This window comes from Streptomyces doebereineriae, assembly GCF_031845645.1.
GTDB lineage: Bacteria > Actinomycetota > Actinomycetes > Streptomycetales > Streptomycetaceae > Streptomyces > Streptomyces canus.
Genome location: NZ_JAVREZ010000027.1, coordinates 1 through 115,343, shown reverse-complemented (window position 1 = coordinate 115,343; position 115,343 = coordinate 1). Strand labels below are relative to the sequence as shown.

Sequence of the window (115,343 nt, the reverse complement as noted above, 5' to 3'; positions counted from 1 at the left end):
GGTGCCTGGAGCTCGCCGATGTACACGGGCAGGGTCGGTACGGCGCCCGCGAAGCACGAGCAGACGTCCGTGCCCCCGCTGACGGAGGCGATCCACAGGTCCTCACGGACCTCGTCGTGCAGCCAGCGGAAGCCGTCGGGTGGTAGCGGTGAGCCGGTGGTGGCCACGCACTGCATCTTGGAGAGGTCGAAGTCGCGGCCTGGGTGCACGTCGGCCTTGCGGCAGGCCATGACGTACGCGGCCGAGGTGCCGAAGAGGGTGGCGCCCGTGCGTTCGGCGATCCGCCACTGGGCGCCCGTGTCGGGGTAGCCGGGGCTGCCGTCGTACAGGACGACGGTCGTGCCCGTGAGGAGGCCGGAGACGAGGAAGTTCCACATCATCCAGCCCGTGGAGGTGTACCAGAAGAAACGGTCCTCGGGGCCGAGGTCGCAGTGCAGGCCGAGCTGCTTGAGGTGCTCGACGAGGATGCCGCCCTGGGACTGGACGATCGCCTTCGGCAGGCCTGTCGTGCCCGAGGAGTAGAGCACCCACAGGGGGTGCGCGAAGGGCACCGGTTCGAAGACCGGCTCCGTGTCCGCGCTCGTGAGGGCATCCCACTCCAGGGCGCCTTCAGGAGCCCCGGTGCCGAGGAGCGGGATGTGGACGACGGCGCGCAGGGAAGGCAGTTCGCGGCGGAGTTCGGCGACCGTCTCGCGGCGGTCGTGCTCCTTGCCTCCGTAGCGGTAGCCGTCGACGGTGAACAGGACGACCGGTTCGACCTGTTGGAAGCGGTCCAGGACACTGCGGGCGCCGAAGTCGGGGGCGCAGGACGTCCAGACGGCGCCCACCGCGGCCGTGGCGAGCAGGGCGACGACGGCCTGCGGGATGTTCGGGAGGTAGCCGCTGACGCGATCTCCGGGCCGGAGGCCGAGGGCGCGCAGCTCCGCGGCCAGGGAGCCGACCTGGCGGCGCAGCTCGGACCAGGTCACCGGGCGCGGCTCATGGGTCTCGTCGACGTACAGGAGGGCGGGTTCGTCCGCGCGGGTCCCGGCCGCGCGCAGGGCGTGCTCGGCGTAGTTGAGGGTGGCTCCGGGGAACCACTCGGCGCCGGGCATCGAGCGGTCGCCCAGCACGCGCGCGTAGGGCGTCGAGAACCGTACGTCGAACCATTGGGTGACTGCTTCCCAGAACGGCTCCAGCTCATCCACCGACCAGCGGTGGAGGGCCTCGTAGCCTCCGTCGGCCGGGGCGCCGTGGTGTTCGGCCGCCCATGCCTGGAACCTGGTGACCTGGGACCGGGCGATGCGCTGCGGATCTGGCTGCCAGAGCGGCTGGGGATTCACGGTCGACATGGGGGCTCCCGGACTGTGCGCGTCGTGTGCGTCTCCCGCGCACGGGCCAGGGGTGTGCGCGTGACGCGGCTGACAGGGACGATGCCATGTGATCAACTTCTACGCCAGGGTGCGCCCCACATAGTCCGTGTCGTGAAGATGTGGCCCCGGCACGGGTGAACGCCAGTTGAACGGCACGCACGGGTGAGGCACTGAGTGGCAGGGTGAGCAGCATGAACGGTCGTGACCTGGTGCGTTCGGTGAAGGCGGTTGGTTCGGCGGGGGCGCCCCAGGCGTTGCGTACCGTGCGCGCCGCGTGGCGCAGGAGGCGTACCGACGCCGTCGGGCTGCCGGCGCGGGGGGCCGAGCGGGCGCGGGTGCCGGGGCCGATGCGGGACGTCGAGCCGGGCCCCGGTGGGGGTGTCATACGGTTCAGCCGCTCCGAGCTGCGGATCGTCGTCGCGATGAACGGGGTGGTCTTCTGGGGGTGGGACGGGGCCGAGCCGTTGCCGTCGTACGCGCTCGCGGGCCGCTGCCCGGAGCCGGATCCGCGGGCGGTCCTGGAGCCGGACAAGGACGGCGGCTGGCGGGTCGTGGCCGAGCGGGCGACGGTCGTGGTGTCGCGGCACGGAGCGGTGGAGGTGCGTACGCCCGGCGGGGTGATCCTGCGCCGGGATCTGCCGCCCCGCTGGTGGGAGCCGGTGGGCGGCGGCGAGGCGCGCTGGATGCAGCGGTCGGAGGTGGCCGCCGACGCACGGTTCTTCGGGCTGGGGGGACGGGCGTCGGGGCCTCGGTTGCGGAACGGAACGTATCGGCTGTGGAACACCGACCCGGGCCGGGCGTTCGGGCCGGGAGACGATCCGCTGTACATCACGATGCCGGTGCAGCTGGTGGTGGCCGACGCCGCCACCCATCTCGTGTTCCACGACACCTCGTGGGACGGCACGGTGACCCTGCGGGAGGGCGAGGAGGGCGCCGGTTCCGGGCACGACCAGGTGGGGATGTCCGAGCTGCGGATAGCCGGCGGTCCGCTGCGCTGCTGGGTGATGGTGGGCACGCCCGCGCGCGTGCTGCTCGCCTGGGCCTCGCTGACCGGTGCGCCCGCGCTGCCGCCGTCCTGGGCGCTCGGCCATCATCACGCCCGCTGGGGTTTCGGCAGTGAGCAGGAGGTGCGGCGGATCGTCGCCGGATACCAGGAGCGGGGGCTGCCGCTCGATGCCGTCCATCTGGACATCGACCACCACGACGAGCACCAGGTGTTCACGGTCGACCAGGAACGGTTTCCCAAGCTGCCCCAACTGGCCGATGAACTGTTGCGGGACGGGATCCGGCTGGTGTCGATCGTCAACCCGGCGGTCAAGGCCGCGCCGGGCAACGCCGTCCATGACAGCGGGACGGCCGAGGACGCCTTCGTGCGGGACGCGTCGGGGCGGCTCGTGGAAGGGGTCGTGTGGCCCGGCGAGGCGGTCTATCCGGACTTCACGCACGCACGCGTGCGTGCCTGGTGGGGCCGCCTCTACCAGGAGAGGCTCACCGCGGGGTTCAAGGGCTTCTGGCACGACATGAACGAGCCCACGTCCTTCAACGCGTTCGGTGAGTCCACTCTGCCGCGGTCGGCCAGGCACTTTCTGGAGGGCCGCGGCGGTGACCACCGCGAGGCGCACAACGTCTACGCGCTGTGCATGGCCCAGGCCGGATACGAGGGTCTGCGTGACCTGGTGCCGGACGAGCGGCCCTTTCTGTTCTCGCGTTCCGGATGGGCCGGCATACAGCGATACGGCGGCACCTGGTCCGGTGACGTGGCCACCGGCTGGCCGGGCCTGCGGGCTTCGCTGTCGCTCGTGATGGGACTCGGGCTGTGCGGGGTGCCGTACTCGGGGCCCGACGTGGGCGGCTACGACGGGCACCCCTCGCCCGAGCTGTATCTGCGCTGGCTCCAACTCGGCGCCTACCTGCCGTTGTTCCGTACACACGCGAGTCTGCGGGCAGGGCGCAGGGAGCCGTGGGAGTTCGGAGCCGAGGTGCTGGAGCACGCGCGCGTGGCGCTCGTGGAACGCCGACGGCTGCTGCCGTACTTCATGACGCTCGCACAGTTGGCCCGGCGTACCGGTGCGCCTTATGTCCGGCCCGTGTGGTGGTCAGCGCCCGAGGACCGTGCCCTGCGGGACTGCGAGGACGCCTTTCTGCTGGGTGACTGCCTGCTCGTGGCACCGGTGCTCGATCCGGGCAGCGACCGGCGTGCGGTTCAGCTGCCGCGGGGACGCTGGTACGACACGGCTACGGAACGGGTCTACGAGGGGCCGGGTCAGGTGCTCGTCGACGCCCCTCTGTCACGCATCCCGGTACTCGCGCGGGCGGGCGCCGTCATTCCGGTGCGTGGGGACGACGGCGGTCTCGAACTGGAGGTGTGGGCGCCCGCCCGGGGGCGGAGCGGGGGCGGACTGGTCGTTGCGGACGCGGGCGACGGTTGGGACGAACCGGAGATCGAACGCTACGTCGCCCGCTGGGAGGGCCGGAAGGTGGTCGTTCAGCGGGAGGGCGAGGACGGCGTGAGCGAGCCGTCCCACCCGGTGCGGCTGCGCGGGCTGGGAGCGCGCTGAGGATCAGACGTAGCGGCCCTCGAACCAGGCCCGTACGGCCAGCGTGTGCAGCGGGAAGGCGAGCTCTTCCGGCCTGCGCAGGAGGTGCCAGCCCTCCGTCTCGTCGGTGGCGGCGGGCTGCGGGAGGCCGTCGGCGGGACGCTCCGGCAACACCCCGAACAGCAGCAGGTGCCCGTCGGGCGAGCTCAGCGCGTCGACGAGCCGCACGTCGCGGCTCGCCGCGTCGATGCCGGTCTCTTCCTTGAGTTCGCGGACCAGGGCGTGCCGCCAGTCCTCACGGTCGTCGAGGTAACCGCCGGGCAGGGCTATGCCTCCGCGCGCGGGGGCGATGGTTCGGGTGATGACGACCAGGGCGGTGCCCTGTGTGTCGTACACGGGCTGGAGTGCGACGGCGACCGGCAGGGGGTTGCGGTAGGCCACCGTGTTGCAGGCGGGACAGGTGCGGGGCCAGCCCGCGACGCCCTCTCCGTAGGGCGCTCCGCAGCTCGAACAGTGGGAGTCGGGCGCGGAGTTGGGGATGGAGTGCTGAGTTTCGGACACGCGGCGGACTGTATCTGATCACCGGGTGCTCCGGTTCCGTTGGGCCCTCTGCCTCTTTGCGGCCGCCCGTGCGACACTTCTGACGTTCCGTCAGATTCGGCCCGGGGAGGGGTCTTGCCGCGCACACGCACACCTGTGGTCACCGGGTGGTTCGCCGGTGAGGGAGACGACTTCACGCTTCTCGGGACCCGCTGCTCCGCCTGCGCGTCGGTCTTCTTCCCGCGCGAGGACAGTCACTGTCGCAACCCCGGATGCGACAGTGGCGATCTGGCGGAGATTCCCCTTTCGCGGCGCGGTCGCGTCTGGTCGTACACGGACAGCCGGTACCGGCCTCCGTCACCGTATGTGACTGCACCGGAACTTCCGTGGGAGCCGTACACGTTGATCGCTGTGGAGCTGGCCGCCGAGCGGATCGTGGTGCTGGGGCAGGCGGTTCCCGGGGTCACCGTCGCCGACCTGGCGCTGGGCGCGGAGGTGGAGGTCGTCCCCGGTGTGCTCCATGAGGACGACGAGACGGTGTGGACGACATGGCACTGGCGGCCGACGGGGGTGACGGCATGACGGCAGAGGTGGCGGTGCTCGGCGCGGGCATGCACCCGTGGGGCAAATGGGGGCGCGGGTTCGTCGAGTACGGCGTGGCGGCCGCCCGCGCGGCACTGGCCGACGCGGGCCTCGAGTGGCGGGACGTCGGCTCGATCGTCGGCGCGGACACCGTGCGGGGCGGTTATCCGGGCTATGTGGCAGGGGCGACCTTCGCCAAGGCACTCGGCTGGCAGGGGGCCCGTGTCACCAGCGTGTACGCGGCGTGCGCGTCCGGGGCGCAGGCGGTTGCCGCCGCGCGGGCACAGATCCTCGCGGGACTGGCCGACGTGGTGCTCGTGGTGGGCGCCGATGCCGCACCGAAGGGGTTCTTCCGCCCCGCGGGCGGCGACCGGCCCGACGATCCGGACTGGCTGCGCTTCCGGGTCCTCGGCGCGACCAACCCGACGTACTTCGGGCTGTACGCGCGGCGGCGCATGGCCGTGCACGGGGACACGGTGGAGGACTTCGCTCAGGTCAAGGTGAAGAACGCGGCCATGGGGGCGCTGAATCCGTATGCGCGGTACCGCAAGCGGGTGAGCGCGGAAGAGGTCGCGGCCTCCGCCGTCGTGGCGGACCCGCTGCGGCTGCTCGACATATGCGCCACCTCGGACGGCGGTGCGGCGCTCGTGCTTTCCAGCATGGAGTTCGCGCGCCGGAGGGGTGTGGCCGAGCCCGTGCGGATCCGGGCGGTGTCGACGGTGACACCGACGTATCCGAACACGGTGCTGGACCTGCCGGACATCGCGACGGACTCCGCCGCCGCGGTCGAGCCCGCCGCCGGGACGTTCCGTGCGTCGATCGCACGCGTGGCCTACGAGGAGGCCGGCGTCGGGCCGGAGGATCTCTCCCTCGCCGAGGTCTACGACCTGTCCACGGCCCTGGAGTTGCAGTGGTACGAGGACCTCGGACTGTGCGGAGAGGGCGAGGGCGCGAAGCTCCTGCGCGAGGGGGCGACGGCACCGGGAGGGCGCGTACCCGTCAACATGAGCGGCGGACTCGCCTCCTTCGGCGAGGCGGTCCCGGCCCAGGCGATCGCCCAGGTGTGCGAACTGACCTGGCAGTTGCGGGGGGACGCGGGTGCCCGGCAGGTCGAGCACCCGCGCGTGGGGATCACCGCCAACCAGGGGCTGTTCGGACACGGGTCGGCAGTGATCGCCATCAGGTGATCGGAGGGAAAGGGGTTTCTCATACGCTCGGTGAGCGACCCGGAATCCTGCGTGAACGTCTCATGAACTGCGCTTGGGCATGCGCGAATGACGCCATCATGCTCCCGTGCACTCCTGGACGGACACTCTCCGCTTCGCCTTCCAACCGGTGGTCAATCTGGCCACTGGCGGAGTCGCAGGGCTGGAGATACTCGCCCGTCCGGAGACCGGCGACATCCTGGCGGAGGCCCGCCGCGACCCCGAACTCGACGGTCAGCTCGTCGTGTTGGCGCTACGGGCGGCAGTGCGCAGGGAAACCTTGCTGCCGCTGCACGTCAACGTGTTCGCGGGCACGCTCGCCGACCTCGGCGGCCTCACCCCGCTGCACCACGCCGTACGTGAGGCGGGACGGCTGCCGTGGGAGGTCACGATCGACGTGGGTCCGCCGTACACGCATGTGCCGCATCAGGCGCTGCTGGAGGCACTCGCCGAACTGCGGGGACAGGGCTTCCGGATCAGCGCGGACGGCGTGGGGGACGGGGACGTGCCACTGAGACTGCTTGTCGACATGTCGCCCGATCTCGTGAAGCTCGACACCTCGCTGTTGGTCCGGCCTTCGGCGGTACGGGCGATGCGGACCCTGTGCGACGAACTCGGCGCGCTCCTCTGTGTCGAGGGCGTGGAGACGGAACTGCAGTACGGGGCCGCGCTGTCGGCCGGCGCGCAGCTGGCCCAGGGCACGCTGTTCGCGCCGCCGTCCCGGCTTCCCGCGGCGGAGGTGTACGTTCCGCCCCCCTCCCCCGCTGACGGGCCGCCACCGCGGCCGGGTCCTTCGGTACGGGAGTTCGTGCGCCCCGCCGCGTTGTTGCCGGCCACCGCCTCCGCGGGTCAGGTGCGGGCGCTGCTGACCGGAGCGCCCGACGTGTCGGGGGTGCTGCTCGTGGACAGAACCGGCGTGCCGATCCGCTCGGTGCACCGGTCACGATTCCTGCTGTCGATGTCGGGCCGCTACGGACACGCCCTGTACGCCGAACGCCCTGCGGCCAAGCTCGGCGATCCACCACGGACGGTGGGAATCGACGCCACCGCGTGGGAGGTCCTGGACGTGGTCGCCGTGGGCGACCGGGACCGTACGTCGGACGACGTGGCCGTGGTCGACCGGCACGGCCGCTGCGTGGGTGTCGTACGGCTCGCGGATCTCGTACGCGCGCTGAGCGAGACCCGGGTGGAGGAGGCGGCCGGCCTCAATCCGCTGACGCGGCTGCCGGGCTCGGACGCGATCACGGGTGAGGTGGACCAGCGTATCGCGGCCGGGCGGACGTTCGCGCTGAGCTGGCTGGACGTCGACCACTTCAAGCAGGTCAACGACGGGGCCGGGTTCGCGGCGGGCGACGAGCTCATCCGCGCGGTGGGACGATTGCTGCAGCACGCGGCGACCGGCACCGCGCGCGTGGGGCACATCGGCGGGGACGACTTCCTGGTGCTGGCGGACCCGCAGGAGCTGGCTCCGCTGGCCGCCGCCGTGCTGGACGCGCCCTGGGCCACGGGCGGGCGGCCCGTGACACTGTCCCTGGCCACCGTGGAGTGCGTGCCCGGCAGTGTGGCTGACCACAGGGAGGCGGCCGCGTGTCTGGCGCCACTGAAGAAGGCCGCGAAGGCGCTCAGCGGGGCGAGTTGGGTCGTGGGGCGGGCAGGGCTGCCTGGGCACGAGATCCGGCGCGCAGCGGGCGCGGAGGCCCCTTCGGGGTATGCGGTGGCGGAGCCGGGGAGCGGCTGAACGCACGGCCGGTGAGCGCCGTTCGGCTCAGGCCGATCCTGCCCGTTGGTCGAGGCGGTTCGGCCGCCCGTCCCAACCGTTGCCGTCGGCGACCTTGACGCCCCCCGGGGCCCGGTGAACACTTCCGGTGTCAGTCGACATCGCCGTACATTCTCGGCGTATCCAGGCACCACGCCGCGCGGGCCCCCCACGTGCTCAGGCCCATTCCCCCACGGGCGATTCGGCTGCGACGGCACGCTCGTCGCGGACGCCGGGCGGGGCGCGGGATTCTCCCTGCCCTCGGCAGTTCGCCAAAGGGAACCGCAACCCTGCACGGAGGACCGGGGCGGGAACGTCCCGGGCCAGGGCCTAGGAGCCGCCATGAGCAACGGAGACGTATTCCTCGGCGAGGTCATCGGTACGGCGATTCTGATCCTCTTCGGCGCCGGCGTGGTCGCTGCCGTCGTACTCAACTATTCCAAGGCGAAGGACTCCGGCTGGGTCGTCATCGCGTTCGGCTGGGGCTTCGGCGTACTCGCCGGGGCGTACACCGCCGCACCGCTGTCCGGCGGGCACCTCAACCCGGCCGTGACCCTCGGGATCGCCATCGACACCGGGGACTGGGACCAGGTTCCCCTCTACATCGCCGGTCAGATGGTCGGCGCGATGCTCGGGGCGGTCCTGTGCTGGCTGGTCTACTTCGCGCAGTTCCAGGCCAACGCCGAGGAGGAGATCGCCCAGCCGACGCTCGGGATCTTCTCCACCGCGCCCGCGATCCGCCACCCCGTGGCGAACCTGGTCACGGAGATCATCGCGACGATCGGCCTGGTCCTGCCGATCCTGGCCTTCGGCCTCACCAAGGGACTCGGCGAGTCCGGTACCGCGGTCCTCGTCGTCGCCTTCCTGGTCGTCGGCATCGGTCTGTCGCTCGGCGGACCCACCGGATACGCCATCAACCCGGCCCGTGACCTGGGCCCGCGCATCGTCCACGCCCTGCTGCCGATTCCCAACAAGGGCACCTCGGACTGGAGTTACGCGTGGATCCCGGTGGTGGGACCGCTCATCGGCGGGGCGCTGGCCGGGGTGATCTTCAACGCAGCCTTCTGAACACAGCCCTTGTGAAACGCAGCCCCCGTGAAACGCAGCCCGTGAAACGCAGCCTTGTGCAGGAACCGACGAAGGGGACGTCATGACGGACAAGTTCGTCGCCGCTATCGACCAGGGCACCACCTCCAGCCGCTGCATCATCTTCAACCAGGACGGCGCGATCGTCGCCGTCGACCAGCGCGAACACCGCCAGATCTTCCCCAAGCCCGGCTGGGTGGAGCACGACGCCACCGAGATCTGGTCCAAGGTGCAGGCCGTCGTCGCCGGGGCGATCGCCAAAGCCGGGCTGCGGGCCGACCAGCTCAGCGCGCTCGGCATCACCAACCAGCGCGAGACGACGGTCCTGTGGGACCGCGCGACGGGCAAGCCCGTACACAACGCGATCGTGTGGCAGGACACCCGCACCGCGGCGCTGACCAGGCAACTCGGCGGCTCCGACGGGCAGGACCGTTTCCGCGAGCAGACCGGGCTGCCGCTGGCCACCTATTTCTCGGGACCGAAGGCGGCCTGGCTGCTGGACAACGTGCCGGGGCTGCGCGCACGCGCCGAGAACGGTGAGATCGCCTTCGGCACCATCGACTCCTGGCTGATCTGGAACCTCACCGGCGGCACGGACGGCGGGCAGCACGTCACCGACGTGACGAACGCCGGACGGACCATGCTGATGAACCTGGAGACCCTCCAGTGGGATCAGTCCATCCTGTCCGCGATGAACGTGCCCGACGCCGTCCTGCCCGAGATCAAGTCGTCCGCCGAGGTCTACGGCACCGCGGTCGGCCAACTGGCGGGCGTACCCGTGGCGTCCGCGCTGGGCGACCAGCAGGCCGCGGTGTTCGGGCAGGCCTGCTACGACGTGGGCACGGCGAAGAACACGTACGGCACGGGCTCCTTCCTGCTGCTCAACACGGGCAATCGGCCGGTCCCTTCGAAGAACGGCCTGCTGACGACGATGGGCTACAAGATCGGCAGTGAGGCGCCGGTGTACTGCCTGGAGGGGTCGATTGCCATCACGGGCGCGCTGGTCCAGTGGTTCCGCGATCAGCTCGGCATCATCCGTACCGCCGACGAGATCGAACCCCTGGCGGCGAGTGTCGAGGACAACGGCGGCGCGTACATCGTGCCCGCCTTCTCCGGCCTGTTCGCGCCCTACTGGCGCTCCGACGCACGCGGTGTCGTCACGGGTCTCACGCGGTACGTCACCAAGGCGCACCTCGCGCGCGCGGTGCTCGAAGCGACGAGCTGGCAGACGCGCGAGGTCGTGGACGCCATGTACCAGGACTCCGGGGTGCAGATCACCACCCTGAAGGTGGACGGCGGCATGACCAAGAACAACCTGCTCATGCAGCACCAGGCCGATGTGCTCGACGTGCCGGTGGTCCGGCCGAAGGTCTCCGAGACCACCTGCCTGGGTGCCGCGTACGCGGCCGGGCTCGCCACAGGCGTGTGGAACGACCTCGACGAACTGAAGTCCCACTGGCAGAAGGACGTCGAGTGGACGCCGAACATGGAGGCGTCCGTCCGGGACCGTCAGTACCACAACTGGCGCAAGGCCGTGGAGAAGAGCTTCGGCTGGGAAGAGGACGGCGAGAACTAGGCCCGCGCGCGTGGTGCCGAAAAGCCGCGGCCCGTACCCCTGTCGGCGGGGGTACGGGTCGCACCCGTGTCTCAGGTGGTGATGCTCTGACGGCGCCGCGCCGAGTACGCCATGGCGTGCTGGACGACGCCCACCAGGACGTCCTTGACCGACTGCTTGTGCCGCGCGTCGCACAGCACGATCGGTACGTCCTCGTCGAGGTCGAGGGCCTGGCGTACATCCTCCTCGGGGTAACGGATCGCTCCGTCGAAGCAGTTGACGCCGACGAGGAAGGGTATGGAGCGCCGCTCGAAGTAGTCGATGGCCGCGAAGCAGTCCTCCAGGCGGCGGGTGTCGGCAAGCACGACGGCTCCGAGGGCACCTTCGGAGAGCTCGTCCCACATGAACCAGAACCGTTCCTGCCCGGGTGTGCCGAACAGGTACAGCACCAGGTCTTCGCGCAGGGTGATGCGTCCGAAGTCCATGGCGACGGTGGTGGTGCGCTTGCCCTCGACACCGCTCGTGTCGTCGACGGGGCGTCCTGCCTCGGTCAGCAGTTCCTCGGTGCGCAGCGGCCTGATCTCGCTGACCGCGCCCACGAACGTGGTCTTGCCCACGCCGAAGCCGCCGGCCACCAGGATCTTGAGCGTGACGGGCTCGACCGGGGGCTTGCCGCGCTCAGAACGCCCGAAGATCATTGGTCTCTTCTCCTGCTTGCTGGGGGTGTTGGGTCGACGGCGGGCCATAGCCTCCGCCGCCGGGGGTCTCGATGACGAGTACGTCGCCGGGGCCGACGTCCGCCGAGTCACGACCGGCGAGTTCGGTGACCGTACCGTCCGCGTGCTCCACGCGGTTGGCGCCCAACGCACCGGGCTCGCCGCCCGCCATGCCGTACGGGGGCACCCTACGGTGCTGGGACAGGGTGGAGACCGTCATGGGCTCGTGGAACCGGATGCGGCGTACGGCACCGTCTCCGCCGTGCCACCTTCCGGCGCCGCCGCTGCCGGGGCGCAGCGCGAACTCGTCGAGCTGTACGGGCAGTCGCCATTCCAGGACCTCGGGGTCCGTGAGCCGCGAGTTGGTCATGTGGGTCTGGACCGCGGGCGCGCCGGGGAAGCCTTCGCCCGCGCCGGACCCGGAGGCCACGGTCTCGTAGTACTGGTGGCGTTCGTTGCCGAAGGTGATGTTGTTCATGGTGCCGGAGCCCTCGGCCTGGACACCGAGCGCCGCATACAGGGCGCCCGTGATGGCCTGCGAGGTCTCCACGTTGCCCGCCACAACGGCGGCCGGCGGCTCGGGCGCCAGCATGGAGCCGGGCGGTACGACGATGTCCAGCGGGCGCAGACAGCCGTCGTTGAGCGGGATGTCGTCGTCGACGAGCGTCCGGAACACATACAGGACAGCCGCGTTGACCACCGCGAAGGGCGCGTTGAAGTTGGTGGTCAGCTGGGCGGACGTACCGGTGAAGTCGACGGTGGCGGAGCGGTTTTCGCGGTCCACGCGCACCTGTACGTGGATGACGGCGCCCGAGTCGGTCTCGTAGGCGTACTCGCCGTCGTCCAGGACGTCGATCACCCGGCGCACGGCCTCTTCGGCGTTGTCCTGGACGTGCTTCATGTACGCCTGGACGACGTCGAGACCGAAGTTCTCGATCATGCGGCCGACTTCGTCGACGCCCTTGCGGTTGGCGGCGATCTGGGCGCGGAGGTCGGCGAGATTTGTCTCCGGATTGCGGGAGGGGTACGGCGCCTCGGTGAGCAGTCGGAGGGTCTCCTCCTCACGGAAGCGGCCGTTCTCCGCGAGCAGCCAGTTGTCGAAGAGGACGCCCTCCTCCTCGATGGTGCTGCTGTCGGCGGGCATGGAGCCGGGGGCGATGCCGCCGATCTCGGCGTGATGGCCGCGGGAAGCGACGTAGAAGAGGATCCTCTGGTCACTCTCCGTGGCATTCGCATCGAACACCGGGGTGATCACGGTGACGTCGGGCAGGTGAGTACCGCCGTGGTACGGGTCGTTGACCGCGTAGGTGTCCCCGGGGTTCATGGACGGACCGCGCCTGCGGATGACCTCCTGGACGCTGGTGCCCATGGAGCCCAGGTGGACGGGGATGTGTGGGGCGTTGGCCACCAGGTTTCCGTCCGGGTCGAAGAGCGCGCAGGAGAAGTCCAGGCGTTCCTTGATGTTGACGGACTGGGCCGTGGACTCCAGCCGGGCGCCCATCTGTTCGGCGATGGACATGAAGAGATTGTTGAAGACCTCAAGCAGAACCGGGTCGGCTTCTGTGTCGAGATCGGAACTCTCCGTAATCGTCACGCGTTCCATGACCAGATGCCCGTCGTCGGTCGTCGCGGCCCGCCAGCCGTCGTCGACGACGGTCGTCGCACTGGTCTCGGTGATGATCGCGGGGCCGGTGACGGTCTCGCCGGGAGGCAGGTCCTCGCGGCGGTGGAGGGGGACGTCGCGCCAGGCGCCGGCCGTATGGAGGCGGACGGTGCCGGGGGCGGTGGGACTGCCCTGGTAGAGGGCCAGGGCGGAGAGATCGGGGGGGTCGGTGATGCCGGTGGCTTCGACGGAGAGGGCTTCGACGACGAGCGGGCGGTCGAGGGTGAAGGAGTACGTGGCGCGATGACGTTCCTCGAAGGCGTGCCTCATCGCGGTCGGCTCGGTCAGTTCGACGGTGAGAGGGGTGTCGGTGCCGTCGTATCGGAGCTGGGCACGGCGGGTGACCTGGATTCGGTTCTCGGGGACGTCCTCGGCGCGGAGTTCGGCGCGGGCGGCGCTTTCCAGGTCGGCGGCGGTCTTGAGGACGCCGGACATGGCGGCGGGCTCCAGGGGGGCCTCGACGGACTGTTCACGCATGGCCGTGGTGTCGGCGAGTCCGATGCCGAGCGCGGAGAGGACACCGGCCATGGGCGGCACCAGGACCGTGCGCATGCCGAGCGAGTCGGCGACCATGCACGCGTGCTGGCCACCCGCCCCGCCGAAGGTGGTGAGGGCGTAGCGGGTGACGTCGTGGCCCTTCTGGACGGAGATCCGCTTGACGGCGTTGGCGATGTTGGCGACGGCGATCTGGAGGTACCCCTCGGCGACCTGTTCGGGAGTGCGGTCGTCACCGGTCCGCTCGCGGATCTCGCGGGCGAGGGCGGTGAAGCGGTCGCGGACGAGTTCGGCGTCGAGGGGCTGGTCGCCGTCCGGGCCGAACACCCTGGGGAAGTGGGCGGGTTGGATGCGGCCGAGCATCACGTTGGCGTCGGTGACGGCAAGCGGGCCGCCGCCCCGGTAGCAGGCGGGGCCCGGGTCCGCGCCCGCCGAGTCCGGCCCTACGCGGTAGCGGGAGCCGTCGAAGTGCAGGACCGAACCGCCGCCGGCCGCGACGGTGTGGATGTCCAGCATGGGGGCGCGCAGCCGGACACCGGCGATCTGGGTGGTGAAGACGCGTTCGTACTCGCCCGCGAAGTGCGAGACGTCGGTGGAGGTGCCGCCCATGTCGAAGCCGATGACCCGGTCGAAACCGGCCAGTTGGGACATGCGGGCCATCCCGACGATGCCGCCGGCGGGGCCGGAGAGGATGGCGTCCTTGCCGCGGAACTGCCGGGCTTCGGCGAGACCGCCGTTCGACTGCATGAACATCAGCCGCACGCCTTCGAGTTCGTCCGCGACGTGCCGGACGTATCGGCGCAGCACCGGCGACAGGTAGGCGTCGACGACGGCGGTGTCCCCGCGCGGGACGAGCTTCATCAGCGGGCTGACCTCGCTGGAGAGCGAGATCTGCGGAAAGCCGGTACGGGCGGCGAGCTGTCCGATCGCCTGCTCGTGGGCGGGGTGGAGGTGGCTGTGCATGCAGACCACGGCGACGGCCCGGATTCCGTCGTCGTACGCCTCTTGCAGGGGACCGGCGAGGGCGTCCAGGTCGAGCGCGCGCAGCACCGTGCCGTCGGCGGCGACGCGCTCGTCGGCCTCCACGACCCGCTCGTGGAGGAGCTCGGGGAGTTCGATGCGGCGGGCGAAGATGCGGGGGCGGTTCTGGTAGGCGATGCGCAGGGCGTCGCGGAAGCCGCGGGTGATGACGAGGAGGGTGCGCTCCCCCTTGCGTTCCAGCAGGGCGTTGGTGGCGACGGTGGTGCCCATGCGGACGGCGTCGACGGGTTCCCCGGAGCCGTCCAGGAGCGCCCGGACCCCGGCGACCGCGGCGTCGGCGTAGCGGGCCGGATTCTCCGACAGCAGCTTGTGGGTGAGCAGGCGGCCGTCCGGGCGTCGCGCGACGATGTCGGTGAAGGTGCCGCCTCGGTCGACCCAGAACTGCCAGCCTGTCGTCACGTCGGTCTCCCCGATCGCACTGCTCGCAACCGTGTCCGCGGACGGGTGGGCGACCGTCCGCGGATGGTCGTCGACGATCAGTCAGATCATATCGGCAGGGGTGTGCCGGCGCCCGCCGTGGACCGGTGGGGACTCCCGGCGTGGATCCATGGCATGTGCTCGGTGTTCACCGAGGTCAGGCGCGCGCGGTGGGCGCGCCGGCCGGCGCGCCCACCGCGCCCGGACGCCGTCCGGGCGCGTCTCCCGGCACTGACGGAGCGGCCCATGGGCGGGTGGGCCAGTCGGTCACAGGGCTCTGAGGCCGTTGATCACGTCGCGCAGGATGCTCTCGTCCGGGAGCTCGGCGGGCGGCACCGGCCGGTTCACGTGGACCCACTCCGAGGCCACGAGGTCGCCTATGAGGACCCGTACGACCCCGATGGGCAGGTCGAGTTCGGAGGACAGCTCGGCAACCGACTGGGGGGTGTCCCGGCACAGGTCGACGATGTCCACATGCTCGGGGGACAGCGAGTGGTCCCCTTCGGGATCGACCGTATGGGATTCGGCCACGACGACCGCGATGAGGTCGAGACGGTGCTGCCCGGCACTCGTGGTGCGGCCGCGTGTCATGGCGTACGGACGGACCACCGGTCCGGCCTCGTCGTCGAACCAGTGGCTTCTTCCCTGACCGTCTGTGCTCATGCCATCTCACTACCCGCCCTGAGGCAGATCGGTGCGCGGGGCGGCCCCGAGATGTACACCGACCCGCTTGACCAGGAGCGTCATCTCGTACGCGACGAGGCCCACGTCCGAGTCGGCGTCCGAGAGGACGGCGAGGCAGCTGCCGTCGCCGGCGGCCGTCACGAACAGGAAGGCGTCGTCCAGTTCCACGACCGTCTGCCGGACGTTGCCCGCCTCGAAGTGGCGGCCCACGCCCTTGGCGAGGCTGTGGAACCCGGACGCCACGGCGGCGAGGTGCTCGCTGTCCTCGCGGGTCAGGTCCTTGGACACGCCGGTCGGGAGGCCGTCGCTGGAGAGCACCAGGGCCTTGCGGATGCTCGCGACGCGGTCCACCAGGTCGTCGAGGAGCCAGTTCAGCTCGCCGGACTTGTCGGTCGCCTTCGGTGCGGTCATCGACCGTCCCCCTTAGTCGTTCGTTGTGGTGCTGTGCCGCCTGGCGTGTCGTCGCCCACGGCGTTCTCCTCACGGCCACGCTGCCAGCCGCGCTGGAGCGAGGCCATTCGGCTCCGGACCTCGTCGGCGTCCCGTTCGGCGGGCTCCGCCTGGTTCTGGGGGCGCCGCTCCGGGGCCTGCTTGAGCTGGGGGGCCAGATTGGCCTGGCGGACCCGGCGGGGTAGCGGGGCGGTGCCGGAGGCGGCGTCCTGGGACCCGCGTACGGCGCCGAGGGGCGGCCTGCCCGAGCCGGATGCTCCGGAGGCGCCGCGGGCGGACTCGCCCCAGCCGGGACGTACGACGCCGTCCGGTGCGGAGCCGGCCGGGCCGCCCCTGCCGAGGGCGCCCGGAGCGGACGCGACAGGGCCGAGAGCGGGCGCGTCCGGCCTGCCGGTGGTGCCGGTGGTGTCGGTGGCGGAGTCGCCCGAGTCCGGGCCCGTGCCGCTGGACGCGATTTCGGCACGCCGGGTGCGTCGGGGCAGGACCGGAGCGCCGGACGGCCCGCCGGTTTCACGGCTCGGGGATGCCGGGGAGCTCGGTGCTTCCGTCAGCTCGTCGAGACGGTCGGCCACGCCGGTGCCCCGGCGCAGGGCCGCGGCGCGGCGGCGGCTCGGCAGCGTGGGAGGTTCGGAGCGCGCGGGACCCTGCCCCGCCGAGGGGGTCGTCTGCGGCCGGGACGCGCCCGGGCCGATGGCCGGTGGCTCGTCCGTCGCCTCGCGTCCCGTCCGCTCGTCGGTGACCGGACGTCCGTGGGAGGTGACCAGCTTGGGAGTCCGGCGTCGGGACAGTGACACCGGGGCGTCCGGGCCGCCGTCGCCGATGTCCGCCCCGTCGGTTCCCGGGGCTTCGTCGCCGACCTGGGTCAGGGAGCGGCGCGGGCGGAACAGTCCGCCACGCTCGCTGTCCTCGGAGTCGAGCACACCCGGGAAGTCGTTCAGGGTGTCCAGGTCGACAGGAGCCTCCAGTTCGACCGGGCCGTCCAGGATCGCGGGCGGCCTGCCCGCCAGTTGGGCCGGTCCCCGGGTGAGCGAGACGCGCTGGGCCTCCTCCAGTTCGGCCTCCTTCGACGGCCGGGGGCGGTCGAGACGGAAGCCGATGCCGTTGGTGTCCGGGACGTCGTCGGTCAGCAGCGCGTCGGGAATGAAGACGACGGCCGTCGTGCCGCCGTACGGCGAAGGCTGCAGCGAGACCCTGACGTTCTGCCGCTGGGCGAGACGGCTGACCACGAAAAGACCCAGCCGGTCGGTGTCGGAGAGCTCGAACTCCGGTGTCTCGGCGAGCCGGAGGTTGGCGTCCAGCAGCGCATCGGCGGCCATGCCGAGTCCTCGGTCGTGGATCTCCAGGGTGAAGCCGTTGGCGACGCGCTCGCCCAGGACCTGGACGGCGGTGTGCGGTGGGGAGAACACCGTGGCGTTCTCCAGGAGTTCGGCCACCAGATGCGTGAGGTCCGCGACGGCCGGGCCGGTCACGGCCACCCTGGGCAGCCTGCGGACCTCGATGCGCTCGTAGTCCTCGACCTCGGCGACGGCGGCGCGGACGACGTCCATGAGCTGGACGGGTTTGCGCCACTGCCGGGAGGGAGCCGCGCCGGAGAGGATCACCAGGCCTTCGGCGTGCCGGCGCATTCGGGTCGTCAGGTGGTCGAGGCGGAAGAGGTCGGCGAGCTCGTCGGTGTCCTCGGTGCGGCGCTCCATGGTGTCGAGCAGTGTGAGCTGCTTGTGCAGCAGGACCTGGCTGCGGCGGGCGAGGTTGACGAAGACCTCGGAGACCCCGGCGCGCAACTCTGCCTGCTTGACGGCGGCTTCGACGGCTGCGCGCTGGAGGGTGTTGAGGGCCTGGCCGACCTCACCCATCTCGTTCTTGTCGTACTCCAGGCGCGGGACCTCGGTCTCGACGTCCACCTGTTCGCCCACGGAAAGGCGGCGCATCACGCTGGGCAGCCGTACGCCGGAGGCCTCGTGGGCCTCCAGGCGCAGTTGCCTCAGGTCACGGATCAGGCCGCGGCCGACGCGCACGGACAGCACGAGCGAGAAGAGCAGGGCGACCAGGCCGAGGACGCCGACAACGGCCGCCTTGATGATCACGCCCATCGCGTCCGGCCGGACTCGGTCCTGGAGGCGGTCGCCCGCCTGGTCGTCGAGCTTGGCGAGTTCGTCGAGCACACTGCCCGCAGCGGTGTCCCAGCTCTTGGCGCTGACGTTGCCGACGGTGCCGGGTTCAGCACCGGCGACGGACTGCTCTGCGGAGCGCAGCGGGGCGGTGCCGGCGTTCTTCCAGAAGCGCTCGTACCGCTCGCGTTCCGACGTCGGCAGGACTCCCAGGTTGATGTCGTACAGCAGGGTCCGCTGGGCGACGAGGTCGGAGACGTCGCGGATCTCTTCGCGAGTGAGCTTGCCCACCACCAGGGCGGAGCCGAGCAGGGCGTCCTCGCGGGAGAGCAGTTCGCGGGCCCGGGTGATGTTGACCAGAGCCCGTGCCTGCTTGTCCAACTCGACGCTGTCGACGCCGTCGAGGGTGGCGAGCAGGTCGTAGGCGGGGTCGACGAGGCGGTTGTACTGGTAGAAGGCCTGGAGGCGGGTGACCGTGCCCTCCTCGACGGTGCGGCGCAGTGAGTCGATGCCGTCGAACTCGTCCAGGACAGCGGTGAGGCGTTCGTCGTCGTCCTGGTCCAGTCCGTCGCGGACATCGGGATCGCGCGCGTTCTGGCGGAACTTGGCGATGGCCTCGTCGGAGGCGTTCCTCGTGCTGCGCAGCGCGGACAGGGCGTCCGACGCGCGCGGATCAGCCAGATAGACAAGCGTCTGGCGGCGTTCCTGCTGGAGCACGCGCACGGTGTCCTCGATGGGATAACCGAGCTTCTCCGTGACCGTCGACACCTGGAACAGCTGGGCGACCTCGCGTCCCGTCAGCACCGTGGCGAAGCCCCACACCGCGATCAGGGACACCAGCGGCACGAGAAGCAGCGCCACGATCTTCCGGCGGATCGACTTCCCGCGAAAGCGCATGGCCTCCCCCAGCTCGACCCCCGCCGGCCGGGGGTACACATGTACGTCAATAAACGGCGCGAGCCTACTACCGACGCACCCGTAACTCGAAGTTGCGTCCGGAACCCGAACTTCCGCTCCGGTGTCGCGACATGGGTAGTTGTCCTCCCATTGCGGGAGATTGCCTCCTGCGAGGAGGCGGTCCGCGTCCGACCGGAACCGATCAGCCATGGCGGGTGGTTGGCTGGATTTTTTCGTTTCTTTGACGTCCTGCGGGAATCTTGAAGAGGTCTTGTTCGTCCTTCTCTTCGGGAAATGGCGGTGGTTTCGGCCACAGGAGCCGCATCTGCAACTGGGCGGCGTAAACCAGCGCAAGCCGGGCAGTCACCTTGAAGCCCGGTTTACGGACACCGGGACGAGGGGTCTGCCGGCGGTGGGGAGTGACACGGTGATGGGCACGGCGGAGCGGCAGGAGGCGCCGGGAAGCGGCGTGGAGTCGGCGGGTTCGACGGTGCCTCGGCACCGGGCGGCGCGGGTTCACGACATACCGGCGGCGTCGGATATGCCGAGCGGGCGCGGCGCGGCCCGGGAGGAGCCGTACCAGCCATTGTGGGTCGAGGAACCCGCGCGCAGGCGCCGGCTGCCGGATCCGGTGCGCAACTCCGCGGTGCGGGCGGTGCTCATCATCGCCGTGACCCTGCTTCAGGCGATGGTGGCCTTCCTGTGCACCCTGGCCGGTTCCTGGCTGGCGTTCCCGATGGTGCTCAGCAGTGTGGCCAGCACCGTGGTGGCCACCTGGGGCGCCCTGGACGTCTGGGTGACCCGCCAGGTGTGGAACCAGCGCCACGGCGTCGTGTCGACCCCGAGCAGCACAGCGCGCGCACTGCGGCGTGAGCGGCGCAAGGCCCGGCGGCAGGCGCGGGTTGCCGAGCGGACTCAGGAGCGGATACAGCGACAAGGCGGCGGCACAGGGCAGTTGTCGCACCCCTGAGCGTGTCGCACCCCTGAGCGGCTGAGCTTCCTTACGGAGTCGTCGGCGCCGGACGCTTGAACATCCGGGTCGCCGTGATCTCGCTGCGCACCGCCTCGCCCGCCTGAGGCCGCTGAGGCAGGCCCGGCCGGAGGTGTTCCTCCACGCTGATGTACTTCAGGCCGGCCCTGAGGTCCGCGTCGTTGCGCAGGCGGATGACCAGCGGGAACTCCGCGAGTGCAGTCGTATCGAACAGGCCTGTGGTGTACAGGAGTTGGACACCCAGCGCGTCCGACACCGCCCGCTGGAGCTCCAGCAGATACGTCGCGTTGGCGCGGCCGATCGGGTTGTCCAGGAACAGCGTCCCGGCGTGCCGGTGCTTGTCCCGGCCCCGGTCGTTGGAGCGCAGGGCCGCCATCGTGCAGTACAGCGCGATGGCCGCGGTGAGGAGCTGGCCGCCGGAGAACACGTCGCCCATCTGCCCGACGGGCACGCGCTCGGCGCGCAGCACGGCGTCCGGCTTGAGGATCTCCACGGCCACGCCCTTGGGCTGCAGCGCTGCCGCGACTCCCCGCAGCAGCAGGGACATTCCGTCCCGCCGCAGGTCGGAGTTCTTCTTCACCGCGGCCCGGGTCGCCTCGTCGATGACCTCGCCGAGCCGCTCGGTCAGCGTCGCCTGGTCGGGCTCCTCGAAGCGGATCCGCAGGAACTCCTGCCCGGACCACTCGCCGAGCCCCTCGGGCAGCCGGGACAGCCGCTGGGCCGACCTGAGCGTGGCCAGGGCGGACTCCACGAGCCCCCGCAGCCGGTCCACGATCGAGTCCCGGTTCCGCTCCAGCTGGACCAACTCGTCGGTCAGTACCCGGAGTCGGGGCGCGAAGGCGTCCGCCCACTTCTGTGCGTGCTCGGGCAGCGCGGACGCGGGCAGCTCACGGATCTGCTGCCGCGCGGGGGTACGCACCTGCTCGTAGCGCGTGGAGTTGGCGTGCCGGACGAGTACGTCGCTGGCCTCGCGCACGGCGGCCTCGGCGGCGGAGAGGTCGGCGGCGCAGCCACGCAGCGACCGGCGGGCCTCAGCGGCGGCCTGACGGGCCTCCTCGGGGCTGCCCGGGTACGGCTCCTGTTCCTCCTGCTCGTCCTCCATGGAGTGCTCGCGCAGCAGATCGCGGAGCATCGCGGCGATCTCGTCGAAGCCGCCCGCCGCGTCCTCGGCGGCCCGGTGGGAGCCGAGCAGTTCCGCGTGTGCCTCCCGGGCCTGCGCCAACGCCTCGGTGCGGGAGGCGAGTTCGGCGGTGGCCGTGCGCAACAGCGCCTGTGCGTGCTCGGCGTCGCGCGGCTCCAGCTCCGGCGACAGCTCGGTGTGCGCCTCACCGTCCTCGGGGGCGTGCCGCTCAGCCTCGCCGCGCAACCGCCCGAGCTGCTCACTCGCGGTCGACACACGGGTCTCCAGGAGCTGCACCAGCTCCTCCGCACGGGCAGCGGCGGCCTGCCGGGAGGGCCCGTCGGACCCGTCGGGCGACTGGAGCAACTGCGCCGCGCGCGTGCGGACCTTGTTGCTCAGCCGGTCCAGTTCGGCCAGGGCCGCGCTCTCGTCGCTCTCCGCCCGAGCCTGTTCGGCCCGCAGGTCGGCACCGACACCCACCTTCTCGTACAGCTGGGACGCGGCCCGATAGGCCTCGCGGAGCGCGGGCAGGGACGCCTTTGAGCCATCCGAAGCACTGTCCGGTACGTCGTCGGGGGCGCCCGCGATCTCGGCGCGCTCGGCGCGCAGCGCACGGGCGGTGCGACGGGCGTCGTCGGCGGCCCGCTGGGCACCGCGCCGGTCCTCGTCGGCGGCGCGGGCGCGCTCCAGACAGGTCTGGGCGCGGGCCTCCGACTCGATGGCCTCGTCGGCCAGTTCGCGCAGCTTGACCTGCCAGCCGGCCCGTTCGCGCAGTCGGTAGGCCAGTCCGGCGAGGGCGTCGGCGGCGCGCCGGGCCTTCTGTGCGGCCTCCTGTCGCTCGTCGCGCGTCTGCGCGGCCTCGGCGGCGGCTTCGTCGGCCTCGGCCCGCACGGTGCGCGCCTCGGCCAGTTCGGCCTCCGACTCCTCGGCGAACGCGCGTGTGTCCCGGGCGGCCTGCGCCAGCTCGACGAGTCGGCCGGCCGGACAGCCGGTACGCCAGGAGGCGAGCCGGGCGGACAGTTCACGGTCCTTGGCGAGGCGGGCCGCGAGCGACCGGATCTCCTCGTCCCGCTCACCGGCCCGCGCGCGCAGCGCCTGGCGCTCCTCGTCGGCGGCATGCTCGTCGTGCATGGCCGGGTTCGGCGGTACGAGGAAGACGTCCCCGCTGTCCGACTCGGGGGCCGGAGTGGGTGCGAGGAGGGCAGCCGCCGTACCCACGGCGACGGCGGACCGGGGAAGCAGTGCCGCGTCGTTCAGGACCTCGCGGGCGCGTGCGTGCGTGTCGGGGTCGGTGATGATCACGCCGTCGACCAGTTCGGGCCTGGCGGCCAGCACGCGCGCGTGGTCGACGGGATCGACGGCCTGGGCGAGATAGCGCCAGCCGGGCAGGGCGGGGATGCCGTTCTCACCGAGGAACTCGACCGTGGCCAGCACGTCCGGTCCCGGCGGCAGCAGCCCGCCGTCACCGAGCGCGCCGAGGATCCGTGAATCGTCGGCGGCGGCCGTACGCAGCTCGAAGAGCTGGCGTTCGGCGGAGGAGACGGAGTCGTCGAGCAGTTCCCGCAGTTCATCGGCGAAACGGTCGAGGTCCTCGGGGTTCAGACCGTCGTCGGCCAAAGCACCCGTGGAGCCTGCGTACGGGTCGGCGCCACGTCCGGCACCGGCACCCTCGCGCCCGGCCGCGCCGTTGGCCTTCGTGTCCTCGGCCGCCGTCCGCGGGCCGGGCACTCCCCCGAAGGCCCCGGACAGGCTCAGGATCTCCGCCAGCCGCTCCTCGCCGGCCAGCCCCTCGGCCAGCCGCCGCTCGGCCTCGTAGGACCGCGCGGCCGCGGTGGCCGCGTCCTCCGCGCGGGCGGCCGTGAGCTCCGCGCGGGATTCGGCCGAGGCTGCCTCGCGCGCGTGCTCGGCGGCTCGGTGTGAGGCCTCGCGGGCGGTGTCCCAGGCGGCGACCGCGCTCTTCTCGGCGTCGCTCGCGGCGAGGGCCGCGCGCGCGGGGTCGGCGTCGGGCGCGCTGTCGTCGAGCCAGCCCGCGCGGACCGCCTCGGCGGTCTCCTGCTCGACCTCGCTCAGCCGCTGGCGCAGATGCCCGATCTCGCTGCGGGCGCGCTGCGCCTCGGTCGCGGCCGAGGTGGAGTCCCGGTAAGCGGACTCGCCGACCTCCTGGAGAGCGGCGGACCTCTCCTCCTCCTCGTTGGCGAGGGCCTCGGCGCTCTGGGCGGCCGCGTGCAGGGCCCGTACGAGGTCGACGGCGGCCTTGGCCCGGGCGGCGAGCGCGGGGGCCGCGTCCCGCTCGGCCTCCTGGATGGCGGCGGCCACGCGCGCGATCCGGTCGGCTGCGGCACGGTGGCGCAGGACGGCCTCGGCGGCCTGCCAGGCGGAGTGCAGCGTGCGCGCTTCGGCGAGTTCGCGCTTCTGGGCGGCGGCCGACTTCTCGGCGGCGGCGAGCGCCAGGGAGGCGTGCCGGTAGGCGAGTTCGGCGGCGATCAGCGCACTGCGCTCCCGGCCGGACTCGGCGTGTGTGACGGCGTACGCGGCGGCGGTGACCCGCTGGGCGAGGTCGGTGGCCCGCACCCGCTCCTGGACGCCTCGCGCGGACAGCCGTCGGGCCAGTGTCCGGGTACGGCGTTCGGCGCCCGCGTGGATGTCGCGCGCGCGGGAGCGCGCCTCGGCGGCCTCGACGATCCGGCCCAGCAGGTCCACGGACCCTGCGGTGAAGTCCCGTTCGGCGATCAGTTCGGCGCGTCGCCCGAGCTTGTTGCCGAATCCGCCGACCAGGTCGGCGAGCCCGTCGGTGTCACGGGTGTCGGTCACGGCACGCAGCAGCAGGTCGGTGAAGTCGGAGTCCTTCTTCACCGCGAAGAGGCCGGCGGCCTCGCCCTCGTCGGCGTTCATCTCCCGCTGGTAGCGGAAGAGTTCGGGGTCCAGGCCGAGGTCGCCCAGGTGCTCGATCCACCGGTCGTGGATCTCCTCCCAGTGCACCTCCAGATGCGGATACGCCTTGCCCGCCTCGGTGATGGCGTCCCGGAAGCCCTTCATGGTCCGGCGACGGCCCTGTGCGGCCGACTGGCCCTCGGCGGGCGGCCGTACGGCGGTGGACTCGGCGACGGGCAGGTTGTCGAGGCTGAGCCCCGGTCCGGGCCGGAACGAGTACCAGGCCTCGGCGAACTTCCGCGGGTCGTTGGAGACCTGGCGCCCCCGCCACTCGCTCACCTTGCCGACGACGACACATTCGCCGGTGAGGGTGTGCTGCCACTCCAGGGCCACATGCCCGCAGTCGTCCGCCAGCAGGAACTTCCGCAGGACACCGGAGCTGGCACCGCCGAGCGTGTTCCGGTGGCCCGGCAGCATCACCGAGAAGATCAGCTTGAGCAGCACCGACTTGCCGCCGCCGTTCTCCAGAAAGAGCACGCCGGCCGGGGCGGGCCGGCGGGGCGGTCCGACGGGCTCCTCCTCGAAGAACTCCGCCTGGGTGGGCGCGGGGTCGGGCACTTCCGCGCCGACGCCGCGCAGGTCAAGCACGGTGTCGGCGTAGCGCGCACCGGCAGGACCGATGGAGTAGAGGCGGACCCGGGACAGCTCGTACATGGCGGACTCTCGTAAGTCTTCGGCAGGTCAGGGAAGTTCAGGAGTGGAACGGCAGCCCGGCATCGGCCGCCAGCTCCAGGTCGTCGCGGTCCTCGGCGGGCAGCAGGGTCGGCGTGCCGTCGGTGACCGGGACGACACCCAGCTCCAGGAGCTCGGCCATGCCGGCACTTCCGGCCATGTCCCGCACCTGGAGCTGGTAACGAGCCGTGGTCCGGTAGGTACCGCCGTTGTCGTCCCCGGTGCGCTGCAGGAACCCGGAGTCGGTGAGGAAGGCGGCGGCCTTGCCCACGATGCCGGTCGTGGACCCGGCGAGCCGGCGCGCGTCCTTGGTGGCACCGGCCGCGCTGCGTCTGGCCCAGATCCGCCAGGCCGCCTCGAGGCCCGGCGCGTCCGTGACCGGGTCGGTGTTCTCGCCGACCTCCTCGGCCCGCTCCTCCAGCCGTCGGCAGGCCTGCCGTACGAAGGCGTCGACGCCGTTGACCGAGACCCGCCCGATGTATCCGTCGTCGGCGAGGTCCTCGGGCCGGGGGAACGCCATGGCGGCCACGGCGAGATGGGCGAGGCCGTGCAGGAAGCGGTCCCCGCCGTCGGCGGACGTACGACGCGCGTAGTCCCCCATCCGGACGGCGAACACGGAGTCCTCGGCGGCGGTCACGGCCATGCCCGCGCGTGGGGACACTTCGAGGACGACCAGGCCGAGTCCGGCGGCGACGGCGTCGGCGAGCCGCGCGAACGAGGGGTCCTCCCGGTAGCGCCGCAGCAGTTCGGCGTACTCCTGGTCCCGCGCGGGCTGCAATTTGGGCTGCAGTCCGAAGGCGACGAGCCGAGCGGCGTCGGCGGCGTCGGCGGGGGTGACGGCGGCGGGCGCCGACGGGGTCGGGGCCTCCGTGTCGCTCCACTCGACATGCTCACTCACGGCTTGGGCTCCTTGTCACGCTCTTGCTCACTCATGCTGCTTCCGTCCGGTCCGCCGCCATCCCCACGGCGTCCAGCAGGGCTGTGCCGACGATGAGGTCGGCGCCACCGAAGTCCGGATCGTCCAGTTCCGTCCCGTCGTCCACCGCGAAGAGCAGCTTCTCCTCGCCCTGGCGGTAGGCGGTGCCGACGGCGGGGCTCGCCGCGTGGACCGCCAACAGGGCGACCAGGTAGGCCAGATCGAAGCCGCCGGTCCGGCGGGCCTCCGCGAGCAGTCCCGAGAGTCGTCGCGGGGCGTCGGCCGGCAGGTCCAGCAGCTCCTTCGCGGACGCGAGTTGCTCCTCGCTGAACCGGCTGTCGTCCGGCGTGGCGATGAGGTCCGGCTCCGGCATCTCCGCGCCCAGGTGCTCCCGCTCCATCGGCGGCGTCAGCAGTATGTCGACGAGATCGCCCACCCGGACCGACGCCGGTGTGCGCAGGCCGGTCCCGCGCGCGAAGTACGCGTCGGTGACCCGGGTGGCCTGCTCCAGCGGCAGCGGCAGCACCGGCGCGACGAGGTGGCCGTACAGATCGATCCCCGACGTCGTCATGGGCGTGGCGAAGGCCTGCCGGTCCTGTTCGGCGCGGAACAGCGGCCCCGCTTCGAGGAGTCGGGACTGGAGCTGGGTGTGGCGCCGGATGCAGTCCTTGACGATGTCCACGAGCTCGGCGGCCCGCCGCTTCTGCTCGGCATCCTCGGACTCGTCCCGCGCCTTGCGGATGTTGGTCAGGATCGCGTTCTCGTGGCGGTACCGGTCGGCGACGTGGTCGAGGGCCTCGGCGATCATGTCGGGCACGGAGTTGAGCCAGTCGACGGCCCGGACATTGCGGCGGGTGGCGTCCAGTGCCCTGCGCAGGGTCTCGGAGTACTGCACGGTCCGGTACCGGGCCTGCTCGGCGGCGAGCTGGGCGTCGGCGAGGCGGCCGCGGCTGATCAGCACCTCCAGCTTGACCTCGGCGGCGATCTGGGCGCTGGTGACGTCGGTGTCGAGGGCACCGACGAGGACGTTGACCGCTTCGTCGGTGGTCCGGAGGTACACCGAGCCGCCGGGCCCCGGCACCTCCTCGATCAGCTTGAAGTCGTAATCACGCCGGACATAGGTCCCGTCTGGTGCGAAAGTGCCGTAGACCGCGCGAAAACCGCGGTCGACGCTGCCGACGTTGATCAGGTTCTCCAGGACCCAGCGGGCCACGCGCTCATGCTCGGCGACGGGCCGCTGCGGGGCCTGGGCGGCGATGCGAGGGATGAGGCGGGCGACTATCTGATCGTGGTCGGCGCCGGTGTCGAAGTCCATGTTCAGGGTGACCAGGTCGATGGCGGAGAGGGCCACCTCCGCCATGCCGTACACCGAGTACTCACCCGCGAGGTTGGCCTTGCGGGTGTCGAGGTCGTGCAGCGGCGCGGTGCAGGCGAGCGCGCGCAGCCGCCGCGCCAGTCCCTCGTCGGCGGCCGGGCCCGGTGCGGGGCGCGGCCCCGCGCTGAACTGGGGCGGAACGCTGTCCGTCGTCGCAGGCGAAGTCACGGTGCACAGACTAGGTCCTCGGTCTGACAACTCCCCAAACGGCGCGGATCGCCTCCGGCGGTTGGACGGGGGACCACCGGTTGTGTTGCGTCGGCAGGCCGGTGGGGGCTTGTCGCGCAGTTCCCCGCGCCCCTACGGGGCGCTCACCCTGCGCAGGTAGACATCGACCACTCGTTCCAGCGAATCGCGCAGATACACCGCCAACAGCTTTTCGGCCTCACCCTTGTCACCCTCCTGTAGCGCCCCGAGGATCTGCTGGTTGCGGGCCAGGTACGGCTCGTGGAGGGCCTTGGGGTCGTCCGCGACGTGGAAGGCGAGCCGCAGTTCGGCGAAGACGCTGCGCATCAGTTCGTCGGTGCGGTCGCTGCCCGCGAGGGCGACGAGTTCCCGGTGGAAGTGGATGTTGGCCGTGCCCAGCGCTTTCCAGTCACCTTCGCGTACCGCCCGCTGCCCCTCCACGACAGCCTCGGCAAGCGCGTCCAGGGCATACGGAGGCTCGCCCAGCCCGCGGACGACGGCGCACTCCACGAGGGCGCGGGTCCGGTAGATGTCCTCCACGTCCTCGACGGCCAGGACCCGGACGAACACGCCTCGGTTCAACTCGTGGACGAGCAGGCGCTCGTGCGTGAGCAGGCGGAACGCCTCGCGCAGTGTGTTGCGGGACACACCCAGCGCCCCTCCGATGCTGTCCTCCGACAGCCGGGTCCCTGGCGGGAAATACCCCTCGGCGATGCGACTTCTGAGGATGTCCGAGACCCGCTCGGCCGTGCTCGTGCGGCCCAGGAGGGCACGGTCGTCGGCCAGTCCGCTCAGCTGCTCTGCCATGCCCGGAATTCAACCGCAGTCACGAGAACGAAACAACACGGGTATTGAAGGATCGTTGAACGATCCTCTACGGTGCTCTACACCGCACGGCTCAGCTCCGCATCCTCCGTCCCCCCTCCTGCGAGGTGCTCATGAGCACGACCCCGCCCCCACAGACCCTGACCGATGACCCCACAGCGACCGAACGCCCCGCGGAAGACGGGGCGTTGGGCTGGTTCCGCGCTCTCGGTCCGCGCGGCCGCCGCGCCTTCGCCGGCGCGTTCGGCGGCTATGCCCTCGACTCCTACGACTACTTCACGCTCCCGCTGAGCATGGTCGCGCTGGCCGCCTACTTCGGCCTGGACAGCGGCCAGACCGGTCTCTTCACCACCGTCACCCTGTTGGCCTCCGGCATCGGCGGAGCCCTGGCGGGGGTGCTGGCCGACCGGGCCGGCCGGGTCCGGGCGCTGATGATCACGGTGATCACGTACGCGATCTTCACCGTGGCCTGCGGCTTCGCGCCCAACTTCGAGTCACTGCTGGTCTTCCGCGCCCTCCAGGGCCTCGGGTTCGGCGGCGAATGGGCAGTGGGCGCGATCCTGGTCGCCGAGTACGCGAGCGCCAAGCACCGGGGCCGCACCCTGGGCGCGATCCAGAGCTCCTGGGCCGTGGGCTGGGCACTGGCCGCGATCGTGTACACGCTGGTCTTCTCGGTCTTCGACGCCGACACGGCCTGGCGCGTGATGTTCTGGACCGGCGCGCTGCCCGCACTGCTGGTCGTCTGGATGCGGCGCCAGGTCCAGGACGCCCCCGAGGCGATCGCGGTGCGCGAAAAAAGTGCCGGGAAGGGCTCGTTCGCAGCGATCTTCAAGCCCGACCTGCTGCGTACGACGATCTTCGCGGGGCTGCTGTCCACCGGCGTCCAGGGCGGCTACTACACGCTGGCCACCTGGGTACCGACGTACCTCAAGAGCGACCGCGGACTGTCGGTCGTCGGCACCGGCGGCTATCTGACGTTCCTGATCTCCGGCGCCTTCCTCGGCTATCTGACCGGCGGCTACCTCACCGACCGCCTGGGCCGGCGGCGCAACATCTGGCTCTTCGCCCTGCTGTCGGCCGTCTGCATCGTGGCGTACGGCAACATCCCCAGCGGAGCCGACACCTGGCTCCTGGTCCTCGGGTTCCCCCTCGGGTTCTGCATGTCGGCGATCTTCAGCGGCTTCGGGTCCTATCTGAGCGAGCTGTACCCGACGGCGGTGCGCGGTTCGGGACAGGGCTTCACGTACAACGCGGGCCGCGCGGTCGGTGCGGTCTTCCCCACCACCGTCGGCTTCCTCGCCGACAGCTGGGGCGTGGGCGGGGCGCTGGTCTTCGGCGCCATCGGCTACGGCATCGCCGCACTGGCCCTGCTCGGACTGCCGGAGACCCGTGGGAAGGAACTCGCGTGAACCGTACGGAAGACCGTCCCCTGACCCTCGTGGACGAGCACGCGCACGCGTGGAGCGCGGCCCAGGCGCGCACCCGCTTCCGCGCGGGCCTGACGGGCCCCACCGCCGGAGTCGCGGCCGGCCACACCCAGGTCAACCTCATCTCGGTGCCCGCCGACTGGGCGTACGACATGCTGCTGTTCTGCCAGCGCAACCCCAAGCCCTGCCCGGTCCTCGACGTCACGGACGCCGGTGACTGGACCACCGTCCTCGCGGAAGGCGCCGATCTGCGCACCGATCTCCCGCGCTACCGGGTGTGGGAGAACGGCGAGTTGGTGGACGAGCCGACGGACGTGCGCGCGCACTGGCGCGACGACCTCGTTTCGTTCCTGATCGGGTGCAGTTTCACCTTCGAGTGGGCACTTTCCGAGGCGGGCGTCCCGATCCGGCACATTGAGCAGGGCCGGAACGTTCCCATGTACGTGACCAGTCGACAGTGCCGTCCCGCGGGGCGGCTGCACGGCCCCATGGTGGTGTCCATGCGCCCGGTGCCGCCGCAACACCTGGCGGCCGCGCTGAGAGAGAGCAGTCTGCTCCCGGCGGTGCACGGAAGCCCCGTGCACTGCGGCGATCCCTCGGCGCTCGGCATCGACGACCTCGACCGTCCCGACTTCGGCGATCCGGTGGACGCCGAACCGGATGACATCCCGGTGTTCTGGGCCTGCGGAGTGACCCCGCAGGCCGCGGTGATGGCCTCGCGCCCGCCGTTCGCCCTCACGCACGCACCCGGCCAGATGTTCCTGACGGACGCCCGCGACGAGCAGTACCGAGTGGGCTGAGAAGGAGACGCGAAGCTTCCATGACGACGATCGATCTGAACGCCGACCTCGGCGAGGGCTTCGGCCGCTGGCAGCTGACCGACGACGAGCAACTGCTGTCCGTCGTCACCAGCGCCAACGTGGCCTGCGGGTTCCACGCCGGGGACGCGGCCACCATGCGGCGGGTGTGCGAGCTGGCGGCCGCGCGGGGGGTCCGGATCGGCGCCCAGGTCTCCTATCGGGACCTGGCGGGGTTCGGGCGGCGCGCGATGGACGTGCCGTCCGCCGAACTCACGGCCGAAGTGGCCTACCAGATCGGCGCCCTGGAGGTCTTCGCCCGGGCGGCGGGCGCGCGCGTGTCGTACGTCAAGCCGCACGGCGCGCTCTACAACCGAGTCGTCCACGACGAGGAGCAGGCCGCCGCGGTCGTCGACGGCGTGCTCCTCGCGGACGCCTCGCTGCCCGTGCTCGGCCTGCCCGGCTCACGCCTCCTGGAGGCAGCCGGCAAGGCGGGCCTGGAGGGCGTCACGGAGGCCTTCGCGGACCGCGCGTACACCGAGGGGGGCATGCTGGTCCCGCGCGGCCAGGAGGGCGCGGTGGTCACCGATCCGGAGGCGGTCGTGGCACGCTCGCTCGGCCTGGCCCGGGACCGCGTGATCACCACCCGCTCCGGCGCCCGCATCGAGGTCGAAGCACGTTCCCTGTGCCTGCACGGGGACACACCGGGCGCGGTGGAGCTGGCCCGCCGGGTCCGGGAGCGGCTGGAGACGTCGGGCGTCCGGGTGGAGGCCTTCGTATGAGGGCACTGCCGGTCGGAGACGCCGCCCTGCTCGTCGAGGTGTCCTCGGGCGACGAGGCACAGGCGCTGCACGCGGAGCTGGTGCGGCGCCGCGCGGAGGGCTCGCTGTCCGTCCGCGAGATCGTTCCCGCGGCCCGCACGGTCCTCCTCGACGGCCTCACCGACCCGGCCCGCCTGGCCGCCGAACTCACCGCCGCCGAGGTACCACCCGCTCGCCCACGCGCGCGTGAAGTCGTCGAACTCCCCGTGCGCTACGACGGCCCCGACCTGGCCGACGTGGCCGCGCACTGGGGTGTTTCCCCCGAGGAGGTGGCCCGCATCCACGCCGGCACCGAATTCACCGTCGCCTTCTGCGGATTCGCCCCCGGCTTCGGCTACCTCACCGGCCTGCCCGCCCGCTACGACGTCCCACGCCGGGCCACCCCTCGTACGGCCGTCCCGGCGGGCTCGGTGGCGCTCGCGGGCCCGTACACCGGCGTCTACCCGCGTTCGTCGCCGGGCGGCTGGCAGCTCATCGGGACCACGGACGCCGTGCTGTGGGACCACGCGCGCGTGCCGGCCGCGCTGCTGTCGCCGGGTACGCGGGTGCGCTTCGTGGGTGCGGCATGACGGACCGCGCCCTCTCCGTCGTCCGGTCCGGAGCCCTGACCACGGTCCAGGACCTGGGCCGCCCGGGCCACGCCCACCTCGGCGTGCCCCGCTCGGGTGCCCTCGACGGCCCCGCCGCGGCGCTCGCCAACCGGCTGGTCGGCAACCGCCCCGAGGCAGCCGTCCTGGAGACCACCCTCAACGGCTGTGCGGTACGCCCCCGTTCGACGGTCACCGTGGCCGTGACGGGCGCCCCCTGCCACGTATCGGTGGACGGCCGCCCGGCAGCCTGGGGCGCACCCGTACGCGTGCCGGCCGGAGCACTGCTGACCGTCGGCACAGCCGTCTCAGGACTGCGCAGCTACGTGGCCGTCTCCGGCGGAATCACCGTGGAGCCGGTCCTGGGCAGCCGCTCCACGGACCTTCTGTCGGGCCTGGGCCCGGCCCCCCTCACGGACGGCGCGGTACTGCCTCTCGGCACGCCGAACTCCCTCCACACACACGTGGACACGGCGCCGCAGCCGGCACCCCCCGCAGAACTGGTCCTGCGCGTCACGCCGGGCCCACGGGACGACTGGTTCACCCCGGAAGCGGTACGGGCCTTCACCTCCCGCACATTCCAGGTGTCCTCGGCGAGCAACCGCATCGGCCTGCGCACGGAGGGGCCCGCCCTGGAGCGGAGGCTCAAAGGCGAACTCCCCAGCGAGGGCATGGTCCTGGGCGCCGTCCAGGTCCCACCCGACGGCAGACCGGTGGTCTTCCTGGCCGACCACCCGACCACCGGCGGCTACCCGGTGATCGGAGTGGTCCGCCAGACAGACCTCCCGGCGGCAGCCCAGGCGGTACCGGGGACTCCGGTGCGCTTCATAGACGTACGTAGGCGCTAGATGCATTGCCCCTCAGGGACGCGGGGAACTGCGCGACCAGCCACGACGCGGCCGCACCCCCCGAACCGCTCAAGCCGCCTCCACCTGCTGCTCCCCCGACGCCACCGACAACGCGGCCAACGCCATGGAGACCGCGTGCGCGGCCCGCAGGTCAAGCCGCCCACTCGTCCCCCGCGCGCGGTGCCGCATCTCGTCCACGGCCAACGTCACCAACTGCGGCAGCAGATCCGTACACCGCCGCACCAGCCACCCGGTCCCCGCCGTGGCCAGCCACCACAGACTCGCCGACTTGGCGGGCGCGGGAAGCTCCGGCTCGGCCGAGGGCGCCGCTCCGGACGCGACTGCCCGCTCCACCAGCAACTCATGGAACCGCACGGCCAGTTGCCGGTGCCCTCGCTCGCTGGGGTGCAACCGGTCCGCGCTCCACATCGCACGCTCGGTGGTCCAGGCCCCCTCAGCGGCGTGCAGATGCAAGGCTCCGTAGCGCTCGGACAGGGCGTGCACCACGGCGTTCACCGCCCGCTGCCGGCGAGCCAGCGGCCGCGCCAACGCGCCGGGCAGACCGAGCATCGTGCCCGGGTCCGGCAGACACGCCGTGAGCAGCACCGCCCCCTGGGCGCGAAAGGCCGCGTAGATCGTGTCGAGCCGGGCGGCCACGGCGTGGATGTCGAAGGTGCAGCGCAGCGTGTCGTTGACGCCGACGACCACGGACACGACGTCCGGCCGCAGCGCGAGCCCCGCGGGCAGTTGCCGTTCCAGCACGTCCCGGGTCTGCGCTCCGCTCACCGCGAGGTTGGTGAAGTCCACGTCCGCCCGGGAGAGCCCGTCGGCGAGCAGCGCGGCCCAGCCGCGCCACGCGTCCCCCACCGGGTCCCCCACGCCCTCGGTGAGCGAGTCACCGAGGGCGACGAAGCGCAGGCCTCTCATGACGCGCCCCCGCTCATGCCACGCCTCCGGGCACGGAGCGCCGTAGGAAGACCTCCGCGTCGTGCGCGGCGAGGAACGCCCGCACCGCCGTGTCCCAGCCGAAGCACTCCGCACGCGCGCGTGCGTTCCCGCGGCGTTCGGCCTCGGAACGTTCGAGCAGCATGTCCACCGCGTCCGCGAAGGCCTCCCCCCGGTCGGCGGCGACGGCCCCGGCCGATCCGATGACCTCCGGCAGCGCGGAGGAGGCGCTCACCACCACCGGCGTACCGCACGCCATGGCCTCCAGCGCGGCGAGCCCGAAGGTCTCGGCCGGCCCGGGGGCCAGGCACACGTCGGCGGAGGCCTGGAGCGCACCGAGCAGCCCGCGGTCGGAGACGTGCCCGAGGAAGGTGACCGGCAGCCCGCGCTCCCGGGCCCGCTGCTCCAGGCGCGGCCGCAGCGGCCCGTCCCCGGCCACCACGAGCACCGCCCGCCGACCGCGCCGTACGAGCGCCTCCACGGCGTCCAGCGCGGTGCCGGGCCGCTTCTCCACGGACAGCCGGGTGCAGGTCACGAGGAACGTCTCGTCCTCGCGCGCGTAGCGGCCCCGCAGTCCCGCGTCGTGCAGCGCCGGGCGCCGCTCGACCAGATCGACACCAAGTGGGGCCCGTACCACGTTGCGCGCGCCGATCCGCACGAACTCCCGCTCGGCGAACTCGGTGGTGCACACCACGCGCGCGTACGTGTGCGCCGTACGGACGTTGAGGGCGTCGGCGGCACGCCGGGCCGCTCCCTCCGGCAGGCCCCAGGTACGGAGCACACCGTCGGCGGTCTCGTGGGAGACCATCACGGCGGGGACACGGGCGCGCCGGGCCCATTTGCCGGTCCACCTGAGGGTCGTACGGTCGCAGACCTCCAGGCGGTCGGGGGCGAGCTCCTCGAGGAGCCGGGCCACGCGCCGCTTGTCGGCGAGGACCCGGTAACCGCCGGTGCCGGGCAGCAGCGGGCCGGGCAGGGTGATGATCCGTCCCTGCTCGGTCAGGCGGTCGCTCGCGCGCTCGCCCGGCACGATGAGCACGGACTCGTGTCCGGCCGCCCGGTAGCCCTTGCCGAGCTCGCGCAGGGCGGTGCGCAGGCCGCCCGAGGCGGGAGCGACGAAGTTGGCGAGGCGGACGATCCGCAGCGACTGTCCGCTCATGCCGCCACCGCCGTCTTCCGGCCGGTGAGCACGGCGGCGTAGTGGCCGATCAGCTGATCGCCGACGGCCGCCCAGGTGCGCCCCTCGACCATGGCCCGCGCGGCGGCTCCGAACGAGGTGCGCGTCTCGGGGTCGGCGGCCAGGGACCGCACCGCGTCCCGTACGGCGGCCGGGTCGCGCGGCGGGACGAGGAACCCGGTGCGCCCGTGGGCGACCAGGTCCAGCGGTCCGCCGGCGGCGGGAGCGACGACGGGCACGCCGCTCGCCATGGCCTCCTGCACGGTCTGGCAGAAGGTCTCGAAGGGGCCGGTGTGCGCGAAGACGTCGAAGGAGGCGAAGATCCGGGCCAGTTCGTCGCCCATGCGGCGGCCCAGGAAGACCGCGCCGGGCAGGGCCTGCTCCAGGTTCGGCCGGCTCGGCCCGTCGCCGACCACGACGACCTTGACGCCCTCCAGACGGCACGTGTCGGCCAGCAGCTCGATGTGTTTCTCGGGCGCCAGCCGCCCGACGTAGCCGACGATCATCTCGCCGTTCGGGGCGAGCTGCCGACGCAGCGCCTCGTCGCGCAGGCCGGGGCGGAAGCGGACGGTGTCCACGCCCCGCGGCCACAGCTCGACCCGGGGCACGCCGTGCGCCTCGAGGTCGTGCAGGGACGCGCTGGACGGGGCGAGGGTGAGGTCGGCGGCGGCGTGGACGGAGCGGATACGGCGCCAGGCGGCGGCTTCTCCCGCGTGCACGTAGGTGCGGGCGTATCCGGCGAGGTCGGTCTGGTAGACGGCCACGGCGGGGATGCCGAGCCGGGCGGCGGCGGCCATGCCGCGGACGCCGAGGACGAAGGGGCTGGCCAGGTGGACGACGTCGGCACGGTGCTCGACGATCGCCGCGGCCACGCGCCTGCTGGGGAGGGCGACGCGGACCTGGGGGTAGCCCGGGAGGGGGAGGGAGGGGACACGGACGACGGGGCACGGCGCGAGGGTGTCCACGCCGTGCCCGGGACCGGACGCGGTGGCCGGCGCGACGACGAGCGGAAGGTGACCGCGATCTACGAGGTGCCGGGCGGTCTGGAGCGCGCAGTGGGCCACGCCGTTCACATCGGGGGGAAAGGATTCGGTCACTATGACGACACGCATACGGGTGTTCTCGCCGTACTGGACGTGGCCGCGTCAACGTGGATCTTTGCCGACGATGAACGTCCCGTGAGCGTTCCGCTGCGCACCCGAGCAGGTCAGGCCGTGTCCATGCCGACCTGACCCGCGAGTCACCCCGAGTTCACCGGGCGGGTGCGAGAGGGCCCGGAGGTCCACACCCGCGGGTGGTCTCACATGGCCGCGGTGTCCGGTCCGATACGGCTGCGGACGGCCGTCTGGACCTCGGCCTCCTCGGCCGGATCGGCGGCCAGCCGACGCAGTCGCTCGACGACCCGGGCGTCTCCGGTCTCGGCGTGCCGGGCGGCGATCTCGCGGGTGGTCTCCTCGCAGTCCCAGAGGCATTCGACGGCGAAGCCGGTGGCGAAGGAGGGGTCCGTGGCGGCGAGCGCGCGGGCGGCACGGCCACGGAGATGGGAGGAGGCCGTCTCCCGGTAGATGTGGCGCAGCACAGGCGCGGCGCAGGCGATGCCGAGGCGTCCGGTGCCGTCGACGAGGGTCCACAGGGTGGGGGCGTCGGGGCCCTCGCCCCGTACGGCCTCCCGGAGGGCCGCGAGCACCAGGTCCCGGTCCTGGGCGCCGCCCAGGCAGGCGAGCATGCGTCCGGCGGCGGCGCCCAGTGGATCGGGCCGTCGGGCCCAGCCACGCGCGCGGTCGACAGCGGCGATACTGCGCATGCGTTCGAACGAGTCGAGGGCGGCCTCCACGACGACCGGTGAGCCGGTGACGACGGCCAGCTCGATCAGGTCGAAGGCATCGGGATCATTGCTGTCGGCGAGGTAGCGCAGAGCGGTGGCCCGGGCCCCGTCGGTGCCGTCCTTGGCCGCCGCGAGGATCTCGGGCCGGTCCTCGGGGCCCGCGACGGCGGACAGACAGCGGGCGGCCGGCACATGCAGCGCGGCGCCCCGCTCGACGCCCTGCTGGGCCCACTCGAAGACGGCCTGCACGCTCCACCCGGGGCGGGGCCCGGCGGGCCGCATCTGGCGTTGCCAGCGGTCGAAACAGCCGGCCTCCTGAGCGGCACGCACACGTGTGGAGACGGATTCGCGGGGATCGTCGGCCCACAGCCGCCACGGCCTCGGTTCGAAGGCGTCGCGGACGACGGCGGCCAGCTCGGCCTCACCCTCGGGATCGGTGGCGAAACGCGCGAGCACGGGTGCGGCGAGGGCACGCAGACCGGCGTCGTCGTCCCGCAGCGCCAGTTCATCCAGTGCCCAGGCCCAGTTGGAGCCCGAGGCGGCATACCTGCGCAGCAGTTCGAGCGCGTCGCGCCTGCCGTAGGAGGCGAGGTGGCCGAGGACGGCGAGGGCGAGGCCCGTGCGCGACTCCTCGGTGTCGAAGACGTCGTCCACCTCGAAGAGGTGCGCCTCGATCTCGTCCAGCTCGCCATTGAGGTCGAGGAAAAGACGGGCGTAGTACAGCGAGCGGTTCTCCACCTGCCAGTCGTGGCGGGGATCGCGCAGCACGCAGTGGTTCAGGGCCGCGAGCGCCTCGGCGCGCGGGGCGGTGAGCGCGTGCAGTGTGCCGTCGCCGCGGCCCCGCTGGAGCAGGCCGAGCAGCGTACCGCTGGGCGCTATGACCGGATCGAACATGGGAAACAGCCTCACATCAAGCGTCGACGCAACCGGGGACGTGCATTACCTGGCCGCGTGACAACACGTCGGGGCGCCCGCCGTTTCCTGCTTGCTGTAAGCCATCTTCCTCTGCCTCTCGTCGGTGGCCCATGCGGACCCGCATCACGGTCCGCGCGGTGCGGCATCACCTGCCCTGCCATCACGTCCGTGAACCACGACGTCATGATGACTCGGCACTTCCATCTGCCGCGACCGAAATTTCGGCGGCCTTGTACCGCCTCCCCCGTTATCTGTGTTTTCGCTGGTCAGAACATACGGATCAGTGTGCGCCGAACAGTTCGAGCAGTTCCGCCCTGCCGAACATCCGGGCCGTGTCCAGGGCCGAGGGGGTGCCCTCGGCCGGATCGGCGCCACCCTCCAACAGGGCCTTGATGACGTCCGTGGAGCCCTTGAAGACCGCCCCGGCGAGGGGTGTCTGCCCGCGGTCGTTGACGCCGCCGGCCGCCGCCCCACGCTCGACGAGCGCACGCACCGCGTTAGCGTGACCGTGGTAGGCGGCGAGCATCACGAGTGAGTCCCCGCGGTCGTTGGTGAGGCCTGCGGGAACGCCCGCGTCGACGTACGCCACGAGCGCTTCGGTCTGTCCCTGCCGGGCCAGGTCGAAGATCTTGGTCGCCAGCTCCACGACCTCGGGGTCGGGGGCTTCAGTCATCGGCCGATCCGCCTCTCATACAACCGTTCAGGTGAATCGCAAGGGTACTGGCTCGCGCGGCACATGACCCGAAGCGCCGGACGTAAGGACACCACGGCTCTGCCAACCAAGTGAAATCACAGGAAATTCAACCATTTGCACCTTTTGTCGTATGGATACATGCTGTGATCCTGGAAGTACTCATGGTGACTGTCCCCACGAACCAGGAGCACCAAATGATCCTCTCCATCTCGGGTGTCGTACTGCTCGGCATCGTCGTCTTCATCTTCTTCCGCAAGGACGGGCTCAAGGCCTCGCACGCCCTGATCTCGGCGCTGTTCGGCTTCTATCTGGCCAGCACCGCCATCGCCCCGAGCATCAAGGCCGGCGGCGAGAGCCTGGCGAGCCTCCTCGGCGGCATCAAGTTCTGACGCCGCCCCTCCCGTCCGTACGCACCTCCAGGAGACCGCAGTGGCTCGCCGCCCCCTCCCCCGCATCCTGAGCACAGGCAGCGCGCAGATCGCCCGGAGCCGGGAGCTGGCCCGGACGGCGGCCGACAGCGCCACCGACGTCCTCCACCCGCTGATCACGATGACACGCGGTCTGCGCCGGCTGGCCTCGGCCGGGCGGCGCAAGTGGGCCGAGGCCCCCAAGGACCGGCGCGGGCCGCTGCTTTTCCTGGTGGCCTCGGTGGTCCTGGTCGTGGCGCTCGTTCCGTACGGTCCGCTGCTCGCCGTCATCAGCCTGATGGCGGCGGCGGCCTGGCAGGGCCGGGACCGCAGGCCGTCGGAGCCGGAAGGGCCCGACGAGTCGCAGACACAGCGCCTCCAGTCGCTGTACGAAGCGCTCGTCCCGTACTTCTCGGCGGCCGAGGACCCGGCCCCGCTGTACACGCACGGCGGCGAGTGGGAGAAAGCCTTCCCCGCGTACGACTTCGACGGCACCGGGCGCATCACCCATCTGCTGATCAGCTACCCGGCGTACTTCGCCGACGGCGATGCCGAGGCCCGGGCCCGCGTGGAGCAACTGCTGCACGCCAAGTCGGGCCGGGGCCGCGAGTACCACTTCACCTGGGACGAGGAAGGCAACCAGCTCACGGTCACCGTCCTCGCCCCGCTGCCCACCGACATCGCCGCCCAGCGGTTCGTCACCGCCCCGGGCGAGACGGTCCTCGGCTTCACCGACCCCACCCAGGTCCAGCGCACCCTGCCGCTCGGCTACGGCGACGGACAGCGCGACGTCCCGCCGGTCGTCTGGCGCACCGGCATCCGCTCCACCGAGCCGCACCTGCTCGTCATGGGCCAGCCGGGCAGCGGCACCTCGACCCTGCTGCGCTCGATCGCGCTCCAGGCCCTTCAGTACGGCGATGTCGTCATCGTCGAGGGCGGCAGCACCGCCGAGTACGCGTGCCTGACCGGGCGGGACGGGGTCCTCGCGGTCGAGGGCGGACTGGCAGGAGCACTGGCGAGCCTGGAGTGGGCGGCGACCGAGACGGAGCGCCGTCTCATCGCGACCAACCGGGCCCGTCAGGCCGGCCGGCCCTCGCCGGACGACACCAAGCGCCCGCTGTGGATCCTCCTCGACCGCCCGAGCGCCTTCACCCACCTGGCCGCCGCGGACGGTCGCAAGGATCCGCAGTCCCTCCTCCAGGTCCCCCTTCGGCATGGCCGCGCGGCGAATGTCACGGTGGTGGTGGCCGATCAGTTCGACAGCGCGGAGGCGTTGAGCGATCCGGTACGGCAGCACACGCGCGCGCGTGTCGTGCTGGGCCCGGCGACGCCGGACCAGTTGGAGACGTTCCTGGGGGCGCCCCCGCACACGACCCCGGCGGGGCAGGTCCCGCCCGGCCGCGGGTACGCCCGTCTGGGGACGGGACCGGTCCATCGTCTCCAGGTGCCGGCCACTCCGGACCCGTACGACGAAGCGACGAGCGAGGCGGACCGGCAGGCGGTGCTGACGCTGCTGCCGGCGCGGACGACTCCGGCCGACGGGGAGACGGTCACCTCGGAGGCGGAGCCGGAAGCGGCCCCCTCGGAAGCGGAGCCGGTCCTCTCGAAAGCGGAGCCGGAAGCGGTGGCCGCGGAAGCGCCGTGACCAGCAGGTGCAGCTGCCGTCAGTCGCACAGCGCCGAGGCCCCGACCGCCCCGACCAGCCGCCCGCTCCGTCTCAGGCGACGAACGTACGCGGCGCCTCCCCGCCCGCGGACCCGCCGCTCTCCACCACCCGCGCCGCCGCGGCCAGCCGCGCCGCGGCCTCGTCGGCCACCGCTCCCCCGACGGTGAACGGCAGTCGCACATAGCCCTCGAAGGCCCCGTCGACCCCGAACCGCGGTCCCGACGGCACGCGTACGCCCACCCGCTCGCCCACTTCCGCCAGCCGCGAGCCGGACAACCCCCCGGCCCGCACCCACAGCGTCAGGCCACCCTGCGGCACCTCGAACTCCCACGACGGCAGTTCCCTGCGCATCGCCGCCACCAGCGCGTCCCGGTTCTCCCGGGCCTGTCCGCGCCGCAGTTCCACGGCCTGCTCCCACCCCCCGGTGCTGAACAGCCAGTTGACGGCCAGCTGCTCCAGCACGGGTGTGCCCAGGTCGGCATAGGCTCGGGCGGCGACCAGGCTGCGGATCACGTCCGGCGCAGCTCGCACCCACCCGATCCGCATCCCCGCCCAGAACGCCTTGCTGGCCGAGCCGACGGTGACCACCGTCGAGCCGGCCGGGTCGAACGCGCACACCTGCCGCGGCATCGAGACGTCCTCGTCCAGCCACAGCTCGATCATCGTCTCGTCGGCCACCAGCACGGTCCCCGCGGACCTTGCGGCCTCCACCAGCCGCCGCCGCTGGTCCTCGTCGGCCAGCGCACCGGTCGGATTGTGGAAGTCGGCGACGACGTAGGCGATCCGCGGCGCCGCGTCCCGCAACACCTGCCGCCAGCGGTCCACGTCCCAGCCGGTCAGCCCCTCCGCCATCGCGACGGGCACGAGCCTGGCGCCGACCTCCCGCATCAGCTGAAGGATGTTCGCGTAGGAGGGGGACTCCACCGCGATGCGCTCGCCCCGGCCACCGAACAGATGACAGATCGCGTCGATCGCGCCCATCGCCCCGGTCGTGACCATGATCTGCTCGGGCATCGTCGGGATTCCGCGCGCGGTGTACCGCTCGGCGATCATCGTCCGCAGGGCCGGAAGACCGGCCGGGTAGTCGCCGTGCGTGCGGGCGTACGGCGGCAGTTCCTCCAGGGCCCCCTGCACGGCCCGCGTCAGCCACGGCTCCGGCGCGGGCAGTGCCGCGCAGCCCAGGTCGATCATCGAGCCGAGGGCCTCGGGCGGGAGGGGTTCGAGGCCGCGCGCCGGGAGGGGATTGCCGGCCGGGACCGCCGTCCAGCTGCCCGCGCCGCGCCGGGACTCCAGGAAACCCTCGGCCCGCAGCGCCTCGTAGGCCGCCGCCACGGTCGTACGGCTGACGGACAGGGAGAGGGCCAGTTCGCGTTCCGCGGGCAGGCGGGCGGCCACCGGGACACGGCCCTCCAGGACCAGCAGGCGGATGCCGTCGGCGAGCGCGCGGTAGGCCGGCGGGCGGCGCGCGCCGGGACCTGCCGGACGGTCCTGCTGGGAGTTGAGCAGCCGGGCGAGCTGCGCCGCACCCACCGCCGAGGTCCACTGCGCCACTTAAATCAGTCCACCTTCCCCGAATTGGCCATGGATGCCGTGCCATCCCAAGCCACAGGGTGTCATGCGTCAGGCCACTACCACCACAGGGGGACCCGCCTTGTCCACGCAGAGCCGTCTCGGACGACGGTTGATCCAGCTGTACGTCGGACTCGCCCTCTACGGGGCCAGCTCGGCGCTGCTCGTCGAGGCGGGCCTCGGCCTGGAGCCCTGGGGCGTGCTGCACCAGGGCCTCGCCGAGCTGACGGGCCTGTCCATCGGCGTCGTGTCGATCATCGTGGGGGCGGCGGTACTGCTCCTGTGGATCCCGCTGCGTCAGCGGCCGGGCCTCGGCACGGTCTCCAACGTCTTCGTGGTCGGCATCGCCATGGACGCCACCCTCGCCGCGGTCCCCGAGGTGCACGGTCTCGCCGTACGGATCCCTCTGCTGCTGGCCGGCATCGTCCTCAACGGCGTGGCCACCGGCCTCTACATCGCCGCCCGCTTCGGTCCGGGTCCCAGGGACGGCCTCATGACCGGGCTGCACCGGCGGACGGGACGCTCGATCCGGCTGATGCGGACCGCGGTCGAAGTGGCCGTCGTGGTCACGGGATTCGTCCTCGGCGGCACCATCGGCATCGGAACCGTCCTCTACGCGGTGTCCATCGGCCCACTCGCCCAGCTCTTCCTGCGTGTGTTCGCCGTCCTTCCGGCATCCGACGGCAGCACGGTCGTTGCCGGCGGGCAACCGCGGGGAGCGATACTGCGTCCGTGACCTCGCGGATACGCCACCCCTACCTGGACCATCCCGGCCCCATCCCCTTCGCCCACCGGGGCGGGGCAGCGGACGGCCTGGAGAACACCGCGTTCCAGTTCCGGCGGGCGGTCGAGGCGGGCTACCGGTACCTGGAGACCGACGTCCACGCCACCGCGGACGGCAAGCTGGTCGCCTTCCACGACGCGACCCTGGACCGGGTGACCGACGGGGCGGGCCGGATAGCCGACCTGCCCTGGGCGGACGTACGGCACGCACGTGTGGCGGGCAAGGAACCGGTGCCGCTGTTCGAGGAGCTCCTGGAGGCCTTCCCCGAGGCCCGCTGGAACGTCGACATCAAGGCCGGGCCCGCCCTCCAGCCGTTCCTGGACCTCATCGAGCGCACCAACACCTGGGACCGCGTCTGCGTCGGCTCGTTCTCCGAGGCGCGGGTGATGCGCGCCCAGCGGCTGGCCGGGCCGCGCCTGGCGACGTCGTACGGCACCCGGGGTGTGCTGAACCTGCGGCTGCGCTCGTGGGGAGTCCCGGCGGCACTGCGCCGCTCGGCCGTCGCCGCACAGGTGCCCGAGACCCAGTCCGGCATCCAGGTGGTCGACCACCGCTTCGTGCGCGCGGCCCACGCGCGCGGGCTGCAGGTGCACGTGTGGACCATCAACGAACCCGATCGCATGCACCGGCTTCTGGACCTGGGCGTCGATGGCATCATGACCGATCACATCGACACACTGCGCAAGGTCATGGAGGAGCGGGGCGTCTGGGTCTGACCCCGTCCCGTCCCCGGGCCGCGCACGGCACCTTCACGGGGAAGCGAGGGGCACGGGTGGGCACCGACACCGTGCGGGCGGGCTCGGCGGACGAGGCCGCCGACCGGCGGCGCGAGCAGCGCGGCTGGTACTTCTACGACTGGGCGTGCTCCGTCTACTCGACGAGCGTGCTCACCGTGTTCCTCGGCCCCTATCTGACGTCGGTCGCCAAGAACGCGGCGAACCCGGACGGCTACGTCCATCCGCTGGGCGTCCCCGTGCGGGCCGGGTCCTTCTTCGCCTACTCGGTGTCCCTGTCGGTGATCGTGGCCGTGCTGGTGATGCCCCTGGTGGGGGCCGCCGCCGACCGCAGCGGCCGCAAGAAGCCCCTCCTGGCGGCCGCCGCCTACACCGGGGCCACCGCGACGACCGGCATGTTCTTCCTCGGCGGCGACCGGTATCTCCTCGGCGGCATCCTGCTGGTCGTCGCGAACGCCGCGGCGGCCGTCGGCACCATGCTCTACAACTCCTACCTCCCGCAGATCGCCCCTCCCGAGGAACGCGACGCCGTCTCCTCCAAGGGCTGGGCCTTCGGCTACGCGGCGGGCGCCCTGGTCCTGGTCGCGAACCTCGTTCTCTACACGGGCCACGACTCCTTCGGCCTCTCCGAGAGCGCCGCGGTCCGCATCTGTCTGGCCTCGGCCGGGCTGTGGTGGGGCGCCTTCGCGTTGATTCCGCTGCGACGGCTGCGGGATCGCCGCTCCCTCGAAGAAGGACCGAAGGAAGCGACGGCACACGGCTTCCGGCAGCTCGCGGCCACCGTCCGCGGCATGCGCCGCCACCCGCTCACCCTCGCCTTCCTGCTCGCGTACCTCGTCTACAACGACGGCATCCAGACCGTGATCTCCCAGGCGTCGATCTACGGCTCGGAAGAGCTGGGTCTCGGGCAGTCGACGCTCATCGCGGCCGTGCTCCTGGTCCAGGTGCTCGCGGTGGCGGGGGCGCTGGCGCTCGGCCGGATCGCCCGGGTGTACGGGGCCAAGCGCACGATCCTCGGATCGCTGGTCGCCTGGGCGGTGATCCTCGGCGCGGGATACTTCCTGCCCGCCGGCGCACCCGTGTGGTTCTTCGTCCTGGCTTCCGGCATCGGACTCGTCCTCGGCGGCAGCCAGGCCCTGTCCCGCTCCCTGTTCTCGCATCTCGTCCCGCCCGGCAAGGAGGCCGAATACTTCTCGGCGTACGAGATGAGCGACCGCGGCATGAGCTGGCTGGGCCCGCTCCTGTTCGGGATCACCTACCAGGTAACCGGAAGTTATCGGGACGCGATCATCTCGCTGGTGGCCTTCTTCGTCATCGGATTCGCCCTGCTCGCACGGGTCCCGGTGCGGCGGGCGATCAGCGACGCGGGCAATCCCGTACCCGAAAGGATTTAGCGTTCAACACCAAAGCGCTGTAGTGTACGCGTTTGGCCTGCCAGGCGTACCGTTACTGCGCGTCAAAGATGCCGAAACGCTGGGTTACATCTGTTAGCGGATGTGACAAACCGGGCACTGGTGGGTACAACAAGGGGCGGCTACGACGGCGATGCATTGCCCGGGACGGGACCCGGAACGGGAATCTTTACCGCCGACCGGACGTTGACCGGATGACGACGACAGCGACACCTGTCCTGTGGGCGACAAGCCCGGGAGGCACGATTCATGAGTGAGCGAGCTCTTCGCGGCACGCGCCTCGTGGTGACCAGCTACGAGACGGACCGCGGCATCGACCTGGCCCCGCGCCAGGCCGTGGAGTACGCATGCGAGAAGGGACATCGCTTCGAGATGCCCTTCTCGGTCGAGGCGGAGATCCCGCCGGAGTGGGAGTGCAAGGTCTGCGGGGCCCAGGCACTCCTCGTGGACGGCGACGGCCCTGAAGAGAAGAAGGCCAAGCCCGCGCGTACGCATTGGGACATGCTGATGGAGCGACGCACCCGAGAGGAACTCGAAGAGGTCCTCGAGGAGCGTCTGGCGGTTCTGCGTTCCGGCGCGATGAACATCGCTGTTCATCCCCGGGACAGCCGCAAGTCGGCCTGAGCGGGAACACAGCGCATACAAGTAACCGCGGGCGCGGTACGTGATTCACTCACGTACCGCGCCCGCGGTTTGTGCTGCCCGCGGCTGCCCGCGGACGCCTCAGCGCGTGAGCGGCGGTCGTGGCTCCCGCGGGGTGTCGTCGCCCGGCTCCTCCCGGACGATGACCTCACCCTGGACCACCTTGCCGTCGGGCCGCTGCATACGGGCCTGCTGGAAGGCATCGCTCAGGGTGCCCGGGGCGGCCTCGCGCAGCTTGCGGTCGAAGGTGCGCTCGGCGTACCGGCCGATGGCCTTCTGGACCGGCGGGATCAGCAGGAGCAGGCCCACGGCGTCGGAGATCAGGCCGGGGATCATCAGGAGCAGGCCGCCCAGCATCATCAGCCCGTTGCCACTGCTGCCGGAGCTCGAGGGGGCCCCGCCCCGCTGGAGCGCCTCATTCAGGTTCTGGAAGGCGCGGCGGCCGGCCCGCTTGATGACCACCGAGCCGAGCACGAAGCCCGCGACCAGCAGCAAGAACACCGCGAATCCGCTCGCCGCGCCCGCGACCACGGTCAGCAGCCAGATCTCCAGCACCAGCCAGGCGGCGAGGCCCAGCGGCAGGAAGGTGCGCATACGGGAGCGGCGGGGCCGGGCGGGGTACGTGGGAGTCGGAGCGCCTGTCGTCATACGTCCAGTGTGCCTGGGTGCGGCTCAGCACGGGATAAGGGGACGATCAGCCGCAGCTGTGAGGCCGTAGGACTACGGCTGTGCGCGCTTTCCCCGCCCTGTGATCCTGCCGACCCGCTCCCCCACACCCCAGGTGGTCACCCGCCACAGGGCCTCCACGAGGATGTCGCGACTCATCTTGGAGTCGCCGAGTTCGCGCTCCACGAAGGTGATCGGCACCTCGACGACGTGGTAACCGGCCTTGACCGCGCGGCGGGCGAGGTCGACCTGGAAGCAGTAGCCCTGGGAGGCGACGTCGTCGAGGCCGAGGCCTTCGAGGGTCTCCCGGCGGAAGGCGCGGTAGCCGCCGGTGATGTCACGGAGCGGAAGGTCGAGGGCCACACGTGAGTAGAGGCTGCCGCCGCGGGAGATGAACTCGCGGGACTTGGGCCAGTTCACGACCCGGCCGCCGGGCACCCAGCGGGAGCCGAGGACCAGGTCGGCGTTCCTGAGGGCGGTCAGCAGGCGAGGCAGTTCCTCGGGCTGGTGGGAGCCGTCGGCGTCCATCTCGACCAGGACGCCGTAGCCGTGCTCCAGGCCCCAGTGGAAGCCCGCGAGATAGGCCGCGCCGAGGCCCTCCTTGCCCTTGCGGTGCAGCACCTGGACCTGGTCGTCCTCGACGGCCAGTTCGTCGGCGAGCTTGCCGGTGCCGTCGGGGCTGTTGTCGTCGGCCACGAGGACGTGGGCCTCCGGGACGGCCTTGCGTACCCGGCCGACGATGGCCTTGATGTTCTCCGCCTCGTTGAAGGTCGGAATGATCACCAACGCCGTGCCGAGCGGGCCGAATCGCCTCTCCTGGCCCGTGTGGGTCCCGTCGCCGTCGTTCACTGCTGCCCCTTCGAGTCATTGCGCAGGCGTCCACCATAGTGCGCACGGCCTGCGATGACGTGACAAGGCGTTCGTATGCTGGTGTCGTTTTCCCAAGAGTGGGGTAAGCATCATAGTTTCGGCCATCATGGCAAAAACGCCGCCCTCGCTGCGGATGGGGGCCCGGCGCCCTTCGGGCCGACCTGGGGCCCGCTGGCTGCGGGTCGACCGAAAGCCGTTGTCTACTGAGCGCCCGGGCCCCACCCGGGTCACACCTCCCCGGCCGGACGGAACGTCCCCTCGCCGTGGCGCGAGCGCTGGGCCTGGCTCCCAGTGACGGTGTTCCGGTGCGGCACACCGTCCCTGACCCAGCGGCGCTGCGACGACTGGGCGGAGATTCCCCGGTCGGGCGTCCGGTGGTGGACCCGGCCGAACCTACCGGCCCCCTGCCGTCGGCTGTCAACAGTCGTTTGACCTGCACGTCTGTCGCCAACGCCCTGGTCAGAGCGGAGGATACGCAGGTCGCGCGACAGCGCGGCGGCGGGCGATCCGTGCCGCGCCACCCCGGAGATCACTCGCCCGGCCGTACGAAGACCGTCCGTCCGCCGACCACGGTCCGCAGGCAGACGGGCAGGTCACGGCCCGGCGTCAGGTCGGGCAGACCCGGGGTGCCGGAGCGAGGGTCGGTGGACCAGCGGGCGACCCGGTCGTCGGGGGCCTGCACGACCAGTTCCTCGGTACGCCACACGGCGTAGTCCGCAGGGGCGCCGGGCACCAGGACTCCCGCGTCGTCCCGGCCGATCGCCCGCCAGCCACCGCGGGTGTGCGCGGTGAAAGCGGCGCGTACGGAGATGCGGTGCCCGGGGGTGCGGTGGAAGGCGGCCGCGCGGAGCGTGCCCCACGGGTCGAGAGGGGTGACGGGGCTGTCGGAGCCGAAGGCGAGCGGGACACCGGCCCGCAGGAGGGCCGCGAAGGGGTTCAGACGGCTCGCCCGCTCCCGGCCCAGGCGCCGGGCGTACATGCCGTCCTCGCCGCCCCACAGGGCGTCGAAGGCGGGCTGCACGGAGGCGGTCAGACCGAGCTCGGCGAAGGCGGCGACGGCCTCGGGGGTGAGCATCTCGACGTGCTCGACGCGGTGCCGGGCGGCACGGACGCGGGCGAGGCCGAGCTTCTCCGCGACGGTGCGGACGCCCTCGACCACGGCGCCCACCGCCGCGTCGCCGATCGCGTGGAAGCCGGCCTGCAGGCCCGCCTCGGTGCAGGCGGTGACATGGTCGGCCACGGCGGCGGCGTCCAGGTAGGCGATCCCGGTGTGGTCGGCGTCGGTGTACGGCTCGTGCAGGCACGCCGTGTGGGAACCGAGGGCGCCGTCGACGAAGAGGTCTCCGGCAGCGCCGAGCGCACCGAGCTGCCGCGCCTTGGCAACGCCTTCATCGGCCCGCTCGGCCCAGTAGCCGACCACCCTGGGGCCCGGCTCCTGGCTCGCGAGCCGCAGCAGCCCGGTGAAGTCGTCCTCGGAGGAGATCTCGGGGCCTGCGCATTCGTGAAGCGTTCCGATGCCCAGGGAGGCGGCGTGGGCGAGGGCGGCGCGCTGCGCTTCCGCGCGTTGGGCCGGGGAGACGGAGGCGAGCGCCTTGGAGCGGACCGCGTGGTGGGCGTCGGCCGTCAGGGGACCGTCCACTGCTCCGAGGGACGCCATGTCGAGCAGCGCCGTCGTAGCCACCGCCGAGTGGACGTCGATGCGGCTCAGATAGAGCGGGCGGCCGCCTGTGGCTGCGTCGAGTTCCGCGCGCGTGGGAGGGCGGTTGTCGGGCCAGCGGGAGGCGTCCCAGCCGTGACCGAGGAGGACGCGGTCGCCGGGGCGGGCGGCGGCGAAGTCTCGTACGCGGGCCAGGACGGCGGACAGATCAGGTGCGGTGGACAGGTCCAGGCCGGTGAGGGCAAGGCCCGTGGCGGTTGTGTGCACATGTGCGTCTGTGAACGCAGGGGTGACCAGAGCGCCGTCCAGGTCCACGACCTCGTCGACGCCGTCCGCGAAGGCGTCGGCGGCACCTTCGGAACCGACCCAGGCCACCTGTCCACGCTCGACGACCATCGCGGTGGCGAAAGGGTCGGCAGGGCTGTGGACTTCGCCTCGGCGGAGGAGGACGGTCTGCTGTGCGCTCATGAGGGACAGTGTTTCAGGGGCCGTCCCGCCGTGGGGCTGCGCCCCTGAGTCGGCACGGTCCTCGCCGGATCAGATGCGCGGTGGCCTTGCCTCGTACGGGGTCGACAGGACCACCGTCGTACGCGTCGAGACCCCCGCCAGGCTCCTGAGCCTCGCGAGCAGCTCCTCCAGTTCGTGCGGGGTCGCCACCCGGACTTTCAGGATGTAGTTCTCGTCGCCCGCCACGCTGTGGCACGCCTCGATCTCGGGGACGCCGGCCAGGCGGTCCGCGATGTCGTCGGGGGCGCTGGGGTCGAAGGGTTTCACCGAGATGAAGGCGGTCATGGGCAGGCCCACCGCCTCGGGGTCGACCACCGCGGCGTACCCGCGGATGACACCACGCTGCTCCAGCCGTCGCACCCGCTGGTGCACGGCCGAGGTGGACAGACCCGTGGCCTTGCCCAGGTCCGTGTAACTCATCCGCCCGTCCTTGACGAGCAGCTGCACGATTTGTCGGTCCAGCTCCTCCATGGCGCAAGAACCTACAGTGCGCCCGATCTCCTCGGATACCTGAGCGCCCCAGGTCATGCCCGGTTCGTGATGTGACCGAGAGGCGCCTGTGAGCCGCCTGAGGGACAAAACGACCGCCACGGGCATCTGCGAGCGGCATGTGACGAAGGCCACACCCACCGAACGGCCTCCGTGATGTTCTCGTGATTACCGCGATGACGGGACGGGAAGTGCTTGCTGTGGTCGAGGCCGCAGCGCCGTCACGGCCCAGTCCGAGGGGGAGAACCCAATGCAGAGTCTTCAGCGTCCTGGTCGTACCGCGCCCAAGCGCCTCCAGGCGGTTGTCGAGTCCGAGCCGGAGGGCGTCGAACCCGACGCTCTCGACGACGACTTCGACGCGTACGACACCTTCGAGATGTACCGGGTGATCTGCCCGGACTGCGCGCAGCCCATCGCCCTGCTGGCGGACGAGGAGGTGCTGCCGGAGCACGCGCTGTGCGCCTCGCCGTGGAACCCCTTCGGCCTCACCGTCTGCGCCGGTACGGGTCGCAAGGCCTCCGAGGCCCGGTCGGCGGACGAGTCGGCGGAGCCCCAGGAGCAGGACACCGCCCTCCTGTTGACGCTCCCTCAGGGACTCGACTGGCGGACCCAGCCGTTCTCGCACGTCGGTGGCCCGGGTTCGCGCCCCATGCGCGTGCCGGTGTTGCGCCGTCAGGCCGCCTGAGCCCTCTCGCTCAGTCCCAGTAGCTGCCCTGCACCATGGCTCGCAGGCTGCCGTGGTGCAGGATCAGTGTGTCCGGGTCCGCCGGGAGGTCCACCTCGCCGAAGAACGCCTGGCGGTGGGCGATGCGCAGCATGACGATCGCGTGCCGCAGCGCGGCGTACAGCGTGAAGAAGTCCATGTCGCGCGGTGTGTGGCCGGTGAGTCGGGCGTAGCGGGCCTCGACTCGGTCGCGGCGCAGGAAGTCGGGCAGTCCGCGCTGGCCGAAGGCGACCGTCAGGTCCTGGAAGAAGCGGTGCAGATAGACGGTCCAGCCGAGGTCGACCTCGCGCGGGGCCAGGGCCGCCATCTCCCAGTCCAGGACGGCGACGGGGTCGAAGCCGTCGTAGATCACGTTTCCGATGCGTGCGTCGCCCCAGTTGAGGACGGCTGGGCCCGGGTCGGCCGGCCAGAGCTGCTCCAGCCGGTCGAAGGCCTGCTCGATGAGGGGTGAGCGGGCGAGTCCGTCCACCACCCAGTCGTAGTACGCGCGTTGGGCGGTGACATGGCGGCGCAGCGCGTCGCCCTCGCCGGGCAGTTCCAGGAACGCCGCTTCTCGCATGGGGACCTGGTCGTGAAGGTGTGCCAACAGTCCGACCGTGGCGGCCTCGAGGTGTTCACGTTCGGTGTCGCTCGCGGCGTGCAGCCAGTTGCCCTCATAGGTGTAGGGCATGACATCCGGCGGTACGCGCCCCTGTACGCGCTCCATGACGAAGAAGGGTGCCCCGAGCGGGCCCGGGCCCTCCTCCAGCCACTGCGCCTTCGGGACGGGGAGGTCCGAGAAGCGACCCACCACTTCCATCGTCCGGTACTGGCGGACCATGTCGTAGACGGGAAAGACCGTGTACGCCGACGGATCCGCTGCGAGCCTCAACGCGCAGGAGCGCAAGGGCGGTTCGGGGTGTTCGATGTCGAAGAGCAGGGTCTCGCTGGACAGGCCGTTCGAAGCGGGGACCGTCACGCCGACGGCCTTCGCGCCGGGCAGGCGGGTGCCGAGCCAGGCGGTGAGGCGGTGGGCGAGCTCCTCCGGGTCGCGGGTGGTGGTGCGGGGGCGGGGTGCCGTGGCCACGTCGTCAACTCCCTTGTCTCCGGGACCGCTTCACGGGGCCACCGAGTCGAGGCCGGTGAAGCCGCTCGGGTCGTGCCGTCCGAATGATCCGTGCTCGAAGATGCCGTGGCCGATCCGGCCGTCCAGCCGGAAGCGGGCCGCGTGGTCGGTGACGCCGAACGCGGCCAGGGGGTGCGACTCGGCGAGGTCGTAGGTGCGGCGGTCGGTCCAGTCGCGGCCCTGCCAGGTGCCGTGCTGCCAGTCGTCGGCTGGCGGGTAGCCGGCGCCGAGCGCGAGCGGTGAGGAGGTGAGGACCTCCACCTCCAGCTCCATGGGCTTACGGATGTCGCCGAGGTGGATAAGGGCGCGTTCCGGGTGGCGGGTGCCCGAGCGGTAGGTGATCTCGGGCTGGGGCCAGCCGAGTTGGCGGTCGCGGTGGCCCGGGCGGACCAGCGTCGCGTCGTTGAGCGAGCGGTGGCCGTCGGCGTCCTCCTGGACGATCACCATGAGGAAGCGGTCCTCGAAGCGGACCGGACACCAGATCCAGTGAAAGCCCGCGGTCGGATGCTCCTCGGCGAGCCGGCCGCCCTCCTCCCCCGGCACCGGCCGCACACCCCAGCTGCGGTCCCGGGTCCCGGTCCAGCCCTGCACGCGCAGCTCGCGCCCGCCCACCCGGATCCAGCCGTCGCAGTGACCGGCCTGCGCGAAACGCCTGCCCTCCAGGGTGAGCCGGCCGCCCCGGCGCTGGACGTGGTGCGGTTCCCAGAGCGCCGGGAAGTCGGCACTCCAGTTGATCTCGTACGACAGCCCGTCCGGGTCGTCGGGGGCCGCCGCGCAGCTCAGCACGAAGTCGCGCAGGGGGCGTTCGACGAGGATGCGCAGTGGGCCGACGGCCAGGTTCGTCCGCGAGTCGTCCCGCAGGGCGTCCGAGGCACGCACCGCGTGCAGGGTGTCGCCGAGGCGCAGGGTCGCGTAGGCGTCGATCACCCCGAGGTTGGGGTACACACCGAGCCCGAGGATCAGCAGGGCGCGTCCGTCGTGGTCGAGAACGTGGAAGATGCAGCGGTCGTAGGCGTTGCGGTCCCCCGTCGCGACGTACTTCATGGACAGGGGCACCTGGTGCACGGGGTACTCGTCGAGCGGTACGGGGCGGTCGTCGGTCATGGCCAACCTCCCTGTCGGCAGTTGGCTGACGGTATGTCAGACCGCTGTGACTGGCCAGATGTCCGGCCGGACGTCCGCGAACTCACTCTCGATTGCGGGGAGCGGTGACCCGGCCACCGGCTTCCGCGTTGCCCCGGTATGACCCGTACGTATGCACCGGTCGCAGAATCGGTTCCGTCGGCTCCGTCCGCCTTCCGTCCGGCCCCGCCGCCGCCCCAGGACCCGCCCATCTACCGTGACCTGATGCGCACCTGGGCCAAGCGCGGCCGGACCCTTCCGGGACGCCACGACCCGGAGTGGGTCCGGCTCGCGGCGCCGCAGGTCAGACCGGGTCAGTTCAGCGGGTCTCCGGACCTGCCAGGTGACGGGCGATGACCATCCGCTGGATCTGGTTGGTGCCCTCGACGATCTGCAGGACCTTGGCCTCGCGCATGTACCGCTCGGCCGGGAAGTCCGCGGTGTAGCCATAGCCGCCGAGGACCTGGACGGCGTCGATGGTGACCTTCATCGCGGTGTCGGTGCAGTGCAGTTTGGCCATGGCCGCCTGTTTGGCGAAGGGCCGTCCGGCGTCGCGCAGCCGCGCCGCCGCGAGGTACAGCGCCCGGCCCGCCTCGATCTGGGTCGCCATGTCGGCGAGCATGAAGCGCAGCCCCTGGAAGTCGGCGATCGGCCGCCCGAACTGCTGACGCCCGGTGGCATAGCCCACCGCCTCGTCGAGGGCCGCCTGAGCCACGCCGATCGCGCAGGCCGCGATGCCGAGCCGCCCCGAGTCGAGCGCGGACAGCGCGATCGCGAAGCCCTGCCCCTCGTCGCCGATGCGCCGGGAGTCCGGGACCCGCACACCGTCGAAGTGGACCTGGGCGGTGGGCGAGCCCTTCATGCCCATCTTCTTCTCCGGCGCCGCGGCACTCACGCCCTCCGCGTCGGCCGGCACCAGGAACGCGGTGATCCCGCGCGGCCCCTCCTCACCGGTGCGCGCCATGACCGTGTAGAAGTCGGCGACGCCGCCATGCGTGATCCAGGCCTTGGTGCCGGTGATCACCCAGTCTTCGCCGTCCCGGACCGCCCTGGTGCGCAGCGAGGCCGCGTCCGAACCGGACGAGGGCTCGGAGAGGCAGTAGGCGCCGAGCAGACCGCCGCCGAGCATCGCGGGCAGGTACTCGACCCGCTGTTCCTTGGTGCCGTACGTGGCGAGCGCGTAGGAGGAGAGGGTGTGCACGCTGACACCGAGGCCGACGGTGAGGCGGGCGGCGGCGAGTTCTTCGAGGACCTGGAGGTAGACCTCGTACGGCTGGTCGGCGCCGCCGTGTTCGGAGGCGTACGGCAGACCGAGCAGGCCGGTCCGGGAGAGCAGGGTGAAGACCTCGCGCGGGAAGTGCCCGGCGCCTTCCTCCTCGGCCGCCTTCGGGGCGATCTCGTCCTGCGCGATGTCGCGGACGAGCGAGATCAGATCCCGGGCCTCGTCCGTGGGCAATTGCCGGTCCACCGGCTGCGGGGCGCGGTCGGGCATGGCGACGCTCTCCTCCCTGTAGGGCGCTGACGGACGCACGCCGTGGGGTGGGACGGCTCCGCCGGTATCACTGGACGCCGGTCGCTGCTCGCGTCTCCCGGGTCACGGAAGCTGCTGACCAGCGGCTGCGTCCTGTGAGTATGCCCGATCGGAGACACCCGGTCACTGGTTAACGACCGCTTACTTCAAGATAGCCCAGGCCGCTGACAGTCGGCCAGGAATCGGCCCCCGGATTGGTCCGAACCATTGACGCGGTGGTCTAGTCCTCCTACTGTTCCGGCAACGCTTTTCCGCGTTCATGCCAATCGGCTGGCGTTCCCCTCTCCCCCACGAGGAGACACCGATGCACTTTCCCCACCGCGCCCGTTTCCGGGCGCTGATCTCCGCCGCGTGTTGCGCGGTCCTCGGCGCGGGCCTGCTGGCGGGCGCGAGCAGCGCCACCGCCGCCGCACCCGAGGCGAGCCCGAAGGCCGCCGGCTCCAAGGTCGTCGGCTATTTCACCGAATGGGGCACCTACGACCGGAAGTACTTCGTCAAGAACATCGAGACCTCCGGCTCGGCGGCGAAGCTGACCCACATCAACTACGCCTTCGGCAACGTCACCGGAGGCAAGTGCGCGATGGGCGACGCCTACGCGGCGACCGACCGGACGTACACCGCAGCCGAGTCCGTCGACGGCGTGGCCGACACCTGGGACCAGCCGCTGCGGGGCAACTTCAACCAGTTGCGCGAGCTGAAGAAGAAGCACCCGGGCCTCAAGGTCCTCTGGTCGTTCGGCGGCTGGACCTGGTCGAGCGGCTTCGGCGAGGCCGCCCGCAACCCGGCCGCGTTCGCGCAGTCCTGCCTCGACCTGGTCGAGAACTCCAAGTGGGCCGACGTCTTCGACGGCATCGACATCGACTGGGAGTACCCGAACGCCTGCGGCAACACCTGTGACACCAGCGGCAGGGAGGCGTTCAAGAACCTGATGGCGGCGCTGCGTTCGAAGTTCGGGAGCGGGTCGCTGGTCACCGCCGCGATCACCGCGGACGCCACGGCCGGCGGCAAGATCGACGCGGCGAACTACGCGGGCGCGGCACAGTACGTCAACTGGTACAACCCGATGACGTACGACTACTTCGGCGCCTGGGACGCGTCCGGCCCGACGGCCCCCCACTCCCCGCTGAACTCCTACTCCGGCATCCCGCGGGCGGGTTACTACACCTCGGCCACCATCGCCAAGCTCAAGGGGCTCGGCATCCCGGGCTCGAAGCTGCTGCTCGGCATCGGCTTCTACGGCCGCGGGTGGACCGGAGTGACCCAGTCGGCGCCGGGCGGCACCGCGACGGGCCCGGCGGCGGGGACCTACGAACAGGGCATCGACGACTACAAGGTGCTGAAGTCCAAGTGCCCGGCCACGGGAACGGTGGGCGGCACGGCGTACGCCAAGTGCGGTAGCAACTGGTGGAGTTACGACACCCCCGCGACCATCGCGACGAAGATGACGTACAAGAACCAGCAGGGCCTGGGCGGCACGTTCTTCTGGGAGCTGAGCGGGGACACCTCGGGCGGAGAGCTGATCAGGGTGATCAACTAGCCGGACTCGAGCAGGACTTGGGGCGGGGGACCACGAGCCTCCGCCCCAACCGGTCGGCCGTCAGCCGTCGCGGCGGGCCGGTGCCGGAGCCGGATGGGTCGGATCCATCTCCTCGATGGCGCGCATCGAGGCGCCGAGCGTCTTCACCAGGAGGTCGCGCATGGTGTCGCGGGAGAGCTGGGGCGGACCGTCGATCCAGTCGAGGGTGGCGCCCTCGACGCTGCACACCCAGGCGAGCAGGCCCATGCGGGCCAGCGGGGAGATGTCGGTACGGCCGTACGCCCCGTCGGCGATGGTCGCGACGATCGCGTCGCGCACCCCGTCCCGGATGGCGTGCACCTCGGCGTCGAAACCGACCCCGCCGCTGACGACGGTGCGGTAGGCCGCCTGGTTGTGCTCGGCGTAGCGCAGATAGCTGTCCAGAGTGCGGTGGACGCGGTCCACCTGCTCCATTTCGAGGCCGCTCGCCGCGTAGGTGACCAGGTCGGCGACGGAGTCCTGGATGATCGCCAGGTAGTAGCCCCGCTTGGACTGGAAGTAGTAGTAGATCAGCCCCTTGGCGACATGCGCCTGGCGGGCGATGTCATCCATGGAGAGCGCGTCGTAGGACGTGTCCGCGAACAACTTGCGCCCGATGGCGATGAGTTCGGCGCGGCGAGCCACCGAGCGCTCGGTGCCGCGCGCCCGCGGCCGGGCTTCACGCTGATCACTGATATTCAAATTTCGACCCTGGTCTCGGGCTGGCGGCGGGACATCCGCAGTATGTCAGTCAACTACGGATCAGGTCACAGCAGACCGAGCTGCGTGACCAGCATCGCGATCACCGCGACGAGGGCCCAGCCCGCGACATGTTCGAGGATCTTCGGACCGTCGTCCTTGGGGCCGCCGGTACGGGCGCGGGCGGCTGTGGCTGAGTGTGCGGTCATGGCGTCTCGCTGATCTCGGGTGTACTGGTCGGAATCCCCCGCCGATTCGTCCACCTTGCCACTCCCGGTCGCTTTTGCGGCCGAGACCTTGGTCACAGCGAACGGCCCCCGGCGGACGCCGGGGGCCGTACCGGGGCAGCTCAGCGCACACCCACCGCCGCGAGCGCCTTGCGCTGGCGCGCGGTCGGACGGGCGGGGAAGTACACATAACAGACGCCTCCGGTGCCGGAGACGACCTTGCCGCTGGCGTTGTACCGCTTGGTGCGCAGCCAGATGTTCTCCCACTCGGACCGCTTGTAGACGCGCCGCACCGCGGCGTCACTGGGCGAGGCCGGGTCGTTGGCGATCACATCGCCCTCGGCGGTGAAGCCGATGACGGTCATCAGATGGCCGGAGGTGCCGTAACCCGCCCCCGTGAGCTCCTCCTTGAGGAACGACTGGGACGTTATGGCCGGAATGCCGGCCGCGATCAGCGTCTCCAGGTCGGTGAGTGAGCCGAGCCGGGTCACCACGCCCTGCAGGTCCTTGAAGGTGGCCGCGTAGGCCGCGTTGAACGGCCAGTTGCCGCAGCCCGCGTACTGGTAGTCGTAGGTGTACCGGGCCGCGTGGCAGACCTGCGGGTCCGCGTACGACGGGTCGACCCAAGCCAGTTGTTCCTCGGTGAGCCGGCCGCCCCAGTACTCGACGATCATCTGCGAGGAGGTGGGGCTGCACCAGGCCTCGCCGCCGTTGTCGTACTCCGGGTACTGACCCGCGTGGATCTCCTGCGAGTAGCGCGGGACGATCAGCTCCCGGGCGAGGCCGGGTACGGAGGCCGGGACGGTGAAGCGGTCGGGGACGTCCGAGCCCATCGCGCCCAGCCGCCAGACGGTCGGCGTGGTCTTCGCGCCGGGCTTGCGGTACAGGGTCAGCCGCAGCCGGTACGACGACAGGCGCAGCCCCGTCGACGGGTCGTCGATGGCGAAGGTGTCCGTCCAGATCGTGCTCTTGTCGTCGGTCTGGTCGTCGACCGAGGTGCGCTTGATGTCCCCGTCGCCGGCGGCCCAGCGTCCCATCACGTACCAGGGAGTGGCCGTGCCGTCGGAGTACGTCCCCTGGAGCTCGATCTGGATCCAGCTGCCGGCCGGGGTGCGGGCGTTCCAGGAGGCGATCACCTCGGTCGAGGGCACGGCGAGCTCGTGGACCGGGGAGGTCCAGCTCGCGTACTCCCAGGTGGCGGTGGTCCCGGTGTGCGGGTCGGTGTACTCGGTGGTGCCCGCGGGGGCGCCGATCACGACGCCGGGGCGGCTGCCGGCGACGGCACGGGTGCCCTTCGCGGTGCCCTTGCGCCAGTCGCTGTACGTGGTCCAGGCGTGGTTGTCGACCAGGCGGGCGGCAGTCTCGTCGGGTGCCGCGTCGGCCGCGCTGTCGGCGGCGGTCGCGGGGCCCGCGCTGCCGGCCACCGCGGCGGCGACCGCGACGGCCAGAACGGTTCTGCGGGACGGCTGTTCGGCTCTGCTCATGGGTGGGAAGACCCCCAGGGTGTCCGAGTCGGGGCGGGTCCAATGCACGGTTGTGCGCCAACTATGGATGAGGCGGCATGCTCCTGCCAGCACTTCGGCCCATGCCACGCCCACGAATATTGGTCTCGTCCACTGGCATGACCTGGGGACCTGTGGTTCCGCCGCCGGAGGGCGGGCCGTCACTAGACTGGCCGCGACCACCCGTCCGACCACCCGTCCACCCCTTCGCCCGTCCCCAGGAACCGTCATCCACGACCTCGCCTCCCGGCTCCGCCGACTGCCCCCGTCCTGCGGTCCGGTCCGTCTGATCGGCGTCGACGGGCATGCCGGCTCCGGAAAGTCCACGTTCGCCGGACATCTGGCCGACGCCCTCGGCGGCGCGCCGGTGCTGCGCCTCGACGACATCGCCAGCCACGACGAACTGTTCGACTGGACCGGGCGGCTACTGAGCGAGGTGATCACCCCGCTCGGCCACGGCGAGACCGCGCACTACGCCGTCTACGACTGGCACGCCCGCCGCTTCGGACCGTCCCGCGCCCTGCCGCCCGCGCCGGTGATCCTTCTGGAGGGGGTCGGCGCGGGCCGCCGGGCCCTGCGACCGCACCTTGCGCGGCTGCTGTGGATGGAGTTGCCCCGCGAGGAGTCCTGGGCACGCGGCCGCTCCCGGGACGGGGCAGAGCTGCGGGAGTTCTGGGAGGGATGGGTCGCGGCGGAACAGCGGCATTTCGCCGAAGACCCCTCCCGGCCCTTCGCCGATCTCCTGGTACGGCAGTGTCAGAAGGGGTACGCGATCACCAAAGGGCCTGCCGGGACCGTTGGACCGGACCGCGATGTCACACAGGGTGACGACCCATCGGCGATGTGTTGAACCTGTGAAGAGCCCCTCGGTAGGAACTTGCCTGAGTCGCCCAACTCCGCTTGACCGAGGGGCCGTACAGGTCTTACGTTCTGAATGTGCGGCCGTTCGAGGCCGCCCGCAGTCGCGAAGCCCCCGGTTGTTCCCCCGTGATCGGGGGCTTCGTTCTGCCCTCACACGGATTTCCGGACGCCGTGAGGCGCGATTCGCTCACCCTGGGTCACCACCCGTCGTGCGCCTCATCTGCTCCCACCTCGTCAAACGGCCCGTGCGGCACCCTACGGCGGGCGACACCACCGCAGGTACGATGCCCTCGGTGCGACCTACGGACAACTGCTCTGCGCACCGTTGCAACTCCGGTCCGCGGCACAGCGGTTGGACGAAGGCGGCCATCGGGCGTCGGCCCGGTGGTGAAACCACGGGGGCACGGTTTGTGGGGGACGTGATGGATTTCGGCACGCAGGGCCCTGAGGCCCCGGCCGACCTCGCCTGGCTGCGAGGTGTGGACGCCTACACGATGGGCGCCTATCCGCAGGCCGAGGAGGAGTTCCGGGCCGCGGTGCGGATCGATCCCGGGATGGCCGACGGCTGGCTCGGACTGCACGCGCTGCGCGTCGACACGACGACCGCGCTGCTGCGGATGTTCCGGCACCGCGAGCGTTTCGGCGAACAGCGCGCCCGGCACCGGCGCACCCTCAACTCCTGGTACTGGCTGGGCTGGTGGGTGCAACCGGTGCTGGAGAGCCCGCGTGACCTGCTCCTCGCGCACGCCTCGCACTGGCTGGACGGCCGCCATGTCCCCGAACTGGACCGGGCGCTCGCGGGCCTGCCCCCGGTGGACACCGACCACCAGGTCCGCTTCCTGCACGCCTGCCGTGCCTATCTCGTCAAGGACTGGGAACAACTGGTCCGGCACACCGACCCGCTGATCGACGACGCCATGCTAGGCATCGAGGCCGGACTGTTCGGCGGCATGGCCCGGGTCCGCCTGGAGATGTACGGCCAGGCCGAACCACTTCTGTCGGCGGCCCTGATGCGCTGCCGCAGCGAACAGCCCCAGCGCAAGGAACTGCGGTACTGGCTGGCCAGGGCGCACGAGGGCACGGGCCGGTCCGCGGCCGCCCTCCCCCTGTACCGGGCCGTGCACCGCGTCGACCCCGCCTTCATGGACACCTCGGCCCGGCTCGCCGCGATCGCCGAGGGCGACGGGTACGACGACTCCGCCGACCTCGCGGCGATCACGCTCACCGGGTTCGGGCAGGACATGCTGGAGGGGCCCGACGGGATGGATCCGCTGTTCGGTATCGAGGGGCGGGAGCTGAAGCTCTCCGATCCGGAGCCGCCGACCGGTCCCCTGCCCTCGATGACCGACCCGGCCGGACGCGAGAGGTCCGGCCCACCGGTGGGGCCGCTGCCCGCCGGGCCCACCGATCCCGTCTTACTGGAGGAGGCGCTCGCCGAACTCGAGCGCATGGTGGGGCTCGAACCGGTGAAGCGCCAAGTCAAAGCGCTCTCCGCCCAGTTGAACATGGCCCGGCTGCGCACCGGGCAGGGCCTGCCCGTCCAGCCGCCCAAGCGGCACTTCGTGTTCTCCGGCCCCTCCGGCACCGGCAAGACCACGGTGGCCCGCATCCTGGGCCGCGTCTTCTACGCCCTCGGACTGCTCGGCGGTGATCATCTCGTCGAGGCGCAGCGGGCGGATCTGGTCGGGGAGTACCTCGGCCAGACGGCGGTGAAGGCCAACGAGCTCATCGACTCGGCCCTCGGCGGGGTGCTCTTCGTCGACGAGGCGTACTCGCTCTCCAACTCCGGTTACGGCAAGGGGGACGCGTACGGCGACGAGGCGCTCCAGGTGCTGCTGAAGCGGGCCGAGGACAACCGGGACCACCTGGTCGTGATCCTGGCGGGCTACCCGGAGGGCATGGACCGCCTGCTGGCCGCGAACCCCGGACTGTCGTCGCGCTTCACGACCCGCGTCGACTTCCCCTCGTACCGCCCGCTCGAACTCACCTCCATCGGTGAGGTGCTCGCGGCGGAGAACGGCGACATCTGGGACGAGGAGGCGCTGGACGAGCTGCGCTCCATCGCCGGGCATGTGGTGGACCAGGGGTGGATCGACGAACTGGGCAACGGGCGGTTCCTGCGCACGCTGTACGAGAAGAGCTGCGCGTATCGGGATCTTCGGTTGTCGACGTATCCGGGGATGCTGAGCCGGGACGACTTGTCGACGTTGCGGTTGCCGGACCTGATGCAGGCGTACGGGGAGGTTCTGTCGGGGCGGGGGCCGCAGGATCCGTCGGCGATGTGAGTCGTTCGGCTGCGGGCCGGTGGGGGCTGGTCGCCACGACGCACCCGCAGCCGACAACGACTCCTACGACGCCAGCGCCTCCTCACTGCTACGGGGCTCGGCCACCCGAACCTCCGGCAGCTCCCGGTGCGCCGGGTCTCGTACCTCACCGACCAGCAGTTCCAGTACGTCCTCCAGGGCCACCAGACCCAGCACCTTCCCGGACCCGTCCGCCACCTGGGCCAAGTGTGTGGCCGCACGCCGCATCACCGTGAGGGCGTCATCCAGCGGCAGGTCGGAGCGGAGCTTCGTCATCGGCCGCCAGATCTGCTGGGGCACCGCCCGCTGCGAGTCCTCCAGATCCAGTACGTCCTTCACATGCAGATACCCCATGAAGGCACCGTTCTCCGCGGCGACCGGGAAGCGCGAGTACCCGGTTCGGCCGGTGAGCTCGATGATCTGGCCGGGGGTCACCGAGGGACGCACCGTCACCAGGGACTCGTGCTTCAGCAGGACATCCGTCACCGGGCGTGAGCCCAGTTCCAGCGCGTCCTCCAGGCGTTCCTGTTCCTCGGGGTCCAGCAGGCCCGCCTGGCCGGAGTCCTCGACCAGCCGGTTCAGCTGTTCGCTCGTGAAGACGGCCTCGACCTCGTCCCTGGGCTCGACGTGGAAGAGCCGCAGGATGGCCCGGGCGCAGGCGCCGAGGGCGATGGTGATCGGCCGGCAGAGGCGGGCGAAGTAGACCAGGCCGGGGCTGAGCCACAGCGCGACCTTCTCCGGGGCCGCCATCGCGAGGTTCTTCGGGACCATCTCGCCGATGACGAGGTGGAAGAAGACCACCGCGGCCAGGGCGATGACGTACCCCAGCGGGTGGATCACGCCGTGCGGAAGGTGGATCCACTCGAAGACCGGCTCCAGCAGCTTGGCGACCGTCGGTTCGGCGACCGCGCCGAGCGTCAGCGAGCACACCGTGATGCCGAACTGGGCCGCCGCCATCATCTGCGGGAGCCGCTCGAGGCCGTACAGCACCTGTCGGGCCCGCGCCGTGCCGAGCGGTTCGATCTGGCTGCGGCGCACGGAGACGAGGGCGAACTCGGCGCCGACGAAGAACCCGTTGGCGAGCACGAGCAGCGCCGCGAAGAGGAGTTGGAGCACGCTCATCGGGCGGCCTCCATGACGTTGACCGCGGGGACCACACGGACCAGGCGGACCCGCTCGGCGCGGTAGTGCCCGACCTGGCGGACGGTGAGCCGCCAGCCGGGCAGCTCGGCCCGGTCGCCGACGGCGGGGATGCGGCCGAGCAGGTCGGCGACCAGCCCGGCGACGGTCTCGTACGGCCCCTCGGGCACGTCGAGGCCTATGCGCTGGAGGATGTCGACCCGGCAACTGCCGTCGGCGTCCCAGGTGAGGCGGCCGTCCTCCGGCGGGGCGGGGGCGAGTTCGGGGACGTCCTGTCCGTCGTGCTCGTCGCGGACCTCGCCGACGATCTCCTCGACGATGTCCTCCAGGGTGACCACGCCGGCCGTGCCGCCGTACTCGTCGACGACGACGGCGATGGGCTGCTCACTGCGCAGCTGGGCGAGGAGGGGCTGGACCGGGAGTGTCTCGGGCACCAGCAGCGCCGGGCGGGCGATGCGGGAGACGGGGGTGCGCAGACGATCCTGTACGGGGACCGCCAGGGCGTCCTTGAGGTGGGCCATGCCGACGATCTCGTCGATCTTCTCGCGGTAGACCGGGAAGCGGGACAGGCCGGTGGCGCGGGTGAGGTTGACGACGTCCTCGGCGGTGGCCGAGGCCTGGAGCGAGCTGACCTTCACGCGCGGGGTCATGACGTGCTGGGCGGTCAGCTCGGCGAGCGACAGGGTGCGGACGAAGAGGTCCGCGGTGTCCTGTTCCAGGGCGCCGGCCTGGGCCGAGTGCCGGGCCAGGGAGACGAGCTCGCCGGGGGTGCGCGCGGAGGCCAGTTCGTCGGCGGGCTCGATGCCGAGCGCGCGGACGAGGCGGTTGGCGACCGCGTTCAGGGCGGCGATCACCGGCCGGAACAGCCGGGCGAAGGCGTGCTGCGGGCCGGCGACGAAGCGGGCGACCTGCATCGGCTTGGACACCGCCCAGTTCTTGGGCACGAGTTCGCCGATCACCATCTGCACGGCGGAGGCCAGCAGCATGCCGACGACGACGGCCACGCCGGAGACCGCGCCCTCGGGGATGCCGATGGCCGTGAACGGGCCGTGCAGCAGTTCCGCGAGCGCCGGTTCGGCGAGCATGCCGACGACGAGGGAGGTGATGGTGATGCCGAGCTGGGTGCCGGAGAGCTGGAAGGACAGCTCCTTGAGCGAGTCGGCGACCCGACGGGCCCGTCGGTCGCCTTCCGCGGCGGCCCTTTCGGCATCCGTGGCCTCGACGGTGATGAGGCCGAACTCGGCCGCCACGAAGAAGCCGTTGGCGAGAATCAGCAGAAACGCCGCTCCGAGGAGCAGCAAGGGGATGGTCATGCCGCCGCCTCGAAATGCCGGGAGGGGACGGCGCAGGTACTACAGGACGATCCGTCCATCGCTGGAGGGAGTCACTCCTCGGGTAGCAGGAACAACGAGAGGCGGAGGCGCAAGGAAAACGCCTCCGCCAACAGATTAATCAAGACATGGCCGACTGCGGCAGGGTGGAAGCCCCCGAGTCAGCCCTGATCTTCGTCGGAGCGGGCTGTGGAGCGGGCCTCGGCGAGCGCACGCAGGGCCTTCGCGTCGGCGATGGCCTGCTGCTTCGCGATACCCGGCTGGATGCCGAGGGCGGGCAGACTGGTGCCGTCGCTGAGGTTGAGAAACACCCACGGATCGCCCGGTCGGAGGTTCACCTGGATGATCTCGGCCCATTCCAGACGCCGCCTGCCGGCGATGTTCTGGACGGTGACACCGGACTCGTCGGCGACGACCTTCACCCTGGCCAGCAGGAACAGCACACCGGCGAGCAGGGCCGCCGTGAAGACGAAGCTCAGGCGCTCGCCGGGTCCCAGCTCCTCGAGCAGCAGCGCGATCACCGTGATCGTCACGAAGATCGCGACGCCCGCGGTGAGCAGCACCGCGCGTGTGCGGCTCGGCCGGAACGTGACGGGAAGAGTGGGCAGTTCGGAGGACATCTGCGGTGCGCCCCTCAGAGACGGCAGGCGTGGATGGCCGTCGTCAGGATGGCCCGCGCGCCGATGTCGTACAGGTCGTCCATGATCCGCTGCGCCTCCTTGGCGGGGACCATCGCGCGGACGGCGACCCAGCCCTCGTTGTGCAGCGGGGAGACGGTCGGGGACTCGAGGCCCGGGGTGAGCGCGACGGCCTTCTCGAGCTGCTCGACGCGGCAGTCGTAGTCCATCATCACGTACGTCCGTGCCACGAGGACGCCCTGGAGGCGGCGCAGGAACTGCTGAACCTTCGACTCGGCAGCCTCCTCGCCGTCGGCGCCGGTGCGGCGGATGACGACGGCCTCGGACTTCATGATGGGCTCGCCGAAGACCTCCAGGCCCGCGTTGCGCAGGCTGGTGCCGGTCTCGACGACGTCGGCGATGACCTCGGCGACCCCGAGCTCGATGGCGGTCTCGACGGCGCCGTCGAGGTGGACGACGGAGGCGTCGATGCCGTGGTCGGCGAGGTGCCCCGCGACGATCCCCTCGTACGAGGTGGCGACCGTCTTGCCCTTCAGGTCCTCGACGCCGTTCGCCTCGCCGGGCTTGGACGCGAAACGGAAGGTGGAGCGCGCGAAGCCGAGCGGGAGGATCTCCTCGGCGTCGGCTCCGGAGTCGATCAGCAGGTCGCGGCCGGTGATGCCGATGTCGAGCTGGCCGGAGGAGACGTAGATCGCGATGTCCCGGGGGCGGAGGTAGAAGAACTCCACGTCGTTGACCGGGTCGACGATCCGCAGTTCCTTGGACTCGCGGCGCTGCTGGTAGCCGGCCTCATGCAGCATCTCCCCCGCGGGGCCTGACAGGGAACCCTTGTTGGGGACGGCGATGCGCAGCATGAGGTCGGCTTCCTTTGCTCTCAGGGGTTGTTTCGGCGAGTGGCTTACAGGTGGGCGTAGACGTCGTCGAGGGAGATCCCGCGCGCGACCATCATCACCTGGACGTGGTACAGCAGCTGCGAGATCTCCTCGGCGGCCGCCTCCTTGCCCTCGTACTCGGCGGCCATCCAGACCTCGGCGGCCTCTTCGACGACCTTCTTGCCGATGGCATGGACGCCCTTGCCGACCAGCTCTGCGGTGCGGGAAGTGGCGGGATCGCCGTTGGCGGCCTTGTGCTGGAGCTCGGTGAACAGCTCCTCGAACGTCTTATTGGACATGGTGGCGCCCACTTTACGCGTAAGCCCGCACCACCTAACGCCATGGTTCAGATACTGAGCGGAGGGTGGCCGCCGTGGCCACCGCGGCGGTCACCGCCTCGTGCCCCTTGTCCTCGTTGGAGCCCTCGATGCCCGCGCGGTCCAGGGCCTGCTCCTCGGTGTCGCAGGTGAGGACGCCCATCCCGACGGGGACGCCGGTGTCCACCGAGACCTGGGTGAGGCCCTGGGTGACGCCCTGGCACACGTACTCGAAGTGCGGGGTGCCGCCGCGGATGACGACGCCGAGGGCGACGATCGCGTCGTAGCCGCGGCCCGCGAGGACCTTGGCGACGACCGGGAGCTCCCAGCTGCCGGGGACCCGGAGCAGGGTGGGCTCGTCGATGCCCAGGTCGTGCAGGGCGCGCAGGGCGCCGTCCACCAGTCCGTCCATCACCTTCTCGTGCCACTGCGCCGCGATGACGGCGACCCGCAGGTCACCCACGTTGCGTACGGACAGCTCCGGTGCGCCCTTGCCGCTCACGTTCTTCAGTCTCCTCGAAGTGCTTGTGCTACTGGTTGCTGCAGGTGGACACGGGGGTGGTGTCCAGCCAGGGCAGGTCGTGGCCCATCCGGTCCCGCTTGGTGCGCAGGTAGCGGAGGTTGTGCTCGCCCGCCTGTACGGGCATCGGCTCCCGTCCCGTGACCTTGAGTCCGTGCCGCAGGAGGGCGTCGGACTTGTCGGGGTTGTTGGTCATCAGGCGCAGGCTGTGGACGCCGAGGTCCTCCAGGATCTGCGCGCCGGCGCCGTAGTCGCGGGCGTCGGCGGGCAGGCCGAGTTCCAGGTTGGCGTCGAGGGTGTCGTGGCCCTGTTCCTGCAGTTCGTACGCCCGCAGCTTGGAGAGCAGGCCGATGCCGCGCCCCTCGTGGCCGCGCAGGTAGACCACCACTCCCCTGCCCTCGGCCTGGATGCGCTCCAGGGAGGCGTCCAGCTGGGGGCCGCAGTCGCAGCGCAGGGAGCCGAAGATGTCGCCGGTGAGGCACTCGGAGTGGACGCGGACCAGGACGTCCTCGCCGTCGCCGATCTCGCCGTGCACCAGGGCGACGTGCTCGACGCCGTCGACGGTGGAGCGGTAGCCGTACGCCCTGAACGTGCCGTGGGCGGTGGGCAGCCGGGTCTCGGCCTCGCGGCGGACCGTGGGCTCGCTGGTCCGGCGGTAGGCGATCAGGTCCTCGATGGAGATGATCGTCAGGCCGTGCTTGCGGGCGAAGGGGATCAGCTCGGGCAGCCGGAGCATGCGGCCGTCCTCGCCGGCGATCTCGACGATCGCTCCGGCCGGGCGCAGTCCCGCGAGCCGGGCGAGGTCGACGGCGGCCTCGGTGTGGCCGTTGCGGGTGAGGACGCCTCCGTCCTTGGCGCGCAGCGGGAAGATGTGGCCGGGCCGGACGAAGTCGGTGGGCTCGGCGGCGCCGCCCGCGAGGAGCCGGAGCGTGGTCGCGCGGTCGGAGGCCGAGATCCCGGTGGTCACGCCGTGAGCACCGGATGCGTCCACGGAGACGGTGAACGCGGTCTTCATCGACTCGGTGTTGTCGTCGACCATCTGCGGCAGCTTGAGCCGGTCCAGTTCGTCGCCCTCCATGGGGGCGCAGATCAGGCCGCGGCACTCGCTCATCATGAAGGCGACGATCTCGGGGGTGACCTTCTCGGCGGCGACGACCAGGTCGCCCTCGTTCTCGCGGTCCTCGTCGTCGACGACCACGATGGGGCGGCCGGCCGCGATGTCGGCGATGGCCTGCTCGACCGGGTCCAGCGCGAAGTCCTCGAACCCGTCGGTGCTGTACAGAATGGGCGGGACAGAAGGGGCGGCGCGAAGCGCCTCGTTCAGGGCGGTGGTGGGTGACGGGCGGGCGGTCATGCCGGCGCTCCTTCCAGGGCGGGCTGCTCGGACTCACGGGAGCGCAGCCACCAGTCGCGCATGCCCCACAGGACGAGCGCGCCGTAGATGACGTAGACGAAGCCGGAGAAGGCGTAGCCGTTGGCGAAGTTCAGCGGGACGCCGACGAGGTCGACGAGGAGCCAGGCGAACCAGAACTCGACCATGCCGCGGGCCTGGGCGTACATGGCGACGACGGTGCCGACGAAGATGTAGGCGTCCGGCCAGGGGTCCCAGGACAGGGTCGGGTAGGCCTTGAAGAGCAGGGCGACCGCGACGGTGCCGACTGCGGCGGAGCCGACGAGGGCGGCCCGCTCGCGCCAGGTGGCGAAGCGCGGGGCGATGTGGCCGTCCCCGGACCTGCTCTTGTTGCGGTTCCACTGCCACCAGCCGTACAGGGCGACGACCATGACGACGGCCTGCTTGCCGGCGCTGCCGGTCAGGTGCCCGTAGAAGGCGCCGAAGAGGATGAGGCCGGAGGCGAACTGCACCGGCCAGCTCCACAGGTTGCGCCGCCAGCCGAGGGCGAGGGCGATGAGACCGAGGATGTTGCCGATCATGTCCGACCAGAGGATGTGCTGGCCGAACAGGGTGAAGGCCTCGGTGTTGAGGGAGTTCACTTCCCCGCCCCCTGACCGCTCGCGAGCAGGCGCTCGACGTACTTGGCGACGACGTCGACCTCGAGATTGACCGGGGCGCCGGGCTGCTTGAGGCCGAGCGTGGTCAGGGCGAGGGTGGTGGGGATGAGGCTGACGGTGAAGTAGTCCGGACCGGCGTCCACGACGGTGAGGCTGATGCCGTCGACCGTGATGGAGCCCTTCTCCACTACATAGCGCGTGAGGTCCGCGGGCAGCGAGATCTTGATGATCTCCCAGTTCTCGGAGGGCTTGCGCTCCAGGACCTCGCCGGTGCCGTCCACGTGCCCCTGCACGATGTGCCCGCCGAGGCGTGCACCCACGGCGGTGGGACGCTCGAGGTTGACGCGGGAGCCGACACCCAGGGCGCCGAGGCTCGATCGGTCCAGGGTCTCGGCCATGACGTCGGCGGTGAACTCGGCGCCCTCGTGGTCGACGACGGTGAGGCAGACGCCGTTGACGGCGATGGAGTCTCCGTGTTTCGCGCCCTCGGTGACGACAGGGCCGCGCAGTCGGAAGCGACAGGCGTCGCCGAGGTTCTCGACGGCGGTGATCTCGCCCAGCTCTTCGACGATTCCGGTGAACACGTCCCGGGTCCTCCCTGCCTCGTTGGGCACGGACTCCGGGGCTGTCGATGACGACAGAATGGACGGGCAGGGACACCGGGGGCGACGCCGGACGCACCCGTCCCGAAGGACGGACCGATACGGCGGCGCGCACGAATGCCCGCCCGCCGCGCACTGCCTCCCATCCGGACTTTAACCGTCGGTCCAGGAATTTCACCTGGTCAACCGGCCGCTGGAAGCGGCCGGGTCGCGGACTGTAACCGCCGGTTCGGACTTTCACCGACCCCGGAGTGCGCTGCTTCTGGTACAGAGCCAGTGTGCCACGCCTGATCGACGTCCCTATGGGCGAAGCGTGTGGGGTGGCTCACAGACAGTACCGATGGACATTTCCCGCCCACTCCCAAGTGCCGGATGGCGCAGATCCATTGACTAATGGTCTAGTCCTTTTTAGGGTCGCCCTGCGTGGACACCCGTAGAGACGGGCCCGGCGGCGGTGACGACGGCCCTTGCCCGCCGCCGGGTCTTCACCTGGGCGACTGGACCACCTGCCCCGCAACCCTAACGGGGCGCGAACAAGTCGTCCTGAGCCCTGTCTCTCGCCGTGAGCAGGGCTCCTCGCAGGACCGCTTCTCCGCCCAGCGCGCTCGCTCTCACCTCCGTGGCCAGAGGTGACATACGGCGGACCCGGCTCTCCACCCGTGCCGCGAGGTCCGCCCCGCCGGCCCGGCCCACCTCGCCGCCCAGGACCAGGCAGCCCGGGTCGAGAACGGCCACGACCGACGCGACCCCTATGGCCAGCCGGTCCGCGAGGGCGTCGAGGAAGTCCGCCGAGCCCCCGGCCACCGCCTGCCGCACCACGCGCGCGGCCGGCGGCTCATGCCCGTCCGCCTCGACCGCCGGCCCGTACTGCTCCGCCAGTCGCACGATCGCCGCCGACCCCGCGAGGGAGTGGAAGCCCCCCTCACAGTCCACCGCGGACGGCAGTCCCACCGTCCCCGGCACCGGCAGGAAACCGATCTCCCCGGTGCCGCCCGACGCTCCCCGGCGCAGGGTGCCGTCCAGGACCACCGCCGCGCCCGTGCCGTGGCCGAGCCACAGCAGGACGAAGGTGTCCCGGTCCTGGGCCACCCCCCCGCGCTGTTCCGCCAGCGCCGCGAGGTTGGTCTCGTTCTCGACGTGGATGCGCGTCTGCGGGAGCCGCTCCTGCAACGCCAGCACCAGTCGCCGGTGCCATTCGGGCAGACCGCCGGAGTCGCGAAGTTCGCCGGTGGCCGGGTCGATGAGGCCGGGGGCACCGATGCCGACGGTGTGGAGCTCCGGCACCCCCGCCTCCTTCGCCGCCCGTTCGACCAGCGCGACCGCCCGCTCGACCGCGGGCCCGGTCCCCGTGTCCCCTCCGATGGGCACCGACGCCTCGGCCAGCATCCGGCCCAGCAGGTCGGAGACGACGACGGAGACACCCTCGGTACGGACGTCGAGAGCCGCGAGGTGGGCCTGGTCGGCGACGATGCCGTACAGCCTGGCGTTGGGGCCGCGGCGCTGCTCCCCCGACTCCCCGACCACGTCGATCAGTCCGGCGGCGGCGAGGCGCTCGACGAGGTCGGCGACGCTCGGCCGGGACAGTCCGGTGAGCTGCTTCAACTGCCCTGCCGTCAACGGGCCTTGCTGCTGGAGCAGACGCAGGGCGAGCCGGTCGTTGATGGCCCGGGCGGTGCTCGGGGATGCGGGCATGCCGGGAATCCTCTCAGATCCGCAGTGCCGAAAGTGCGCTATCTATCAGGCAGGGTTCCTGATAGTTTACGGCGGCAGCACGGGACGACGCGGATCCGGGGAGGGGCCCGACAATGAGCGATGTGGTGCACGCGTCGGCAGAGGTACGGCGGGCCCGGTACGCCGTGGCCGCCGTGTTCGCCGTGCACGGGGCCGTGACCGGTTCGTTCGCGACGCGGGTGCCGTGGATCCAGGACCATGCCTCGGTGGGCGCGGGTCAACTGGGCTTCGCCCTGGCCTTCACGGCGTTCGGCGCTTCCTGCGCGATGCCGTTGGCCGCCCGGGTCAGCCACCGCTTCGGCAGCCGGGCGGCCCTGCGCGGGCTGATCGTGCTGTGGACGCTGTCCCTGGTTCTGCCCGCGCTCGCGCCCAACCTGTACACGTTGTGCCTGGCGATGTTCGTGTACGGCGCGAGCGCCGGTATGGCCGACGTGGTCATGAACGCGCTGGGCGTCGAGGTGGAGAACCTGCTGGGCAAGTCGATCATGTCCGGGTTGCACGGCATGTGGAGCGCGGGTGCGCTTGTCGGCTCGGCGGGCGGCACGCTCGCCGCGCATCTGGACGCGGACGCGCGTGTGCACTTCGCGCTGGCGACGGCCTGCCTCACCGTGCTCGGTGTGCTGGCCTGCCAATGGGTCCTCGACGTGCAGGCCGGTGCGGACGAGGAGCCGCCGCCCCGGTTCGCGCTGCCCCCGAAGTCGGCCCTGTTGATCGGTACGGTCGGTTTCTGCGCGGTGTTCGCGGAGGGGGCGAGCCTGGACTGGTCGGCGGTCTATCTCAAGGACCGGCTGGACTCCTCGGCGGGACTCGCCGCCGCCTGCACCACCGGCTTCATGCTCACCATGGCGGTGGCCCGGATCGTGGGGGACGCCGTGGTCAACCGCTTCGGGTCGGTCCGCACGGTCCGCCTGGGCGGTGTCCTGGCCGCCGGCGGCGGGCTGCTCATCGTCCTCGCGGACCATCCGGCGGTGGCGATGACCGGCTTCGCCCTGATGGGTCTCGGCATCGCGGTGGTCGTGCCGCTGTGCTTCGCGGCGGCGGGGCGCAGCGGGCCCAATCCGAGCCAGGCGATCGCGGGCGTCGCGACCATCACCTACACCTCGGGGCTCATCGCGCCGAGCCTGCTGGGCGGGGTGGCCCAGGCCACCAACCTGACGGTCTCCTTCGTCCTGGTGACCGTCCTGGCCGGCGGCCTCGTCGCCTTCGCGGGCGTTCTGCGCGCCGGAGACCGCGACCGGCCGAAGCTGAGCCCCACGGCCGCGGCAGTGCCCGAACGGCGGTCCTGAAACCGTCGCTCTAGGGCGAGGCCAGGTCATAGGCGTACGACGGGCTGAACGTGCCCGGTGTGCCCTTGCAGCCGTCCGATTCCCCCGGGAGCTTCACCCACAGGTAGGCGTCGATTTTCGGCTCGCCGGTGTCCATGGTCGGTGCCCGACCGATCTTCCGGCCGGCCGGGTCGCACCACTCGCCGTCGGGCGGGGCACCGTTGCCGTTGCGGCTGGTGTCGATGACGGCGCCCAGGCCGGGCGGTCCGTCCAGGGCGTCGAGGATCTGACGGTCGTAGGCGGTCTCGGCAGCCGTGGTGTGGAAGTTGGAGACGTTGCTGAAGATCCCGTCGGAGGAGGCGGCCGAGGCGGCGCCCGCCTGCTTCAGCAGGGCCGCCTGCTCGGCCGCCGGACGCCAGCCGGAGTGACCGGCGTCGTAGTAGACGCGTGCCTCAGGGTTCGCGGCCTTCAGGACGCGGCCCGCGCGGGCCAGCGAGGCGAAGCGGTCAGCCCTCTGAGCGGCCGAGAGGCACTCCGACTGGGCGATCGAGTCGGGCTCCAGGACCACGACGACCTCGCCGGAGCCGAGCCCCGCGGCGAACCTGTCGATCCAGGCGTCGTACGCCCCGAGGTCCGGCGCCCCGCCCTGGGAGGCGCCGCCGCAGTCACGGTCCGGGATCGCGTACGCCACCACCACCGGGACCCGGTCCTGCGCGGCACCGCCCGAAGTGACCGCGCGGACCCTGGATGTGATGGTCGCCGGGGCGTAGTCGGCGAACCAGACGGCGGCCGGCCGGTCGGCGATCCGGGACTCTATGACATCGGCACGCCAGTCGCGCGGGTTGTCCTGCACCCAGTCGAGCACCTGGGAGGAGGGATAGCGGTAGAGGCGGGTGGCGGTGGTGGTCCGGGCCTTCGTGGAACCGGGGCTCGCCTTCCTGGGAGACGGGGACGTGCTCACCTTCGCCGAGCGCGAGGCAGAGGCGGAGGGGACGGCCGGCTCGGACGCCGACGGTACGACGGGCAGCGAGTCCGGGTTCGGTGAGCCACTGACGAGCCCCGGCCGCGCCTCGTCGGAGCCGCCGCGGCCGTCGAGCGCGGAGAGCATCCCGGTCGTGGTGCCGACGGCGACCACCACGGAGGCCGCCGCGACCATCACGCCGCGGCCCATGGCGCGCCTGCGTGCGGCCCGGCGCGCGGCCAGCCGCTGGGCACGTAGGCCTGACACCCTGTCGCCCCCTCACGCGGCGGGCACGTTCCCCCGTTCTGGGGAAGCGTCGGGCCCGCCGGTACCCCGGCCAGCCTAGGACTGGGACCCTGCCGTTATGGCGCAATTGGAACAGTTCACCACTCCCCTCGACGCGGTCGTCTCCCGTATGCGCGCCCTGGAGGAGGACCTGCCCGACCGGGACGGCGTAGCGGTCTTCAACCGCGTCTACCTCGCCGTCACCGAGGCGGTCGACCGGTGCGTCGACTCAGGCCGGTTCCCGGACGCCCGGGCCGCGATCACGCTGGACGTGCGGTTCGCCGAGCGTTATCTCGCGGCGGTGGACGCGGCCGCCCGCGAACGTCGTCCGCCGGCCTGCTGGCGGCCACTGTTCCAGTTCCGCCGTCATCCCGGCGTACGACCACTGCAGTTCGCGCTAGCAGGCATCAACGCGCACATCGGCCACGACCTGGCGCTCGCCGTCGTGGACACCTGTCGTAGCCTCGACTGCGAACCAGCCGACGTGGAGGACGAGTTCGACCGCGTGGGTGATCTCCTCGTCTCGCTGGAGGAGCGCATCCGCGAAGATCTGATGCCGGGCCCCGACCTCCTGCAGATCGCCGATCCGCTCACCCATCTGCTCGGCTCCTGGAGCCTGGAGCGCGCCCGCGAGGCCACCTGGACCGCGGCACGGGCCCTGTGGGCGCTGCGCGGACTGCCCGACGTGGCCGAGGAGTTCACCGGGCGCCTGGACACGGCGGTGGGATTCGCGGGACGCATGCTGCTCACTCCGCTGCCGGACTGAACGACGCGGCGACCGGACGGCCCGAACTCGGCACCGGCCTCCTGGCGGGGGGCCCGGGTCCTGGACGAGATCATCGACGTCTGCCGGGCCGTGTGGGGCCCGGACCGGGTGCGGTACGAGGGCCGCCACGCACCCGGTCGCCTCGGCCGCCGCCCGTCCGGTCCGGGTGGCAGCGCCGACGGGGACGTCGCAGCCGAGTCGTACGAGACGGCACGCGCCGCCGGGTCTAGTCCTCAGGGAGTTCGACCGGCGCGATCTCGTCGTACACGTCCCCCGGACCCGGGTTGGTCGCGTCGGTCTCGCCGCCGAAGTGGTGCATGACGCCCCAGACCGCGTTCAGCGCGGTCTGTATCGCGCCCTCGGCCCAGCCGGCCGTCCAGGAGATGTCGTCGCCTGCGAGGAAGATGCCCCGCTTGTCCTCGGGCAGGCCGTCCTGCATGAAGTGCGTGAACAGGCGCCGCTGGTAGCGGTAGTGGCCGGGCAGGTTGGCCTTGAACGCGCCCATGAAGTAGGGCTCGTTCTCCCAGGAGACGGTCACCGGGTTGCCGATGACGTGCTTCCTGATGTCGACCTTGGGATAGATCTCGCCGAGCGACTTCAGCATGACCTCCATCCGCTCGTTCGCGGACAGCGGGAGCCACTTCAGGCTGTCGTCGCACCAGGTGTAGGAGAGGCAGATGACGGCGGGCCGGTCCGGGCCGTCGTCGAGGAGGTAGGTCCCGCGCGTCATACGGTCGGTGAGCGTCATCGACATGACGTCCCGGCCGGTCTCCTCGTCCTTGTCGAGCCAGAAGGGCCGGTCGACCGGCACGAAGAGCTTGGAGGACTCCATGTAGTGGGTGCGCTCGATCGCCGTCCAGTGGTCGATCGGGAAGAGCGAGTCGTCGCAGGCGATCTTGGAGAGCAGCATCCAGGACTGGGCGGTGAAGATCGCCGCCTCATAGGTGCGGATGTCTCCTTGCGCGTCCGTCACGGTGATCCGGTTGCCGGCCGTGCGGTGCAGACGGGTGACCGCCGGGCGGGGCTCGCCGCCCTGGTGCAGTGTCGCGAGCGAGGTGCCCTGGGCCCAGTGCACGATCTTCTCCGGCTCGCGCTCCCAGAGCCTGAGCGGCAGCTGCTGTGAACCCCCCACGATCCCCCGGTGGTGGTCGTCGGCCTCGGTGTAGACGACGCGCAGGATCTCCAGGATGGAGTTGGGGAAGTCGGTGTCCCAGCCGCCGGTGCCGAAGCCGACCTGGCCGAAGATCTCGCGGTGGCGGAAGGACCTGAACGCCTCGGAGTCGCAGAGGAAGCCGTAGAAGGTCTGGTTGTCGAGCTTCTCGACGAGCCGTGCCCAGATCTCGCGGATGCGCGGCACGTCCCGCTCGCGCAGGGCCCGGTTCATGTCGGTGAAGTCGGCGCCCTCTTCGAGGCACCTGTTCCAGGCCGCGGCGACATCGCGGTAGACCTGCGGGAGATCGGCGATCGTCTCGGCGTAGTGGGACTCGCCCTTGAGGTCGACGACCGTCGAAGGGGTCGCCTCCGCAAGGGGGTTGGGGAAGGGACGGGTCTCCAGACCGACGAGGTCGATGTAGTGCTGGAGCGCCGTCGAGGAGGGCGGGAAGCGCATCGCGCCCATCTCGGCGGTGAGTCCCTGGGTGCCCTGGCCCTCGAAGCCGACGGTCCGCAGCCGCCCGCCGATCCGGTCGGCCTCGTACACCACCGGCTTGAGGCCCATCTTCATCAGCTCGTACGCGGCCACGATGCCGGAGAGACCGCCGCCGATCACGGCGACCTCGGTGCCGTGCTCGGTCGCCGGTATCTGACCGAGGCCCGCCGGGTGGGCGAGGAAGTCGTCGTAGGCGTACGGGAAGTCCGGCCCGAACATGGTGATCGGCGGCTGCTGCTCGTCTGCGTGCTCGACGGCGTTGGGCACGGTGGACGTCATGGGGTACGGACTCCTTGAAGCGATGAGGGTGGAGCGACGAGGGTGGTTCGGACGTCAGACGAGGGACCCGTAGAGGCCGGGCCGGCGGTCCGTCAGATACGGGTTCGCCGCGCGGGAGGCCGCCAGCAGGGCGGGGTCGGCGTCGGCGAACACCAGCTCCTCGCCGCGTCCGGCGCGGGTCCGGGCCACCCCGTCGGGGCCGGCCAGCGTGGAGAGCCCGACGAAGTCGAACTCCCCTTCCTGGCCGACCCGGTTGACGTAGGCGACGTACATCTGGCTCTCCCAGGCCCGCACCGGCACGAGGGACTCGGCGACGAACTGGAACGGGTGCATCTGGGCCGTCGGCACGAGGAGGAGGTCGGTGCCGGCCAGGGCGTGGGCGCGGACGTTCTCCGGGAACTCGACGTCGTAGCAGATCATGAGGCCGACGGTGAGTCCGCCCAGCTCCGCCTGGACCACCGGCTGTTCACCGGGCTCGAAGTGGTCGCGCTCGAAGCAGCCGAAGAGGTGGGTCTTGCGGTAGTTCGCGAGGCGGACACCGTCGGCGGAGATCAGTTGGGCGGAGTTGTGGACCGCGTCGGCGGCTCGTTCGGGATAGCCGTACGCGATCGCGATCCCGTGCCGCTCGGCGATCTCCGCGACCGTGTCCGCCGAGTCGCCGTCGGCCGGTTCGGCGAGGCGGGCGATGTCGTCGCCGATCGCGTACCCGGTGAGGAACATCTCCGGCGCGGCCAGCAGCCCGGCGCCCGCGGCGGCGGCCCGGCCCGCGGCCTCGTCGAGGACCTTGAGGTTCCCCTCGACGGAGCCGGGGCGGCCGGAGCTCTGGAGCAGGGCGGTGCGCATGCGTGATCCTCACCGGGGCGGAAGGTGGTAGTGGGGGCCACAGAGAGGGCCACCTAGACGGTACGGGCGGCTCACCGGGGCGGACAAGGAGGAGCCGTTGCGCGCCGGTAAGCGTTTCATTGCGTGCGCGGGCGGTCCCCCGGCGATTCGTTGCGCGCGCCGCCGGCCCTGCCCAGCACCAGGGCCGTCACCAGATACGGCACCGAGAGGATCACGAACACCGTGCTGTGCGCCAGGGACGCCCCGAGCAGGGTGTACACACCGAACACGGCGACCGTGACCAGTTCCGTGCCCAGGCTCGCCACCGAGGTCAGCGTGGCCCGGCGGGCGTCGTCGATGCGGTGCTGGAGCCGGACGTCGGCGAGCACCTCGGCCAGCTGGAAGCCCGCGAAGGCGAGGCCCACGAGGACGATGCCGGCAGGGGTGCGGGCCCCGGCGCCCACGGTCAGGGCGAGTGCGGCGCCCGCGATCAGGGCGGCGAGGCCCCGGGTGCCCAGGCGTTCGGCCGACCCGGCGAACAGGCTGCCGACGGTGACGATCGCCCAGACCAGCAGGACCAGATAGGGCACGGTCTCGTCGGCCACGCCGAGGTCGCGGATCAGCAGCGAGACGTACTCGTCGAGCGCGCCCCACACCGCGGCGACGGCCGGGACCAGCAGCAGAGCGCCCCGGACGGCCCGGTCCCCGCGGGCCTCGGCAGCCCCGGCCCGCAGGGTCGCCGCCCAGCGCGTGCTCCCCTTCTCGGCAGGTACCCGGTGTTCCGGCAGCCGGGTCGCCGTCACCGCGGCCAGCAGACAGGCCAGGACACTGGCCGCGCCCACGGCCTCGTAACCGCCCAGCGCGAGGACCGGTCCGGCGAGACCCATCGCCACGACCGTCGCCAGCAGCCGGGCCGCCCGGGTCCGCCCCATCACGCGCGCATACCGCTCGGCGGACCCGAGCCGCTCCAGCTCGTCGTACACGAGGGCTTCCAGCGCACCGGACCCGAGCGCGCCTCCGGCACCCCACAGAATGAAGCCCACCGCGAAGGCCCCGTACGACGGGACGCTCACCCACAGCGTGAAGCCGACGGCCGTGAGCAGCGGGCCGATCCACAGCAGCCTGCGTCGCGAGACGGTGTCGGCCCAGGCGCCGGAGGGCACCTCGAGGACGACGGCCGTGACCGACCACAGGGCGAACAGCGAGGAGATCTGCCAGAGCGGCAGGCCGGTGTCGGCGAACAGCAGCGCGTACACCGGATAGAGCAGGACGAGGTCGTCGAGGAACGCGTAGCCGTACAGCGTGGTCGTCAGCCGGCGGACGCCGGTCGCGGGCACACGTGCGGGTGAGAGTGTCATGAGGCCTTCCCGGAAGGGCGGTTCGGACGTCGTCGGTACGGCGTCCGAGGCGGCCCTCGGGAGGCACGGCTGGTGGATCAATGTCGCCAGGTCATGGCACCGATGTTAGACAGTCCCGGGCCCGCTGCCCAGCGAAAATGTGGTGATCACCGCGGCGTGGTCGGACGGCCAGTCGTTGTCCTCGACGTCCGGCCAGGTCCGCGGGGTGCCGCTGACGTACGTCCGGGAGTGGAGAACCCGCAGGCCGCGGTGGAGGACGAAGTCGATCCGGTCCTGCGGCTCCGGGTGCGCGTGCACCGGCGACCAGGTGTGGCCCGGGTCCCGTACGGCATCGGGACGGGCCTGCCGGAAGGAGTCCCCCAGGCCCGCCTCCTCCGCCGCCTTGGTCACCGGCCATGCGACGTCCGGCCGATCCAGGTGGGAGGGGCTGTTGAAGTCGCCGACGAGGACGACGGGCGCCGCGCCCGAGATCCGGCTCAGGGTGTCCCGCATCTGTCCGGTCCGCACGTCCTCATGGGCGAGCGGCTCTGACTCGTAGGGCCCGTAGTGCTCGGCGTCGAGGTGGGCCGTCCAGACCTCGACCTCCTGATCCCCTACGGCGATCCGGGCACCGGCGGCCCCGTAAAAAGCGACGTCCGGGTCGCCCAGCACGGCCGTGATCGGGAGCCGGCTGATGATGCCGAGGTTCGGTCCCGCGCTGTGGTGGTGCCAGCCGAGCGCCTCGGCGAGTTCCCCGGCGGCGCCGCCGTACGTCTCCTGGAGCCCGATCACGTCCACGTCGGTCTCCGCGATGACCTTGAGCTGCTTGGCCCGGTGGTCGCGGACCTTGGTGCCGCCGTACCAGAGGTTCCAGGTCATCACGCGGAGCCGGTACGGCAGCAGGGAGCGGAGCCTGTCGACGGTGACGCCCTCCAGGCTGGCCAGAACGGTCCGGCCGGGCGCGGCCTCTATGGGGGCGAGCGAGGGCACCGCGAGCACCGCGCAGCCCGCCGCTTCCGCCGAGGCGACGCCGGTCTCCGTGTCCTCCACGGCCACACAGACCGCCGGATCGACGCCGAGCGCCCGGCAGGCGGCGAGGTAGGGGTCGGGGGCCGGCTTGGTGTGGGGCGTGTCGTCGGCGGTGACGGAGACCGCGAAACGATCGGCGCCGAGCGCGTCGAGCACGGTGTCGGCGACGGCCCTGGGCGACGCGGTCACCAGAGCCGTGGGGACGCCTTCGCGGGCCAGGGCGTCGAGCAGGGCGAGGGCGCCGGGGCGGGGCACGATGCCGGTGCGGACGCGGTCCGCGAACTCCCGGTGGAGGGTGTCGGCGAGGTCCGCGGCCCCCGTGCCCGTGATCGCGGCCAGCCAGGCGGCCGTGTACTCGACCGGGCGGCCGAGCACCTCGGGCCGGTCGGCCTCGGTCAGGGCCCGTCCGGCGACCTGCTCCACCGCCTCCCACCACAGCCGCTCGGTGTCGACGAGCGTGCCGTCCATGTCGAACAGGACGGCCTGGAGCGGGAGTCGGTTCACGGATGCCTCTTTCTGGAAGATCAGGACGTACGTCCGGCCACGAGCACCGGCCGTTCCGGCAGCGACACGCTCACCGCGGCACCCGCTGTGAGTTCGGCGGCCTCGTGCGCGGGCAGATCGGCCTTCACGGCGGTGCCGTCGGCGAGCCGGACGGTGACGCGGACGGACGCGCCCAGGAAGGACGTGGCGACCACGCGGGACTTCCCGTCGGCCGCGGCCCGTACCCGCACGGCCTCGGGCCGCACCAGTACGTCGATCTCGGTCGCGGACGGCACCGGGCCGTCGACCGGCAGCCGTTGCCCGAGCACGTCGACCGTGCCGTCGGCGAGGCGTCCCGGGATCCGGCTCATCGTGCCGACGAACTCGGCGACGAAGGCGGTGGCGGGGCGGCCGTACAGCTCGCTCGGCGTCGCGCACTGTTCGAGCTTCCCGGCGTGCATCACGGCGACCCGGTCCGCCATGGACAGGGCCTCCTCCTGGTCGTGGGTGACGAACAGGGTGGTGATGCCGAGCTCCTGCTGGAGCCGCCGGATCTCCTCGCGCAGGGTGAGCCGCACCTTGGCGTCCAGCGCCGACAACGGCTCGTCGAGCAGCAGCACGCGCGGGCGCAGGGCGAGCGCCCGGGCGAGCGCGACCCGCTGCTGCTGACCGCCGGAGAGCTGGTGCGGGAACTGCCCGCCCTTCTCGGCGAGCCCGACCAGGTCCAGCAACTCGGCAGCCCTGGACCGCCGTTCGGCCGTCCGGACCTTGCGCATCCGCAGTCCGAAGGCCACGTTGTCGAGCGCGTCGAGATGCGGGAAGAGGCTGTACGACTGGAAGACCATCCCGGCGTCCCGGCGGTGGGCCGGGACCCGGGTGACGTCCTCGCCGTCCACCAGCACTTCCCCCGAGTCGGGGTGTTCGAAGCCGGCGAGCATCCTGAGCGCGGTGGTCTTGCCGCAGCCGGACGGGCCGAGCAGGGCGACGAGCTCACCGGGCTGGACGGTCAGGTCGAGGCCGTCGAGGGCGACGGTCGGGCCGAACTCCCGCCTGATCCCGCTGAATTCGACGGTTGCCGCTGTTTCAAGCATGGATCATCCCCGGGAAGTAGTACGGGTGCGGCCGCCGAAGCCGGCCAGGACGAGGAGCAGCACCCACGTCACGAGCAGGCTGAGCACGGACACGGCGACGGACAACTGGGCCTGCGAGCCGCTGACGTTGACGATCCACACGGCGAAGGGCCGGAAGCCCAGGAGCTGGGCCACCGTGAACTCGCCGAGCACCAGGGCCAGCGTGAGGAACGAGGCGTTGAGCAGGGCGCCGCGCAGATTGGGCAGTACGGCCTGGACGAGGGCCTGCGGCCAGCCGGCACCGCAGCTGCGGGCGGCCTCCACGAGGGTGCGGACGTCGACGGCGCGGAGCCCGGCGTCCAGTGCCCGGTAGACGAACGGCAGCGCCATCACGACGTAGGCCAGGACCAGGACGAAGGGGAAGTCGGGGTTCTGGATCGCCACGAAGGTCTCGAACAGCGGGGTGCGGGAGAGGTGGTCGGGCCCCCACTTGAGGACTGTGCCGAGGCCGGCGACGAACGCGATCGGCGGGACGACCAGGGGCAGCGAGCACACCACCTCGACGAGCGGCCTGAGCCGGGGCGCGCCGAGCCGCAGCGCGACCATCGCGGGCACCATCAGCAGCAGGACGACGGCGATGGTGGCGAGGGCCAGCTCCAGCGAGAGCAGCAGGCTGGAGACGAACCCGTCGGTGGAGAAGATCTGTGTGTACGCGTCGAAGGTGATCCCCTGGCCGGGCACGTCGACGGTGAAGACGACGGACGCGGCGAGCGGCACCAGAAAGTACAGCCCGGCGAGGCCGAGCACGCCCCACCGCCACAGGTTCAGGCGAGCCATCGCGCACTCCTCCGCTGCAGGGGCAGGTACACGGCCATGACCAGGCCCGCGACCAGGACCATGTCGAGGCTGAGGGCGAGCGCCACGTTCTCCTGGCCGACGAGCACGTTGCCGGAGATCGCGTCGGCGATCTGGAGGGTGACCAGCGGGATGGAGCTGCCCACCATCGCGGCGGCGGTGGCGTACGCGGCGAAGGCGCTGCCGAAGAGCAGCACGAACCCGCCGAGAAGCGTGGGCAGCAGGACGGGCAGGGCCACAAAACGCCAGTACTGCACGCCCGTTGCCCCGTTGTTCTGCGCCGCCTCGCGCCACTGGGTGCGCAGTCCGTCCAGGGCGGGCGTGATGGTGAGCACCATGAGAGGGATCAGGAAGTACAGGTAGACGATGACCAGGCCCCAGAAGCTGTAGAGGTCCCAGCCCTTGTCCGTGAGACCCAGCTGCCGGGTCAGCACGCCGGCGTTGCCGAGCGTGGCGACGAAGGCGAAGGCCAGCGGGACACCGCCGAAGTTGGCGAGGACTCCGGACGCGGTGAGCACCGCCTCGCGCAGCCCGCGGAAGCGGGAGGACACCACGGCCTGGGCCAGCGGCAGGCCGAAAGCAGTCGCCAGGGCGGCGGACACGGCCGACAGCTTCACGCTGCCGAGCAGCGCGGTGAGATACGCGCCCTTGAGGGAGGCCGTCAGGTTGTCGACGGTGTACGAAGTCGCCCCGGTGGCCGGGTCCTTGGCGGTGAACGCGCCGTCCAGCATGGCGATCGCGGGCAGCCCGAAGGCGACCGCGACGAACACGAGCAGCGGGACGACGGCGATCCAGCCGAGGGACCTGCGCCGCCGCTTCACCTGAGCGGCGGGCGCCGTGTCCACACGTACGGCGGTGGCCGTCATCCGGAGACGGCCTTCGCCCAGCCCTGTCCGAGGACCGTCTTGGCCTTGTCCTGCTGGGCCTCGGTCGGGAAGGACGGGGTGCCGGAGACCTGGGGCAGCTTGGCGGCGGCCGTCTTGTCGAGGGTGCCGGCCTTCTCCATGGCGGTCATCAGGGCCGGGCGGGCGTATCCCTTGAGCCACAGGTTCTGGCCCTCGGTGCTGTAGAGGTACTCCTGCCACAGGCGGGCGGCCGCGGGGTGCGGGGCGTCCTTGTTGACGGCCTGGGAGTAGTACTGCGAGAACTGGCCGTCGCTCGGCACCGACACCTTCCAGTCGACGCCCTTGGACTTGAACTCGTCGGCGTACCCGGCGTTCAGGTAGTCCCAGTCGATGCTGATCGGCGTCTCGCCCTTCTCGACGGTGGCCGGGGTCGACTCGACAGGCGTGTAGTTGCCGTTCTTCTTGATCTTGGCGAAGAAATCGAGGCCGGGCTGGATGTCGTCGAAGGAACCGCCGCTCGCGAGCGAGGCCGCGTAGACGCCGCCGAAGGCCGAACCGGACTTGGTGGGGTTGCCGTTGAGGGCGACCTGGCCCTTGTACTGCGGCTTGAGCAGGTCGGCGAAGGTGGTGGGGCAGGTCTTGACCCGCTTCGCGTCGCAGCCGATGGAGATGTAGCCGCCGTAGTCGTTGTACCAGCGGGCCTGCGGGTCCTTCTGCCCGGTGGGGATGTCGCCGTACGACGCCACCTTGTACGGCGCGAGCAGGCCCTGCTGTGCGGCGCTGAGGGCGAAGGAGCTGCCGAGGTCGAGGACGTCGGGCGCCCGGGTCTGTCCCTTGCGCGAGGTCACGGCGTTGATCTCGTCCTGGCTGGAGCCGTCGGGGTTCTCGACGGAGATCTTGATGCCGTACTTCTTCGTGAAGCCGTCGATGAGGGCGCCGTAGTTGGCCCAGTCGCGGGGCAGCGCGATGGCGTTGAGCGTGCCCTCCTTCTTCGCCGCGGCGACCAGCTTGTCCATACCGCCGAAGTCCGCGGCCGAGGCGGCGGTGGCGGCGTTCTTGCCGTCGGCGGTGGTCGACGCGCTGTCGGGGGCTGCGCCGCACGCGCTCAGGGTGAGGGCGGCGAGGACACCGAGGGCGGCTGTTCTCGGGAGGGACACGGTCACGGCTTCTCCAGGGGACGCGCGAGGGTGCAGGAGCCAAGAGGGATAACTTGTCTGAACAAGTTGGCCTCAGTAAGGCTGCCGCTGGTGTCGCGCCGGTAAACACTGGCGAAACGCTGACCCCGAATTCCCGCACAATCTGAGCCCTCTCCATACCCTTCGGGAGGTCGACTACCCTGGTCACGCTGTGCACAGAGACCGACTCAGAGGGGAAGCATGGGGGCGCGTCACGAGGAGATCGCCGACGAACTGCGTCGGGCGATCGACCGCGAGGAGTACACCGTCGGCAGTCTGCTGCCCGCCGAGACGGAGCTCGCGGCGCACTACGGCGTCTCGCGCGGGACGGTCCGCCAGGCGGTCGCGGCCCTGACCACCGAGGGCCTGATCGGCTCCCGGCAGGGTGCCCGTCGCGTGGTCCTGGCCAGTCGCCGCAGCCAGAGCTTCGCGGAGCTCAGGAGTTTCGCCGAATGGGCCCGGGCGATGGGCCGTGCGGCGACCGGCCGGGTGGTGGCACAGGAGTACCGGCCGGCCACGAAGGAGGACTCGGTGCGCCTCCAACTGGCCATGGGCACACCGGTGTTGCATGTCCTGCGGGTGCGCGGACTGGACGGCGAACCGGTGTTGCTGGAGCGGACGGTGTACGCCGACTGGATCTCCCCGACCGTCGAGTCCATCGAGCCCGAGTGCCCCTCGGTCACCCAACGCCTGTACGACGACACAGGGTTGGTCTTCGCCTACGGGGAACACGTCATCGACGCGGTGGCGGCGGGAGCGCAGGACGCGGAGCTGCTGGAAGTCCGCCGCACGAGCCCGCTCCTGAGGGTCCGCCGGGTGACCACCACCCGCGAGGGACGCCCGGTCGAGTGGTCGGACGACCGCTACCGTTCGGACGCGGTGAGCTTCAGCGTGCACAACTCGATCGGCAACAACGCGCTGGCGCGGAAGACAGCGGAGTAGGGTTCCCGCCCGACAGGAGGTTCCGTTGGACATCGGTATGTTGCCCGCGGTCGACGAGCATGCGGTGATCGTCTCGGCGACGGCCGTCAAGGTCTGGCACGCGCTCGGCGAGACCCTGGAACAGTCCTTCGGCCGACCCCGCTACGCCCGTCTCGTCGGAGTCGTCGACCGTACGGCGTCCGGACCCCGGCCCCTCGCCGAGGGGTCGGCCTTTCCCGGGTTCCGGGTGGCCGACGCGGTCCCGGGACGGGAGCTGGTCCTCGTCGGACGGCACCACTTCTCGACGTACGCCCTGGTCTTCCGCCTCGAGGAGACCACCCCAGGGCGCACCCGGCTGCGGGCCGAGACCCGGGCCCGGTTTCCCGGACCCGGCGGTGCCCTCTACCGGCTGTTGGTCATCTCCTCCGGCGCGCACGCCCTGCTCACCGGGCGGCTGCTGGCGGCGGCGCGGCGTCGTGCCGAGCGGGTCAGGTAGGCGAGCCCGAGGAGAAGCGGCGCAGCAACGGGGAGAGGACCAGGACCGACTTGGTTCGCTCCACGAACGGCTCCCCCGCGATCCGCTCCAGGACCCGTTCGAAGTGCCGCATGTCGGAGGCGAAGACCTGGACGACCGCGTCGGCCTCCCCGGTGACGGTGGAGGCGGCCACCACCTCCTGGTAGCGCTCCAGGCCCCGCTGGATGGTCTCCGGGGAGGTGTTGCGCCGGCAGTAGATCTCGACGAACCCCTCGGTCTCCCAGCCGAGGGCCGCCGGGTCCACCCGTACGGTGAATCCGGTGATGGCCCCGGTGGCGCGCAGCCGGTCCACGCGGCGCTTCACGGCGGGCGCGGACAGACCGACGATCTGCCCGATGTCCGCGTAGGAGCGGCGGGCGTCCTCGGCGAGGGCGTGCACGATGCGTTCGTCGAGATCGTTCAGCACGGTGGGTGGATCAGCCTTCGGGTGTTGCGAGTCGGGAACGGCGATGGCCGTACAGGAAGTAGAACACGAGCCCGACGGCCATCCAGACCCCGAAGACCACCCAGGTGACGGTGGACAGGCTGCCCATCATCCAGACGCAGAAGGCGAAGCCCAGCGCCGGGAAGACCGGCGAGAGCGGGACGCGGAAGGTGCGGGGCATGTCGGGGCGGGTCCGGCGCAGCACCACGACGGCGATGTTGACCAGGGCGAAGGCGAAGAGCGTGCCGATGCTGGTGGCGTCCGCGAGTTGGCCGAGCGGGATGGCCGCCGCCAGCACCCCGCAGAACAGGGACACGATCACCGTGTTCGCCCGGGGCGCGCCGGTCTTCGGGTGGACCCGGCCGAACACCTTCGGTGCGAGTCCGTCCCGGGACATCGCGAAGAGGATGCGGGTCTGGCCGTAGAGCACGGTCAGGACGACGCTCGCGATGGCGATGACCGCGCAGAACGCCAGCAGGGTGCCCCAGAAGCTCTGGCCGGTGATCTCGCGCATGATCTGGGCGAGGGCGGCCTCGGAGTCGTTGAAGTGCTGCCAGGGCTTCGCGCCGACCGCGACGGCGGCGACCAGCACATACAGCGCGGTCACGATGACCAGCGACAGCATGATCGCGCGGGGCAGGTCGCGCTGGGCGTTCTTCGCCTCCTCACCGGCCGTGGAGGCTGCGTCGAAGCCGATGTACGAGAAGAAGAGCGTGGCACCGGCCGCGCTGACCCCTGCCATCCCGAGCGGCATGAAGTGCGCGTAGTTGCCGGAGCGGAAGCCCTGGATGCCGATCGCGCAGAACAGCACCAGCGCGGCGATCTTCACGACGACCATGACGGTGTTGGCGCGGGCGGACTCGCGGGCCCCGCCCAGCAGGAAGGCCATGGCGAGCAGGACGACGATCAGTGCCGGGAGGTTGAAGACACCGCCGTCGCCGGGCGGGGCGGACAGCGCGTCCGGGATGGTGACGCCGATGGTCCCGTCGAGGAGCTCGTTCAGGTATTCGCCCCAGCCGACAGCCACGGCGGCGACCGAGACGCCGTACTCCAGGACCAGGCACCAGCCGCAGATCCAGGCGATCAGTTCGCCCATGGTTGCGTACGCGTACGAGTACGAGGACCCGGCGACCGGGATGGTGCCCGCGAGCTCGGCGTAGGAGAGGGCCGAGAAGAGGGCCGTGAGGCCGGCGATCACGAAGGAGAGGGTGACGGCGGGGCCTGCCTTCGGCACGGCTTCGCCCAGCACGACGAAAATGCCGGTGCCGAGGGTGGCGCCGATGCTGATCATCGTCAGCTGCCACAGTCCGAGGGAGCGCCTGAGGGCCCCTCCCTCGCCCTGGCCGCCCTCCGCGACCAGGCGTTCCACGGGTTTGCGCCGCATGAGGCGCGCGCCGAGCCCCGGGGACGTGGGGGCTTCTTGGGTGCGGTGGTGCGTGGGTGCACCTTGGTCGAGCACGCGCTGACTCCTTCGTCGCTGCAGGTGAGTACAGCGCAGCACCCTACGAGCCCGGACGTCACAGTCGTAATGCAGCAACCTTGCACGCACTCGCAAGATCGTTGCGTTCCGAGCCGATGGGCGGGCGTTCGTTGCGCGTACCCCCGCGCGGTGCCCGTCAGCCCTCGTCAGCGGTCCTCCGGCTCCCCCGCCACGGCCCGCGCCTCAGCCACGTCCGCCTCGTCGAACCCCATCTGGCCGGGCTTGCCGTACGCCTCCCGCTGGGCGTCGATCCACCGTGTGTGGGCCTCCCACGCGGCCTGTTTGCTGGTGCCCATCGCGGCCCCGATCTGCGACCAGGAGGCGCCGGCCTCGCGGGCCGCGCGGACGGTCAGCTGACGGCCGTAGGACGCCTTGCGGGCCACGACCTCGCTCAGGGCGAGGAGTTCGAGCAGTTCGGCCCGGTCGGGGGTGTCCGTGGCCCCGCCCATCGCCTCCCGCATGCGCAGCTCGTCGAGCCGGGAGACGGCGGTCAGCAGGGTGTACTGCGGCTCGATGCTCTCGGGTGTCGTCATGCTCCCAGGTTTGCGTCAAGCAGGCTTGACGTCAAGGTGGCCTGACGAAAGTTCTCGGACGAGGAAGGTGCAGGCGTCGACACACTCACGGGTCGTGCCGTCGTGGTCCTGGTACGAGTAGCGGTCCAGGTAGTCGGTCACCGGCCGGTAGCCGAGCCGTGCGTACAGGCCCGCCGCGCGCGGGTTGTCCTGCCCGACCCCGATGCCCACGGTTGTCAGACCCCGCTTCCGGGCCAGTTCTTCGGCGGCCCGGATCAGCTCGGTGCCGATCCCGCGTGAGCGCAGATCCTCGGGCCAGACCGCAAGACCGCCGATCTCGGGGCAGTCCAGGGTGACCTCGGGGGCGGCACACCCGATCCAGCGCAGCTCCGCGTGCCCCACGAGCCGCCCCTGCAGCCAGGCGACGAGATACGTGCACTCCCCCGCCTCCTGCCGCGCGAACCGCCGGGCGTGGAAGGACGTGACTCCGGGCGATCCCAGGTACCGGTCGAGCAGCGCGACATCGCCGCTCCGGCAGACGCTGATCTCCATACGACGACCGTACGGACCGGGAAGGCGGACGGCCCCCGATTTTCAACGGGGGCCGGGCACAGCGGACTCAGCCCCAGCTGGCGTGCAGCGGCTTGCCCTCGGCGTAGCCGGCCGCGCTCTGGATACCGACGACCGCCTTCTCGGCGAACTCCTCCAGGGAGCCCGCACCTGCGTAGGTGCACGAGGAGCGAACGCCCGCGATGATCGAGTCGATCAGGTCCTCGACACCCGGGCGGGACGGGTCGAGGAACATCCGGGACGTGGAGATGCCCTCCTCGAACAGCGCCTTGCGGGCCCTGTCGTACGCCGACTCGTCCGACGTGCGGTTGCGCACCGCCCGCGCGGACGCCATGCCGAAGGACTCCTTGTAGAGCCGTCCGCTGGCGTCCTGCTGGAGGTCGCCCGGCGACTCGTAGGTGCCCGCGAACCAGGACCCGATCATCACGTTGGACGCGCCGGCGGCCAGCGCCATTGCGACGTCGCGCGGGTGCCGGACACCGCCGTCGGCCCACACGTGCTTGCCGTACTTCTTCGCCTCGGCGGCACACTCCAGGACCGCCGAGAACTGCGGTCGGCCGACGCCGGTCATCATGCGGGTGGTGCACATGGCGCCGGGGCCGACGCCGACCTTGATGATGTCCGCGCCCGCCTCGACCAGGTCCCGCACACCCTCGGCGGCCACGATGTTGCCGGCCACGATCGGGACCTGCGGGTCGAGCGCCCTCACCGTCCTGATCGCGGTGATCATCGACTCCTGGTGGCCGTGCGCGGTGTCGATGACGAGTGTGTCGACGCCCGCGTCGAGCAGCTGCTTGGCCTTCTCCGCGAAGTCGCCGTTGATGCCCACGGCGGCGGCGATGCGCAGCCTGCCCCGGGCGTCCACGGCCGGGGTGTACAGCGTGGCCCGCAGGGCGCCCTTGCGGGTGAGGATGCCGGCGAGGCGGCCGTCCTGGTCGACGGCGGGGGCGTAGCGGCGGTTGGCCGCGTCCAGGCGGTTGAAGGCCTCACCGGGGTCGATGTCCGCGTCGAGGAGCAGCAGATCGCGCGACATGACTTCGGCGAGCTGCGTGAAACGGTCGACCCCGGTCAGGTCCTGGTCGGTGACGACACCGACGGGCCGGCCGTCCTCGTCGACGACCACACCGGCGTTGTGCGCGCGCTTGGGCAGCAGGGCCAGCGCGTCGGCGACGGTCTGGTGCGGGGCCAGCACGATCGGGGTGTCCAGGACGTGGTGGCGGCTCTTCACCCAGGAGACGACCTCGGTGACGACCTCGATCGGGATGTCCTGCGGGATGACCACGAGGCCACCGCGGCGGGCCATGGTCTCGGCCATGCGGCGTCCGGCGATGGCGGTCATGTTGGCGACGACCAGCGGGATCGTGGTGCCCGTGCCGTCCGGCGAGCTGAGGTCCACGCCCTGCCGGGAGCCGACGGCGCTGCGGCTCGGGACCATGAAGACGTCGTCGTACGTCAGGTCGTACGGGGGCTGGATGTCGTTGAGGAAACGCACGTGCTGCACATCCCAGTCGATCAGAGGTGGCCCCCGGACAGGTCAGCCAGGGGGAAAGAGCACGTACTTCATTCTCCCATGCCGGCCGGATTACCACCCACGGGCGAATCGTCCAGACCGCCCGGAGAGGCCTTAGGACGAACCTCCAAGGGCGAGCGCCACGGTGAGCGCGGACGCCTGCGAGAACACCTCGCGCGCGGTCGCCCACTCGTCCGGCCGCGCCCCTGCGTACCGGTCCCAGTTCCGTACGACGACGACGGTCTCCTCTTCGCCGGCGTCCTCGGAGCCGTCCGCGGACCACAGGCCCGGGTCGGACAGGACGTCGGCCAGCGCGTCCCAGTTGCGGCCGAACCAGTCCGGCAGCCGGAGATCGCGGACGCAGCGGTCCATCAGGCCCGCCTTGTCCGCGACCCCGTCGAGGTCCAGCGTGACCACGCGTGCCGTCATCTCAGTACCGCCCTGAACGAGTCGTAGTGATCATCGGTGTAGTAGATCTCCCCGCCCTGCCCGGTGACGATGCGCCGGGCCCCGCGATCGCGCGAGCCCGGCGTCGGGACGGTGTATTCGTGGTAGTAACCGCGCTGGTGCGCGGGCAGCAGCCGCTCGAAGTTCCCGAAGACCGAGCCGTCCTTGGCGTACGGGAACGGCCCGCCCCTGTCGATGAGTTCGAGGGTCTGCCGGGCCTCGGCCGGGAGCTTCGACTCCTGGACGGTGGCCAGGCCGCCGCCCCGCGAGGGGTCGTTGTCGGTGGCCGAACACCCCGTCAGGACCAGGACGCACAGAAGCATTCGGGAGACGAACCGCAGCAGCATGCGCTCGATGCTGCCACGGCCGCCCCTCATGACCTTCCGTCAGGGCCCGTCCGGGTCCGACCTGTTGAGCGCCGGCTTCGGCGTCGTCCCCGCCGTCATCAGGTAGTCCGCGGCGGACGTGTCCGTCACCAGGCTGGTGACGAGTCCGGACCGCAGCACCGCGTCGATCGCGGCCGCCTTGCGCTGTCCCCCGGCGATCGCGACGACCTCGGGGATACGGCGGAGCTGGTCGGCCTTGACGGTGATGCACCGCTCGCCCAGGTCCCGCCCGACCCGGCGCCCTTCGGAGTCGAAGAGGTGCGCGGACATCTCGGCGGCGACGCCGAGCGAGGCGTAGTGGCCGCGCTCCTCGTCGCTGAGCATGTCGTGCACCGTCGAGATGCCCGGCTCCCAGGAGCCGATGGAGACACAGGCGACCGTGACCTTGTCGAAGTACTCGAAGGCCCGGGCGATTCCGGTCTGGTTGCGCAACGCGGCCGCGGTGGCCGCGTCCGGCAGCAGCATCGGCGCGTAGATGGGGTGGGCGTCCCCGCCGGACACCTGGGCGGCCCGCCGCACCGCCTCCACCGAACCGCGCTCGGCGGTCCCGGCGTCGTACACACCCGTCAACTGCACCACCGTGCACGGTGGCAGCCGGTCGAGGGCGGCCGCCATGTGGATGGTGGAACGACCCCAGGCCAGGCCCAGGATGTCGCCCTCGTCGACCAGTTCGCCGAGCAGGTCGGCGGCCACTTCTCCCAGGTTCTCGGGGTCGGGTGAGTCCTGGGCCTCGGCCGGGGACTCGACCACGACGGCGTGCCTGAGGCCGTAGCGGGCGCGGAGCGCGTCGGAGCGCTCGGCGTCCAGCTCGGCCGGCACGCGGATCTCGATGCGTACGAGATCCCGTTCGAGGGCGGTCTCCAGGACCCGGGCCACCTTGAAGCGGCTGACGCCGAACTCCTCGGCGATCTGGATCTTGGACTTGCCCTCGAGGTAGAAGCGGCGGGCCATGGCCGCCGCCTGCACCAGCTCAGCGGGTCCCATCCGCATGGCTGACCGGCCAGCCGACATACCCGACACGGCGATCTCCTCACTGCTGTTCACACTCTGGATTCGCCGTTCATCCTTGCAGATCCGGCGCACTTGATCAGCCCTGATCGAAGCCGTTCACGTTCCCTTGGCTCAGTGGTCGCACGCCCACGAAGCCTTAGCGGTCGCCCCCTCCGCCTGGTTGCGCAATACACGTACCGCCTCGGCGGGGTCGGACGCCCCGTAGACCGCGGACCCGGCGACGAAGACATCGGCGCCCGCGTCCGCGCAGCGCTCGATGGTGGAGGCCGAGACGCCACCGTCGACCTGGAGCCACAGCTCAAGCCCGTGCTTGCTGATCAACTCGCGGGTCCGGCGAATCTTGGGGAGCATGATGTCGAGGAAGGCCTGTCCCCCGAAACCGGGTTCGACCGTCATGATCAGCAGCATGTCGAGCTCGGGGAGCAGGTCCTCGTACGGCTCGATGGGTGTCGCGGGCCTCAGCGCCATGGAGGCGCGGGCGCCCTTGGCCCGGATCTCCCGGGCGAGCCGGACCGGAGCGGCGGCAGCCTCCACATGGAACGTGACGGAGGAAGCCCCCGCCTCTACGTACTGGGGCGCCCAGCGATCGGGGGCCTCGATCATCAGATGGCAGTCCAGCGGGGTGTCCGTCGCACGGGCCAGAGACTCTACGACCGGCACACCGAGCGTGAGGTTCGGGACGAAATGGTTGTCCATGACGTCTACGTGGAGCCAGTCGGCTCCCTCGACCGCCTTCGCCTCGTCCGCGAGGCGGGCGAAGTCGGCGGACAGGATGCTGGGATTGATCTGCGCGGCCATGCCCCAAGCCTCCCATGCCGGGGCGCGAAGGAGCGCGCCGGTCCAGACCTAAGCCGTTCATCGGATGTTATGGACGACCTGTGCGTGTCATGCTGGGCGGCTGATCGGCTCGACTGGTGGCGCCGGGGGTGGCCATGACCGGGAATCGGGGCATCGCGCACTTCGTCTGCGGACGGCGTGCCAAGTGGGTAGTGCTGGCGCTGTGGCTGGTGGTGCTGTTCCTGACGGCGCCCCTGGCCTCCAAGCTCACCGACGCCCAGGACAACGACGCGGCCTCCTGGCTGCCAGGCTCCGCGGAGTCGACCCAGGTCCTCCAGCTCTCCGAGGACTTCAGGCCGGAACAGATCCCCGCGGTCGTCGTCTACGCGCGCGAGAGCGGCCTCACGCCGCAGGAGCGGGCCGCGATCGCCAAGGACACGGCCGAGCTCAAACAACTCACCGCACACGGCATCCGCGGCTCGGAGACCCGGGGCCCGATCTACGACCGGCAGAGCGACCCGCGCGCGGCCCAGATCCTCGTCCCGATCACCATGGACGAGAAGGGCTGGGAGGAGATCTCACCCGCCGTCGACTCCATCCGTGACGTCGTGGGCAAGGGCGGCGACGGCCTCGCCGTGCACATCACCGGCCCAGGCGGCACGTCCGCGGACTTCTCCGAGGCCTTCGAGGGCATCGACTCGACTCTGCTGCTGTCGGCGATGGCCGTCGTCATCGTCATGCTGCTCATCACCTTCCGCAGCCCCACCCTGCTCCTGGTCCCGCTGCTCTCCGTGGTCGCCGCGCTGTTCACCGCACAGGCCTTCATCTACCTGCTCGCCGAGCACGCGGGACTGACCGTCAACGGCCAGAGCGCGGGCATTCTGACCGTGCTCGTCTTCGGCGCGGGGACCGACTATGCCCTGTTGCTGGTCGCCCGCTACCGGGAGGAACTGCACCACCACGAGGACCGCCACGAGGCGATGGCCCTCGCCCTGCACCGCGCGGGCCCGGCAGTGCTCGCCTCGGGCGCGACCGTCGTCCTGAGCATGCTGGTCCTGCTGACCGCCGAGATGAACTCGACCCGCGGCCTCGGCCCGGTCGCCGCGATCGGTGTCGCGGTCGCCCTGCTGGCGATGACGACCCTGTTCCCGGCCCTGCTGGTGATCTTCGGCCGCTGGATCTTCTGGCCGGCCATCCCGCACTTCGGCGACCCCGACCGCATCGAGACCGGCCTCTGGGCCCGCGCCGGCCGCCGTATGGCCCTCCGCCCGCGGATGGTCTGGAGCGCCACGGCGGCGGCCCTCGTGATCTGCTCGCTGGGCCTGATCCAGCTGCGCGCCGAAGGCATCAGCAACGCGGACGCGTTCACCGGGAAACCGGACTCGATCACCGGCCAGGAGGTGTCCGCGGAGTACTTCCCGGCGGGCAGCGGCGATCCCTTGGTCGTCGTCAGCAACCAGGCCCAGGCCCAACAGGTGGGCGAGGCGGTCGCGGGAACGCGGGGAGTCGTGCCCACGTCCCTCGGCCTGCCGCCGGGCACGAAACCGTCATTCGAAGGCAAGGTCCTCTTCGAGGCGACGATGACCGCCCCGGCCGACAGCGAGGCCGCGAAACAGACGGTGGAACGGGTCCGGGACGCCGTCCACGCGGTCCCGGACGCCGACGCCCAGGTCGGCGGCGGTACGGCCGCCCTGCTGGACATGGACAAGGCGACCACGCACGACAACATACTGATCATCCCGCTGGTGCTGGTCGTGGTGATGCTGATCCTGTGCGGCCTGCTGCGTGCCCTGATCGCGCCGCTGCTGCTGATCGGGACGGTGATCCTGTCCTTCGCGGCGGCCCTGGGCATCAGTGCCCTGGCCTTCCGCCACGTGTTCGACTACGCGGGCGAGTCCACGGACTTCCCGCTGTTCGTGTTCGTCTTCCTGGTGGCCCTCGGCATCGACTACAACATCTTCCTGACCACCCGCATCCGCGAGGAGGCGGCCCACGGAGGCACCCGCGCGGGCGTGATCACGGGTCTGGCCGCGACCGGCGCGGTCATCACCTCCGCCGGTCTGGTCCTGGCCGGCACCTTCGCCGCCCTCGGCACCCTGCCGATGGTCGCCTTCGCGGAGATCGGCTTCACGGTGGCGCTGGGCGTCCTGCTGGATACGTTCATCGTGCGGTCGGTGCTGGTGACGTCCCTGTTCCTGGACGTGGGCGAGAAGGTGTGGTGGCCCAGCAAACTGGCCAACGGTGAGCCGACCGACCCAGGGGCGCGGGGAACCGCGCGACCCGCCACGACGGCGCCGCGGACACCCGACTAGATCACCCTGTCATACGGATGACCGCCATATACATGGCATCGGTGCCGTGCACATGCGGCCACAACTGAACGTCCGGCCCCTCCCCCAGCTCCGGCACGCCGGGGAACAACGGCCGCGCATCGACCAGCTCGGCGGACGGCCACTGCTTGAGCACGTCCTCGACAACGGCCCTCGTCTCCGCGAGATGAGGCGAACAGGTCGCGTATCCGACGACTCCGCCCACCCGGACGGAGTCCAGCGCGGTGCTCAACAACCCCCGCTGCAATGGCCCGAACCCCTCCAGATCCTCGGGCCGACGCCGCCACCGAGCCTCCGGCCGCCGCCGCAACGCCCCGAGTCCCGTGCACGGCACATCCATCAGCACCCGGTCAAAACTCCTCGGCTGCCACGGCGGCCGGGTCCCGTCCGCGGCGATGACCTGGTACGGCCCGGGATTCCCGGCGAGCGCCTTGGCGACGAGCCCGGCCCGATGCGGCTGCTTCTCGGAGGCGAGCAGCACGGCCCCGCGCTCGGCGGCCAGTGCGGCGAGCAGCGCGGCCTTGCCGCCCGGCCCCGCGCACCCGTCGAGCCACTTCTCGTCCCGGCCCTCGACAGGCACGTTCGCGAGGGCCAGCGCGACGAGCTGACTCCCCTCGTCCTGCACCCCGGCCCGGCCTTCCCGTACGGCGTCGACGGCACCGGGCTCACCGCCCTCGGACAGCCGTACGGCATACGGCGACCAGCGCCCTGCCACGGCGGACTCCTCGCGGAGCAGTTCCTCGGCGGTGGACCGCCCCGGCCGGGCGACGAGGGTCACCTCGGGCCGCTCGTTGTCGGCCTCCAGCAGCCGCTCGATGCCGGCCCGCCCGCCGCCGAGGGAGTCCCACAGCGCGGAGACCACCCAGCGGGGGTGGGAGTGGACGACGGCGAGATGGTCCTCGGGATCGTCCTCGTAGGGCGGAGCCACTTTGGCGATCCACCCGTCGAGGTCGTCCTGCGCGATCTTCCGCAGCACGGCGTTGACGAACTTGGCGCGTCCGTCCCCGAGTACGACCCGCGCGAGCTCGACGGAGGCGGACACGGCGGCGTGCGTCGGGATACGTGTCCCGAGCAGCTGATGCGCCCCGAGGCTCAGCACGTCGAGCACCGGCGGATCGACCTCGCGGAGCGGCCGGTCGACACACTCGGCGATGATCGCGTCGTACGTCCCCTGCCGGCGCAGTGTCCCGTACACGAGCTCGGTGGCGAGCGCAGCGTCCCGCGCCTCGAAGCCGCCCTTCTCCCGCGCCTTCCGCAACAGCGGCGGCAGGACGAGGTTGGCGTACGCGTCCCGCTCGTCCACGGCCCGCAGCGCCTCGAAGGCGAGGATGCGGACGGGGTCCTTCTGGGGCCGACGGTAGGGCTTGCCGGTTTTGTGGGGCCGACGGGGCTGGTCGCTCACGAAAAAGGTGCTCCGGGTTCAAGGTCTGGTGACGCCCCAAGCGTACGTCCGCGGGAGGCGACGTCACCCTTCGAGGCCGGGGTGATCGCGAGACGGGATGTCACACGCGGGAGCCGGGCACCGCCACGCGACGGAGCGCGACCCCGGCACGCCGACAACCGACGCCGCGCGACTCGGGCCTCTTGCCCGCGCGACTTGCCCAAGACACAGGCACCCCAAGAACCCACGCCACCGGCCACCGCCGCAACCACCACCCGATCCACCGACCACCGCCGCACGACGGAGCCTGGACCCCGGCGCTCCGACGACCGACGCCACCCGACCGGCAGGCGCGCCTTCCGGCATCCCGCCCTCACGTTCGCCGTCCTGACCACCGTCGGCAGCCTGGTCCGGCGCCACCGGCCGTTCCGGAGACCGGCGCCCTGCGGCTCACCGTCGCCGTCACCGACCATGCTGACAGGCCGCGCCGGCGCCGGCGCGTCACCCGCCGACGGTCTCCCCGTCCGAGATCCTGACGCCCCGCGCCCAGTCCGCGGCCTTCATCGGCTTCTTCCCTTGTGCCTGCACCCACAGCAGCTCGACGCCGTACGACCCGGTACCGACGTGGACGCTGTTCTTGCCGACGGCGAGGGCGCCGGGGGCGAGATCCGTCCGGTCGGGAACCGGCTGGACCTGGATGAGCTTGAGCCGCTCGCCGCGGAAGGTCGTCCAGGCACCGGGCGAGGGGTGGCAACCTCGCACGATCCGGTCCACCCGCAGGGCAGGCGCGGCCCAGTCGACCCGCGCGTCCTCGACGGTGATCTTCGGAGCGACGGTGATGCCCTCCGACGGCTGCGGTACGGGCTTCAGCGCGCCGTCGGCGATACCGTCCATGGTCGCGGCGAGCAGCCCCGCACCGGCGAAGGCGAGCCGGGTCAGCAGGTCACCACTGGTGTCGGTGTGCCGGATCTCCTCGGTGACGGTGCCGTAGACGGGCCCGGAGTCGAGCCCCTCCTCGATGAGGAACGTCGAAGCGCCCGTGATCTCGTCCCCCGCCATGATGGAGTGCTGCACAGGAGCGGCCCCACGCCAGGCGGGCAGCAGCGAGAAGTGCAGGTTGACCCAGCCATGGGCGGGGATGTCGAGGGCGACTCGGGGCAGAAGGGCGCCGTAGGCGACGACGGGGCAGCAGTCCGGGGCGATCTCACGAAGCCGCTCGAGGAACTCCGGATCCCGCGGCTTGACGGGCTTCAGCACCTCGATCCCCGCCTCCTCGGCCCGCTCCGCGACCGGGCTCGCGACCAGCCGGCGCCCCCGCCCGGCCGGCGCGTCCGGCCGCGTGACGACGGCGGCGACCTCATGCCGCCCGGAGGCGATGAGAGCGTCCAGAGCGGGAACGGCGACCTCGGGAGTACCGGCGAAGACGAGCTTCATGGGTGGACAGGGCCTCTCGGACGGGTGACTCGGACGGGTGACGACGGGCAACACACAAGTCTATGGCGAGCTCCGACCGCCGCACGGCCGGAGAGGGACCCCAGCGGCGAGACCCGTGTTCCCGATCAAGGCGCGAACTCCCCGCCCCCGGCGCACGCATATGCCGGTACGCCCCCACTGCGTGACCAGCGGAGCGTAAACGCGTTGGTCAAGAAAGAGTTGACCACAACGGGCCGCGATCGCGGCCCCATCCTTTTCAACGCCGGTTCGAGAGGCTTGTTCATGGCCGACCACGCAACCCACGACGCCCAGGCTCGGGCCAGCCTGCACTTGCTGGTGCGGGACATCGAGCGGGTCCGCCGGCAGGTGGACGCACTGCGCACCCTGACCGCCCAGTTGGGCAACGTCTACCGCCCGCGCCGCTCCGGCCCCTCCACGGGCTTCGTCGTCTACGGACGCGCCCCCGCCCCCACGGTCCGTCTCGCGCAGGAACTGCGGGACAGTGTCGAGACCCTGGTGACGGCCGCGGTCGACTTCGACCGCTCACTCGGCTTCTCGTGGGACGCGGTGGGCTCCGCCCTCGGCGTCACCAAGCAGGCGGTCCACCGTCGTTACGGCGCCCGCCGCGCCGCGGCCCAGGCGACAGCCGACGCCGAACGGGCCACGGAGACCTCGGGGGCCCGCACGGTCAGTGTCAACACCGGCATCCCCACGGTGCCTGCGGTTCCGACCGTTCCCGCGGCCCGCTCCATGCCGACCCAGCCCACCGCGGGCAGCCCCACGCTCCGCGACGAGGCAAGACCCACCGCCTTCCCCGGCCCTCGCAACGGCTGACCTACTCCCCCCTCGCTGCCCTCCCACCCCACGACCGGGAGGGCAGACGCATGTCCTCACACACCCGCGTCCCACGGCCACACCATCGCGTGAGCCCCCTGTCCCCGCGTCCAGATCGTCCGGCCCACCTCTCGCACCCGCCCCCGACCGTCACCCAATGTCAGGCGGATCGATCCGCACCCACACCGCTGCCTCACCTCCGCTCCCGCCCCGAGCCATCCGCGTGGCCTGCGCCGACTTGAGTGCAGACGCCAACGCCGCCCCCCTTCCCGGCGGCACCCGCACAAGCACCCGCTCCCACCGCTCCCCCACCGGTGGCGCCCCCACCCTCCGAGGCCCCCCCGCCACCGTCACCGGCAACGGCACAGGCCCCAACACCTCCGCCTCACCAGGCAGTTCCACGGCCGTCAGAAACTCGGCAAGCGCCTCCCCCGTCCCCGACACCGCGGCCATCCGCGACACCGGCGGAAACCCCAACTCGGCCCGCTCCCCCAACTCCCGGACCGCATGCCCCACGGGGTCCCACCGCACCAGCGCCTGCACAGGCCGCAGTGTGGGCTCGGCAACCACCACCACCGTGCCCCCGGCCTCCTGCGCCCGCACCAGCGCCGACGCCGCGATCCACCGCCGTAGCGCATCCTCCCCGGCCCGCAGATCCGGCCGCCCGAGCATGGCCCACCCGTCCAGCAACAACGCCGCCGCATACCCGCCCTCGGCGACTGGCTCCGCCCCCGGCGTGCTCACCACCAGCGCCGGCGCCCCCGGCACGGTGTCCAGCACATGTTCACGCCCGGACGTCCGCACCGGAACAGCCGGAAACGCCCGCCCCAACTCCTCCGCGGTACGCCGGGCCCCCACCACCTGCGCCCGCAACCGGAAGCCGCCGCACTCCGGACAGTGCCAGGCCCCCTCCTCGCGTCCACACCACCCGCACCGCAGCGCCGCCCCGGACTCCTGCCCCTCCAACGGCCCGGCACAATGCCGACATCGCGCGGGCTCCCGGCAGTTGGCGCAGGCCATCCGCGGCACATACCCCCGGCGCGGCACCTGCACGAGCACCGGCCCGTGCCGCAAGCCCTCCCTGACGGCCTGCCAGGCGAGCGTGGGCAGCCGGGCCGCCCGAGCCGCCTCGTCCCGGGCGAGATCCTGGTCCCCCACGGTCCGCACCAGCGGAGCGACGGCCCGCACCTGCTCCCGCGAGGCGATGAGCGGCCGCGCCCAGCCGCTCTCCACAAGCTGCGCGGCCTCCACCGTGCAGCTCCAACTCCCCAGCAGAAAGCCGCACTTGTCCTGCGCGGCACGCAACAGCAGCACCTCACGCGCATGCGGCTGCGGGGCATGCGGCTCGCTGTGACTGTCGTCGCCGTCGTCCCAGAGCGCGACGAGCCCCAGGTCCCGCACCGGGGCGAACATGGCGGCCCTCGTCCCGACCACGGCCCGCACGGCCCCCCGCCGCACGGCCAGCCACTCCCGATACCGCTTCTCGGGCCCGGCGTCGGCGGTCAGGACCGCATGCCGCCCCTCGCCCAGCACCGAGGTCAGCGCGGCGTCGACCCGCGCGACGGCCCGCCCGTCCGGCACGACGACCAGCGCCCCCCGCCCCGAGGCCAAGGTCGCGGCAACGGCCCGCGCCAGTTCCTCACTCCACTCCGGCCCGGGCAGGGCGTTCCACACCGCGCGCGGTGCACCTCCCGAGGCCAGCGACTCCAGAAACGCGTCCCCCCGCTCATACCGCCCCCAGGAGCCCACCGCGGGCGCCGCGGGCAGCGGCAACGGCTCGGGCGAAGGCCGCTGCTCGGCCCGAGCGCTACGCGGCGGGACGGCAAGCTGCAGCACATCCGCCAGACTCCCCGCATACCGGTCGGCGACGGCCCGAGCGAGCCCCAGAAGCTCCTCGCTGAGCACCGGCTCCGGCGAGACGACCTGAGCAAGCGCCGCCAGCGGCCCGGAGTAGTCCGACTCGGCGAGCCGCTCGACCAGAAACCCGTCGATCAGCCCCCCACCCTCACGCCGCCCTTCCCGGACCCGCCCACGCCCGGCACCGAACCGCACCCGCACCCGCACCCCCGGCTGCGCATCCGCGTCGAGTTCCTCGGGCACGGCGTAGTCGAAGTACCGGTCAAGATGCAGCACTCCCTTGTCGACCAGTACCCGCGCGACCGGCAGCTCCTTGGCCAACGCGGCCCCCCGCCACGTCCGCGGCTTGGCCCGCGGCACCTTGGCGTTCCGCACACTCTCCCGAATCAAGGCAAGCTGCTCGGGCTGCGCTCCTTCGGCGCCACCGTCCACGGACCCGTTCTCGCTGCTCACGCTTGCATTCTTACCAAACCCCACTGACAACTGACGCCGCCCGAACCCGAAGGGGCCCTTCCCGCGGGCATGCACGTCCGGCTGGTGACGCGCCGAGGCCCGGCACCCCAAGGGGACACCGGGCCTCGCGGCAAACCGCAGGGGGCTTACTTATGGACCTACAGACCCGCGGCCTTCTTCAGCGCCTCCACACGGTCCGTCTTCTCCCACGTGAACTCGGGCAGCTCACGGCCGAAGTGGCCGTACGCCGCCGTCAGGGAGTAGATCGGGCGCAGCAGGTCCAGGTCGCGGATGATGGCGGCCGGACGGAGGTCGAAGACCTCGTCGATGGCCTTCTCGATCTTCTCGGTGTCGATCGTCGCGGTACCGAAGGTCTCCACGAACAGGCCCACGGGCTCGGCCTTGCCGATGGCGTAGGCGACCTGGACCTCGCAGCGGGAGGCGAGACCCGCGGCGACGACGTTCTTGGCGACCCAGCGCATGGCGTACGCGGCCGAGCGGTCGACCTTGGACGGGTCCTTGCCGGAGAAGGCGCCGCCGCCGTGGCGGGCCATGCCGCCGTACGTGTCGATGATGATCTTGCGGCCGGTCAGGCCGGCGTCGCCCATCGGGCCGCCGATCTCGAAGCGGCCGGTGGGGTTGACCAGGAGGCGGTAGCTCTCCGTGTCCAGCTTGATGCCGTCGTCCAGGAGCGCCTTCAGCTCCGGCTCGACGACGAACTCGCGGATGTCCGGGGCGAGCAGGGAGTCCAGGTCGATGTCGGACGCGTGCTGCGAGGAGACGACGACCGTGTCGAGACGGACGGCCTTGTCGCCGTCGTACTCGATGGTGACCTGCGTCTTGCCGTCGGGGCGCAGGTAGGGGATGGTGCCGTTCTTGCGGACCTCGGAGAGGCGCTTCGCCAGGCGGTGCGCCAGGAAGATCGGCAGCGGCATCAGGGTGGGGGTCTCGTCCGTCGCGTAGCCGAACATCAGACCCTGGTCGCCCGCACCCTGGCGGTCGAGCTCGTCCTCGTCGCCCTCGACCCGGTTCTCGTACGCCGTGTCGACGCCCTGCGCGATGTCCGGGGACTGCGCGCCGATCGACACCGAGACACCGCAGGAGGCGCCGTCGAAGCCCTTCTTCGAGGAGTCGTAACCGATCTCCAGGATCTTGTCGCGCACCAGCTGGGCGATCGGCGCGTAGGTCTTGGTGGTGACCTCACCGGCCACATGCACCAGGCCGGTCGTGATCAGGGTCTCGACCGCGACCCGGGACGTCGGGTCCTCCTTGAGGAGCGCGTCGAGGATGGTGTCACTGATCTGGTCAGCGATCTTGTCGGGGTGGCCCTCGGTCACAGACTCCGAGGTGAACAGACGACGGGACACAACGCTCCCTGGGGTTGCAGCGGCTGCTGGCTGATCATTGGCGGACTGGCTCGGGGGCTGCGCCCGGCATCGTCCGAGAACAGTTTATCGGTCGTGCTCGGCCACCGGCTCCCCCGTCTCGCCACTCGGGAGTGCTGTGACCTGCGGCACGGGCATTGTGCCCAATGACGAGCGGGCTTGGCCAGGGGCGCCACGCCTCTGTGGCAGAGGTTTGTGGGGACCGAGAAGCGAATGAAACATTCACGTGAGGCGCTGTGCCACCAGGTCCCACACGGTTTCGGCCAGGAACTCCTTCGGGCCGTGCGGTACCGCGGTCTCGCTGCCGTCGGCGCCCAGCACCACGGCCTCGTTCTCCTCCGACCCGAAGGTCTTGCGCTCCCCCACCTCGTTGACGACGAGGAGGTCGCAGCCCTTGCGGCGCAGTTTCGTACGACCGTTGGCCAGGACGTCGTCGGTCTCGGCGGCGAAGCCGACTATCACCTGGCCGGGGCGGGCGCGCTCGGCCGAGATCTCGGCGAGGATGTCCGGATTCCGCACCAGGACGATCGGCTCGGGGTCCTGACCGTCCTTCTTCTTGATCTTTCCGGCCGCGTATGTCTGCGGGCGGAAGTCCGCGACCGCCGCCGCCATGACGACCGCGTCGGCGTCGGCGGCCGCCTTCAGGACCGCCTCGCGCAGCTGCACGGCCGTCCCCACGGGGACGACATCCACGCCCGCCGGGTCCGGCATACCGGTGTTCGCCGCGAGCAGGGTGACCCGGGCGCCGCGCGCGGCGGCGGTGCGGGCGAGGGCGTAGCCCTGCTTGCCGGAGGAGCGGTTGCCGAGGAACCGGACGGGGTCGAGGGGCTCGCGGGTGCCGCCGGCGCTCACGACCACGTGCCGGCCCTTGAGGTCGGGCTCGGTGACGCCCCGGGCCAGCACCCGGCGGCAGACCTCGAAGATCTCGGCGGGTTCCGGCAGCCGGCCCTTGCCGGTGTCGACGCCGGTCAGCCGGCCGACGGCCGGCTCGATCACGATCGCACCGCGTCGGCGCAGTGTCTGCACGTTCTCCTGGGTGGCCGGGTGCTCCCACATCTCGGTGTGCATGGCGGGCGCGAAGACGACCGGGCAGCGGGCCGTCAGGAGGGTGTTGGTGAGGAGGTCGTCCGCCAGGCCGTGCGCCGCCCTGGCGAGGGTGTCCGCGGTCGCCGGGGCCACGACCACCAGGTCGGCGTGCTGCCCGATACGGACGTGCGGGACCTCGTGGACGTCATCCCAGACCTCGGTCGAGACCGGCTTGCCGGAAAGGGCGGACCAGGTGGCGGCGCCCACGAAGTGCAGTGCGGAGGCGGTGGGGACGACGCGGACGTCGTGGCCGGACTCCGTGAGCCTTCTCAGCAGCTCACAGGCCTTGTACGCGGCGATGCCGCCACTGACCCCCAGCACGACCTTCGGCTTGTCCACCGTCTCTCCCCGTCTCTCCCCGCTCGGCAACGTACGACTGCGACGTACGGGTCCATCACACACCACAGGCCCGACAGTCGCGCTGCCGGGCCTGTGGATAAGTCAGCGAAAAGCTGAAAGTACTACTACTGCGCCGGGCCCTCGACGGCCTCGGACGTCAGCAGACCCGCGTTGATCTCGCGCAGGGCGATCGAGAGCGGCTTCTCGTGGACATGGGTGTCCACCAGCGGACCGACGTACTCAAGCAGGCCCTCACCGAGCTGCGAGTAGTACGCGTTGATCTGGCGGGCCCGCTTGGCCGCGTAGATCACGAGGCTGTACTTCGAGTCCGTGGCCTCGAGGAGCTCGTCGATCGGCGGGTTGATGATGCCCTCGGGCGCGGAGATGGAAGAGGACACGCTCTACCTTCCGATGGATGGGAAAGATTCAGTGCGAAGGATCAAGCCTCAACGAGCAGGCGGGATCACACCACATCCACCAAGGCTAGCAGCTCGCGCGCCACGTCCTCGACGGAGGTGTTGACCAAGGTCACATCGAACTCGGGTTCAGCCGCCAGTTCGATCTTTGCCGCCTCCAGGCGGCGTTCGATCACCTCGGGCGGCTCGGTGCCACGTCCGGTGAGTCTGCGCACGAGCTCCTCCCAGGAGGGAGGAGCCAGGAACACCAACTGGGCGTCCGTCATGGACTCACGGACCTGCCGGGCGCCCTGGAGGTCGATCTCCAGCAGGACGGGCTCACCCGCCTCCAGCCGCTCCAGCACGGCCGCACGCGGCGTGCCGTAGCGGTTGCCGGCGAATTCCGCCCACTCCAGCAGCTCACCGTTGGCGATCAGCTTGTCCATCTCCTCGTCGGTGACGAAGAAGTACTGGACACCGTGCTTCTCGCCGGGGCGGGGCTTGCGGGTCGTCGCCGACACCGAGAGCCAGACCTCGGGGTGTTCCTTGCGCATATGGGCGACGACCGTGCTCTTGCCGACCCCTGAGGGGCCGGAGAGCACGGTCAGCCGCGGACGTTCACTCATGCAGCGATTATTCCAGCAATCCCGGAGTGCCCGGGACTCCCTTCCCGGAGTGACCCGGTTCAGGAACCGGTGCTGCCGAACTCACGCTCCAGCGAAGCGATCTGGTTGGAGCCGAGGCCGCGTACACGACGGCTCTCGGAGATGCCGAGTCGCTCCATGATCTGCTTGGCGCGGACCTTGCCCACGCCCGGCAGGGACTCGAGCAGGGCGGAGACCTTCATCTTGCCGATGACGTCGTTCTCCTGGCCCTGCTTGATGACCTCGTGAAGGGAGGCGCCGGAGTGCTTGAGTCGATTCTTGACCTCGGCCCGCTCCCGGCGAGCCGCGGCGGCCTTTTCGAGCGCGGCTGCGCGCTGTTCAGGGGTAAGGGGCGGAAGAGCCACGCCTACGTCACCTCGGATGTCGATCTTGTCGGATACGGACCGGTGAGGAACCTAGTCGCCCCACACCTGGGGAGCCACGAGCAACACGCTTGCCCGTTCACTCTGCGTCGGAGACTAGCGGGCAAGTCCGCCAGAGTCAGCGAGAACAGCGGAAAAGTCCTGGTCAGCCTCCGCCAGGTCGGACATTTCTGACATATTGCCCCGGATTTGAGGATGTATTCAGACTCAAGCGGGCCTCGAACCACGCGTCTGAGGACTCGAACGGGGGTGTCGAACATCCGCGACGACCGTCGCGGATGCCTCAGCCCGTCCTTGACGGACGCCTCAGCCCGTCGGCAGCGCGGACCTGATCTCGTCCGCGAACCGCTCGGCGGACGCGCGCAGCGCACCGACGTCGGGACCGTGCCTCAGCACGCCCCGGCTGACGTTCGGGACGACGTTGTGGATCGCCGCACCGAAGACCCCGGGGAGATCGGCCGGAGTGGCCCCCTGGGCCCCGACGCCGGGTGCGAGGAGCGGACCGTTGATGTCCAGGTCGTAGGACGACAGATCGCCGAGCGTGGCCCCGACGACGGCACCGAAGGACCCCAGGGGCTCCTCCCCCGTGTTCTCGGCGGCCAGATGGGCCAGCATGGTCGCGCCGACGTTCCGGCCGTCCGCGCGGACGGCGTGCTGCACCTCGCCGCCCTCCGGGTTGGACGTCAGCGCGAGCACGAACAGGCCCGCGCCGCTCTCGCGCGCCAGCACGACGGCCGGCGAGAGCGAGCCGTAACCGAGGTACGGCGACACGGTCAGCGCATCCGAGAACAGCGGGGAGTCCTTGCGCAGGAAGGCCTCGGCGTACGCGGCCATGGTCGAGCCGATGTCACCGCGCTTGGCGTCCATGAGGACCAGCGCCCCGGCCGCCCGGGCCTCCTGGACGGTCTTCTCCAGTACGGCGACACCGCGCGAGCCGAAGCGCTCGAAGAACGCGCTCTGGGGCTTGAACACGGCGACCCGGTCGGACAGCGCCTCCACGACCGTGCGGCTGAACCGCTCCAGACCGGCCACGTCGTCGTTCAGGCCCCACTCGGTGAGCAGTGAGGCGTGCGGGTCGATCCCCACGCACAGCGGGCCGCGCTCGTCCATGGCTCGGCGCAGGCGTGCGCCGAAGGGCTCGGTCATACCGTCTTCCTCACGTCGGCGCCGACCGCGTCGGCGAGAGTGGCGTACGGGCTAGTGCGCAGGCGCGCGGCGAGCCCCTTGTGGATGGCCCGGCCCCAGAAGGGACCCTCGTAGATGAACGCGCTGTAGCCCTGGACCAGCGTGGCGCCCGCCAGGATGCGCTGCCAGGCGTCCTCGGCGTCCTGGACGCCACCGACGCCCACCAGGGTGATCCGGTCGCCCACGCGCGCGTACAGGCGCCTCAGGACCTCCAGGGAGCGCGCCTTGAGGGGTGCTCCGGACAGGCCGCCCGTCTCGTTCACCAACGCGGGTCCGGATGTCAGACCGAGTCCTTCGCGCGCGATGGTCGTGTTGGTGGCGATGATGCCGTCCAGGCCGAGTTCGACTGCCAGGTCGGCGACCGCGTCGACGTCCTCGTCGGCGAGGTCGGGTGCGATCTTCACCAGGAGCGGGACGCGACGGGAGGCCACCATGCGGTCGGCGGCCTCGCGGACAGCGGTCAGGAGCGGCCGCAGATGGTCGACCGCCTGGAGGTTGCGCAGGCCGGGCGTGTTGGGCGACGACACGTTCACGACCAGGTAGTCGGCGTACGGCGCCAGCCGCTCCGCCGACTTCACGTAGTCACCGATCGCCTCGGCCTCCGGGACGGCCTTGGTCTTGCCGATGTTGACGCCCACCACGGTCTTGAAAACCGGCTCACGGGAGGCCAGGCGGGCCGCCACGGCCAGCGAGCCCTCGTTGTTGAAGCCCATGCGGTTGATGAGCGCGCGGTCCTGTACCAGGCGGAACAGCCGCTTCTTGGGGTTGCCCGGCTGGGCCTCCCCGGTCACCGTGCCGATCTCGACGTGGTCGAAGCCCAGCATCGTCAAGCCGTCGATCGCGACCGCGTTCTTGTCGAAGCCTGCGGCCAGTCCGAAGGGGCCGTGCATGCGCAGCCCGAAGGCCTCGGTGCGCAGCTCCTTGTGGCGGGGTGCGAGAGCGGCCGCGACGAACGTGCGCAGCACGGGAACGCTGGCGGCGAGGCGGATCCACCGGAAGGCCAGGTGATGGGCCTGCTCGGGGTCCAGGCGTTTGAAGACGAGATTGAAAAAGATCTTGTACATGGTGTCCTCACCAAGAGGGGGACACCGTTTCCGGTGTCCCCCTCAGGGCTGCTAGTCGCGGGCCGCGGTCAGGTGTTCCGCGTGTTCCTGGAGCGAACGGACGCCCACATCACCGTGGTTGAGGGCGTCGATGCCCTGGACGGCGGCGGCGAGCGCCTGAACCGTCGTCAGACACGGGACCGACCGCGCCACGGCCGCCGTACGGATCTCGTAGCCGTCGAGGCGGCCGCCGGTGCCGTACGGGGTGTTGACGATGAGGTCGACCTCGCCGTCGTGGATGAGCTGGACGATGGTCTTCTCGCCGTTCGGGCCGGTGCCCTCGGACTGCTTGCGCACGACGGTGGCGTTGATGCCGTTGCGCTTGAGGACCTCGGCCGTGCCGGAGGTGGCGAGCAGCTCGAATCCGTGCGCGACCAGTTCGCGCGCGGGGAAGATCATCGAGCGCTTGTCGCGGTTGGCGACCGAGATGAACGCACGCCCCTTGGTGGGCAGCGGACCGTAGGCGCCCGCCTGCGACTTGGCGTACGCCGTGCCGAAGACGGAGTCGATGCCCATGACCTCGCCGGTGGAGCGCATCTCCGGGCCGAGGACCGTGTCGACGCCGCGGCCGTGGATGTCGCGGAAGCGCGACCACGGCATGACGGCCTCCTTCACGGAGATCGGCGCGTCCAGCGGAAGTTCGCCGCCGTCGCCGTTGGCCGGAAGCAGGCCCTCGGCGCGCAGTTCGGCGACGGTCGCTCCCAGCGAGATCCGGGCGGCGGCCTTGGCAAGCGGCACGGCGGTCGCCTTCGAGGTGAAGGGGACGGTGCGGGACGCGCGCGGGTTGGCCTCCAGGACGTAGAGGATGTCACCGGCCATGGCGAACTGGATGTTGATCAGACCCCGGACGCCCACCCCGCGCGCGATGGCCTCGGTGGAGGCCCGCAGGCGCTTGATGTCGAAGCCGCCCAGCGTGATCGGCGGCAGTGCGCACGCCGAGTCGCCGGAGTGGATGCCGGCCTCCTCGATGTGCTCCATCACGCCGCCCAGGTAGAGCTCCTGGCCGTCGTAGAGGGCGTCGACGTCGATCTCGATGGCGTCGTCGAGGAACCGGTCGACCAGGACCGGGCGCGAGGGGCTGATCTCGGTGGACTCGGCGATGTAGGCCTCGAGGCGGGTCTCGTCGTAGACGATCTCCATGCCGCGGCCGCCGAGGACGTAGGAGGGCCGTACGAGGACCGGGTAGCCGATCTCGTCCGCGATGGCCTTGGCGCCGGCGAAGGTGGTGGCGGTGCCGTGCTTGGGGGCCGGGAGGCCCGCCTCGGCGAGGACACGGCCGAAGGCGCCGCGGTCCTCGGCGGCGTGGATCGCCTCGGGCGGGGTGCCCACGACCGGCACGCCGTTGTCCTTGAGCGCCTGCGCCAGACCCAGCGGGGTCTGCCCGCCCAGCTGCACGATCACACCCGCGACCGGACCGGCCTGCTGCTCCGCGTGGACGATCTCCAGGACGTCCTCGAGCGTGAGCGGCTCGAAGTACAGCCGGTCGGAGGTGTCGTAGTCGGTGGAGACGGTCTCGGGGTTGCAGTTGACCATCACCGTCTCGTACCCGGCGTCGGACAGCGCGAAGGAGGCGTGCACGCAGGAGTAGTCGAACTCGATGCCCTGGCCGATGCGGTTCGGGCCGGAGCCCAGGATGATCACCGCGGGCTTGGTCCGGGACGCGACCTCGCTCTCCTCGTCGTAGGAGGAGTAGAAGTACGGCGTCTTCGCGGCGAACTCGGCCGCGCAGGTGTCGACGGTCTTGTAGACCGGGCGCACACCGAGTGCGTGCCGCACCTCGCGCACCACGTCCTCGCGCAGGCCCCGGATCTCGCCGATCTGCTGGTCGGAGAAGCCGTGCCGCTTGGCCTCGGCGAGGAGATCGGCGTCCAAACGCTCAGCGGAGGCCAGCTCGTCCGCGGTCTCCTTGATCAGGAAGAGCTGGTCGACGAACCAGGGGTCGATCTTCGTGTACTCGAAGACCTCCTCCGGGGTGGCGCCCGCGCGGATGGCCTGCATGACGGTGTTGACGCGGCCGTCGGTGGGCCGTACGGCCTCCTCCAGGAGGGCGGTCTTGTCGCCGGGCTCGCCCACGAAGGTGAACTGGCTGCCCTTCTTCTCCAGCGAGCGCAGTGCCTTCTGGAAGGCCTCGGTGAAGTTGCGGCCGATCGCCATGGCCTCGCCGACCGACTTCATGGTCGTGGTCAGCGTGGAGTCTGCGGACGGGAACTTCTCGAACGCGAAGCGCGGGGCCTTCACGACCACGTAGTCGAGCGTGGGCTCGAAGGAGGCCGGGGTCTTCTCCGTGATGTCGTTCGGGATCTCGTCGAGCGTGTAGCCGACGGCCAGCTTGGCGGCGATCTTGGCGATCGGGAAGCCGGTCGCCTTGGACGCGAGGGCCGAGGACCGGGACACGCGCGGGTTCATCTCGATGACGATGATGCGGCCGTCATCCGGGTCGACCGCGAACTGGATGTTGCAGCCGCCGGTGTCGACGCCGACCTCGCGGATGATCGCGATGCCGATGTCACGCAGTCGCTGGTACTCGCGGTCGGTCAGGGTCATCGCGGGCGCGACGGTGATCGAGTCGCCGGTGTGGACGCCCATCGGGTCGAAGTTCTCGATGGAGCAGACGACCACGACATTGTCGTTCTTGTCGCGCATCAGCTCCAGCTCGTACTCCTTCCAGCCGAGGATGGACTCCTCCAGGAGCACCTCGGTGGTCGGGGAGAGCGTGAGGCCCTGTCCGGCGATGCGGCGCAGCTCCTCCTCGTTGTGGGCGAAGCCGGAGCCGGCGCCGCCCATGGTGAAGGAGGGCCGGACGACGACCGGGTAACCGCCGAGCTGCTCGACGCCCTTCAGGACGTCGTCCATCGAGTGGCAGATGTAGGACCGGGCGGACTCGCCGTGCCCGATCTTCTCGCGGACGGCCTCCACGACGTCCTTGAAGAGGTCGCGGTCCTCGCCCTTGTTGATGGCTTCGACGTTGGCGCCGATGAGTTCGACACCGTACTTCTCCAGCACACCCTGCTCGTGCATGGAGATCGCGGTGTTGAGGGCGGTCTGGCCGCCCAGTGTCGGCAGCAGCGCGTCCGGCCGCTCCTTGGCGATGATCTTCTCGACGAACTCCGGGGTGATCGGCTCGACATAGGTGGCGTCGGCGATCTCCGGGTCGGTCATGATCGTCGCCGGGTTGGAGTTGACCAGGATCACCCTGAGGCCCTCGGCCTTCAGGACCCGGCACGCCTGCGTGCCGGAGTAGTCGAACTCGGCGGCCTGGCCGATGACGATCGGGCCGGAGCCGATGACCAGGACGGACTGGATATCGGTGCGCTTAGGCACGCTGGCCCTCCATCAGAACTGTGTTCATCAAAGACGTGAAGCGGTCGAACAGGTAGGCGGCGTCGTGCGGACCCGCTGCCGCTTCGGGGTGGTACTGGACGGAGAAGGCCGGCTGGTCGAGCAGCTGGAGTCCCTCCACGACGTTGTCGTTCAAGCAGACGTGCGAGACCTCCACGCGCCCGAACCTGGTCTCGCTGACCTTGTCGAGCGGCGCGTCCACGGCGAATCCGTGGTTGTGCGCGGTGACCTCGACCTTGCCGGTGGTCCGGTCCTGCACGGGCTGGTTGATGCCCCGGTGGCCGTACTTCAGCTTGTAGGTGCCGAAGCCCAGCGCACGGCCGAGGATCTGGTTGCCGAAGCAGATGCCGAACAGGGGCGTCCTGCGCTCCAGGACGGCGGTCATCAGCGCGACCGGTCCGTCGGCGGTGGCCGGGTCGCCGGGCCCGTTGGAGAAGAAGACCCCGTCGGGGGCGACGGCGTAGACGTCCTCCGCGGTGGCCGTGGCCGGCAGTACGTGCACCTCGATGCCGCGCTCGGCCATGCGGTGCGGGGTCATGCCCTTGATGCCGAGGTCGATCGCGGCGACCGTGAACTTCTTCTCACCGACCGCGGGGACGACGTACGCCTCCTTGGTGGCGACCTCCTCGTAGAGCGAGGCGCCCTTCATGTGCGGCTGGGCCTGCACGCGCGCGACGAGCTCGGGCTCGGCGGCGATCGCCTCGCCGGAGAAGATCCCGGCGCGCATCGAGCCGCGCTCGCGCAGGTGTCGGGTGAGTGCGCGGGTGTCGATGCCGGAGATCCCGACGATGTCCTGTGCGACCAGCTCGTCGTCGAGGGAGCGCTTGGCGCGCCAGTTGGACGGCACGCGCGCGGGGTCGCGCACGACGTAGCCGGAGACCCAGATGCGGCTCGACTCGTCGTCCTCGTCGTTCCAGCCGGTGTTGCCGATCTGCGGGGCGGTCGCGACGACGATCTGGCGGTCGTACGACGGGTCGGTCAGGGTCTCCTGGTAGCCGGTCATGCCGGTGGAGAAGACGGCCTCGCCGAAGGTCTCCCCCACGGCCCCGTAGGAACGGCCGCGGAAGATCCGGCCGTCCTCCAGGACGAGTACCGCAGGAGCCTTCGAGGCCCCCCTTGTGGAGGTCGTCATCGTGCGCCTTCCGTTTCCGTCTTGTTGATCATGGAGTTAATGGCGTCGACCCAGTCGGTGTGCTCGGCCGCGTGGTCGGAGCGGAACCCTGAGTCGATCAGACGCTCGCCGTGGGCCCAGGTCACCACGAGGAGCCCGCCCTCGGTCAGTACCTTGCCTGCGATGCCCTTGCCGAGCACCGCCTCCCGCAGGGCCTCGCGCGGGATGAAGAAGTCGGTCGCGCCGGGGCGCACGACGTCCAGTCCCGCGTCCGTCAACGTGAGCTCGACCCGGCTGCGGGTGCCCAGGCCGTGCGCCACGATCCGGTCGAGCCACTGCCCCGCGGTGGTGGAGCCGTGGTAGCGGCCGCTCATGCCCAGTCTCGCCGGGCCGGGGTCGTCCGGCGCGGTGGGGAGCTCGGGCAGGTCGCCCTGGAGCGTGCCGCGCCACTTCCAGCCCTCGCGCATCAGCCAGTAGACGAGCGCGACGAAGAGGGCGAGGCCGACGAGCCAGCCGACGCGGGCGGCCCAGTCCGTGACCTCGGCCGACTTCTTCTCGGCGGCAAGGCCCGTGGCGAGTCCGGTGGCGAGCAGAGTTGCAGGTGTCACGTGAGCTTCCCGTCGACGAGCGTGGCCTTGCCCCGGAGCCACGTGTGCGTGACACGGCCCGGCAGCTCACGCCCCTCGTACGGAGTGTTGCGGCTGCGCGAGGCGAAGCCCGCGGGGTCCACGGACCCACGGTATTCCGTGTCGACGAGCATGAGGTTGGCGGGCTCACCAGCCGAGACGGGGCGCCCGTGCCCCTTCGCCTGCCCGATCTCGGCGGGCTTGAAGGACATGCGCTCGGCGACCCCGGCCCAGTCGAGGAGCCCGGTGTCCACCATGGTCTCCTGCACCACTGACAACGCGGTCTCCAGGCCGACCATGCCCATGGCGGCCGCGGCCCACTCGCAGTCCTTGTCCTCGTGCGGGTGCGGGGCGTGGTCGGTGGCGACGATGTCGATGGTGCCGTCGGCCAGGGCCTCGCGCAGGGCGAGCACGTCCCGCTCGGTGCGCAGCGGCGGGTTCACCTTGTAGACCGGGTTGTACGACCGGACCAGCTCGTCGGTGAGCAGCAGGTGGTGCGGGGTGACCTCGGCGGTGACGTCGATGCCGCGGGACTTGGCCCAGCGGACGATCTCGACGGATCCGGCGGTCGAGAGGTGACAGATGTGGACGCGGGAGCCGACGTGCTCGGCGAGCAGGACATCCCGGGCGATGATCGATTCTTCGGCCACCGCGGGCCAGCCCCCGAGCCCCAGCTCGGCGGAGACGACGCCCTCGTTCATCTGGGCGCCCTCGGTCAGCCGCGGCTCTTGGGCGTGCTGCGCGACGACCCCGCCGAAGGCCTTCACGTACTCCAGCGCGCGCCGCATGATCACGGCGTCTTCGACGCACTTGCCGTCGTCGGAGAAGACGGTCACACCGGCGGCCGACTCGTGCATGGCACCGAGCTCGGCGAGCTTGCGGCCCTCCAGGCCGACGGTGACCGCACCGATGGGCTGGACGTCGCAGTAGCCGTGCTGCTGGCCGAGCCGGTAGACCTGCTCGACCACACCGGCGGTGTCGGCGACCGGGAAGGTGTTGGCCATGGCGAACACGGCGGTGTAGCCGCCGGAGGCCGCCGCGCGCGTGCCCGTCAGCACGGTCTCGGAGTCCTCGCGGCCCGGTTCACGCAGATGGGTGTGCAGGTCGACGAGGCCCGGGAGAAGCACCTTTCCGGCCGCGTCCACGACCTCGGCGCCCTCGGCTGAAATCCCCGTACCGACCGCCTCGATGGCCGAGCCGTCGATCAGCACGTCCTGCGGCTCGCCGCCAAGGACCTTCGCACCACGGATCAGGATCTTGCTCATGTGACTTACTTCTCCTCGATACGGGTGGGGGAGACGGCCGGCACGTTTTTCGAATCGACCACAGCGCCACCGAGCAGCAGATACAGAACGGCCATCCGGATGGAGACTCCGTTTGCGACCTGCTCGACGACGGTGCAGCGGTCGGAGTCGGCGACCTCGGCGGTGATCTCCATGCCGCGGACCATCGGGCCGGGGTGCATCACGATGGCGTGCTCCGGCATCCGCGCCATGCGGTCGCCGTCCAGGCCGTAGCGCCGCGAGTACTCGCGCTCGGTCGGGAAGAACGCGGCGTTCATCCGCTCGCGCTGCACGCGCAGCATCATCACCGCGTCGGACTTGGCGAGGGTGCTGTCGAGGTCGTACGCGATCTCGCAGGGCCAGGTCTCGATGCCGACCGGCACCAGGGTGGGCGGAGCGACGAGGGTGACCTCGGCGCCGAGGGTGTGCAGCAGGTCGACGTTGGAGCGGGCGACCCGGCTGTGCAGGATGTCACCGACGATCGTGATGCGCTTGCCGGAGAGGTCCTGGCCGATCCCCGCGTCCCGGCCGACGAGCCGGCGGCGCATGGTGAACGCGTCCAGCAGGGCCTGGGTGGGGTGCTGGTGGGTGCCGTCACCGGCGTTGATGACGGCCGCGTCGATCCAGCCGGAGGTGGCCAGGCGATACGGCGCCCCCGAGGCGCCGTGGCGGATGACGACGGCGTCGACACCCATGGCCTCCAGCGTCTGGGCGGTGTCCTTGAGGGACTCGCCCTTGGACACGCTGGAGCCCTTGGCGGTGAAGTTGATGACGTCCGCCGAGAGACGCTTCTCGGCGGCTTCGAAGGAGATACGCGTGCGCGTGGAGTCCTCGAAGAAGAGATTGACGATCGTGCGGCCGCGCAGGGTCGGCAGCTTCTTGATCGGCCGGTCGGCGACCCGGGCCATCTCCTCGGCGGTGTCGAGGATCAGGACGGCGTCGTCGCGGGTGAGGTCGGCGGCCGAGATGAGATGACGCTGCATCTTTCAGGCTCCGTAAGGCAGTTCAGGATCGGGAGATTCCGGGCAGGCGAGGGCACGCCGGAAGGGGCGTACCCGGTCCGTCTGCCGCTAGGTCTGCTTCACACCGAGCAGCACGGTGTCGCGACCGTCCTCCTCGGCGAGCTGGACCTTGACCGTCTCCCGCAGCGACGTGGGGAGGTTCTTGCCGACGTAGTCGGCGCGGATGGGCAGTTCGCGGTGGCCTCTGTCGACGAGGACCGCGAGCTGCACTGCGCGAGGGCGCCCGATGTCGTTCAGGGCGTCCAGGGCGGCGCGGATGGTGCGGCCGGAGAAGAGCACGTCGTCGACGAGGACGACCAGGCGGCCGTCGATGCCGTCACCGGGAATCTCGGTGCGGGCCAGCGCACGCGGCGGGTGCATGCGCAGATCGTCGCGATACATGGTGATGTCGAGCGAACCGACCGGAATCCCGCGGTCGGTGATCTCCTCGAGCTTGACGGCGAGCCGCTGGGCGAGGAAGACGCCTCGGGTGGGAATGCCGAGGAGCACCACGTCGTCGGCGCCCTTTGCGCGTTCGACGATCTCGTGGGCGATACGGGTCAGCACGCGCGCGATGTCGGGGCCTTCGAGAACGGGCCGGGCATCGGACGCCTGGTGGTCGGAAGTGTCCTGCTTGTCCATAAGAAACGGACCTCCTTCTCCGCCTCACGGGACGGACCTTAAAGGACGTCGGATTTGCGCCATCCACGGTAGCAGGCCCGAACGACGTCCCTGATCACCCCCTTGGCCCAATCAGCCACCACTCTCACGGAAGAGTCGGTGTGGACCATTCGGCTTGACGCAGAAGAGTCACGCTGCGTAACCTCACAGTGAGTTACCAGACGCGCGGCTCGAAACCACTGCGGCCGCGTCGATCCAGTGTCCGGGGAGCTATATGTCCAGCGAATACGCCAAACAGCTCGGGGCCAAGCTCCGGGCCATCCGCACCCAGCAGGGCCTTTCCCTCCACGGTGTCGAGGAGAAGTCCCAGGGACGCTGGAAGGCGGTCGTGGTCGGTTCGTACGAGCGCGGCGACCGCGCGGTGACGGTGCAGCGTCTTGCCGAGTTGGCGGATTTCTACGGCGTTCCGGTGCAGGAGCTGCTGCCCGGCACCACTCCGGGCGGGGCCGCCGAGCCGCCGCCGAAGCTGGTCCTGGACCTGGAGCGGCTGGCCCACGTCCCGGCCGAGAAGGCCGGCCCCCTCCAGCGGTATGCGGCCACCATCCAGTCCCAGCGTGGTGACTACAACGGCAAGGTGCTGTCGATCCGCCAGGACGACCTGCGCACACTCGCCGTCATCTACGACCAGTCCCCCTCGGTCCTCACCGAGCAGCTGATCAGCTGGGGCGTGCTGGACGCGGACGCGCGTCGCGCGGTGTCCCACGAGGACAGCTGAGCCGCTCCCAGCCTCAGCAGAAACGTGCCGCCGGGGTGGCCGGAACTTCACCGTTC

General features: G+C 71.1%; 100 protein-coding genes and 1 riboswitch (1 of these 101 running past the window's edge). Of the genes, 29 read left to right on the top strand and 71 right to left on the bottom strand.

From position 1 onward, the window contains the following. On the bottom strand, window positions 1–1,331 hold the 5' portion of the coding sequence (locus RNB18_RS45725) for an acetoacetate--CoA ligase (protein WP_311720059.1). It extends 637 nt beyond the left edge of the window; only the first 1,331 of its 1,968 coding nucleotides appear in the window; it begins with the start codon at window positions 1,329–1,331; the stop codon falls past the left edge of the window. A 212-nt stretch (window positions 1,332–1,543) separates the two neighbouring features. Between RNB18_RS45725 and RNB18_RS45720 the strand changes: the two genes are divergently transcribed. Beyond that, window positions 1,544–3,910 carry a glycoside hydrolase family 31 protein gene (locus RNB18_RS45720; RefSeq protein ID WP_311720058.1) on the top strand — a complete coding sequence of 789 codons (2,367 nt, stop codon included), beginning with the start codon at window positions 1,544–1,546 and terminating at the stop codon, window positions 3,908–3,910. A gap of 3 nt (window positions 3,911–3,913) precedes the next feature. Here RNB18_RS45720 and RNB18_RS45715 read toward each other — a convergent pair whose 3' ends face one another. Then, window positions 3,914–4,450, bottom strand: a complete 537-nt coding sequence (locus RNB18_RS45715; protein ID WP_311720057.1) for an NUDIX domain-containing protein — start codon at window positions 4,448–4,450, stop codon at window positions 3,914–3,916. A gap of 135 nt (window positions 4,451–4,585) precedes the next feature. Between RNB18_RS45715 and RNB18_RS45710 the strand changes: the two genes are divergently transcribed. The 5 genes from RNB18_RS45710 to glpK all read left to right on the top strand — a co-directional run bounded on the left by RNB18_RS45710 (window position 4,586) and on the right by glpK (window position 10,634). Continuing rightward, window positions 4,586–5,011, top strand: a complete 426-nt coding sequence (locus RNB18_RS45710) for a Zn-ribbon domain-containing OB-fold protein (protein WP_311720073.1) — start codon at window positions 4,586–4,588, stop codon at window positions 5,009–5,011. Beyond that, window positions 5,008–6,198: a lipid-transfer protein gene (locus tag RNB18_RS45705; RefSeq protein WP_311720072.1), complete on the top strand. Its 1,191-nt coding sequence runs from the start codon at window positions 5,008–5,010 to the stop codon at window positions 6,196–6,198. Before RNB18_RS45710 ends, RNB18_RS45705 begins: the two co-directional genes overlap by 4 nt. A 106-nt stretch (window positions 6,199–6,304) precedes the next feature. Next, window positions 6,305–7,954, top strand: a complete 1,650-nt coding sequence (locus RNB18_RS45700; protein ID WP_311720056.1) for a GGDEF domain-containing protein — start codon at window positions 6,305–6,307, stop codon at window positions 7,952–7,954. A gap of 360 nt (window positions 7,955–8,314) precedes the next feature. After that, window positions 8,315–9,040 carry an MIP/aquaporin family protein gene (locus RNB18_RS45695; RefSeq protein ID WP_311720055.1) on the top strand — a complete coding sequence of 242 codons (726 nt, stop codon included), beginning with the start codon at window positions 8,315–8,317 and terminating at the stop codon, window positions 9,038–9,040. A gap of 82 nt (window positions 9,041–9,122) precedes the next feature. Continuing rightward, window positions 9,123–10,634: a glycerol kinase GlpK gene (gene glpK, locus RNB18_RS45690; protein WP_311720054.1), complete on the top strand. Its 1,512-nt coding sequence runs from the start codon at window positions 9,123–9,125 to the stop codon at window positions 10,632–10,634. A gap of 71 nt (window positions 10,635–10,705) precedes the next feature. On the opposite strand, the gene RNB18_RS45685 is transcribed toward glpK, so the two are convergent. From RNB18_RS45685 to RNB18_RS45665, 5 genes are all read right to left on the bottom strand, one after another. After that, window positions 10,706–11,311, bottom strand: a complete 606-nt coding sequence (locus RNB18_RS45685) for a GTP-binding protein (protein WP_311720053.1) — start codon at window positions 11,309–11,311, stop codon at window positions 10,706–10,708. After that, complete coding sequence (locus RNB18_RS45680; RefSeq protein ID WP_311720052.1) at window positions 11,292–14,927, bottom strand: hydantoinase B/oxoprolinase family protein; 3,636 nt, start codon at window positions 14,925–14,927, stop codon at window positions 11,292–11,294. The genes RNB18_RS45685 and RNB18_RS45680 overlap by 20 nt, the downstream gene beginning before the upstream one ends. Window positions 14,928–15,212: 285 nt before the next feature. Next, on the bottom strand, window positions 15,213–15,608 hold the full coding sequence (locus RNB18_RS45675) for a DUF742 domain-containing protein (protein ID WP_266525907.1): 396 nt from the start codon (window positions 15,606–15,608) through the stop codon (window positions 15,213–15,215). 9 nt (window positions 15,609–15,617) lie between these two features. After that, window positions 15,618–16,040, bottom strand: a complete 423-nt coding sequence (locus RNB18_RS45670; protein WP_057614086.1) for a roadblock/LC7 domain-containing protein — start codon at window positions 16,038–16,040, stop codon at window positions 15,618–15,620. After that, window positions 16,037–19,084, bottom strand: a complete 3,048-nt coding sequence (locus tag RNB18_RS45665) for a sensor histidine kinase (RefSeq protein ID WP_311720051.1) — start codon at window positions 19,082–19,084, stop codon at window positions 16,037–16,039. The genes RNB18_RS45670 and RNB18_RS45665 overlap by 4 nt, the downstream gene beginning before the upstream one ends. Window positions 19,085–19,514: 430 nt before the next feature. On the opposite strand from RNB18_RS45665, the gene RNB18_RS45660 reads away from it, so the two are divergent. Then, window positions 19,515–20,054 (top strand): hypothetical protein, encoded by a 540-nt coding sequence (locus RNB18_RS45660; protein WP_311720071.1) that lies wholly within the window; start codon window positions 19,515–19,517, stop codon window positions 20,052–20,054. A gap of 31 nt (window positions 20,055–20,085) precedes the next feature. On the opposite strand, the gene RNB18_RS45655 is transcribed toward RNB18_RS45660, so the two are convergent. The 4 genes from RNB18_RS45655 to RNB18_RS45640 form a co-directional block, all read right to left on the bottom strand. Further along, entirely contained in the window at window positions 20,086–24,780 is a 4,695-nt protein-coding gene (locus tag RNB18_RS45655; RefSeq protein ID WP_311720050.1) for a hypothetical protein, read from the bottom strand. A gap of 37 nt (window positions 24,781–24,817) precedes the next feature. Then, on the bottom strand, window positions 24,818–25,696 hold the full coding sequence (locus RNB18_RS45650; protein WP_311720049.1) for a hypothetical protein: 879 nt from the start codon (window positions 25,694–25,696) through the stop codon (window positions 24,818–24,820). Window positions 25,697–25,727: 31 nt separating this feature from the next. After that, window positions 25,728–27,257: a hypothetical protein gene (locus tag RNB18_RS45645; protein WP_311720048.1), complete on the bottom strand. Its 1,530-nt coding sequence runs from the start codon at window positions 27,255–27,257 to the stop codon at window positions 25,728–25,730. A 132-nt stretch (window positions 27,258–27,389) separates the two neighbouring features. Next, the gene (locus RNB18_RS45640) at window positions 27,390–28,082 is read right to left on the bottom strand and encodes a GntR family transcriptional regulator (RefSeq protein WP_311720047.1); all 693 of its coding nucleotides are present in this window, start codon (window positions 28,080–28,082) and stop codon (window positions 27,390–27,392) included. A gap of 131 nt (window positions 28,083–28,213) precedes the next feature. On the opposite strand from RNB18_RS45640, the gene RNB18_RS45635 reads away from it, so the two are divergent. Genes RNB18_RS45635 through RNB18_RS45615 form a run of 5 tightly spaced genes read left to right on the top strand, consistent with a single transcriptional unit; the run spans window position 28,214 to window position 32,580 of the window. Further along, a complete protein-coding gene (locus RNB18_RS45635) occupies window positions 28,214–29,509 on the top strand; it encodes an MFS transporter (protein ID WP_280856342.1) in 1,296 nt (431 codons plus the stop codon). Then, the gene (locus RNB18_RS45630) at window positions 29,506–30,327 is read left to right on the top strand and encodes a putative hydro-lyase (RefSeq protein WP_311720046.1); all 822 of its coding nucleotides are present in this window, start codon (window positions 29,506–29,508) and stop codon (window positions 30,325–30,327) included. Before RNB18_RS45635 ends, RNB18_RS45630 begins: the two co-directional genes overlap by 4 nt. Before the next feature lie 20 nt (window positions 30,328–30,347). Beyond that, window positions 30,348–31,106, top strand: coding sequence for a LamB/YcsF family protein (locus RNB18_RS45625; RefSeq protein WP_311720045.1), 759 nt, complete (start codon window positions 30,348–30,350; stop codon window positions 31,104–31,106). Then, window positions 31,103–31,714: a 5-oxoprolinase subunit PxpB gene (pxpB, locus tag RNB18_RS45620; RefSeq protein ID WP_311720044.1), complete on the top strand. Its 612-nt coding sequence runs from the start codon at window positions 31,103–31,105 to the stop codon at window positions 31,712–31,714. Before RNB18_RS45625 ends, pxpB begins: the two co-directional genes overlap by 4 nt. After that, a complete protein-coding gene (locus RNB18_RS45615; RefSeq protein ID WP_311720043.1) occupies window positions 31,711–32,580 on the top strand; it encodes a 5-oxoprolinase subunit C family protein in 870 nt (289 codons plus the stop codon). Before pxpB ends, RNB18_RS45615 begins: the two co-directional genes overlap by 4 nt. Before the next feature lie 69 nt (window positions 32,581–32,649). Here the strand turns inward: RNB18_RS45615 and RNB18_RS45610 are convergent, their stop codons facing one another. From RNB18_RS45610 to RNB18_RS45590, 5 genes are all read right to left on the bottom strand, one after another. Next, window positions 32,650–33,507 carry an SGNH/GDSL hydrolase family protein gene (locus tag RNB18_RS45610; RefSeq protein ID WP_311720042.1) on the bottom strand — a complete coding sequence of 286 codons (858 nt, stop codon included), beginning with the start codon at window positions 33,505–33,507 and terminating at the stop codon, window positions 32,650–32,652. Window positions 33,508–33,520: 13 nt separating this feature from the next. Then, window positions 33,521–34,684 (bottom strand): glycosyltransferase, encoded by a 1,164-nt coding sequence (locus RNB18_RS45605; RefSeq protein ID WP_311720041.1) that lies wholly within the window; start codon window positions 34,682–34,684, stop codon window positions 33,521–33,523. Then, window positions 34,681–35,814, bottom strand: coding sequence for a glycosyltransferase family 4 protein (locus tag RNB18_RS45600; RefSeq protein WP_311720040.1), 1,134 nt, complete (start codon window positions 35,812–35,814; stop codon window positions 34,681–34,683). Before RNB18_RS45600 ends, RNB18_RS45605 begins: the two co-directional genes overlap by 4 nt. 188 nt (window positions 35,815–36,002) lie before the next feature. Beyond that, window positions 36,003–37,421 carry a HEAT repeat domain-containing protein gene (locus tag RNB18_RS45595; RefSeq protein ID WP_311720039.1) on the bottom strand — a complete coding sequence of 473 codons (1,419 nt, stop codon included), beginning with the start codon at window positions 37,419–37,421 and terminating at the stop codon, window positions 36,003–36,005. 301 nt (window positions 37,422–37,722) lie between these two features. After that, window positions 37,723–38,115 carry an ankyrin repeat domain-containing protein gene (locus RNB18_RS45590; RefSeq protein ID WP_311720037.1) on the bottom strand — a complete coding sequence of 131 codons (393 nt, stop codon included), beginning with the start codon at window positions 38,113–38,115 and terminating at the stop codon, window positions 37,723–37,725. A 215-nt stretch (window positions 38,116–38,330) separates the two neighbouring features. Between RNB18_RS45590 and RNB18_RS45585 the strand changes: the two genes are divergently transcribed. Both RNB18_RS45585 and RNB18_RS45580 read left to right on the top strand, forming a co-directional pair. After that, window positions 38,331–38,525 carry a hypothetical protein gene (locus tag RNB18_RS45585; protein ID WP_007380617.1) on the top strand — a complete coding sequence of 65 codons (195 nt, stop codon included), beginning with the start codon at window positions 38,331–38,333 and terminating at the stop codon, window positions 38,523–38,525. Between the two features lie 40 nt (window positions 38,526–38,565). Continuing rightward, a complete protein-coding gene (locus RNB18_RS45580) occupies window positions 38,566–40,188 on the top strand; it encodes an ATP-binding protein (protein WP_311720036.1) in 1,623 nt (540 codons plus the stop codon). A gap of 72 nt (window positions 40,189–40,260) precedes the next feature. On the opposite strand, the gene RNB18_RS45575 is transcribed toward RNB18_RS45580, so the two are convergent. Continuing rightward, the gene (locus RNB18_RS45575) at window positions 40,261–41,760 is read right to left on the bottom strand and encodes an SCO1417 family MocR-like transcription factor (protein ID WP_311720035.1); all 1,500 of its coding nucleotides are present in this window, start codon (window positions 41,758–41,760) and stop codon (window positions 40,261–40,263) included. 64 nt (window positions 41,761–41,824) lie between these two features. Between RNB18_RS45575 and yczE the strand changes: the two genes are divergently transcribed. From yczE to RNB18_RS45555, 4 genes are all read left to right on the top strand, one after another. Beyond that, a complete protein-coding gene (gene yczE, locus RNB18_RS45570; protein ID WP_311720034.1) occupies window positions 41,825–42,514 on the top strand; it encodes a membrane protein YczE in 690 nt (229 codons plus the stop codon). Then, window positions 42,511–43,278: a glycerophosphodiester phosphodiesterase gene (locus tag RNB18_RS45565; protein ID WP_311720033.1), complete on the top strand. Its 768-nt coding sequence runs from the start codon at window positions 42,511–42,513 to the stop codon at window positions 43,276–43,278. The genes yczE and RNB18_RS45565 overlap by 4 nt, the downstream gene beginning before the upstream one ends. A 56-nt stretch (window positions 43,279–43,334) precedes the next feature. Beyond that, window positions 43,335–44,690, top strand: coding sequence for an MFS transporter (locus RNB18_RS45560; RefSeq protein WP_311720032.1), 1,356 nt, complete (start codon window positions 43,335–43,337; stop codon window positions 44,688–44,690). Between the two features lie 267 nt (window positions 44,691–44,957). Then, window positions 44,958–45,332 carry an RNA polymerase-binding protein RbpA gene (locus RNB18_RS45555; RefSeq protein WP_003977404.1) on the top strand — a complete coding sequence of 125 codons (375 nt, stop codon included), beginning with the start codon at window positions 44,958–44,960 and terminating at the stop codon, window positions 45,330–45,332. 99 nt (window positions 45,333–45,431) lie between these two features. Here RNB18_RS45555 and fxsA read toward each other — a convergent pair whose 3' ends face one another. The 4 genes from fxsA to RNB18_RS45535 all read right to left on the bottom strand — a co-directional run bounded on the left by fxsA (window position 45,432) and on the right by RNB18_RS45535 (window position 49,521). Next, window positions 45,432–45,998, bottom strand: coding sequence for an FxsA family membrane protein (gene fxsA, locus RNB18_RS45550; protein WP_311720031.1), 567 nt, complete (start codon window positions 45,996–45,998; stop codon window positions 45,432–45,434). Window positions 45,999–46,070: 72 nt separating this feature from the next. After that, window positions 46,071–46,865 carry a polyprenol monophosphomannose synthase gene (locus tag RNB18_RS45545; protein ID WP_311720030.1) on the bottom strand — a complete coding sequence of 265 codons (795 nt, stop codon included), beginning with the start codon at window positions 46,863–46,865 and terminating at the stop codon, window positions 46,071–46,073. A gap of 550 nt (window positions 46,866–47,415) precedes the next feature. Beyond that, the gene (locus RNB18_RS45540; protein ID WP_311720028.1) at window positions 47,416–49,011 is read right to left on the bottom strand and encodes an amidohydrolase; all 1,596 of its coding nucleotides are present in this window, start codon (window positions 49,009–49,011) and stop codon (window positions 47,416–47,418) included. 69 nt (window positions 49,012–49,080) lie between these two features. Then, window positions 49,081–49,521 (bottom strand): Lrp/AsnC family transcriptional regulator, encoded by a 441-nt coding sequence (locus tag RNB18_RS45535; RefSeq protein WP_004002750.1) that lies wholly within the window; start codon window positions 49,519–49,521, stop codon window positions 49,081–49,083. A 268-nt stretch (window positions 49,522–49,789) separates the two neighbouring features. On the opposite strand from RNB18_RS45535, the gene RNB18_RS45530 reads away from it, so the two are divergent. Next, window positions 49,790–50,224, top strand: a complete 435-nt coding sequence (locus RNB18_RS45530) for a hypothetical protein (protein ID WP_311720027.1) — start codon at window positions 49,790–49,792, stop codon at window positions 50,222–50,224. 10 nt (window positions 50,225–50,234) lie between these two features. On the opposite strand, the gene RNB18_RS45525 is transcribed toward RNB18_RS45530, so the two are convergent. The 3 genes from RNB18_RS45525 to RNB18_RS45510 form a co-directional block, all read right to left on the bottom strand. Then, window positions 50,235–51,329, bottom strand: coding sequence for a phosphotransferase family protein (locus RNB18_RS45525; protein ID WP_311720026.1), 1,095 nt, complete (start codon window positions 51,327–51,329; stop codon window positions 50,235–50,237). A 30-nt stretch (window positions 51,330–51,359) separates the two neighbouring features. Continuing rightward, complete coding sequence (locus tag RNB18_RS45520) at window positions 51,360–52,472, bottom strand: hypothetical protein (RefSeq protein ID WP_311720025.1); 1,113 nt, start codon at window positions 52,470–52,472, stop codon at window positions 51,360–51,362. Window positions 52,473–52,809: 337 nt separating this feature from the next. Next, a complete protein-coding gene (locus RNB18_RS45510) occupies window positions 52,810–53,982 on the bottom strand; it encodes an acyl-CoA dehydrogenase (protein WP_311720024.1) in 1,173 nt (390 codons plus the stop codon). Window positions 53,983–54,325: 343 nt separating this feature from the next. Between RNB18_RS45510 and RNB18_RS45505 the strand changes: the two genes are divergently transcribed. Then, on the top strand, window positions 54,326–55,558 hold the full coding sequence (locus tag RNB18_RS45505) for a glycoside hydrolase family 18 protein (protein WP_311720023.1): 1,233 nt from the start codon (window positions 54,326–54,328) through the stop codon (window positions 55,556–55,558). A gap of 60 nt (window positions 55,559–55,618) precedes the next feature. On the opposite strand, the gene RNB18_RS45500 is transcribed toward RNB18_RS45505, so the two are convergent. The 3 genes from RNB18_RS45500 to RNB18_RS45490 form a co-directional block, all read right to left on the bottom strand. Continuing rightward, on the bottom strand, window positions 55,619–56,278 hold the full coding sequence (locus RNB18_RS45500; protein WP_266525954.1) for a TetR/AcrR family transcriptional regulator: 660 nt from the start codon (window positions 56,276–56,278) through the stop codon (window positions 55,619–55,621). 65 nt (window positions 56,279–56,343) lie between these two features. Next, the gene (locus tag RNB18_RS45495) at window positions 56,344–56,484 is read right to left on the bottom strand and encodes an SCO1431 family membrane protein (RefSeq protein WP_311720022.1); all 141 of its coding nucleotides are present in this window, start codon (window positions 56,482–56,484) and stop codon (window positions 56,344–56,346) included. Window positions 56,485–56,624: 140 nt separating this feature from the next. Next, entirely contained in the window at window positions 56,625–57,986 is a 1,362-nt protein-coding gene (locus RNB18_RS45490; protein ID WP_311720021.1) for a peptidase C39 family protein, read from the bottom strand. Window positions 57,987–58,233: 247 nt separating this feature from the next. Here RNB18_RS45490 and RNB18_RS45485 point away from each other — a divergent pair, with 247 nt between their 5' ends. Together RNB18_RS45485 and RNB18_RS45480 are read left to right on the top strand one after the other, a co-directional pair. After that, complete coding sequence (locus tag RNB18_RS45485) at window positions 58,234–58,854, top strand: uridine kinase family protein (protein ID WP_311720069.1); 621 nt, start codon at window positions 58,234–58,236, stop codon at window positions 58,852–58,854. Window positions 58,855–59,287: 433 nt separating this feature from the next. Then, a complete protein-coding gene (locus RNB18_RS45480) occupies window positions 59,288–61,150 on the top strand; it encodes an AAA family ATPase (RefSeq protein ID WP_311720020.1) in 1,863 nt (620 codons plus the stop codon). A gap of 63 nt (window positions 61,151–61,213) precedes the next feature. Here the strand turns inward: RNB18_RS45480 and RNB18_RS45475 are convergent, their stop codons facing one another. From RNB18_RS45475 to RNB18_RS45430, 10 genes are all read right to left on the bottom strand, one after another. Then, the gene (locus RNB18_RS45475; protein ID WP_311720019.1) at window positions 61,214–62,290 is read right to left on the bottom strand and encodes a hemolysin family protein; all 1,077 of its coding nucleotides are present in this window, start codon (window positions 62,288–62,290) and stop codon (window positions 61,214–61,216) included. Continuing rightward, window positions 62,287–63,621: a hemolysin family protein gene (locus tag RNB18_RS45470; protein ID WP_311720018.1), complete on the bottom strand. Its 1,335-nt coding sequence runs from the start codon at window positions 63,619–63,621 to the stop codon at window positions 62,287–62,289. The genes RNB18_RS45475 and RNB18_RS45470 overlap by 4 nt, the downstream gene beginning before the upstream one ends. A gap of 179 nt (window positions 63,622–63,800) precedes the next feature. After that, window positions 63,801–64,259: a PH domain-containing protein gene (locus RNB18_RS45465; protein WP_311720017.1), complete on the bottom strand. Its 459-nt coding sequence runs from the start codon at window positions 64,257–64,259 to the stop codon at window positions 63,801–63,803. 14 nt (window positions 64,260–64,273) lie between these two features. Further along, window positions 64,274–65,131, bottom strand: a complete 858-nt coding sequence (gene hisG / locus RNB18_RS45460; RefSeq protein WP_057614121.1) for an ATP phosphoribosyltransferase — start codon at window positions 65,129–65,131, stop codon at window positions 64,274–64,276. Window positions 65,132–65,175: 44 nt separating this feature from the next. Beyond that, window positions 65,176–65,448: a phosphoribosyl-ATP diphosphatase gene (locus tag RNB18_RS45455; protein WP_020117406.1), complete on the bottom strand. Its 273-nt coding sequence runs from the start codon at window positions 65,446–65,448 to the stop codon at window positions 65,176–65,178. Between the two features lie 34 nt (window positions 65,449–65,482). Next, window positions 65,483–65,968, bottom strand: coding sequence for a 6,7-dimethyl-8-ribityllumazine synthase (ribH, locus tag RNB18_RS45450; protein WP_057614122.1), 486 nt, complete (start codon window positions 65,966–65,968; stop codon window positions 65,483–65,485). Window positions 65,969–65,996: 28 nt separating this feature from the next. Further along, window positions 65,997–67,340, bottom strand: a complete 1,344-nt coding sequence (locus tag RNB18_RS45445) for a bifunctional 3,4-dihydroxy-2-butanone-4-phosphate synthase/GTP cyclohydrolase II (protein WP_311720015.1) — start codon at window positions 67,338–67,340, stop codon at window positions 65,997–65,999. Then, the gene (gene pnuC, locus RNB18_RS45440) at window positions 67,337–67,978 is read right to left on the bottom strand and encodes a nicotinamide riboside transporter PnuC (RefSeq protein ID WP_311720014.1); all 642 of its coding nucleotides are present in this window, start codon (window positions 67,976–67,978) and stop codon (window positions 67,337–67,339) included. Before pnuC ends, RNB18_RS45445 begins: the two co-directional genes overlap by 4 nt. Continuing rightward, the gene (locus tag RNB18_RS45435) at window positions 67,975–68,580 is read right to left on the bottom strand and encodes a riboflavin synthase (RefSeq protein ID WP_311720013.1); all 606 of its coding nucleotides are present in this window, start codon (window positions 68,578–68,580) and stop codon (window positions 67,975–67,977) included. The genes pnuC and RNB18_RS45435 overlap by 4 nt, the downstream gene beginning before the upstream one ends. Window positions 68,581–68,726: 146 nt before the next feature. Beyond that, window positions 68,727–68,857: riboswitch (FMN riboswitch) on the bottom strand. A 260-nt stretch (window positions 68,858–69,117) separates the two neighbouring features. Further along, on the bottom strand, window positions 69,118–70,290 hold the full coding sequence (locus tag RNB18_RS45430) for an ROK family transcriptional regulator (protein WP_311720012.1): 1,173 nt from the start codon (window positions 70,288–70,290) through the stop codon (window positions 69,118–69,120). A gap of 113 nt (window positions 70,291–70,403) precedes the next feature. On the opposite strand from RNB18_RS45430, the gene RNB18_RS45425 reads away from it, so the two are divergent. Next, the gene (locus RNB18_RS45425) at window positions 70,404–71,615 is read left to right on the top strand and encodes an MFS transporter (RefSeq protein ID WP_311720011.1); all 1,212 of its coding nucleotides are present in this window, start codon (window positions 70,404–70,406) and stop codon (window positions 71,613–71,615) included. 10 nt (window positions 71,616–71,625) lie between these two features. Here RNB18_RS45425 and RNB18_RS45420 read toward each other — a convergent pair whose 3' ends face one another. Then, window positions 71,626–72,750 (bottom strand): glycoside hydrolase family 6 protein, encoded by a 1,125-nt coding sequence (locus RNB18_RS45420; protein ID WP_311720068.1) that lies wholly within the window; start codon window positions 72,748–72,750, stop codon window positions 71,626–71,628. A 169-nt stretch (window positions 72,751–72,919) separates the two neighbouring features. On the opposite strand from RNB18_RS45420, the gene RNB18_RS45415 reads away from it, so the two are divergent. Then, window positions 72,920–73,606, top strand: coding sequence for a DUF5995 family protein (locus RNB18_RS45415; RefSeq protein ID WP_311720010.1), 687 nt, complete (start codon window positions 72,920–72,922; stop codon window positions 73,604–73,606). Window positions 73,607–73,832: 226 nt separating this feature from the next. On the opposite strand, the gene RNB18_RS45410 is transcribed toward RNB18_RS45415, so the two are convergent. The 8 genes from RNB18_RS45410 to RNB18_RS45375 all read right to left on the bottom strand — a co-directional run bounded on the left by RNB18_RS45410 (window position 73,833) and on the right by RNB18_RS45375 (window position 83,137). Beyond that, window positions 73,833–75,533 carry a flavin monoamine oxidase family protein gene (locus tag RNB18_RS45410; protein WP_311720009.1) on the bottom strand — a complete coding sequence of 567 codons (1,701 nt, stop codon included), beginning with the start codon at window positions 75,531–75,533 and terminating at the stop codon, window positions 73,833–73,835. Window positions 75,534–75,587: 54 nt separating this feature from the next. Next, complete coding sequence (locus tag RNB18_RS45405) at window positions 75,588–76,376, bottom strand: carbon-nitrogen hydrolase family protein (RefSeq protein ID WP_311720007.1); 789 nt, start codon at window positions 76,374–76,376, stop codon at window positions 75,588–75,590. Between the two features lie 116 nt (window positions 76,377–76,492). Further along, on the bottom strand, window positions 76,493–77,713 hold the full coding sequence (locus RNB18_RS45400; RefSeq protein ID WP_311720005.1) for an MFS transporter: 1,221 nt from the start codon (window positions 77,711–77,713) through the stop codon (window positions 76,493–76,495). 105 nt (window positions 77,714–77,818) lie between these two features. Then, a complete protein-coding gene (locus RNB18_RS45395; protein WP_311720004.1) occupies window positions 77,819–79,225 on the bottom strand; it encodes an HAD-IA family hydrolase in 1,407 nt (468 codons plus the stop codon). A gap of 20 nt (window positions 79,226–79,245) precedes the next feature. Then, window positions 79,246–80,295: an ABC transporter ATP-binding protein gene (locus tag RNB18_RS45390; protein ID WP_311720003.1), complete on the bottom strand. Its 1,050-nt coding sequence runs from the start codon at window positions 80,293–80,295 to the stop codon at window positions 79,246–79,248. A gap of 3 nt (window positions 80,296–80,298) precedes the next feature. Then, on the bottom strand, window positions 80,299–81,111 hold the full coding sequence (locus RNB18_RS45385) for an ABC transporter permease (protein WP_057614133.1): 813 nt from the start codon (window positions 81,109–81,111) through the stop codon (window positions 80,299–80,301). Beyond that, the gene (locus RNB18_RS45380) at window positions 81,099–81,995 is read right to left on the bottom strand and encodes an ABC transporter permease (protein ID WP_311720002.1); all 897 of its coding nucleotides are present in this window, start codon (window positions 81,993–81,995) and stop codon (window positions 81,099–81,101) included. Before RNB18_RS45380 ends, RNB18_RS45385 begins: the two co-directional genes overlap by 13 nt. After that, on the bottom strand, window positions 81,992–83,137 hold the full coding sequence (locus tag RNB18_RS45375; RefSeq protein ID WP_311720001.1) for an ABC transporter substrate-binding protein: 1,146 nt from the start codon (window positions 83,135–83,137) through the stop codon (window positions 81,992–81,994). The genes RNB18_RS45380 and RNB18_RS45375 overlap by 4 nt, the downstream gene beginning before the upstream one ends. 213 nt (window positions 83,138–83,350) lie before the next feature. Between RNB18_RS45375 and RNB18_RS45370 the strand changes: the two genes are divergently transcribed. Continuing rightward, window positions 83,351–84,091, top strand: coding sequence for a GntR family transcriptional regulator (locus RNB18_RS45370; protein WP_059207979.1), 741 nt, complete (start codon window positions 83,351–83,353; stop codon window positions 84,089–84,091). A 25-nt stretch (window positions 84,092–84,116) separates the two neighbouring features. Beyond that, a complete protein-coding gene (locus RNB18_RS45365) occupies window positions 84,117–84,566 on the top strand; it encodes a hypothetical protein (protein ID WP_311719999.1) in 450 nt (149 codons plus the stop codon). Here RNB18_RS45365 and RNB18_RS45360 read toward each other — a convergent pair. The 9 genes from RNB18_RS45360 to rpe form a co-directional block, all read right to left on the bottom strand. Then, window positions 84,559–85,011: an Lrp/AsnC family transcriptional regulator gene (locus RNB18_RS45360; RefSeq protein ID WP_007380661.1), complete on the bottom strand. Its 453-nt coding sequence runs from the start codon at window positions 85,009–85,011 to the stop codon at window positions 84,559–84,561. The two genes, RNB18_RS45365 and RNB18_RS45360, sit on opposite strands and share 8 nt — an antisense overlap. A 10-nt stretch (window positions 85,012–85,021) precedes the next feature. Then, on the bottom strand, window positions 85,022–86,488 hold the full coding sequence (locus tag RNB18_RS45355) for an amino acid permease (RefSeq protein WP_311719998.1): 1,467 nt from the start codon (window positions 86,486–86,488) through the stop codon (window positions 85,022–85,024). 167 nt (window positions 86,489–86,655) lie between these two features. Then, on the bottom strand, window positions 86,656–87,042 hold the full coding sequence (locus RNB18_RS45350) for a hypothetical protein (protein ID WP_311719997.1): 387 nt from the start codon (window positions 87,040–87,042) through the stop codon (window positions 86,656–86,658). Between the two features lie 15 nt (window positions 87,043–87,057). Then, window positions 87,058–87,573: a GNAT family N-acetyltransferase gene (locus RNB18_RS45345; protein ID WP_311719996.1), complete on the bottom strand. Its 516-nt coding sequence runs from the start codon at window positions 87,571–87,573 to the stop codon at window positions 87,058–87,060. A gap of 67 nt (window positions 87,574–87,640) precedes the next feature. Next, window positions 87,641–89,083, bottom strand: coding sequence for a GuaB1 family IMP dehydrogenase-related protein (locus tag RNB18_RS45340; protein WP_311720067.1), 1,443 nt, complete (start codon window positions 89,081–89,083; stop codon window positions 87,641–87,643). Window positions 89,084–89,215: 132 nt separating this feature from the next. Further along, on the bottom strand, window positions 89,216–89,530 hold the full coding sequence (locus RNB18_RS45335; RefSeq protein WP_311719995.1) for a barstar family protein: 315 nt from the start codon (window positions 89,528–89,530) through the stop codon (window positions 89,216–89,218). Then, entirely contained in the window at window positions 89,527–89,895 is a 369-nt protein-coding gene (locus tag RNB18_RS45330) for a ribonuclease domain-containing protein (protein ID WP_311720066.1), read from the bottom strand. The genes RNB18_RS45335 and RNB18_RS45330 overlap by 4 nt, the downstream gene beginning before the upstream one ends. A 39-nt stretch (window positions 89,896–89,934) precedes the next feature. Next, on the bottom strand, window positions 89,935–90,978 hold the full coding sequence (locus RNB18_RS45325; protein WP_057614141.1) for a sugar-binding transcriptional regulator: 1,044 nt from the start codon (window positions 90,976–90,978) through the stop codon (window positions 89,935–89,937). A 78-nt stretch (window positions 90,979–91,056) separates the two neighbouring features. Beyond that, on the bottom strand, window positions 91,057–91,743 hold the full coding sequence (gene rpe / locus RNB18_RS45320; protein ID WP_311719994.1) for a ribulose-phosphate 3-epimerase: 687 nt from the start codon (window positions 91,741–91,743) through the stop codon (window positions 91,057–91,059). Between the two features lie 134 nt (window positions 91,744–91,877). Here rpe and RNB18_RS45315 point away from each other — a divergent pair, with 134 nt between their 5' ends. After that, a complete protein-coding gene (locus RNB18_RS45315) occupies window positions 91,878–94,034 on the top strand; it encodes an MMPL family transporter (protein ID WP_311719993.1) in 2,157 nt (718 codons plus the stop codon). A 1-nt stretch (window position 94,035) separates the two neighbouring features. On the opposite strand, the gene RNB18_RS45310 is transcribed toward RNB18_RS45315, so the two are convergent. Further along, on the bottom strand, window positions 94,036–95,454 hold the full coding sequence (locus tag RNB18_RS45310; RefSeq protein WP_311719992.1) for an RsmB/NOP family class I SAM-dependent RNA methyltransferase: 1,419 nt from the start codon (window positions 95,452–95,454) through the stop codon (window positions 94,036–94,038). A 480-nt stretch (window positions 95,455–95,934) separates the two neighbouring features. After that, the gene (fmt, locus tag RNB18_RS45305; protein ID WP_311719991.1) at window positions 95,935–96,867 is read right to left on the bottom strand and encodes a methionyl-tRNA formyltransferase; all 933 of its coding nucleotides are present in this window, start codon (window positions 96,865–96,867) and stop codon (window positions 95,935–95,937) included. A 282-nt stretch (window positions 96,868–97,149) separates the two neighbouring features. On the opposite strand from fmt, the gene RNB18_RS45300 reads away from it, so the two are divergent. After that, entirely contained in the window at window positions 97,150–97,701 is a 552-nt protein-coding gene (locus RNB18_RS45300; protein ID WP_311719989.1) for a hypothetical protein, read from the top strand. 150 nt (window positions 97,702–97,851) lie between these two features. On the opposite strand, the gene RNB18_RS45295 is transcribed toward RNB18_RS45300, so the two are convergent. The 14 genes from RNB18_RS45295 to pyrR form a co-directional block, all read right to left on the bottom strand. Beyond that, window positions 97,852–100,011: a primosomal protein N' gene (locus RNB18_RS45295; RefSeq protein WP_311719988.1), complete on the bottom strand. Its 2,160-nt coding sequence runs from the start codon at window positions 100,009–100,011 to the stop codon at window positions 97,852–97,854. A gap of 158 nt (window positions 100,012–100,169) precedes the next feature. After that, window positions 100,170–101,378 (bottom strand): methionine adenosyltransferase, encoded by a 1,209-nt coding sequence (gene metK, locus RNB18_RS45290; protein ID WP_057614147.1) that lies wholly within the window; start codon window positions 101,376–101,378, stop codon window positions 100,170–100,172. 240 nt (window positions 101,379–101,618) lie between these two features. Further along, window positions 101,619–102,821 (bottom strand): bifunctional phosphopantothenoylcysteine decarboxylase/phosphopantothenate--cysteine ligase CoaBC, encoded by a 1,203-nt coding sequence (coaBC, locus tag RNB18_RS45285; protein WP_311719985.1) that lies wholly within the window; start codon window positions 102,819–102,821, stop codon window positions 101,619–101,621. A 125-nt stretch (window positions 102,822–102,946) separates the two neighbouring features. After that, window positions 102,947–103,219 (bottom strand): DNA-directed RNA polymerase subunit omega, encoded by a 273-nt coding sequence (rpoZ, locus tag RNB18_RS45280; RefSeq protein WP_003988945.1) that lies wholly within the window; start codon window positions 103,217–103,219, stop codon window positions 102,947–102,949. Between the two features lie 65 nt (window positions 103,220–103,284). Beyond that, entirely contained in the window at window positions 103,285–103,842 is a 558-nt protein-coding gene (gene gmk, locus RNB18_RS45275) for a guanylate kinase (RefSeq protein ID WP_311719984.1), read from the bottom strand. A 59-nt stretch (window positions 103,843–103,901) separates the two neighbouring features. Next, window positions 103,902–104,225 carry an integration host factor gene (locus RNB18_RS45270; RefSeq protein ID WP_003977346.1) on the bottom strand — a complete coding sequence of 108 codons (324 nt, stop codon included), beginning with the start codon at window positions 104,223–104,225 and terminating at the stop codon, window positions 103,902–103,904. Between the two features lie 324 nt (window positions 104,226–104,549). After that, window positions 104,550–105,389, bottom strand: a complete 840-nt coding sequence (gene pyrF / locus RNB18_RS45265) for an orotidine-5'-phosphate decarboxylase (protein WP_311719983.1) — start codon at window positions 105,387–105,389, stop codon at window positions 104,550–104,552. Beyond that, window positions 105,386–106,492 (bottom strand): quinone-dependent dihydroorotate dehydrogenase, encoded by a 1,107-nt coding sequence (locus RNB18_RS45260; protein ID WP_311719981.1) that lies wholly within the window; start codon window positions 106,490–106,492, stop codon window positions 105,386–105,388. Before RNB18_RS45260 ends, pyrF begins: the two co-directional genes overlap by 4 nt. A gap of 51 nt (window positions 106,493–106,543) precedes the next feature. Continuing rightward, window positions 106,544–109,852 (bottom strand): carbamoyl-phosphate synthase large subunit, encoded by a 3,309-nt coding sequence (gene carB, locus RNB18_RS45255; RefSeq protein ID WP_311719980.1) that lies wholly within the window; start codon window positions 109,850–109,852, stop codon window positions 106,544–106,546. Continuing rightward, complete coding sequence (gene carA / locus RNB18_RS45250) at window positions 109,845–111,002, bottom strand: glutamine-hydrolyzing carbamoyl-phosphate synthase small subunit (RefSeq protein WP_266526026.1); 1,158 nt, start codon at window positions 111,000–111,002, stop codon at window positions 109,845–109,847. Before carA ends, carB begins: the two co-directional genes overlap by 8 nt. Continuing rightward, entirely contained in the window at window positions 110,999–111,589 is a 591-nt protein-coding gene (locus tag RNB18_RS45245; protein WP_311719978.1) for a PH-like domain-containing protein, read from the bottom strand. The genes carA and RNB18_RS45245 overlap by 4 nt, the downstream gene beginning before the upstream one ends. Beyond that, window positions 111,586–112,872 (bottom strand): dihydroorotase, encoded by a 1,287-nt coding sequence (locus RNB18_RS45240; RefSeq protein ID WP_311719976.1) that lies wholly within the window; start codon window positions 112,870–112,872, stop codon window positions 111,586–111,588. Before RNB18_RS45240 ends, RNB18_RS45245 begins: the two co-directional genes overlap by 4 nt. A 5-nt stretch (window positions 112,873–112,877) precedes the next feature. Further along, window positions 112,878–113,873, bottom strand: a complete 996-nt coding sequence (locus RNB18_RS45235) for an aspartate carbamoyltransferase catalytic subunit (protein ID WP_311719975.1) — start codon at window positions 113,871–113,873, stop codon at window positions 112,878–112,880. An 87-nt stretch (window positions 113,874–113,960) separates the two neighbouring features. After that, a complete protein-coding gene (pyrR, locus tag RNB18_RS45230; RefSeq protein WP_266567307.1) occupies window positions 113,961–114,533 on the bottom strand; it encodes a bifunctional pyr operon transcriptional regulator/uracil phosphoribosyltransferase PyrR in 573 nt (190 codons plus the stop codon). A gap of 253 nt (window positions 114,534–114,786) precedes the next feature. Between pyrR and bldD the strand changes: the two genes are divergently transcribed. Next, a complete protein-coding gene (gene bldD / locus RNB18_RS45225; RefSeq protein WP_007380685.1) occupies window positions 114,787–115,287 on the top strand; it encodes a transcriptional regulator BldD in 501 nt (166 codons plus the stop codon). Window positions 115,288–115,343 lie beyond the last annotated feature (56 nt).

Coding starts and splice junctions, on each gene's coding strand:
- yczE (WP_311720034.1), top strand. CDS start 41,825: ATGCGTCAGGCCACTACCACCACAGGGGGACCCGCCTTGTCCACGCAG.
- RNB18_RS45345 (WP_311719996.1), bottom strand. CDS start 87,573: ATGGAGATCAGCGTCTGCCGGAGCGGCGATGTCGCGCTGCTCGACCGG.
- RNB18_RS45675 (WP_266525907.1), bottom strand. CDS start 15,608: ATGAGCACAGACGGTCAGGGAAGAAGCCACTGGTTCGACGACGAGGCC.
- RNB18_RS45615 (WP_311720043.1), top strand. CDS start 31,711: ATGACGGACCGCGCCCTCTCCGTCGTCCGGTCCGGAGCCCTGACCACG.
- pxpB (WP_311720044.1), top strand. CDS start 31,103: ATGAGGGCACTGCCGGTCGGAGACGCCGCCCTGCTCGTCGAGGTGTCC.
- RNB18_RS45695 (WP_311720055.1), top strand. CDS start 8,315: ATGAGCAACGGAGACGTATTCCTCGGCGAGGTCATCGGTACGGCGATT.
- RNB18_RS45235 (WP_311719975.1), bottom strand. CDS start 113,873: ATGCAGCGTCATCTCATCTCGGCCGCCGACCTCACCCGCGACGACGCC.
- RNB18_RS45510 (WP_311720024.1), bottom strand. CDS start 53,982: ATGCCCGACCGCGCCCCGCAGCCGGTGGACCGGCAATTGCCCACGGAC.
- RNB18_RS45635 (WP_280856342.1), top strand. CDS start 28,214: ATGAGCACGACCCCGCCCCCACAGACCCTGACCGATGACCCCACAGCG.
- RNB18_RS45655 (WP_311720050.1), bottom strand. CDS start 24,780: ATGTACGAGCTGTCCCGGGTCCGCCTCTACTCCATCGGTCCTGCCGGT.
- gmk (WP_311719984.1), bottom strand. CDS start 103,842: ATGAGTGAACGTCCGCGGCTGACCGTGCTCTCCGGCCCCTCAGGGGTC.
- RNB18_RS45670 (WP_057614086.1), bottom strand. CDS start 16,040: ATGACCGCACCGAAGGCGACCGACAAGTCCGGCGAGCTGAACTGGCTC.
- fmt (WP_311719991.1), bottom strand. CDS start 96,867: ATGAAGCTCGTCTTCGCCGGTACTCCCGAGGTCGCCGTTCCCGCTCTG.
- RNB18_RS45445 (WP_311720015.1), bottom strand. CDS start 67,340: ATGACCGCCCGCCCGTCACCCACCACCGCCCTGAACGAGGCGCTTCGC.
- RNB18_RS45640 (WP_311720047.1), bottom strand. CDS start 28,082: ATGGCAGAGCAGCTGAGCGGACTGGCCGACGACCGTGCCCTCCTGGGC.
- RNB18_RS45415 (WP_311720010.1), top strand. CDS start 72,920: ATGGCGCAATTGGAACAGTTCACCACTCCCCTCGACGCGGTCGTCTCC.
- RNB18_RS45660 (WP_311720071.1), top strand. CDS start 19,515: ATGGGCACGGCGGAGCGGCAGGAGGCGCCGGGAAGCGGCGTGGAGTCG.
- RNB18_RS45665 (WP_311720051.1), bottom strand. CDS start 19,084: ATGCGCTTTCGCGGGAAGTCGATCCGCCGGAAGATCGTGGCGCTGCTT.
- RNB18_RS45400 (WP_311720005.1), bottom strand. CDS start 77,713: ATGACACTCTCACCCGCACGTGTGCCCGCGACCGGCGTCCGCCGGCTG.
- RNB18_RS45610 (WP_311720042.1), bottom strand. CDS start 33,507: ATGAGAGGCCTGCGCTTCGTCGCCCTCGGTGACTCGCTCACCGAGGGC.
- RNB18_RS45625 (WP_311720045.1), top strand. CDS start 30,348: ATGACGACGATCGATCTGAACGCCGACCTCGGCGAGGGCTTCGGCCGC.
- bldD (WP_007380685.1), top strand. CDS start 114,787: ATGTCCAGCGAATACGCCAAACAGCTCGGGGCCAAGCTCCGGGCCATC.
- RNB18_RS45520 (WP_311720025.1), bottom strand. CDS start 52,472: ATGACCGACGACCGCCCCGTACCGCTCGACGAGTACCCCGTGCACCAG.
- RNB18_RS45470 (WP_311720018.1), bottom strand. CDS start 63,621: ATGACCATCCCCTTGCTGCTCCTCGGAGCGGCGTTTCTGCTGATTCTC.
- RNB18_RS45585 (WP_007380617.1), top strand. CDS start 38,331: ATGATCCTCTCCATCTCGGGTGTCGTACTGCTCGGCATCGTCGTCTTC.
- carA (WP_266526026.1), bottom strand. CDS start 111,002: ATGACGACCTCCACAAGGGGGGCCTCGAAGGCTCCTGCGGTACTCGTC.
- RNB18_RS45370 (WP_059207979.1), top strand. CDS start 83,351: ATGGGGGCGCGTCACGAGGAGATCGCCGACGAACTGCGTCGGGCGATC.
- RNB18_RS45410 (WP_311720009.1), bottom strand. CDS start 75,533: ATGACGTCCACCGTGCCCAACGCCGTCGAGCACGCAGACGAGCAGCAG.
- RNB18_RS45590 (WP_311720037.1), bottom strand. CDS start 38,115: ATGACTGAAGCCCCCGACCCCGAGGTCGTGGAGCTGGCGACCAAGATC.
- fxsA (WP_311720031.1), bottom strand. CDS start 45,998: ATGACGACAGGCGCTCCGACTCCCACGTACCCCGCCCGGCCCCGCCGC.
- RNB18_RS45600 (WP_311720040.1), bottom strand. CDS start 35,814: ATGCGTGTCGTCATAGTGACCGAATCCTTTCCCCCCGATGTGAACGGC.
- RNB18_RS45555 (WP_003977404.1), top strand. CDS start 44,958: ATGAGTGAGCGAGCTCTTCGCGGCACGCGCCTCGTGGTGACCAGCTAC.
- RNB18_RS45540 (WP_311720028.1), bottom strand. CDS start 49,011: ATGAGCGCACAGCAGACCGTCCTCCTCCGCCGAGGCGAAGTCCACAGC.
- pyrR (WP_266567307.1), bottom strand. CDS start 114,533: ATGGACAAGCAGGACACTTCCGACCACCAGGCGTCCGATGCCCGGCCC.
- RNB18_RS45425 (WP_311720011.1), top strand. CDS start 70,404: ATGAGCGATGTGGTGCACGCGTCGGCAGAGGTACGGCGGGCCCGGTAC.
- pyrF (WP_311719983.1), bottom strand. CDS start 105,389: ATGACCGAGCCCTTCGGCGCACGCCTGCGCCGAGCCATGGACGAGCGC.
- RNB18_RS45605 (WP_311720041.1), bottom strand. CDS start 34,684: ATGAGCGGACAGTCGCTGCGGATCGTCCGCCTCGCCAACTTCGTCGCT.
- RNB18_RS45350 (WP_311719997.1), bottom strand. CDS start 87,042: ATGACGACACCCGAGAGCATCGAGCCGCAGTACACCCTGCTGACCGCC.
- RNB18_RS45390 (WP_311720003.1), bottom strand. CDS start 80,295: ATGCTTGAAACAGCGGCAACCGTCGAATTCAGCGGGATCAGGCGGGAG.
- RNB18_RS45720 (WP_311720058.1), top strand. CDS start 1,544: ATGAACGGTCGTGACCTGGTGCGTTCGGTGAAGGCGGTTGGTTCGGCG.
- RNB18_RS45505 (WP_311720023.1), top strand. CDS start 54,326: ATGCACTTTCCCCACCGCGCCCGTTTCCGGGCGCTGATCTCCGCCGCG.
- RNB18_RS45530 (WP_311720027.1), top strand. CDS start 49,790: ATGCAGAGTCTTCAGCGTCCTGGTCGTACCGCGCCCAAGCGCCTCCAG.
- RNB18_RS45380 (WP_311720002.1), bottom strand. CDS start 81,995: ATGACGGCCACCGCCGTACGTGTGGACACGGCGCCCGCCGCTCAGGTG.
- RNB18_RS45405 (WP_311720007.1), bottom strand. CDS start 76,376: ATGCGCACCGCCCTGCTCCAGAGCTCCGGCCGCCCCGGCTCCGTCGAG.
- rpe (WP_311719994.1), bottom strand. CDS start 91,743: ATGGCCGCGCAGATCAATCCCAGCATCCTGTCCGCCGACTTCGCCCGC.
- RNB18_RS45535 (WP_004002750.1), bottom strand. CDS start 49,521: ATGGAGGAGCTGGACCGACAAATCGTGCAGCTGCTCGTCAAGGACGGG.
- RNB18_RS45315 (WP_311719993.1), top strand. CDS start 91,878: ATGACCGGGAATCGGGGCATCGCGCACTTCGTCTGCGGACGGCGTGCC.
- RNB18_RS45595 (WP_311720039.1), bottom strand. CDS start 37,421: ATGTTCGATCCGGTCATAGCGCCCAGCGGTACGCTGCTCGGCCTGCTC.
- RNB18_RS45300 (WP_311719989.1), top strand. CDS start 97,150: ATGGCCGACCACGCAACCCACGACGCCCAGGCTCGGGCCAGCCTGCAC.
- RNB18_RS45705 (WP_311720072.1), top strand. CDS start 5,008: ATGACGGCAGAGGTGGCGGTGCTCGGCGCGGGCATGCACCCGTGGGGC.
- RNB18_RS45455 (WP_020117406.1), bottom strand. CDS start 65,448: ATGTCCAATAAGACGTTCGAGGAGCTGTTCACCGAGCTCCAGCACAAG.
- RNB18_RS45475 (WP_311720019.1), bottom strand. CDS start 62,290: ATGAGCGTGCTCCAACTCCTCTTCGCGGCGCTGCTCGTGCTCGCCAAC.
- RNB18_RS45480 (WP_311720020.1), top strand. CDS start 59,288: ATGGATTTCGGCACGCAGGGCCCTGAGGCCCCGGCCGACCTCGCCTGG.
- RNB18_RS45240 (WP_311719976.1), bottom strand. CDS start 112,872: ATGAGCAAGATCCTGATCCGTGGTGCGAAGGTCCTTGGCGGCGAGCCG.
- RNB18_RS45385 (WP_057614133.1), bottom strand. CDS start 81,111: ATGGCTCGCCTGAACCTGTGGCGGTGGGGCGTGCTCGGCCTCGCCGGG.
- RNB18_RS45430 (WP_311720012.1), bottom strand. CDS start 70,290: ATGCCCGCATCCCCGAGCACCGCCCGGGCCATCAACGACCGGCTCGCC.
- RNB18_RS45330 (WP_311720066.1), bottom strand. CDS start 89,895: ATGCTGCTGCGGTTCGTCTCCCGAATGCTTCTGTGCGTCCTGGTCCTG.
- RNB18_RS45420 (WP_311720068.1), bottom strand. CDS start 72,750: ATGGTCGCGGCGGCCTCCGTGGTGGTCGCCGTCGGCACCACGACCGGG.
- RNB18_RS45260 (WP_311719981.1), bottom strand. CDS start 106,492: ATGTACAAGATCTTTTTCAATCTCGTCTTCAAACGCCTGGACCCCGAG.
- RNB18_RS45335 (WP_311719995.1), bottom strand. CDS start 89,530: ATGACGGCACGCGTGGTCACGCTGGACCTCGACGGGGTCGCGGACAAG.
- RNB18_RS45685 (WP_311720053.1), bottom strand. CDS start 11,311: ATGATCTTCGGGCGTTCTGAGCGCGGCAAGCCCCCGGTCGAGCCCGTC.
- glpK (WP_311720054.1), top strand. CDS start 9,123: ATGACGGACAAGTTCGTCGCCGCTATCGACCAGGGCACCACCTCCAGC.
- hisG (WP_057614121.1), bottom strand. CDS start 65,131: ATGCTGCGCATCGCCGTCCCCAACAAGGGTTCCCTGTCAGGCCCCGCG.
- RNB18_RS45495 (WP_311720022.1), bottom strand. CDS start 56,484: ATGACCGCACACTCAGCCACAGCCGCCCGCGCCCGTACCGGCGGCCCC.
- RNB18_RS45465 (WP_311720017.1), bottom strand. CDS start 64,259: ATGTCCTCCGAACTGCCCACTCTTCCCGTCACGTTCCGGCCGAGCCGC.
- RNB18_RS45490 (WP_311720021.1), bottom strand. CDS start 57,986: ATGAGCAGAGCCGAACAGCCGTCCCGCAGAACCGTTCTGGCCGTCGCG.